At 70.4% G+C, this 110932-nt stretch carries 111 protein-coding genes, 1 tRNA gene and 3 pseudogenes (2 of these 115 cut by a window edge); 65 read left to right on the top strand and 50 right to left on the bottom strand.

Annotation, left to right across the window (positions count from 1 at the left end; genetic code table 11):
* Positions 1–1618 carry the 5' portion of an ATP-dependent chaperone ClpB gene (clpB, locus tag OG904_RS15585; RefSeq protein ID WP_405491307.1) on the bottom strand. Its footprint begins 968 nt before the window's first position, so 1618 of the gene's 2586 nt are visible here — the first part of the coding sequence; its start codon is at positions 1616–1618; the stop codon falls past the left edge of the window.
* Positions 1619–1736: 118 nt separating this feature from the next.
* On the opposite strand from clpB, the gene OG904_RS15580 reads away from it, so the two are divergent.
* Positions 1737–2210: a pyridoxamine 5'-phosphate oxidase family protein gene (locus tag OG904_RS15580; RefSeq protein ID WP_405491305.1), complete on the top strand. Its 474-nt coding sequence runs from the start codon at positions 1737–1739 to the stop codon at positions 2208–2210.
* 138 nt (positions 2211–2348) lie between these two features.
* On the opposite strand, the gene OG904_RS15575 is transcribed toward OG904_RS15580, so the two are convergent.
* Positions 2349–2660, bottom strand: a complete 312-nt coding sequence (locus OG904_RS15575) for a (2Fe-2S)-binding protein (protein WP_266906367.1) — start codon at positions 2658–2660, stop codon at positions 2349–2351.
* Positions 2661–2947: 287 nt separating this feature from the next.
* On the opposite strand from OG904_RS15575, the gene OG904_RS15570 reads away from it, so the two are divergent.
* Positions 2948–3961 carry a helix-turn-helix transcriptional regulator gene (locus OG904_RS15570; RefSeq protein WP_405491303.1) on the top strand — a complete coding sequence of 338 codons (1014 nt, stop codon included), beginning with the start codon at positions 2948–2950 and terminating at the stop codon, positions 3959–3961.
* 203 nt (positions 3962–4164) lie between these two features.
* Here OG904_RS15570 and OG904_RS15565 read toward each other — a convergent pair whose 3' ends face one another.
* The 4 genes from OG904_RS15565 to dnaK all read right to left on the bottom strand — a co-directional run bounded on the left by OG904_RS15565 (position 4165) and on the right by dnaK (position 8442).
* Complete coding sequence (locus OG904_RS15565; protein WP_405491301.1) at positions 4165–4617, bottom strand: heat shock protein transcriptional repressor HspR; 453 nt, start codon at positions 4615–4617, stop codon at positions 4165–4167.
* Position 4618: 1 nt separating this feature from the next.
* The gene (dnaJ, locus tag OG904_RS15560) at positions 4619–5812 is read right to left on the bottom strand and encodes a molecular chaperone DnaJ (protein ID WP_405491299.1); all 1194 of its coding nucleotides are present in this window, start codon (positions 5810–5812) and stop codon (positions 4619–4621) included.
* A gap of 78 nt (positions 5813–5890) precedes the next feature.
* Positions 5891–6598 carry a nucleotide exchange factor GrpE gene (gene grpE / locus OG904_RS15555; protein WP_405491297.1) on the bottom strand — a complete coding sequence of 236 codons (708 nt, stop codon included), beginning with the start codon at positions 6596–6598 and terminating at the stop codon, positions 5891–5893.
* The gene (dnaK, locus tag OG904_RS15550) at positions 6598–8442 is read right to left on the bottom strand and encodes a molecular chaperone DnaK (RefSeq protein WP_405491295.1); all 1845 of its coding nucleotides are present in this window, start codon (positions 8440–8442) and stop codon (positions 6598–6600) included. The genes grpE and dnaK overlap by 1 nt, the downstream gene beginning before the upstream one ends.
* Before the next feature lie 255 nt (positions 8443–8697).
* On the opposite strand from dnaK, the gene OG904_RS15545 reads away from it, so the two are divergent.
* The gene (locus tag OG904_RS15545) at positions 8698–9231 is read left to right on the top strand and encodes a sugar transferase (RefSeq protein ID WP_405491293.1); all 534 of its coding nucleotides are present in this window, start codon (positions 8698–8700) and stop codon (positions 9229–9231) included.
* Between the two features lie 165 nt (positions 9232–9396).
* Entirely contained in the window at positions 9397–11952 is a 2556-nt protein-coding gene (locus OG904_RS15540; protein ID WP_405491291.1) for a (Fe-S)-binding protein, read from the top strand.
* 85 nt (positions 11953–12037) lie between these two features.
* Here the strand turns inward: OG904_RS15540 and OG904_RS15535 are convergent, their stop codons facing one another.
* Positions 12038–13063 (bottom strand): hypothetical protein, encoded by a 1026-nt coding sequence (locus OG904_RS15535; protein ID WP_405491289.1) that lies wholly within the window; start codon positions 13061–13063, stop codon positions 12038–12040.
* A gap of 263 nt (positions 13064–13326) precedes the next feature.
* Here OG904_RS15535 and OG904_RS15530 point away from each other — a divergent pair, with 263 nt between their 5' ends.
* Entirely contained in the window at positions 13327–14253 is a 927-nt protein-coding gene (locus tag OG904_RS15530; protein ID WP_405491287.1) for a Yip1 family protein, read from the top strand.
* 90 nt (positions 14254–14343) lie between these two features.
* Here the strand turns inward: OG904_RS15530 and OG904_RS15525 are convergent, their stop codons facing one another.
* Positions 14344–14844, bottom strand: a complete 501-nt coding sequence (locus OG904_RS15525; RefSeq protein WP_405491285.1) for a phosphoribosyltransferase — start codon at positions 14842–14844, stop codon at positions 14344–14346.
* The gene (dcd, locus tag OG904_RS15520) at positions 14841–15428 is read right to left on the bottom strand and encodes a dCTP deaminase (protein WP_053675430.1); all 588 of its coding nucleotides are present in this window, start codon (positions 15426–15428) and stop codon (positions 14841–14843) included. The genes OG904_RS15525 and dcd (OG904_RS15520) overlap by 4 nt, the downstream gene beginning before the upstream one ends.
* A gap of 534 nt (positions 15429–15962) precedes the next feature.
* Here dcd (OG904_RS15520) and OG904_RS15515 point away from each other — a divergent pair.
* The 3 genes from OG904_RS15515 to OG904_RS15505 all read left to right on the top strand — a co-directional run bounded on the left by OG904_RS15515 (position 15963) and on the right by OG904_RS15505 (position 18445).
* Positions 15963–16033: transfer RNA gene (locus OG904_RS15515), tRNA-Gly, on the top strand.
* A gap of 752 nt (positions 16034–16785) precedes the next feature.
* On the top strand, positions 16786–17538 hold the full coding sequence (locus OG904_RS15510; protein ID WP_399483723.1) for a restriction endonuclease: 753 nt from the start codon (positions 16786–16788) through the stop codon (positions 17536–17538).
* On the top strand, positions 17531–18445 hold the full coding sequence (locus OG904_RS15505) for a hypothetical protein (RefSeq protein ID WP_405491282.1): 915 nt from the start codon (positions 17531–17533) through the stop codon (positions 18443–18445). Before OG904_RS15510 ends, OG904_RS15505 begins: the two co-directional genes overlap by 8 nt.
* Positions 18446–18477: 32 nt before the next feature.
* On the opposite strand, the gene OG904_RS15500 is transcribed toward OG904_RS15505, so the two are convergent.
* From OG904_RS15500 to OG904_RS15480, 5 genes are all read right to left on the bottom strand, one after another.
* Positions 18478–19125, bottom strand: a complete 648-nt coding sequence (locus OG904_RS15500; RefSeq protein ID WP_405491280.1) for a hypothetical protein — start codon at positions 19123–19125, stop codon at positions 18478–18480.
* Positions 19088–19555 (bottom strand): hypothetical protein, encoded by a 468-nt coding sequence (locus OG904_RS15495; RefSeq protein WP_390406280.1) that lies wholly within the window; start codon positions 19553–19555, stop codon positions 19088–19090. Before OG904_RS15495 ends, OG904_RS15500 begins: the two co-directional genes overlap by 38 nt.
* A gap of 389 nt (positions 19556–19944) precedes the next feature.
* Entirely contained in the window at positions 19945–21102 is a 1158-nt protein-coding gene (locus OG904_RS15490; protein WP_399483731.1) for a tyrosine-type recombinase/integrase, read from the bottom strand.
* Complete coding sequence (locus OG904_RS15485; protein ID WP_399483733.1) at positions 21102–21377, bottom strand: excisionase family DNA-binding protein; 276 nt, start codon at positions 21375–21377, stop codon at positions 21102–21104. Before OG904_RS15485 ends, OG904_RS15490 begins: the two co-directional genes overlap by 1 nt.
* Positions 21378–21522: 145 nt before the next feature.
* Entirely contained in the window at positions 21523–22014 is a 492-nt protein-coding gene (locus tag OG904_RS15480; protein WP_399483735.1) for a helix-turn-helix domain-containing protein, read from the bottom strand.
* 308 nt (positions 22015–22322) lie between these two features.
* Between OG904_RS15480 and OG904_RS15475 the strand changes: the two genes are divergently transcribed.
* The 5 genes from OG904_RS15475 (at position 22323) to OG904_RS15455 (ending at position 28057) form a co-directional block, all read left to right on the top strand.
* A complete protein-coding gene (locus OG904_RS15475) occupies positions 22323–23831 on the top strand; it encodes a DnaB-like helicase N-terminal domain-containing protein (protein WP_376508233.1) in 1509 nt (502 codons plus the stop codon).
* A gap of 323 nt (positions 23832–24154) precedes the next feature.
* A complete protein-coding gene (locus tag OG904_RS15470) occupies positions 24155–24970 on the top strand; it encodes a DUF2637 domain-containing protein (protein ID WP_405491276.1) in 816 nt (271 codons plus the stop codon).
* A gap of 365 nt (positions 24971–25335) precedes the next feature.
* Complete coding sequence (locus OG904_RS15465) at positions 25336–25623, top strand: mobilization protein (protein WP_399483737.1); 288 nt, start codon at positions 25336–25338, stop codon at positions 25621–25623.
* Entirely contained in the window at positions 25620–27320 is a 1701-nt protein-coding gene (locus tag OG904_RS15460) for a relaxase/mobilization nuclease domain-containing protein (protein WP_405491274.1), read from the top strand. Before OG904_RS15465 ends, OG904_RS15460 begins: the two co-directional genes overlap by 4 nt.
* A 356-nt stretch (positions 27321–27676) precedes the next feature.
* Positions 27677–28057 (top strand): hypothetical protein, encoded by a 381-nt coding sequence (locus OG904_RS15455; RefSeq protein WP_399483741.1) that lies wholly within the window; start codon positions 27677–27679, stop codon positions 28055–28057.
* 63 nt (positions 28058–28120) lie between these two features.
* On the opposite strand, the gene OG904_RS15450 is transcribed toward OG904_RS15455, so the two are convergent.
* Positions 28121–28558: an NUDIX domain-containing protein gene (locus OG904_RS15450; protein ID WP_405491272.1), complete on the bottom strand. Its 438-nt coding sequence runs from the start codon at positions 28556–28558 to the stop codon at positions 28121–28123.
* A gap of 259 nt (positions 28559–28817) precedes the next feature.
* On the opposite strand from OG904_RS15450, the gene OG904_RS15445 reads away from it, so the two are divergent.
* Positions 28818–29612 carry a hypothetical protein gene (locus OG904_RS15445; protein WP_399483744.1) on the top strand — a complete coding sequence of 265 codons (795 nt, stop codon included), beginning with the start codon at positions 28818–28820 and terminating at the stop codon, positions 29610–29612.
* Positions 29599–30768, top strand: a complete 1170-nt coding sequence (locus tag OG904_RS15440; RefSeq protein ID WP_399483746.1) for a helix-turn-helix domain-containing protein — start codon at positions 29599–29601, stop codon at positions 30766–30768. The genes OG904_RS15445 and OG904_RS15440 overlap by 14 nt, the downstream gene beginning before the upstream one ends.
* A gap of 48 nt (positions 30769–30816) precedes the next feature.
* On the opposite strand, the gene OG904_RS15435 is transcribed toward OG904_RS15440, so the two are convergent.
* Together OG904_RS15435 and OG904_RS15430 are read right to left on the bottom strand one after the other, a co-directional pair.
* Positions 30817–31371: a flavoprotein gene (locus OG904_RS15435; protein WP_399483748.1), complete on the bottom strand. Its 555-nt coding sequence runs from the start codon at positions 31369–31371 to the stop codon at positions 30817–30819.
* Positions 31368–32645: a helix-turn-helix domain-containing protein gene (locus OG904_RS15430; protein WP_405491268.1), complete on the bottom strand. Its 1278-nt coding sequence runs from the start codon at positions 32643–32645 to the stop codon at positions 31368–31370. Before OG904_RS15430 ends, OG904_RS15435 begins: the two co-directional genes overlap by 4 nt.
* Positions 32646–32859: 214 nt before the next feature.
* On the opposite strand from OG904_RS15430, the gene OG904_RS15425 reads away from it, so the two are divergent.
* The 7 genes from OG904_RS15425 to OG904_RS15395 all read left to right on the top strand — a co-directional run bounded on the left by OG904_RS15425 (position 32860) and on the right by OG904_RS15395 (position 39432).
* Positions 32860–34140 (top strand): UDP-N-acetylglucosamine 1-carboxyvinyltransferase, encoded by a 1281-nt coding sequence (locus OG904_RS15425; RefSeq protein ID WP_405498033.1) that lies wholly within the window; start codon positions 32860–32862, stop codon positions 34138–34140.
* Positions 34137–35366, top strand: a complete 1230-nt coding sequence (locus OG904_RS15420) for a metallophosphoesterase (RefSeq protein WP_405491266.1) — start codon at positions 34137–34139, stop codon at positions 35364–35366. Before OG904_RS15425 ends, OG904_RS15420 begins: the two co-directional genes overlap by 4 nt.
* A complete protein-coding gene (dcd, locus tag OG904_RS15415; protein ID WP_405491264.1) occupies positions 35363–35899 on the top strand; it encodes a dCTP deaminase in 537 nt (178 codons plus the stop codon). The genes OG904_RS15420 and dcd (OG904_RS15415) overlap by 4 nt, the downstream gene beginning before the upstream one ends.
* On the top strand, positions 35896–36432 hold the full coding sequence (locus tag OG904_RS15410) for a dCTP deaminase domain-containing protein (RefSeq protein ID WP_405491262.1): 537 nt from the start codon (positions 35896–35898) through the stop codon (positions 36430–36432). The genes dcd (OG904_RS15415) and OG904_RS15410 overlap by 4 nt, the downstream gene beginning before the upstream one ends.
* Positions 36429–37526 (top strand): glycosyltransferase family 4 protein, encoded by a 1098-nt coding sequence (locus OG904_RS15405; protein WP_405491260.1) that lies wholly within the window; start codon positions 36429–36431, stop codon positions 37524–37526. Before OG904_RS15410 ends, OG904_RS15405 begins: the two co-directional genes overlap by 4 nt.
* 87 nt (positions 37527–37613) lie before the next feature.
* Complete coding sequence (locus OG904_RS15400; protein WP_405491258.1) at positions 37614–38660, top strand: serine hydrolase domain-containing protein; 1047 nt, start codon at positions 37614–37616, stop codon at positions 38658–38660.
* A 169-nt stretch (positions 38661–38829) separates the two neighbouring features.
* Positions 38830–39432, top strand: a complete 603-nt coding sequence (locus OG904_RS15395) for a hypothetical protein (RefSeq protein WP_405491256.1) — start codon at positions 38830–38832, stop codon at positions 39430–39432.
* A 55-nt stretch (positions 39433–39487) separates the two neighbouring features.
* On the opposite strand, the gene OG904_RS15390 is transcribed toward OG904_RS15395, so the two are convergent.
* The 5 genes from OG904_RS15390 to OG904_RS15370 form a co-directional block, all read right to left on the bottom strand.
* On the bottom strand, positions 39488–40408 hold the full coding sequence (locus OG904_RS15390) for a hypothetical protein (RefSeq protein ID WP_405491254.1): 921 nt from the start codon (positions 40406–40408) through the stop codon (positions 39488–39490).
* Between the two features lie 934 nt (positions 40409–41342).
* Positions 41343–41783 (bottom strand): NUDIX domain-containing protein, encoded by a 441-nt coding sequence (locus tag OG904_RS15385; protein ID WP_405491252.1) that lies wholly within the window; start codon positions 41781–41783, stop codon positions 41343–41345.
* A 1487-nt stretch (positions 41784–43270) separates the two neighbouring features.
* Positions 43271–43624 (bottom strand): hypothetical protein, encoded by a 354-nt coding sequence (locus OG904_RS15380; RefSeq protein ID WP_405491250.1) that lies wholly within the window; start codon positions 43622–43624, stop codon positions 43271–43273.
* Positions 43625–43663: 39 nt separating this feature from the next.
* On the bottom strand, positions 43664–43819 hold the full coding sequence (locus OG904_RS15375; protein WP_405491248.1) for a hypothetical protein: 156 nt from the start codon (positions 43817–43819) through the stop codon (positions 43664–43666).
* A 110-nt stretch (positions 43820–43929) separates the two neighbouring features.
* On the bottom strand, positions 43930–44814 hold the full coding sequence (locus tag OG904_RS15370; RefSeq protein ID WP_405491246.1) for a lantibiotic dehydratase C-terminal domain-containing protein: 885 nt from the start codon (positions 44812–44814) through the stop codon (positions 43930–43932).
* Between the two features lie 480 nt (positions 44815–45294).
* Here OG904_RS15370 and OG904_RS15365 point away from each other — a divergent pair, with 480 nt between their 5' ends.
* Positions 45295–45474 carry a hypothetical protein gene (locus OG904_RS15365; protein WP_405491244.1) on the top strand — a complete coding sequence of 60 codons (180 nt, stop codon included), beginning with the start codon at positions 45295–45297 and terminating at the stop codon, positions 45472–45474.
* A 387-nt stretch (positions 45475–45861) separates the two neighbouring features.
* Positions 45862–47098, top strand: a pseudogene (locus tag OG904_RS15360) (IS3 family transposase).
* A 95-nt stretch (positions 47099–47193) separates the two neighbouring features.
* Here the strand turns inward: OG904_RS15360 and OG904_RS15355 are convergent.
* Together OG904_RS15355 and OG904_RS15350 are read right to left on the bottom strand one after the other, a co-directional pair.
* Positions 47194–47658 carry a hypothetical protein gene (locus tag OG904_RS15355; RefSeq protein WP_405491242.1) on the bottom strand — a complete coding sequence of 155 codons (465 nt, stop codon included), beginning with the start codon at positions 47656–47658 and terminating at the stop codon, positions 47194–47196.
* Between the two features lie 367 nt (positions 47659–48025).
* Positions 48026–49327, bottom strand: coding sequence for an MFS transporter (locus OG904_RS15350; RefSeq protein WP_405491240.1), 1302 nt, complete (start codon positions 49325–49327; stop codon positions 48026–48028).
* Between the two features lie 210 nt (positions 49328–49537).
* On the opposite strand from OG904_RS15350, the pseudogene OG904_RS15345 reads away from it, so the two are divergent.
* The 13 genes and pseudogenes from OG904_RS15345 to OG904_RS15285 form a co-directional block, all read left to right on the top strand.
* Positions 49538–49789: pseudogene (locus tag OG904_RS15345) on the top strand (TetR/AcrR family transcriptional regulator); the annotation flags it as partial.
* A gap of 56 nt (positions 49790–49845) precedes the next feature.
* Entirely contained in the window at positions 49846–50229 is a 384-nt protein-coding gene (locus tag OG904_RS15340) for a hypothetical protein (RefSeq protein WP_405498411.1), read from the top strand.
* A 67-nt stretch (positions 50230–50296) separates the two neighbouring features.
* Positions 50297–50587: pseudogene (locus tag OG904_RS15335) on the top strand (aldo/keto reductase); the annotation flags it as partial.
* Positions 50588–50687: 100 nt separating this feature from the next.
* Positions 50688–50945, top strand: a complete 258-nt coding sequence (locus tag OG904_RS15330; RefSeq protein WP_405498031.1) for an aldo/keto reductase — start codon at positions 50688–50690, stop codon at positions 50943–50945.
* A gap of 165 nt (positions 50946–51110) precedes the next feature.
* The gene (sigJ, locus tag OG904_RS15325) at positions 51111–52055 is read left to right on the top strand and encodes an RNA polymerase sigma factor SigJ (RefSeq protein WP_405491238.1); all 945 of its coding nucleotides are present in this window, start codon (positions 51111–51113) and stop codon (positions 52053–52055) included.
* A gap of 113 nt (positions 52056–52168) precedes the next feature.
* Positions 52169–53371, top strand: a complete 1203-nt coding sequence (locus tag OG904_RS15320; protein ID WP_405491236.1) for an NAD(P)/FAD-dependent oxidoreductase — start codon at positions 52169–52171, stop codon at positions 53369–53371.
* Between the two features lie 149 nt (positions 53372–53520).
* Positions 53521–53913 carry an alpha/beta fold hydrolase gene (locus OG904_RS15315; RefSeq protein WP_405491234.1) on the top strand — a complete coding sequence of 131 codons (393 nt, stop codon included), beginning with the start codon at positions 53521–53523 and terminating at the stop codon, positions 53911–53913.
* Positions 53897–54472: a DUF5994 family protein gene (locus tag OG904_RS15310; protein ID WP_405491232.1), complete on the top strand. Its 576-nt coding sequence runs from the start codon at positions 53897–53899 to the stop codon at positions 54470–54472. The genes OG904_RS15315 and OG904_RS15310 overlap by 17 nt, the downstream gene beginning before the upstream one ends.
* A 55-nt stretch (positions 54473–54527) precedes the next feature.
* Entirely contained in the window at positions 54528–54794 is a 267-nt protein-coding gene (locus tag OG904_RS15305; protein WP_405491230.1) for a hypothetical protein, read from the top strand.
* A 350-nt stretch (positions 54795–55144) separates the two neighbouring features.
* A complete protein-coding gene (locus OG904_RS15300) occupies positions 55145–55348 on the top strand; it encodes a cold-shock protein (RefSeq protein ID WP_283454069.1) in 204 nt (67 codons plus the stop codon).
* A gap of 178 nt (positions 55349–55526) precedes the next feature.
* Complete coding sequence (locus OG904_RS15295) at positions 55527–57062, top strand: DEAD/DEAH box helicase (RefSeq protein WP_405491228.1); 1536 nt, start codon at positions 55527–55529, stop codon at positions 57060–57062.
* A 110-nt stretch (positions 57063–57172) separates the two neighbouring features.
* A complete protein-coding gene (locus OG904_RS15290) occupies positions 57173–57484 on the top strand; it encodes an SCO5918 family protein (RefSeq protein ID WP_405491226.1) in 312 nt (103 codons plus the stop codon).
* Between the two features lie 597 nt (positions 57485–58081).
* The gene (locus tag OG904_RS15285) at positions 58082–58408 is read left to right on the top strand and encodes a MerR family transcriptional regulator (protein ID WP_405491224.1); all 327 of its coding nucleotides are present in this window, start codon (positions 58082–58084) and stop codon (positions 58406–58408) included.
* Positions 58409–58459: 51 nt separating this feature from the next.
* Here OG904_RS15285 and OG904_RS15280 read toward each other — a convergent pair whose 3' ends face one another.
* The 4 genes from OG904_RS15280 to OG904_RS15265 form a co-directional block, all read right to left on the bottom strand.
* Positions 58460–59710, bottom strand: a complete 1251-nt coding sequence (locus OG904_RS15280; RefSeq protein ID WP_405491222.1) for an MAB_1171c family putative transporter — start codon at positions 59708–59710, stop codon at positions 58460–58462.
* Positions 59711–59803: 93 nt separating this feature from the next.
* A complete protein-coding gene (locus OG904_RS15275) occupies positions 59804–60358 on the bottom strand; it encodes a toxin (RefSeq protein ID WP_405491220.1) in 555 nt (184 codons plus the stop codon).
* A gap of 86 nt (positions 60359–60444) precedes the next feature.
* Positions 60445–60900 (bottom strand): hypothetical protein, encoded by a 456-nt coding sequence (locus OG904_RS15270; protein ID WP_405498029.1) that lies wholly within the window; start codon positions 60898–60900, stop codon positions 60445–60447.
* 271 nt (positions 60901–61171) lie between these two features.
* Positions 61172–61603, bottom strand: a complete 432-nt coding sequence (locus OG904_RS15265; RefSeq protein WP_405498027.1) for a MarR family winged helix-turn-helix transcriptional regulator — start codon at positions 61601–61603, stop codon at positions 61172–61174.
* A gap of 190 nt (positions 61604–61793) precedes the next feature.
* Between OG904_RS15265 and OG904_RS15260 the strand changes: the two genes are divergently transcribed.
* Positions 61794–63284, top strand: a complete 1491-nt coding sequence (locus OG904_RS15260) for an MFS transporter (RefSeq protein ID WP_405491218.1) — start codon at positions 61794–61796, stop codon at positions 63282–63284.
* A gap of 78 nt (positions 63285–63362) precedes the next feature.
* On the opposite strand, the gene OG904_RS15255 is transcribed toward OG904_RS15260, so the two are convergent.
* Positions 63363–64052 (bottom strand): TetR/AcrR family transcriptional regulator, encoded by a 690-nt coding sequence (locus tag OG904_RS15255; protein ID WP_405491216.1) that lies wholly within the window; start codon positions 64050–64052, stop codon positions 63363–63365.
* 151 nt (positions 64053–64203) lie between these two features.
* Here OG904_RS15255 and OG904_RS15250 point away from each other — a divergent pair, with 151 nt between their 5' ends.
* Complete coding sequence (locus tag OG904_RS15250; protein WP_405491214.1) at positions 64204–65136, top strand: MBL fold metallo-hydrolase; 933 nt, start codon at positions 64204–64206, stop codon at positions 65134–65136.
* Here the strand turns inward: OG904_RS15250 and OG904_RS15245 are convergent.
* Positions 65096–66469, bottom strand: coding sequence for a CynX/NimT family MFS transporter (locus OG904_RS15245; protein ID WP_405491212.1), 1374 nt, complete (start codon positions 66467–66469; stop codon positions 65096–65098). The two genes, OG904_RS15250 and OG904_RS15245, sit on opposite strands and share 41 nt — an antisense overlap.
* A gap of 94 nt (positions 66470–66563) precedes the next feature.
* Positions 66564–67712, bottom strand: coding sequence for a hypothetical protein (locus OG904_RS15240; RefSeq protein WP_405491210.1), 1149 nt, complete (start codon positions 67710–67712; stop codon positions 66564–66566).
* A gap of 281 nt (positions 67713–67993) precedes the next feature.
* On the opposite strand from OG904_RS15240, the gene OG904_RS15235 reads away from it, so the two are divergent.
* The gene (locus OG904_RS15235; protein WP_405498025.1) at positions 67994–68989 is read left to right on the top strand and encodes a GlxA family transcriptional regulator; all 996 of its coding nucleotides are present in this window, start codon (positions 67994–67996) and stop codon (positions 68987–68989) included.
* A 29-nt stretch (positions 68990–69018) separates the two neighbouring features.
* Here OG904_RS15235 and OG904_RS15230 read toward each other — a convergent pair whose 3' ends face one another.
* A complete protein-coding gene (locus tag OG904_RS15230; protein WP_405491208.1) occupies positions 69019–69975 on the bottom strand; it encodes an alpha/beta fold hydrolase in 957 nt (318 codons plus the stop codon).
* Between the two features lie 124 nt (positions 69976–70099).
* Between OG904_RS15230 and OG904_RS15225 the strand changes: the two genes are divergently transcribed.
* Positions 70100–70711, top strand: coding sequence for a TetR/AcrR family transcriptional regulator (locus OG904_RS15225; protein ID WP_405491206.1), 612 nt, complete (start codon positions 70100–70102; stop codon positions 70709–70711).
* A gap of 73 nt (positions 70712–70784) precedes the next feature.
* On the opposite strand, the gene OG904_RS15220 is transcribed toward OG904_RS15225, so the two are convergent.
* The 3 genes from OG904_RS15220 to OG904_RS15210 are packed head-to-tail and all read right to left on the bottom strand — an operon-like array spanning position 70785 to position 72125.
* A complete protein-coding gene (locus OG904_RS15220; RefSeq protein ID WP_405491204.1) occupies positions 70785–71084 on the bottom strand; it encodes a hypothetical protein in 300 nt (99 codons plus the stop codon).
* A gap of 40 nt (positions 71085–71124) precedes the next feature.
* Positions 71125–71874: a CbtA family protein gene (locus tag OG904_RS15215; RefSeq protein ID WP_405491202.1), complete on the bottom strand. Its 750-nt coding sequence runs from the start codon at positions 71872–71874 to the stop codon at positions 71125–71127.
* Positions 71875–71906: 32 nt separating this feature from the next.
* Positions 71907–72125 (bottom strand): CbtB-domain containing protein, encoded by a 219-nt coding sequence (locus OG904_RS15210; protein ID WP_405491200.1) that lies wholly within the window; start codon positions 72123–72125, stop codon positions 71907–71909.
* Between the two features lie 212 nt (positions 72126–72337).
* Between OG904_RS15210 and OG904_RS15205 the strand changes: the two genes are divergently transcribed.
* Positions 72338–72760, top strand: coding sequence for a histidine phosphatase family protein (locus OG904_RS15205; protein WP_405491198.1), 423 nt, complete (start codon positions 72338–72340; stop codon positions 72758–72760).
* Between the two features lie 74 nt (positions 72761–72834).
* Here OG904_RS15205 and pucL read toward each other — a convergent pair whose 3' ends face one another.
* The 3 genes from pucL to OG904_RS15190 all read right to left on the bottom strand — a co-directional run bounded on the left by pucL (position 72835) and on the right by OG904_RS15190 (position 76257).
* Positions 72835–73752 (bottom strand): factor-independent urate hydroxylase, encoded by a 918-nt coding sequence (gene pucL, locus OG904_RS15200; protein ID WP_405491196.1) that lies wholly within the window; start codon positions 73750–73752, stop codon positions 72835–72837.
* 259 nt (positions 73753–74011) lie between these two features.
* On the bottom strand, positions 74012–75418 hold the full coding sequence (locus OG904_RS15195; RefSeq protein ID WP_405491194.1) for an aspartate aminotransferase family protein: 1407 nt from the start codon (positions 75416–75418) through the stop codon (positions 74012–74014).
* Positions 75419–75486: 68 nt separating this feature from the next.
* On the bottom strand, positions 75487–76257 hold the full coding sequence (locus OG904_RS15190) for an SDR family NAD(P)-dependent oxidoreductase (RefSeq protein WP_405491192.1): 771 nt from the start codon (positions 76255–76257) through the stop codon (positions 75487–75489).
* A gap of 293 nt (positions 76258–76550) precedes the next feature.
* Between OG904_RS15190 and OG904_RS15185 the strand changes: the two genes are divergently transcribed.
* From OG904_RS15185 to OG904_RS15155, 7 genes are all read left to right on the top strand, one after another.
* Entirely contained in the window at positions 76551–76673 is a 123-nt protein-coding gene (locus OG904_RS15185) for a hypothetical protein (protein WP_405491190.1), read from the top strand.
* A complete protein-coding gene (gene kdpF / locus OG904_RS15180; protein ID WP_405491188.1) occupies positions 76670–76759 on the top strand; it encodes a K(+)-transporting ATPase subunit F in 90 nt (29 codons plus the stop codon). The genes OG904_RS15185 and kdpF overlap by 4 nt, the downstream gene beginning before the upstream one ends.
* Positions 76760–76764: 5 nt before the next feature.
* Entirely contained in the window at positions 76765–78429 is a 1665-nt protein-coding gene (gene kdpA, locus OG904_RS15175) for a potassium-transporting ATPase subunit KdpA (protein ID WP_405491186.1), read from the top strand.
* Positions 78426–80525: a potassium-transporting ATPase subunit KdpB gene (kdpB, locus tag OG904_RS15170; RefSeq protein ID WP_405491184.1), complete on the top strand. Its 2100-nt coding sequence runs from the start codon at positions 78426–78428 to the stop codon at positions 80523–80525. The genes kdpA and kdpB overlap by 4 nt, the downstream gene beginning before the upstream one ends.
* 22 nt (positions 80526–80547) lie before the next feature.
* Positions 80548–81183 (top strand): potassium-transporting ATPase subunit KdpC, encoded by a 636-nt coding sequence (kdpC, locus tag OG904_RS15165; protein WP_405491182.1) that lies wholly within the window; start codon positions 80548–80550, stop codon positions 81181–81183.
* 145 nt (positions 81184–81328) lie between these two features.
* A complete protein-coding gene (locus tag OG904_RS15160) occupies positions 81329–82273 on the top strand; it encodes an SMP-30/gluconolactonase/LRE family protein (protein WP_405491180.1) in 945 nt (314 codons plus the stop codon).
* A 77-nt stretch (positions 82274–82350) separates the two neighbouring features.
* Positions 82351–82917: a GNAT family N-acetyltransferase gene (locus OG904_RS15155; protein WP_405491178.1), complete on the top strand. Its 567-nt coding sequence runs from the start codon at positions 82351–82353 to the stop codon at positions 82915–82917.
* A 215-nt stretch (positions 82918–83132) separates the two neighbouring features.
* Here OG904_RS15155 and OG904_RS15150 read toward each other — a convergent pair whose 3' ends face one another.
* Positions 83133–84662 carry a hypothetical protein gene (locus OG904_RS15150; RefSeq protein ID WP_405491176.1) on the bottom strand — a complete coding sequence of 510 codons (1530 nt, stop codon included), beginning with the start codon at positions 84660–84662 and terminating at the stop codon, positions 83133–83135.
* A 239-nt stretch (positions 84663–84901) separates the two neighbouring features.
* On the opposite strand from OG904_RS15150, the gene OG904_RS15145 reads away from it, so the two are divergent.
* The 6 genes from OG904_RS15145 (at position 84902) to OG904_RS15120 (ending at position 89095) form a co-directional block, all read left to right on the top strand.
* Positions 84902–86131 (top strand): 3-oxoacyl-[acyl-carrier-protein] synthase III C-terminal domain-containing protein, encoded by a 1230-nt coding sequence (locus tag OG904_RS15145; protein ID WP_405491174.1) that lies wholly within the window; start codon positions 84902–84904, stop codon positions 86129–86131.
* 37 nt (positions 86132–86168) lie between these two features.
* Entirely contained in the window at positions 86169–87074 is a 906-nt protein-coding gene (locus OG904_RS15140) for a hypothetical protein (protein WP_405491172.1), read from the top strand.
* The gene (locus OG904_RS15135) at positions 87071–87232 is read left to right on the top strand and encodes a hypothetical protein (RefSeq protein WP_405491170.1); all 162 of its coding nucleotides are present in this window, start codon (positions 87071–87073) and stop codon (positions 87230–87232) included. The genes OG904_RS15140 and OG904_RS15135 overlap by 4 nt, the downstream gene beginning before the upstream one ends.
* A gap of 374 nt (positions 87233–87606) precedes the next feature.
* Complete coding sequence (locus OG904_RS15130) at positions 87607–88248, top strand: hypothetical protein (RefSeq protein ID WP_405491168.1); 642 nt, start codon at positions 87607–87609, stop codon at positions 88246–88248.
* Positions 88249–88384: 136 nt separating this feature from the next.
* Positions 88385–88768, top strand: coding sequence for a hypothetical protein (locus OG904_RS15125; RefSeq protein WP_405491166.1), 384 nt, complete (start codon positions 88385–88387; stop codon positions 88766–88768).
* 117 nt (positions 88769–88885) lie between these two features.
* Positions 88886–89095 carry a hypothetical protein gene (locus OG904_RS15120; RefSeq protein WP_405491164.1) on the top strand — a complete coding sequence of 70 codons (210 nt, stop codon included), beginning with the start codon at positions 88886–88888 and terminating at the stop codon, positions 89093–89095.
* Positions 89096–89277: 182 nt separating this feature from the next.
* Here the strand turns inward: OG904_RS15120 and OG904_RS15115 are convergent, their stop codons facing one another.
* The 3 genes from OG904_RS15115 to OG904_RS15105 are packed head-to-tail and all read right to left on the bottom strand — an operon-like array spanning position 89278 to position 90454.
* The gene (locus OG904_RS15115) at positions 89278–89685 is read right to left on the bottom strand and encodes a hypothetical protein (RefSeq protein WP_405491162.1); all 408 of its coding nucleotides are present in this window, start codon (positions 89683–89685) and stop codon (positions 89278–89280) included.
* A gap of 59 nt (positions 89686–89744) precedes the next feature.
* Entirely contained in the window at positions 89745–89924 is a 180-nt protein-coding gene (locus OG904_RS15110) for a hypothetical protein (RefSeq protein ID WP_405491160.1), read from the bottom strand.
* A 59-nt stretch (positions 89925–89983) separates the two neighbouring features.
* A complete protein-coding gene (locus OG904_RS15105) occupies positions 89984–90454 on the bottom strand; it encodes an RrF2 family transcriptional regulator (RefSeq protein ID WP_405498023.1) in 471 nt (156 codons plus the stop codon).
* 112 nt (positions 90455–90566) lie between these two features.
* Here OG904_RS15105 and OG904_RS15100 point away from each other — a divergent pair, with 112 nt between their 5' ends.
* The 4 genes from OG904_RS15100 to OG904_RS15085 all read left to right on the top strand — a co-directional run bounded on the left by OG904_RS15100 (position 90567) and on the right by OG904_RS15085 (position 95590).
* On the top strand, positions 90567–91394 hold the full coding sequence (locus tag OG904_RS15100) for a hypothetical protein (protein WP_405491158.1): 828 nt from the start codon (positions 90567–90569) through the stop codon (positions 91392–91394).
* Between the two features lie 81 nt (positions 91395–91475).
* Positions 91476–93494, top strand: a complete 2019-nt coding sequence (locus OG904_RS15095; RefSeq protein WP_405491157.1) for an FUSC family protein — start codon at positions 91476–91478, stop codon at positions 93492–93494.
* Between the two features lie 84 nt (positions 93495–93578).
* The gene (locus OG904_RS15090) at positions 93579–94292 is read left to right on the top strand and encodes a hypothetical protein (protein WP_405491155.1); all 714 of its coding nucleotides are present in this window, start codon (positions 93579–93581) and stop codon (positions 94290–94292) included.
* 29 nt (positions 94293–94321) lie between these two features.
* The gene (locus OG904_RS15085) at positions 94322–95590 is read left to right on the top strand and encodes a sensor histidine kinase (RefSeq protein ID WP_405491153.1); all 1269 of its coding nucleotides are present in this window, start codon (positions 94322–94324) and stop codon (positions 95588–95590) included.
* Between the two features lie 91 nt (positions 95591–95681).
* On the opposite strand, the gene OG904_RS15080 is transcribed toward OG904_RS15085, so the two are convergent.
* Positions 95682–97784 (bottom strand): PhoX family protein, encoded by a 2103-nt coding sequence (locus OG904_RS15080; protein WP_405491151.1) that lies wholly within the window; start codon positions 97782–97784, stop codon positions 95682–95684.
* Between the two features lie 292 nt (positions 97785–98076).
* Between OG904_RS15080 and OG904_RS15075 the strand changes: the two genes are divergently transcribed.
* The gene (locus tag OG904_RS15075; RefSeq protein ID WP_405491149.1) at positions 98077–99507 is read left to right on the top strand and encodes a VWA domain-containing protein; all 1431 of its coding nucleotides are present in this window, start codon (positions 98077–98079) and stop codon (positions 99505–99507) included.
* Positions 99508–99564: 57 nt separating this feature from the next.
* Here OG904_RS15075 and aspS read toward each other — a convergent pair whose 3' ends face one another.
* Positions 99565–101370 (bottom strand): aspartate--tRNA ligase, encoded by a 1806-nt coding sequence (aspS, locus tag OG904_RS15070; RefSeq protein WP_405491147.1) that lies wholly within the window; start codon positions 101368–101370, stop codon positions 99565–99567.
* A 149-nt stretch (positions 101371–101519) separates the two neighbouring features.
* Between aspS and OG904_RS15065 the strand changes: the two genes are divergently transcribed.
* Complete coding sequence (locus OG904_RS15065; protein ID WP_405491145.1) at positions 101520–103709, top strand: SpoIIE family protein phosphatase; 2190 nt, start codon at positions 101520–101522, stop codon at positions 103707–103709.
* 39 nt (positions 103710–103748) lie between these two features.
* Positions 103749–104810 (top strand): AI-2E family transporter, encoded by a 1062-nt coding sequence (locus tag OG904_RS15060; RefSeq protein WP_405491143.1) that lies wholly within the window; start codon positions 103749–103751, stop codon positions 104808–104810.
* A gap of 139 nt (positions 104811–104949) precedes the next feature.
* Here the strand turns inward: OG904_RS15060 and OG904_RS15055 are convergent, their stop codons facing one another.
* The 6 genes from OG904_RS15055 to OG904_RS15030 form a co-directional block, all read right to left on the bottom strand.
* Positions 104950–105951, bottom strand: a complete 1002-nt coding sequence (locus tag OG904_RS15055; RefSeq protein WP_405491141.1) for a pirin family protein — start codon at positions 105949–105951, stop codon at positions 104950–104952.
* 147 nt (positions 105952–106098) lie between these two features.
* Positions 106099–106479: a hypothetical protein gene (locus tag OG904_RS15050; RefSeq protein ID WP_405491139.1), complete on the bottom strand. Its 381-nt coding sequence runs from the start codon at positions 106477–106479 to the stop codon at positions 106099–106101.
* A gap of 113 nt (positions 106480–106592) precedes the next feature.
* Entirely contained in the window at positions 106593–107552 is a 960-nt protein-coding gene (locus tag OG904_RS15045) for a DUF5937 family protein (protein WP_405491137.1), read from the bottom strand.
* 28 nt (positions 107553–107580) lie between these two features.
* Positions 107581–108033 carry an SseB family protein gene (locus OG904_RS15040; protein ID WP_112448871.1) on the bottom strand — a complete coding sequence of 151 codons (453 nt, stop codon included), beginning with the start codon at positions 108031–108033 and terminating at the stop codon, positions 107581–107583.
* A 48-nt stretch (positions 108034–108081) separates the two neighbouring features.
* Positions 108082–108285, bottom strand: coding sequence for a DUF397 domain-containing protein (locus OG904_RS15035; protein WP_405491134.1), 204 nt, complete (start codon positions 108283–108285; stop codon positions 108082–108084).
* Positions 108266–109117, bottom strand: a complete 852-nt coding sequence (locus tag OG904_RS15030) for a helix-turn-helix domain-containing protein (protein ID WP_405491132.1) — start codon at positions 109115–109117, stop codon at positions 108266–108268. Before OG904_RS15030 ends, OG904_RS15035 begins: the two co-directional genes overlap by 20 nt.
* 118 nt (positions 109118–109235) lie before the next feature.
* On the opposite strand from OG904_RS15030, the gene OG904_RS15025 reads away from it, so the two are divergent.
* From OG904_RS15025 to OG904_RS15015, 3 genes are all read left to right on the top strand, one after another.
* Complete coding sequence (locus tag OG904_RS15025; RefSeq protein ID WP_328299832.1) at positions 109236–109442, top strand: hypothetical protein; 207 nt, start codon at positions 109236–109238, stop codon at positions 109440–109442.
* Positions 109439–109816 carry an ATP-binding protein gene (locus OG904_RS15020; protein WP_405491130.1) on the top strand — a complete coding sequence of 126 codons (378 nt, stop codon included), beginning with the start codon at positions 109439–109441 and terminating at the stop codon, positions 109814–109816. The genes OG904_RS15025 and OG904_RS15020 overlap by 4 nt, the downstream gene beginning before the upstream one ends.
* A gap of 99 nt (positions 109817–109915) precedes the next feature.
* A protein-coding gene (locus OG904_RS15015; protein ID WP_405491128.1) for an acyl-CoA dehydrogenase crosses the window boundary here: on the top strand, positions 109916–110932 show its 5' portion. The gene runs 810 nt beyond the window's last position; 1017 of the gene's 1827 nt are visible here — the first part of the coding sequence; it begins with the start codon at positions 109916–109918; the stop codon falls past the right edge of the window.

Below are 110932 nucleotides of genomic sequence, written 5' to 3'. Positions count from 1 at the left end.
TGTCGTCGGGGCCGACCTCGTCCTTGACCATCGTGTCCCTGGAGACCTCGGCCTCGGCCTCGGTGGCCTCCGCCAGCTCGCGCTCCAGGGCCGGGATCTCCCCGTAGAGCAGCTGGGAGGCGGTGTCGAAGTCCCCGTCGCGCTGGGCGCGCTCGGCCTGGCCGCGCAGGTCGTCCAGCCGCTCCTTGAGCTCGCCGACCCGGTTGAGGGACTGCTTCTCCTTCTCCCAGCGGGCGGTCAGGCCCCGCAGGTCCTCCTCCTTGTCCGCGAGGTCCTTGCGGATCTTGTCCAGGCGTTCGCGCGAGGCCGCGTCGGACTCGTTGTTCAGGGCCAGCTCCTCCATCCGCAGCCGGTCGACCGAGCGCTGGAGCTCGTCGATCTCCAGCGGGGAGGAGTCGATCTCCATCCGGAGCCGGGACATGGACTCGTCGACGAGGTCGATGGCCTTGTCCGGGAGGAAGCGGGAGGTGATGTAGCGGTCGGAGAGGGTCGCCGCGGCCACCAGCGCGCTGTCGTTGATGACCACCTTGTGGTGCGCCTCGTAGCGGCCCTTGAGCCCGCGCAGGATGGCGATGGTGTCCTCGACGGACGGCTCCGCCACCAGCACCTGCTGGAAGCGCCGCTCCAGCGCCGGGTCCTTCTCGATCCGCTCGCGGTACTCGTCGAGGGTGGTCGCGCCGACCATCCGCAGCTCACCGCGGGCCAGCATGGGCTTGAGCATGTTGCCCGCGTCCATGGAGGAGTCCCCGCCGGCGCCCGCGCCGACGACCGTGTGCAGCTCGTCGATGAAGGTGATGATCTGGCCGTCGCTGGACTTGATCTCCGCGAGGACGGTCTTGAGCCGCTCCTCGAACTCGCCGCGGTACTTGGCCCCGGCCACCATCGCGCCGAGGTCGAGGGAGACGAGCCGCTTGTTCTTCAGGGACTCGGGGACGTCACCCTTGACGATGCGCTGGGCCAGGCCCTCGACGACGGCGGTCTTGCCGACGCCGGGCTCGCCGATGAGCACCGGGTTGTTCTTCGTGCGGCGCGAGAGGACCTGGACGACGCGCCGGATCTCCTGGTCGCGGCCGATGACCGGGTCGAGCTTGCCCTCGCGGGCCGCCGCCGTGAAGTCGGTGCCGAACTTCTCCAGGGCCTTGTACTGGCCCTCGGGGTCGGGGGAGGTCACCCGCCGCCCTCCTCTTGCGTTCTCGAAGGCGGCGAGCAGCTTGGCCGCCGTCGCGCCCTGTGCGGAAAGGACCTCGCCGGCCGCGCCGCCCTTGGCGGCGAGCGCGATGAGCAGGTGTTCGGTGGAGAGGTACTCGTCGCCGAGCTTCCCGGCCCGCGCGTCGGCCTCCGCCAGTACGGCGAGCAGCTCGCGCGTGGCCTGCGGCGGCGCGACCGTGGAGCCCGTGACGCTGGGCAGGGCGGCGAGCAGCCGCTCCGCGCCCGCCCGTACGACGGCCTGGTCGGCGCCGGTGGCGGCCAGCAGATCGGTGACGTTCTCGTTGTCCTCGCCGGCGAGCAGTGCCAGCAGCAGGTGCGCGGGCGTCAGGTCCGCGTGACCGTCCTTGACGGCCCTGCTGGTGGCCGCGTTCAACGCGTCCCGGCTCCTGTTGGTCAGCTCGGCATCCACGGGCGGTTTCTCCCTTCCGTACGACTGGCACGACTGGCACGACTCATGTGCTTTACACGAACAACCTGCACAAAGTTGAGTCTATTCCACTCAAGGTGGAGGGACGTACCCTTCGCGCATGTCTCATGACGTACTCAACCCGACGCCCGAGTACCTCGCCTTCTGGCGGGAGCGGCACGTCTGCACGCTGACCACACCGCGCCCGGACGGCACCCCGCACCTGGTGCCGGTGGGCGTGACGTACGACCCGGAGGCCGGGCTGGCGCGGGTGATCAGCAACAAGCACAGCAAGAAGATCCGCAACGTCCTGGCGGCACAGGCGCAGGCACAGGCGCAGGCACAGGCGCAGGCACAGGCGGAGGCGGAGGCACAGACACAGGCCGGCCCGCAGCGAGGGGCCCGGGTGGCGGTGTGCCAGATGGAGGGGCGGCGCTGGGCGACCCTCGAGGGCCGCGCGGTGATCCGTACGGACGAGGCCTCGGTCGCGGAGGCGGTACGGCGCTACGCGGAGCGGTACGGGCGGACGCCCTCGCCGAACCCGGACCGGGTGGTCATGGAGATCACCCTGGACCGCGCCATGGGCCGGGCATAGGCGGCGGTATCCGCTTCAACCTTGTCCGGTTCAACCACTGGACACGGACATCACAGCGACGCCATCGTGGTCAGGTCCACGATGGCGTCGCTGTGTGGGGGTAGCGCCTGAGCGATCTTCGACGACAGGGGAATCGCTTCAGGCACTGCGGGGGGTGGCGGCGGATTCGGGCTCGAAAAGTTGGTGGTCACGCTGGTCCAGGTTGACGAAGACCATGCCGTACCGGATTTCGCAGCGGACGGGCTGCGGCGCGCCCCGGGGTCGGCGCAGACAGCGGTACGCGCGGACGTCCTCGTCCTCTTCCCGCACCACGATGATCGGCTGGCCGAACAGGGTGACCTTCAGTGAGTCACCGGCGTAAGGAATGGCGCTGGTGAGATCGATGAACTGCCAGCCCGAGCGGTATGCCGATGCCATTTCACGGCGGAAGCCGTGGTCGTCGGGGGTCATCAGGAGACCTGCGCGGGGATGGTGTCCCACCCGATGTCAATCTTGCCCGACGGTGCCGAAGTCGGACTCGCCCCCGGCGCGGCTTGAGCGCTCCCCGTATCCCCAGTGGCGGCGCTGATTGCCCCAAAGACCGCAACGACGGAGAAAACAACGGCAAGCGCCGAGCGAAGCATTCTCTTATACATGGTCGGCTTCGTCCTCACTTGATGGAATCCTCTCCCCCGCGTGTCAGACGATGGCTCATTCAGGCACGTCAGTGCCACAGGGACGATGCATCATGTTCTTACATGTTCAGGACCCTGGGGGGTGGAGATTTGCCCAACAACGACATAAACCCGACACATCCCCACCCGGTCACCAGCATGTGCGCCGAGGGGACACGGCTGTACGCGGCGGCGCTGAGCACCGGCCGCGTGGCCCGCAGCGAGGTCGGTAACGTCCCCTGCCTGCTCGAATTCGGCCTCTTGCGGTCTGATCCGGATGACGCGAACCAACTCCGCGCGGTTCCCCCCTCCGTCGCACTGGCACAACGGCTCCACCCGCTCGAGCAGGAGATCCAGGACCGCCGCCGCAGCGCCGTGGACCTCACCGATGCATTCGAGCCGTTCCTGGCCATCAGCGCCCGGAGTCCATCGAACACCCACGCCATCACCGCGCTCGAAGGCCTGGAGCAGATCAACGCCGCGCTCGACCTGGCCACCGCCGAGTGCCACACCGAGGTGCTGACGATCCAGCCCGGCGGGGGCCGCTCCCCCTTCGTCCTGTCCCAGTCCCTGGAGCGCGGCACCAATGTGATCGACCGCGGGGTCAGCATCCGCACGTTGTACCAGCACACCGCGCGGCACAGCCAGAGCATGCTCGCCTATGCAGACCGTATCTCCACGGGAAAGGTCGAGATCCGCACGCTCGAAGAACTGATCGAGCGCCTCATCATCTTCGACCGTACCGTGGCCTTCATCCCGGCCCGCGACGACCGGCGTGTCGCGCTGGAGCTGCGCCACCCCGGAGTCGTGGCCTACCTCATCAAGGTGTTCGAACAACTGTGGCGGCGCGCGGTGCCCTTGGGCGACGAGGTGACCTACGAGCACACGCCGGCGGGCATCTCCGGCGTGCAGCGCTCCATCGCCCAGCTCCTCATCGAGGGCCACGTGGACGAGGCCATCGCGCGCCGGCTCGGCATGAACGTACGGACCTGCCGCGCGCACATCGCCAAGCTCGCCTCCGCCCTGGGCAGCGGCAGCCGGGCGCAACTGGGCTTCCTCATCGCCCAGTCGGGAATCCTGGAGGATTCGGATACCTGAACACGGGCGCCGGGCAGGCCCCTGGCGGCCCCCTGGGGCCCGCCGGACCCCGCCCGGTCCCGTCGGGCCGCCCCCGGTGCGGGCGCGCCCCTCAGGGCGTACCGCGCGGGCCTGCGGCCGGTCCGCGGCCGAACGCGAAGGGCCCCACCCGGCGGTGAACCGGGTGGGGCCCTTCGTGTCACGTCCCGTCCTGCGGGTCGCGCTCAGTCCAACGGCCGCTTGGGCGCCGGGCGCCAGACGACCAGGGCACTGCCCGGCTGCGGCTGCTGGTACGGGACCAGGTCGCGCCGGTACGAGGCGTGCACCTGGGCCTCGCGCTGCTGGAGGACGGCGGCAGCGCCGTCGACCGCCGTGGAGAGCTCGGCCACGCGCTGCTGGAGCGCGGCGACCTGGTTCTCCAGTTCGATGATCCGCTTGATGCCGGCCAGGTTGATGCCCTCGTCCTGGGACAGCGCCTGCACCGTGCGGAGCAGTTCGATGTCGCGGGCCGAGTAGCGCCGGCCACGGCCGGCCGTACGGCCCGGGGAGACCAGGCCGAGGCGGTCGTACTGCCGGAGGGTCTGCGGATGCAGGCCCGAGAGCTGGGCGGCCACCGAGATCACGTAGACCGGGGTCTCGTCCGTGAGCTGGTAGTGGCTCCTACGGCGGCCGTCCATGTCATGCTCCCTTCGCGGACTCGAACAGCGCGGAGCGCGGATCCTCGGACTCCATCGCCTCGCGGTACAGCTCCAGGGCCTCACGGGCCTTGTCGTTCAGCTCGGTCGGGACCGCGACCTCCACCGTCACCAGCAGGTCGCCGCGGGTGCCGTCCTTGCGGACCGCCCCCTTGCCACGGGCCCGCATCGTGCGGCCGCCCGGAGTGCCCGGCGGCAGCTTCAGCGTCACCGAGGGGCCGTTCAGGGTCGGGACCTTGATGTCGGCTCCCAGCGCCGCCTCCGCGAACGTCACCGGAACGGTCACCGTGAGGTTGTCGTCCTTGCGGCCGAAGACCGGGTGCGCGTCCACGTGCACGACCACGTACAGGTCACCGGCCGGGCCGCCGCGTTCGCCCGGAGCACCCTTGCCGCGCAGCCGGATCCGCTGGGAGTCGGAGACCCCCGCCGGGATCCGGACCTGCATGGTCCGGGAGCTGCGGGCCCGCCCGCTGCCCTTGCAGATGTCACAGGGGGTCTCGGCGATCAGGCCGCGGCCCTTGCAGTCCGCGCAGGGATCGGTCAGCGAGAAGCCGCCGCCGCTGCCGCGCGAGACCTGGCCGGTGCCGACGCAGGTCGGGCACACGCGGGGCGTGCCGTTCTTGTCGCCGGTGCCCGAGCAGGCCTTGCAGGGCGCCTGCGAGGACATCCGGAGCGGGACCGTGGCCCCGTCCACCGCCTCCGTGAAAGAGAGGGTGACCTCCGATTCGATGTCCTGGCCGCGGCGCGGCTGGGTACGGGTCCCCGCACCCGGGCCGGCGCCGCCGCGGTTGAACAGACCGCCGAACACGTCGCCCAGACCGCCGCCGAAGCCGCCGCCCGCACCGCCCGTGCCACCGGTCTGCTGACCGCCGAAGAGGTCACCGAGGTCGAAGTTGAACGAGCCGCCGCCCCCGCCCGGACCGGGGCGGAAGCCTCCGTTGCCGAACAGGGCGCGGGCCTCGTCGTACTCCTTGCGCTTCTTGGAGTCGCCGAGGATGTCGTTCGCCTCGGAGATCTCCTTGAAGCGCTCCTCGGCCGAGGCGTCGCCCTTGTTGGCGTCCGGGTGGAACTCGCGGGCGAGCTTCCGGTACGCCTTCTTGATCTCGGCCTCGGTGGCGTCCTTCGGGACACCGAGGACCTTGTAGTAGTCCTTCTCGACGAAGTCCTTCGTGCTCATCCCCGGTGTCCCTCCTCTCGTACTTCCGGTACTTCTCGTCCTGCTGGTGCTACCCGTCGTGCAAAGTGCGCTGCAGCGTCAGCCCTTGTCGGGGGCATCCGCGTCCTTGGCCGACGGGTCCGACGGGTCCGACGGGGACGCTGTCTCCGCCGCCTCGGACTTCGGCGCCGTGCCCGGCTGGGGCTCGGCCACCGCGACCCGCGCGGGACGGATCGTACGCTCGCCGATCCGGTACCCCGGCTGCAGGATCGCCACGCAGGTGTCCTCGGTGACGTCCGGCGCGTACGAGTGCATCAGGGCCTCGTGGATCGTCGGGTCGAAGGGCTCGCCCTCCTTGCCGAACTGCTGCAGGCCCATCTTGGCCGCGGCGGTCTCCAGCGATTCGGCCACCGACTTGAAGCCGCCGACCAGCTCGCCGTGTTCCCGCGCCCGGCCGATGTCGTCCAGGGTCGGGAGGAGCTCCGTCAGGAGGGACGCGACCGCGATCTCCTTGACGGCGATCCGGTCCCGCTCCACCCGGCGGCGGTAGTTCTGGTACTCGGCCTGGAGCCGCTGGAGGTCCCCGGTGCGCTCGCCGAGCGCGGTACGGGCCTGGTCCAGCTGGGCCAGGAGAGCTGCACCGCTGTCCGGGGCGGACTGAGCGGACCGTGCTGCTGCGGAGTCCCCGGCCGGGGCCGCGGCCTCCTCCTTGGAGGAAGCTGCGGCCTTCGGCTCGGCGGCGTCGTCAGGCGTGCCGTCGGCGGGGACTTCGGGCTTCTCCTCGAAGCCCGGGGTCTCCTCCGACATCAGGCAGCGCCGCCCTTCGGCTTCTCGTCGTCGACGATCTCGGCGTCGACGACGTCGTCATCGGCCTTGGCCTGCTCGGCGCCCTCGGCGCCCGCGGCGCCCTGAGCGGCCTGGGCGTCGGCGTAGATCGCCTGGCCGAGCTTCTGGCTGACCGCGGCGAGCTTCTCGGTCGCGGTGCGGATCTCGGCGGTGTCCTCGCCCTTGAGCTTTTCCTTCAGCTCGGTGACGGAGGCCTCGACCTCGGCCTTGACGTCGGCCGGGACCTTGTCCTCGTTGTCCTTGACGAACTTCTCCGTCTGGTAGACGAGCTGCTCGCCCTGGTTGCGGGACTCGGCGGCCTCGCGGCGCTGCTGGTCCTCCTCCGCGTACTGCTCGGCCTCCTCGCGCATGCGGTTGACCTCGTCCTTGCCGAGCGAAGAGCCGCCGGTGACGGTCATCTTCTGCTCCTTGCCCGTGCCGAGGTCCTTGGCCGTGACGTGCATGATGCCGTTCGCGTCGATGTCGAAGGAGACCTCGATCTGCGGGACGCCACGCGGGGCCGGCGGCAGGCCGGTCAGCTCGAACATGCCGAGCTTCTTGTTGTACGCCGCGATCTCGCGCTCGCCCTGGTAGACCTGGATCTGCACCGACGGCTGGTTGTCCTCGGCCGTCGTGAAGATCTCGGACCGCTTGGTCGGGATCGTGGTGTTGCGCTCGATGAGCTTGGTCATGATGCCGCCCTTGGTTTCGATACCCAGGGACAGCGGGGTCACGTCGAGGAGCAGGACGTCCTTGACCTCACCCTTGAGAACGCCCGCCTGGAGGGTCGCGCCGATGGCGACGACCTCGTCCGGGTTGACGCCCTTGTTGGCGTCCTGACCGCCGGTGAGCTCCTTGACGAGCTCGGCGACGGCCGGCATGCGGGTGGAGCCGCCGACCAGGACCACGTGGTCGATCTCGGACAGGTTGATGCCCGCGTCCTTGATGACGTTGTGGAACGGGGTCTTGCAGCGGTCGAGCAGGTCCGCGGTCAGCTGCTGGAACTGCGAGCGCGTGAGCTTCTCGTCCAGGTGCAGCGGGCCCTCGGCGGAGGCCGTGATGTAGGGCAGGTTGATCGAGGTCTCCGTGGAGGAGGACAGCTCGATCTTCGCCTTCTCGGCGGCCTCGCGCAGACGCTGGAGCGCCATCTTGTCCTTGGACAGGTCGACGCCGTGGCCGTTCTGGAACTGCTTCACCAGGTAGTCGACGACGCGCTGGTCCCAGTCGTCGCCACCGAGGTGGTTGTCACCGTTGGTGGCCTTGACCTCGACGACGCCGTCGCCGATCTCGAGGAGCGACACGTCGAAGGTGCCGCCACCGAGGTCGAAGACGAGAATGGTCTGGTCGTCCTTGTCGAGGCCGTAGGCCAGGGCGGCGGCGGTCGGCTCGTTGACGATACGCAGGACGTTCAGGCCCGCGATCTCGCCGGCCTCCTTCGTCGCCTGGCGCTCGGAGTCGTTGAAGTAGGCCGGGACGGTGATGACCGCGTCCGTGACCTTCTCGCCCAGGTACGCCTCGGCGTCGCGCTTCAGCTTCTGCAGGATGAAGGCGCTCATCTGCTGCGGGTTGAAGTCCTTGCCATCCAGGTTGATCTTCCAGTCAGTGCCCATGTGGCGCTTGACGGAGCGGATGGTCCGGTCCACGTTCGTGACCGCCTGGCGCTTGGCCACCTCGCCGACGAGGACCTCGCCGTTCTTGGCGAAGGCGACGACGGACGGCGTGGTCCTGGCGCCCTCGGCGTTGGTGATGACGGTGGGCTCGCCGCCTTCCAGAACGCTGACGACGGAGTTAGTGGTGCCCAGGTCGATGCCGACCGCACGTGCCATTTTGATTCCTCCAGCTGACTTGAGTGGAACAGACTCAAGAATGCAGGATCGTTGCCCTCGCGTCAACAGAGGTGAGTCGAGGGGACTCAACCTTTAGGCTCCCCTTACGCGCAACCAGGGGGAGAAGGCCCGGCCCCGCCGGCGCCCGGGGCGCCGGGTCCGGGGCGGAGCCCCGGCAACGGCGCCGCAGCCGAACGGGGCACCACGGCCGCGCGGCAACCCGGGACCACCGGAGGCGTACGGCACCGTGCTGACATGCCTCTGCTGCTACGCCTCCCCGCCCGGCCAGGGCTACGGCCGGCCAGGCCATCGGCCAAGCGGGTGCTCGACCTCCTCGGGGCGGTGGCCCTGCTGACCCTGCTCGGCACGCCCCTCCTGCTGGCGTCCGGACTGCTGTACGCGACCCAGGGCCCCCGGGTCCTCGTCAGCGAACCGGCGGCGGGCCTGGGCGGACGGCCCTACCGGGCATGGCGCTTCCGCGTCGGCAAGGGCCGGGCCGGGGCCGCGCTGGAACGGTCCGCGCTGGCCGGGCTGCCCCAGCTGCTCAACGTGGTGCGCGGCGAGATGTCGCTGGTCGGGCCGCGCCCGGAGCCCCGTACGGACCGGCCCGAGCGGCTCCTCGTACGGCCCGGGATGACCGGGCTGTGGCAGGTGAGCGCACGTTCGGACCTGCCGTGGGAGGAGATGGACCTGCTGGACCGGCACTATGTGGAGAACCACTGGCTGGGGATGGACCTGGCGATCCTCGCGCAGACCCCGCGGGCGGCCTGGCGGCACGGCCGGCCCTGAGGCGGCTCCGCTGCAGGCCCGGGGCGGGCGCCGGGCGGGCGCGGGGCAGGGGCGAGCGACGCAGATCACCGCCCGCTCGGCTACATTGCGGCGTCGGGACTGGGTAACCTCAAGCCTTGACTGGATAAGTTACCGCTTAGTAAGTGCCGCCCGAGGAGCCCTCCCATGCAACTCGCCGCGATCATCGTGTCGCTGGTCCTGACCGTGGTCGGCGTCGCGCTGCTCGCCCGAGCCGTGGCGCAGATCTACCGCTTCGTGAAGCTCGGACAGCCCGTACCGGCCGGCAGCCGTACGGACGATCCGAAGTCCCGAACGCTCACCCTGGTCCGGGAGTTCCTCGGCCACAGCCGGATGAACCGCTGGGGCCTCGTCGGCTTCGCGCACTGGTTCGTCGCGATCGGCTTCCTGACGCTGCCGCCGACGCTGGTGCAGGCGTACGGGCAGCTCTTCCAGGCCGACTGGACGCTCCCGATCGTCGGCGAGTTCCTGCCGTTCGAGATGTACACCGAGTTCATCGGCCTGATGACCGTGCTCGGCATCCTCGTACTGATCACGATCCGTCTGCTGTCGCTGCCCTCGCGGGCCGGCCGCAAGTCGCGGTTCACCGGCTCGAAGGCCTGGCAGGCGTACTTCGTCGAGTACATCATCCTGACGATCGGCCTCGCGATCCTCGCGCTGCGCGGCCTCGAGGGCGCGATCCACCACGTCGACTCCTACGAGCCGGCGTACTTCGTCTCGTATCCGCTGGTGCTCGCGTTCAAGGGGCTCTCGCTCGGCGCGCTGCAGAACGCCATCTACTTCACCGGCATGATCAAGATCGGCACCTCGCTGATCTGGATGATCGTGGTCTCGCTGAACACCAACATGGGTGTGGCCTGGCACCGCTTCCTCGGCTTCCCGAACATCTGGTTCAAGCGGAACGCCGACGGCGCGACGGCGCTCGGCGCCCTCCAGCCCATGACCTCGGGCGGCAAGGTCATCGACTTCGAGGACCCGGGCGAGGACGACGTCTTCGGCGTCTCGCAGGTCGAGCAGTTCTCGTGGAAGGGCATCCTCGACTTCTCCACGTGCACGGAGTGCGGCCGCTGCCAGTCGCAGTGCCCGGCCTGGAACACGGGCAAGCCCCTCTCCCCCAAGCTCCTGATCATGTCGCTGCGCGACCACGCGCACGCCAAGGCCCCGTACCTGCTCGCGGGCGGCGGCAAGGACATGGAGGGCAACGAGAAGGCGACCGCCGAGCAGCTGGCGAACGTCCCGGCGGCGGCCCTGGCCGAGGCCGAGCGCCCCCTCATCGGCACCGCCGAGGAGAACGGCGTCATCGACCCGGACGTGCTGTGGTCCTGCACCACCTGCGGCGCGTGCGTCGAGCAGTGCCCGGTGGACATCGAGCACATCGACCACATCGTCGACATGCGGCGCTACCAGGTGATGATCGAGAGCGCGTTCCCGTCGGAGGCGGGCACGATGCTCAAGAACCTGGAGAAGAAGGGCAACCCCTGGGGCCTCGCGAAGAAGCAGCGCGTCGAGTGGACCAAGGAGGTGGACTTCGAGGTCCCGATCATCGGCAAGGACGCGGAGGACCTCTCCGAGTTCGACTACCTGTACTGGGTCGGCTGCGCGGGCGCCCTCGAGGACCGGGCGAAGAAGACCACGAAGGCCTTCGCGGAGCTGCTGAACATCGCGGGCGTCAAGTTCGCGATCATGGGCGGCGACGAGAAGTGCACGGGTGACTCGCCGCGCCGCCTGGGCAACGAGCCGCTGTTCCAGCAGCTGGCCCAGGAGAACGTGGCCATGCTGAACATGGCCTTCGGCGAGGACGACGACGAGTCGACGAAGAAGCCGAAGTCGGCGAAGCGGATCGTCTCCACCTGCCCGCACTGCTTCAACACGATCGCGAACGAGTACCCGCAGCTGGGCGGCGAGTACGAGGTCATCCACCACACGCAGCTGCTCCAGCACCTGATCGACGAGGGCCGGCTGCTGCCGGTGACGCCGGTCGACGGGCTGATCACGTACCACGACCCGTGCTACCTGGGCCGGCACAACAAGGTCTACACGCCGCCGCGCGAGATCATGTCGGCCGTGCCGGGCCTGCGCCAGCAGGAGATGCACCGCCACAAGGAGCGGGGCTTCTGCTGCGGCGCCGGTGGCGCGCGGATGTGGATGGAGGAGCGGATCGGCAAGCGCATCAACAACGAGCGCGTCGACGAGGCCCTGTCCCTGAACCCGGACATCGTCTCCACCGCGTGCCCCTTCTGCCTCGTCATGCTCACCGACTCGGTGAACGGCAAGAAGAACGAGGGCCAGGCGCAGGAACACGTCACGGTGGTCGACGTGGCGCAGCTGCTGCTGGAGTCGGTGAAGACGCCGGAGCCGGAGCCCGAGCCGGAGCCCGAGCCGGAGCCTGTGGTTGTGGCGGAGCCGGAGCCGGTGGTTGAGGCGGAGCCCGCGCCGGTGGTTGAGGCGGAGCCGGAGCCGGTGGCCGAGGCGGAGCCCGCGCTCAAGGCTGCTGCGGAGCCGGTGGCCGAGGCTGCCGCCGCGGAGCCGGTGGTTGTGACGGAGCCGGTGGCGGTCGCGGCCGCCTCGGAGCCGGAGCCGGAGGCTGCCGCCGAGGACCCGGCGGCGGCGGACGAGCCGGAGTCCCCGGCCGAAGCCCCGCCGGCGGCCGAGGCCGCTGAGGCGCCCGCGCCGAAGGCGGACACGGACGCCGAGGCGAAGTAGCCCGCGCGACAGGAACGCCGGAACGGCCCGTCCCCTCCAGGGGGCGGGCCGTTCCGCTGTACGGGGTGCGGGGCGGAGCCCCGGATCAGGACCGGTCGCTCCGGCTGCGACGAAGCATCGCGAACCCGAGCCCGGCGGCGCCCGCCGCGGCCATGCCACCACCGGCGGCCAACAACAACGGGGCCTGCCCGTCCGCACCGGCCTGCGCCGACACCGTCGCCATGCCCTCCGCGCCGGCCTTCACGCCGCCCTTCGGCACGACCCGCTCGCCCGTCTTCACCACGGGCTTCGCGTCGTCCTTCTTGGCGTCCTTCTGCACGTCCTTCTTCGCGTCCTTCTTCACGTCCTCGGACACCTCGTACTTCTCGATCAGCTTGCCGCTGCCGAAGTCGTACACCCAGCTGTTCCCGCCGCTCCGGCCGTCGATGACGACGAACTTCACGCGCTTCCCGTCCTGGACCAGCTTGTAGGTCCAGCCGTCGTTCACCGCGCTCGGGTGCTTCAGGTCGATCGTCCCGAGGAGGTTCCCGTTCGGCATGGAGATCTCGGCGCGCTTGCCGTTCGGGCCGTCGATCAGCCGCGCGTTGCGCCCGTCGGGCATGGCGACCTGCACGGAGTTCTCCCGCTTCTCCACCGGCTTCGGCTTCTCGACCGGCTTGGTCGCGCCCTCGACCCACGAGGTGACGGTGCCGTTCGGCTGGAGGACGACGTGCAGGCCGTTGTGCTGGCCCTGCGCCGCTTCGCCGCCCTTGCTGACCAGGGTGCCCAGCTTGACGTCGCCCGAGAAGATGTCGGCCTCGAAGTGGGAGTCGCCGAACTGGTAGACCTTGGCGACCGACCCGTCCGCCAGCTTCACAGACGTGACGTAGGCCCGGACCGGCGGCGTCACGGGCGGGGTGGTCGGCGGAGTCGTCGGCGGGACACTCGGGTCCACCTGCGGGTCCACGGACGGCTGCTCAACGGACGGCTGCTCCGCACCGGGCACCACACCGGGCGCGGGCACCGCCGGGGAGTCCGCGAAGGCGGACCCGACCGGGAGGGCCAGGACGGCGGCCGCCCCGGCGACGGCGGCGGCGGTACGGAGGGTGGTGCGGCGGCGGGGGCTGCGCATGACAGGGGCTCTTCTCGTGCTCGTTCGTGCTCGTTCGTGCTGGTTCGCACTGCGTGGCGGCTACGTCTACGAAGCTACGGGCCCGCTATGTCCGTATTCCGTAGGGGATGTAACAAGGATCAGCAGACTGCCCCGCAGCCACGTAACCCACCCCGAGAAGGCCCTCCAGGTACCCCCTAGGGGATGTCACAGCTCAGCCGCAAAGGGGGCTTCTTCCCGCCGCCCGGCCATGGGGCCGCTCCGGAGCGGGTACTTTCGATCACGTGGCTGGATTCAGGATCGGACGCGGCCGGGACAACAACCGCACCCCGCAACAACCCCCGCGGCAGCAGCCGTACGGTCAGCAGCAGGCGCCCCAGGCGCCCGCACCGTACGGCCAGCAGCCCTACGCCCCCCAGCAGTGGCCGCAGCAGGCCGCCCCGGGGGGCCACGGCGAGCCCGAATACTTCGACCCGCACGGCGGCAACGCCGGGCAGGGTCAGGGGTACGGATACGGCCCCGGCGGCCCCGGCGGCCCCGGACAGGGGAACGGCCACCCGGGCGACTCCCCGGGCTACACCCAGGCCTTCTCCATCGGCGAGGACCCGTACGCCTACACCCAGGGCGGGACCTACCAGGCGGGCGCGGCCCAGGCCGCCGGCCCCACGGGTCCGCGGCTGCCGTGGAAGGAACTGCTCCGCGGCATCGTGACGCGCCCGGGGCCGACGTTCCTGCAGATGCGCGACTACCCCGTCTGGGGTCCCGCGCTGATCGTGACCTTCCTCTACGGCCTGCTCGCGGTCTTCGGCCTCGACGACACCCGCCAGGACGTCATCAGCGCGACCCTCAGCAAGGCCGTCCCGATAGTGCTCTCGGCGGGCGTGGCCTTCGTGCTCTGCGGGCTCATCCTCGGCGCCGTCACCCACACCCTGGCCCGCCAGCTGGGCGGCGACGGCGCGTGGCAGCCGACGGTGGGTCTGTCGATGCTGGTCATGAGCCTCACGGACGTACCGCGGCTGCTGTTCGCGATGTTCCTGGGCGGCGACAACATGCTGGTCCAGATCCTGGGCTGGGCCACCTGGGTGGTGGCAGGGGCGCTCTTCACCTCGCTGGTGGCCAAATCGCACGACCTGCCGTGGCCGAAGGCCCTGGGCGCGTCGGCGATCCAGCTGGTGGCCCTGCTGTCGATCATCAAGCTGGGCACGATCTGACGCCCGCGCCGCACACCCCGCACGCACGAAGAGGGCCCGCCGCACGCATTCGCGTACGGCGGGCCCTCTGTGCGTCCACGCTCCACCAGGTCAGGCGTCGAGGACCTGGCCCTCACGCTTCACCACGGGCGGTTCGACCGACCAGGGGAAGTTGATCCACTCGTCGGTCTTCTTCCACACGTACTCGCACTTCACGAGCGAGTGGGACTTCTCGTAGATGACGGCCGACCGCACCTCGGCGACGTGCCCGAGGCAGAAGTCGTGCACCAGCTTGAGCGTCTTGCCCGTATCGGCGACGTCGTCGGCGATCAGCACCTTCTTGGCGGTGAAGTCGATCGCCTCGGGCACGGGCGCCAGCATGACCGGCATCTCCAGGGTGGTCCCCACCCCGGTGTAGAACTCCACGTTCACCAGGTGGATGTTCTTGCAGTCCAGGGCGTACGCCAGCCCGCCGGCGACGAACACCCCGCCGCGGGCGATGCTCAGGATGATGTCGGGCTCGTAGCCGTCGTCGGCGATGGTCTGCGCCAGCTCGCGCACGGCCCGGCCGAATCCCGCGTAGTCGAGGTTCTCGCGCACTGCGTCACTCATGCCTCGTGCCTCACCTGGGTGCGGTGGAAGTTCTGGAAGGACCGCGAGGCCGTCGGGCCGCGCTGGCCCTGGTACCGCGATCCGTACCGCTCGCTCCCGTAGGGGAACTCCGCGGGCGAGCTGAGCCGGAACAGACACAGCTGTCCGATCTTCATACCCGGCCAGAGCTTGATCGGCAGCGTGGCGAGGTTCGACAGCTCGAGGGTCACGTGCCCGGAGAACCCGGGGTCGATGAAACCGGCGGTCGAATGCGTCACCAGACCGAGGCGGCCCAGGCTGGACTTCCCCTCCAGTCTGGAGGCGATGTCGTCGGGCAGCGAGATGACCTCGTACGTGGAGGCGAGCACGAACTCACCCGGGTGGAGGATGAACGCCTCGTCCCCGTCCGGCTCGACCATCCGGGTCAGATCGGACTGCTCGGTGGCGGGGTCGATGTGCGCGTAGCGGTGATTCTCGAAGACCCGGAAGAACCGGTCGAGACGCACATCGATGCTGGAGGGCTGCACCATCGACTCGTCGAAGGGGTCGATGCGAACCCGTCCGCTGTCGATCTCGGCCCGGATGTCTTTGTCAGAGAGAAGCACGTCCCGAGGATACGCAGAGCGCGCGGACCGCCCCAATCGAGGCAGACGCCCGCGCGCCGACAACACCTGCGACGAAGGTGACGACCGCTCCGCGGTCCCCACCGGCCTCGCCGCGCACTGCTCGCCCTGCCTACCGCTTCGCCGCGGCCCCCACGGGCACGGCATGCCGCAGCCGCGCGCACCGCGGACACCGCAGCAGCCGGCCCGGCCCGATCCGACCGGCACCGAGGTGCTGCAGCGGGAACGAAGCGGTGCTGAACACGTGCCCTTCGGCACAACGGACGACGGTGTGCTCCATCGAGTCCCTTTCCCCAACCAGCCGTACTGCGATGAATCGCCACATTAGGGGATGAACAAGACCCACTCCAGCCGCCACTCCAGCCGCCACCACGCAGGCACACGCTACGCCCCAACTCCCGCCCCCACGACCGCCCATGTACCCCACACGCAACACGACCCCCGGGGCGAATTCACCGGGGGTCGATCATGGGGTAGGGTGAGAAACGATAGGGCTCCAGGCGACTGGACCACTACGCGGATGTAGTTTAATGGTAGAACATGAGCTTCCCAAGCTTATAGCGCGGGTTCGATTCCCGTCATCCGCTCTTCTACGAAGCCCCAGGTCAGCGACCTGGGGCTTCGTCGTTGTCTAGACCTCTGCGACCCCTCCGTGCCCTCCGCGTGCCCCAACTCGCAGAAATGCCCTGCTCGGAGGGCCTTCCGCGCACCACCCGCACCACTCGGACGCGGAATCGCCTCGGATCGCGGGACGCATTTCATGTGACCCGCGCCACATGAGCGCTCGGATTCACCTGTTCGCAACCCTGAAGGCAGCCCTCAACCACACCGCCCGCACGGCGAAGTTGGCGACGGCGCAGCGCTCCCTCCGCCCCTCCAAATGCCCCCGAAGGCACTCCCCGTCGAAGCGCCGGCGGGCCCGCCCCGATTCGGCAGATGATCACGAGTGGTGACAAGTAGGTGACGCGTTGTCAGTGGCGAGTGCTTTCATGGATCCGGTGCGCAGGGAGGCGCATCGCGACTGGTGGGGGGATACAGCTGTGCCCTGGATCAATGACTACTTCCGAGGAGACGGCACTCGGGTCAAAGGCCACGTCCGGCTCCCTGCCGGGGCCCGGCGGGAGACCGCGACACTCGGCCTGATCGTCGCCGGAGTGATCGTCTTCGGGAACGGAACAACATCTGCGGGGGCCGGAGCGGGCTCGGGTCAGGAGTTACCCAGGCCGCAGTCGACGGTGGTCTACCCGATCAAGTGGCCGGCGTGGGAAAACCGCCCAGCACCCCAACCCATACCGACGGTCTCCTATCCGATCGTCTTCCCCAGCACAGGGAACGGCCGGTGACCCGCCGCCCCGCTCGACGCCGGCCGAACCGAGGCAGTCGGCCGCGTAAGCAGAAGGGCTCCGACTTCCAGTTCCTCTTGGTGATCGGCCTGATCGGCATTTGGGCATCCGGCTTCCTCATGTCGGTGCAGTCCTGGTTGGCCGACCACCTTTGGGTCCTCGCTCTCCCGGTCGCAGCTCTAGCGGGCACGATCGCCATGTGGATGCACCTGCAGAAGGAGCGAGCCCGCCAGGAGGCCACTCGAGCCCAGGGGCTCCGGTACGTGGTGGAGCACCTGGACGGCCTGCACTACACCCAGTTCGAATACGCCGTGCGAGACCTACTCCGTCGAGACGGCTGCCAGGACGCAGAGCAAGTCGGTAGAGGTGGCGACCAGGGAGCCGATGTGAAGGCCACGGACCCCTTCGGTCGACGTTGGGTGATCCAATGCAAGCATCGCAAGGACGGCTGGTCCGGGTCCGCGGTCGGCACCCCCGACCTCCAACGCCTCAACGGCACAGGACGCCAGATCCACAACGGCGACGTCATCGTCATGCTCACCAACGGCCGCTTCTCTAAGCAGGCCCCCGGCTTCGCCAAGTCGCAGCGCCTCCACCTCGTCGACCGCCACCTCCTCGCCCAATGGGCCAACGGCTCACGCCCACTGTGGGAACTGCTCCGCGCCGTCCCACCGCCCCGAAACAAGAGCTCGAAATATCCGGCTGCGCAACATCGATCAGACAGAGGAACATCGTCTCCCTATGAATGAGATCCGAGTCGAGGCCGTCTACCAAGCATCAAGCGAGCCGACGGTCGGCCGTATGTGCGACATCGATATCGCCCTGGCGTCTCGGCCGCTAACGACCACAGTGGGCGCATTCGATGTTGTACTCGCGTTCCCAAAGTTCGAAGGACGACTCCCTGCCGAGGGATACCACGGATGGTTGGGGGACGAAGACGCGCCCGTGGCGCTGTGTCCGACGCACTTCACGGCACACACCGTGTTCACGCTTCCTCCCGCCCTTGATGAGCCCATCGTCCAGGCAGAGCTGAAGGCTGCCGTCGCAGCCATCAGATTCGCCGCTGCGCGCCTGTCTGACGCTCTGCGGGTCGAACAACCGAGCGTGGGCATGGTTGGTCATATACCGAAGGTTCTCTCCCTCACGGCAACAAACATCACCCAGGGCCTCCCGCTGACAGTGCCTGAACCCCTCAACCCGGGCTACCCCATTGTCCGAGGGCTGCCTGTCCTGACCGCCGACATCGCAATGAGCGCACTGCGCGACGGGCTGCCGCCTGCACGAGCGCTACTCTCGCAGGCGAGATACCTCACGCAGTCGACCAACAGCCCACAGCCAGGGACTGCGATTCTGCTGGCTGCCGTGGCGGCCGAGACCTACGCCAAAGAGTCACTCAAGTCCCGTCGGCCTCCCGGCTCCACACCCAGCGTCCGGTCGCTCCAACAGATACACGGCACCGCCGTTGATCTGTACGGTCCGATCGCAAAAGTGGTGATCGGGCGGTCGCTCGAGCAGGACGATCCAGCTCTCTGGTCAAGCCTCGGAGAGCTCTTCCGGGCTCGGAACAAGATGGCGCACCAGTTGACGACGCCCACACATCCTGATGCAAGGCAGTTGGTCATCGCTGCGATGAGGGCCATGGACTGGATCGGCTAGGGCGCGTACTCGCCGATCGGCAGGCCCGCGCACTAGCCGTGATTGGCACCCGCGAAGCCATGGTTAAGCCCGGTGCAGCCGGACAGGCATCGGTCACAGTTGAGCTGTACTCCGGGGCGGAACTCTGGGCCCAAGGCGGCGCTTAGTTCCGCCGTCGTCCCCGCCGGGACACTGGTGAACCTGGTGACCAGCTGCCGCGGGTTGGCCACGATGGCCACGGCCGTTATTTCGGCCTTGGTGATGACGCTCAAGCACTCTCGGCCGTCGTACATCTCGCCGGGCAGGTGATCGCAGTCCTCCGGGTCGAGGTTGCAGATCGAACACTCGGACTCCAGCACTCGGATCTCAGGGCTCAGGCCCACTCGCAGATGGGCGAGATCCACCGGACACTCGCGGTAGTAGGCGCCGTCGCGGTAGGGCAACGTGCAGGATTCGGAGTAGTAACGCCGGAGAAGGGTTCCGACCTCATCAACAAGTTCATGGGCTGACTCGAAGAGGGCTGGATCGCGAAATTCTGCGCGATCCATTGCCTCCCGGAGCTGGCCACGCAACCCGAGCAGGGTCGCTTTCGCTGCTGCATCGGGATGTTGAACTGTCCGCACGCTGCGCAGGGCGGCGACGCAGCGCTCGTACAGTTCCCACTCAGTCCTCGGAGAGCCGGCCATGCTCGTTCTCTCCACGCCAGTCGATCTCCTCGATCGCCTTCAGGACGGCCTCGGGCGGTCCGTCGAGCCGCAGGTGGGTCCGGTCGCCTTCCCTGATGACCTCAAGGTGCAGAATTGCCGACGTAGGAGTGACCTCGTCGGCGGCTGGCGTGTTGGCTCCGTCCTGTCGCCTCACGATGTAGCGGGTGACCATCGCAGTCACTGCTGCGACGACCAGGTCCTTGCCTACATCCGTGGCGAACTCGATGACGGGCAGCCAGATGTCGGCCGAGTCGTGTGTGTGGTAATCCCGCTCCGGCTTAGCGTCCTCGAACTCGACGGTCACCCCGGCAGCCCGAAGGACCTTGGCCACGGTGATTGCCTCGTACGGGTAGTTCCCCCGGTCGCCCTGGCGGGGCACGCCCGGAAGCCCCGAGATCCCGCGCCTGATCAGTACATTGGCCATGATGAGCCCTCCCATGATCATTGCTGACAGTCATTCTGTCATAGCGCTGGGTGGCCATGGCTTGCGGCTGATTGGCGGCAGGTCGCGCCCAGGGCGTATGTCGAGCCGTGATCAATGTGCGGTACGTAGCTCCGGGGACGGTCTGGTTCGATGGCCGTCTTACGTGACGTCGGCCTCACCCGGACCGCCTGGTGATACGACTCGATAGGCAGCCTGGACCCCCCTGCCTACTCATCGGCACGAGTGGGCAGAGGGCTCGTACACCTGGCCCACTCGATGCCGCAAGGCTGCTGCAGTCTTGCGGCACCGAATGAAGACAGAGGCGACGCTCCATATGCGGTGAGGACACCCGCCTGGTAGAGCGACAAGTGCCGCCCTACCCAACCGTGTCAGACGGCCTTCGTTGCATTGGCCTTGCCAACCCCAGTACCTCTCTGGCGAGCATCTCGAACCTTCGCATCGATGCCCCCGGCGACCTCCTGCTGACGCTCGTCGTCGGAGTGCTGGTAGATCATCGCGGCCTTCTCCGAGGACTGGCCGGCGCGGACCATCGTGTCCTTGAGAGTCGCGCCGGACTGCGTGGAGAGGGTGTGGCCCGTGTGGCGCAGGTCGTAGAAGCGGAAATCCCTCGGCAGGCCGACCTTCGCGCGGGCCCTGGCCCACTTGCGGCCGAAGGACGTGCGCCGGAACGGTGCTCCCTTCTCCCCCACGAACAGCAGGCCGTCGGGCGCCTTCTCCGCGAACCAGTCCAGGTGCCGCTTGACCTCCATGTAGAGGAAGGCCGGCAGGTGGATCGTCCGGACACCCGCCGCGGACTTGGTGTCGCCCTCGACGCGGCGGCCGGTGTTCAGCTCCGGGGCTGCCTCCGTGATCCGTACGGCGAGGGGATCCAGGGTGACCGAGGTCCGGCGCAGGGCCGCCTGCTCCTCCGGGCGCATCGGGCCGTAGGCGCAGAAGTAGACCATCAGCCGCCAGCGCGGGCCCATCGCCTCTGCGAGGGCGTCGACCTGGGCAACGGTCGCGGTCGCGCGCTCCTTGGCCTGCTCGCTTCCCGCACCCCTGATGCGGCACGGGTTGCGGCGGATCAGCTCGTCGTCGGTCGCCGTCTCCATGATGGCCTTCAGCAGCCGGTAGGACTTGGCGACCGTCGTGGCGCCAGTGGCGGTCAGGCGCTCGGCCCGCCAGGTGCGCACGGTCGGCGGGGTGATCTCGTCCAGGTCGAGATCGCCGAAGCCCGGGAGAACGTGCAGACGTAGGAGCCGGCGGTACAGCTCGTCCGTGGTCGCAGCCAGGCCCCGCTCGTCCACCCACTTCAGCGCGTACGCCTCGAAGTTGACCTTGCCCACGTCGGGGTCGGTCCAGTGGTTGCGCTGGATGTCGGCCTTGGTGAGGGTGAGCCAGTCCTGCGCGTCGGTCTTCGTCGCGAAGGTCTCCGGGGCCGTGCGGCGGCTGCCGTCGGGGGCCCAGTAGCGCGCCTGCCAACGGCCGGACGGGAGCTGGCGGGTGGTGCCGAATTCGCGCCGCCGCTGCGGCTTGCGGGCCGCCATCAGGCCGCCTTCCCGAAGCGGGAACGGGCGTCGCGGAGGGTGGGGACGGTGCTCGCGTCGATGTACGCGGCGAGAACGCTGTCGGCGATACGGACGTGCTTACCGAACTTGGCGTAGCCGATGCGGCGTTCCTGGATGAGGCGCCGGATGAAGCGCACGCCGGTGCCGAGGCGCTCGGCGGCCTGCTCCACGGTGAGGAAGGTGTCGGGGGTGGTCACCTCCTTCGCGGTGCGCGGGCGCTGGACGGAGGTGTGGGGTATCGCCTGGTGGCGCAAGCAGTGCTCCGGTCTCTGGCCGAGCTGTGCGGGGGCGGCAACCCCCTGAGCCGGCCGGTGTGTCGTTCAGGGATGGGATGGGCGGTACTGCGGCTGCCAGCTGGGGGTTTGCGGGCCCAGGGCAGCGAGGTGAGGCGGGGTGCGGCTACGCGCCGGGAGGCTGTCCGTACCGCTCCGTGTTGATCTTCATCGCCTCGGCGGCGATGGCGTTGGAGACCATCGCGTCGGCCTCGGTGGCGATCTCGGGGTGGTCGGCCAGGTAGGCCGCGAGGTCGTCCCGCGCCTGGGCGGCTTCGGCGCCGGCGCGGAAGGAGGCCCGATAGGTGGCCACCACGTTGTCGATCAGCTCCATGGCTCGGCCCATGGCCGCCAGGCTCGGCGGCCCGACGAAGTTGCTGAGCGGGACGCCGAAAATCTCAGCGAAGCCGATGGCTTCGTCGAGGTTGATCCGGCGCTTGCGGTTCTCGATGCGCCAGACCGCGGACGGGTTCATGTCGAAGCCCGCCTCGTTGAGCAGGTCGGACAGCGCGGTGGTGCTCCAACCGCGCCTCTCCCGTTCCAGCTTGATGCGCACGGCGGCGTTCTCCTCGCCACTGAGCAGCACCCCCTCGGGGGCGTCGCTCTCGTCCTGCGGCATCACCCCTCCCTTCTGTCGCTGCATCGGCCACGGTTTTGCGGCATGCCAAAACCATACATCATCCTCTGCGGTTCGCATAGACCTCTGCCAACCGCATAATATGTGGTACAGTTCGATCACCCCCAGAAGACCGCAGCGATCCCCTGGAGTCCGCGACCCCCTACCCAGACATGCAAAAAGCCCCCCGGTGGTCCAACACCGAGGGGCCCAAAGCGCAAACCTCACGCCGCCCATCCCTGAACGACTGACCTGCGAGGCCGGGATTGCCGTCCCATGTGGCCCGCACGTAGAGGAGCTTCTTGTCCAGTATGGACGACCCCCTGCCGAACCCGCCACACCTCGCCGCGATGGACATGACCGCCGTGCCGCCGTACGACGCGGACGCGGAGGCTGCTGTCCTGGGCGCCTGCATGCAGGGCGCCGACGTCATCGACGCCGTCCGCAACCTGCTCGACGGGCCCGACTTCTATCGCCCGGCCCACGAGACGGTCTGGCGCACCATCCTCTCCCTGCGCAGCGAAGACCTGCCGACGGACCCCATCGTCCTCGGCAACCGGCTCCAGGAACAGGGTGACCTGAACCGGGTCGGCGGCAAGGTCTACATGCACCAGCTGTACGGCGCCACGCCAGCGGTGGACGCTGCGCTCCACTACGCGGGCATCGTCCGCCAGAAGGCCGACCTGCGTCGCCTGCTCGCCTCCGGCATCCGTACGGTGCAGCGCGCGATGGAGCCGGGCGCCGACCCTGATGCCATCCGCAGCGAGGTCGAGTCCGAGGTCCGGGCCGAGCGCGAGCGGGCCTTGGCCTCCGGTCAGGGGCGGCTGTCGCGCTACATCACCGACGGCTGGCGGTTCCTCACCGAGACCGGCGCCGACAAGGAACCCTTGTGGGGAACCCGCGAACAGACGGCCTGGGCTTCCGGCGAGAGCCTGATGATCGTCGGAGCTCCGGGCGTCGGGAAGACGACGCTCGCGCATCAGCTGATCTTCGCCCGCCTCGGCCTGACCGACAGCGTCCTCGACATGCCGGTCGCCCAGGGCAAGCGCGTGCTCTACCTCGCGATGGACCGGCCCAAGCAGATCGCGCAGGCCATGGCCCGCCGGATCAGGCCCGAGCACGAGTCCCGCATGCGGGACGGGCTCGCCGTCTGGCAGGGGCCACTGCCCGCGACCCTGGACAAGGAACCGGACCTCCTCGCCGACCTCGCCGCCGCCCACCAGGCCGACACCATCGTGATCGACAGCCTGAAGGACGCGATGAGCACCCTGGTCGACGACGCCCTCGCGGTCGCGTACAACAACGCCCGCCAGCGAGCCATACGCAACGGCGTTGAGGTTATGGAGCTCCATCACCAACGCAAGGGCAGCGAGGGCACGCCGCGCGCCCAGCGGCCGTCGCTGGACCGCGTCTACGGCTCCACCTGGCTGACGTCAGGTGCGGGCACTGTCCTGTTCGTGTCCGGAGAGGCCGGCGACCTCGCCGTCACCATCCACCAGGTCAAGTGCTCCACGGGCGAGATCGGCCCCCTCCAGGTGATCCACGACCACGAGCGCGGCACCTCCCAGGTCGACCCCGCGCTGGATCCCGCCGAGATGCTCCGCAAGCGTCCCGACGGGCTGACCGTCCGCGAACTCGCCGTCATCCAGAGCGGCGAGAACAACCCGGACCGCGCCGCCACCGAGAAGGCCAGGCGGATCCTCGACCGCCTCGTGAAGAACGGCCTGGCGACCAAGGCCGAGGGCGCGGCAGGCGGCAACGGGGGCGGCCAGCAGGCCCGCTACCGGACCTCCGTCCGCCGCATCGGCGCCGTCTCCTAAGACCGCCATCGGGCGCGCGTCCGTACACGGGGGCGTACACGCGCCCTCGGGGCACAGCCCCACCCACGCCACCCCTCAGGCGTTCACGCATCGCAGAAAACCGCAGGTCATCCGGTCACGCACCCGTACACGCCGTACACGTGCCAGAGCGTTCACGCGCGAGCCCCCCTTTAGAAGGGGGCTCGCGTGTACGCCCCCTCCGTGCACGCCGTGATCGCCCCCCTCCAACCCCCATCAGGAGCACCCCTCTGCACACCAACCCGATACCCCGACCCACCTCTGCGGAGGCAGCCGGGCGCTACGTCCTCGCCGCCGCCGGCGCCGTGATCATCGTCCTGACCGCCGCCGGGTTCTGGCTCTCGTACGCGCACCTGGCCGAGGTCGCCGGAGCCCACGGCCTGGCCGCCTCCCCCATCCGCCAGTGGGCGTGGCCGGCCACCTTGGACGCCTTCGTCGTCATCGGCGAACTCCTGATGCTGCATGCCGGTCTTCGCCGGGAGCCGGACGGGTGGGCCATCGCGCTGACCGCCACCGGCTCGGTTGGATCCATCGTGCTCAACGTGGCCGGGGTCAGCGGCACCGGGGAGACTCCCGTCCCCGTCCTCGACTACGTGGTCGCCGCGGTCCCGCCGACTGCGGCGCTCTTGGCCTTCGGCGTGCTGATGCGGCAGATCCACCGCCTCGTCGCCACGCCTCGCTCGGAGGCGAACGCCACGGTGGCGAAGACCGAAGCGCCTCGTTCGGCAGATCCGAAGACCGTGGTCGGCCACAGCCGAACCCAGGCGGATCGAAGCGCCACCCCCGAGCCGGGAACGCTCGTCGCCGAACCCTTTCCGGACCGCCCTGCCCAGCAGCCTGCCCCGAGCGCGGCGCCCACCGAAGAGGCGGCGGGCGGTACCGAGAAGGCGGCGGCCACGAACCGGGCCAAGCAGGCCGACAGTCGGCTGCCCCGGGCTTCGATGGAGGAGGTCCTCGACATCGGCCGCACCGCCAAGCGGGGACCGAAGGGCCGCGTCTCCCGCCGCCACATCGAGGCGGCCGTCCGAGCCAAGGGCTTCTCCATCAGCCGGGTCCGTGCGGAAGAAGCCCAGCGCCTTCTGCAGGCCGAAGTCGACGAGCCGAGCAGGACCACGTCCTGACCAGCCGCATCACTGCACCTCACCCCGCACCACCTCACCCCTCTTAGGAGCACCACGTGCACGACCAGCAGACCCCTCCACCCCTCGCACCGGAGACGACCACCTCGGCCTCAGACGCAGCAAGTTGGAGGTTCGGACACTCCCCCGTCGGGGGCGCGTCCGAACCGCAGCCCGCCCCGGGGGTGGTGGGCCCCGTCCCGCGCCAGGGGGCACGGGACGGGAAGGCTGCGGCCGAGGGCGGACCGCAGCCTGCGAAGCGCCGAGGCAAGCCCCGTGCCCGCGCCAAGAAGCGACGCCCCGCACTCAGCGTCCGTCTCAGCGAAGCCGAGCGCGCACTCGTCTCCGCCGGCGCCGATGCCGTCGACATGAGCGAGGCCGGCTTCGTCGCGCACAGCGCACTCGCCGCGGCCCGCGACCTGAACCGCACCGCTGCCGTCATCGCCACCGAGCAGGACGTCCTCATCACCCTGTTCACCCTGCGCCGCCAACTCGGCTTCACCAACAACAACCTCAACCAGGCGGCCAAGGCCCTGCACCTGGGCATCGCCCCCGAAGGACTCGACGACACCATCGCCGCCGTCCGCCGCGCCGCCGAGAACATCCACCGCGTCACCGCCCGCATGACCGACCCCGAAGGAACCCAGACCGCTTGATCCCCTCCATCCACAAACAGGGCGCCAGCACCGCCGGTCTGATCGCCTACCTCTTCGGCGCCGGCCGGAGCGAAGAGCACGTCGACCCCCGCCTGGTCGCCTCCTTCGACGGCCTCGCCCCCGACCCCGGCCGTGACCTCGGCGCCACCGAAGACGATCTCCAGCAGCTCCTCGACGAACCCCTCCACCTCCTCTCCGAGGACACCCGACCGGACAAGCACGTCTGGCACGCCTCGGTCCGTGCCGCCCCCGGCGACCGCACGCTCACCGACGCCGAGTGGGCGGACATCGCCCGCCGTGTCATCGCCGCCACCGGCATCGACCCCGGCGACGGTGCGGGCTGCCGCTGGGCGGCCGTCCGCCACGCCGACGACCACATCCACCTCATCGCCACCCTCGTACGCGAAGATGGCCGCAAGCCCGACCACCACCGCTCCGGCAAGCGCGCCCAGGCGGAATGCCGCCGCATCGAGGCGGACTACGACCTTCACCGCGTGGCGCCCGGAGACGGGACCGCGGCCAAGCGCCCCACCAGCGCCGAACGCCACAAAGCCCAGCGACAGGGCCGGGACCGTACCGCCCGCGAGGAACTGCGCGAGACCGTCCGCCGCGCCGCCGCGGGTACCGGCTCGGAGGCGGAGTTCTTCGACCGCCTCGCCTCCGCCGGCCTCCTCGTCAAGCGCCGGACCGCCCCCTCCGGTGACACCCTCGGCTACACCGTCGCCCTGCCCGAGGACCGCAACAAGGACGGTGCGCCCGTCCACTACTCGGGGTCCAAGCTCACGCCCGACCTCTCCCTGCCCCGCCTCCGCGAACGCTGGACCGGTGCACCGACCCGGCCGACGCCCGCCCAGGCGAGCCGACCCGCATCCGCTCGCCGCCACGCCACGGGAGCCGTCTGGCATGCCGTTCTCCTCATCGATCACGGTGACGACGGGACCGTAGCCGCCCAGCTCGCCGCCGCCGGCGAAGTCCTCGACGCCCTCGCCAAGACCTCCGCCGCCCACACCCGCACCCAGCTGCGCCAAGCAGCGACAGCCTTCGAGCAGGCGGCCCGCTCCCACATCCGGGCCGAACGCGGCCAGGACCAGGCCCTGCGCCAGGCTGCCCGCGATCTCGTGCACAGCGGTCCGGCCCTGGGACGGGGCGAGGACGGTGCCGCGGGCGCGATGCTGATCGACATGGCCTTCTTCCTCGCCGTGGCGGCGTCCGCCTGGCACGCCAGGAAGAGCCACGCCCAACAGGCCGTCGCCGCCCTCCAGGCAGCCGACCACCTCCGGGCCGCCTACGAAGCCGCCGCGGCCCAGCCCATGGCCCTCTTCCAGCAGCGGGGCCGACACATGTCCCGACCCCTGCAGCACCAGCAAGCGGCGGCCCTGCGCCACGCAGTCCCCGAACTGGCGGATCGGATCCTGGCCGAGCCCGGCTGGCCCGCCCTAGCGGCCACCCTCGCCGACGCCCAGGCGGCAGGCCACAGCCCCGCCGACCTGCTCGCCGAAGCAACCCAGCGGCGGGAGTTGGACAGCGCCACCTCCATCAGCGACGTCCTCGTCTGGCGGCTCCGGCGCCTTGCGCAGCTTCCCGCCGACCCCAGTAGCGCGCCTGTCGGCACGGTGCGCACCGGCAGCATCCAGGCCCCGGCGTACATCGCGCAGACGACCGTCAAGCCCGCAAGTGACAACGCCCGCCGCCGCTGAGACGACCGACAGCAGGACCTCTTATATCCGACGATCCGGGATTATCGAATTCCCGGATCCTGCGGAGCATTGAAGGCACGACCAGCAATCACCCCGCAAGGAATCCCCCCATGCCCAGACCGAATTCCGCACCAGAGTCATCGCGCCCCATGGGCGGCACGAGCCTCCAGGCCTGACCCGCCGTGCCCGACTGGCCCCTCTGCCCAGGGCGCCCGACCGCCCAACTGCACCTTGCCTGCCCCCAGCGATCGGAGCGAGCGGCGGAATATAGCCGACGATCCCCGGTCAGCCAAACCGGGGAATCTCCAGACACTTGAAACAACACCCCTTCCCGCACACTTTCGAGGAGCACTCGCATGCCTGAAACCGATATCCGACCGACCGTCGTCGCCCTCCTCTGCGACTCGAACTTCAAATACCGGCGCGACACCAAGACCTGGTCCCACATAGACGGCCGCCCCTTCACCAAGGAAGAGCAGGCCGCTGCCTGGAGCGCCACCCGCTACGAGTTCGAAGAGTTCGCCGGCCAGCACACTCGGTACATGGAGTACCTGCGGACCCTGGAGGAAGCCCCGGACGCACTCCAGCGGTTCCTCGCTCCGTTCATGGAGCAGCTGACGAGGAAGACCCTCGGCAACGCCGTCGAGCTCATGAGCGAAGACGAGAGGGCAGAGCTCGAACGGCTGCTTGGCCTCATGACCGAGGCCCCTCGGCCCTTCACCGCATATACCTTCTGAGCAAGGCCACCGGGGCCAACGCGACTCAGCGTTGGCCCCGGTGGCCTGTCCGCATGTCTATGGCTACGCCACGACCCCAGCCGCAAGCATGCCGGCGCCGATAGCGCCCCGCAGGACGTGGGCGATCTCCTGGGGCTTGAGGTCGATGCCGTCGAGCCCCTCCGCGGTCAGCGGGAGCTCCTCCAGCGCGTACTCGCCGCGTCCCTCGGCACTGAACTCGGGGCCGGTGCGGTCTTCGAAGGACCACGTCGCGATGCGGGCGAGGTAGAAGAGCTGACGCTCATCGTCGGACTCCATCGTGTGCAGGAGGCGGACGATGTCGGCCTTCCCCGCGATCTCCTCATGGATCTCCCGGTGGAGAGCGGCCTCCCGGGACGCGTCGCCCTCCTCGACCCCGCCACCGGGCAGCACCCAGTACACGGGGATTCCGGGCCTGGTGCGACGGATGACCAGCATCGTGTCGTTCGCAGTGACGAGGACGGCTCTGACTCGTTCGATCATTTCGCTCTGTCTCCTTGGTTGTTGACGTCTCAGTGCAGCAGCCAGCTGCCATCGACGTGGACGGACTGCCCAGCGATGAACGACGCTCAGCGATGCGTGGGGACGCTCCGCGCTGCTGCAGGGCAGCGCGCCCGGCGGTGATCCACTGAGGGCAAACACGCCGAACACACAAGCAGTTGTGCAAAAACTCGGACATCAACTAAAGTCAGGACCGCACTGGAATGCTTCGATGCGTAGTCCGACCCTAGGAGTCGTCCGCATGAGTGTGCCTCCGTCGCCATGGGCGACCGACGTGTTCGGCAATCAGGCCGCAGCCGTACGCCTCGGCGTCGGACAGGGCCTTCGGAACATGCAGGCCAACGCACAGGCCGCACAGGAACAAGGCGGATCCCGCACCACCCGCGCCTACGGCACTAGCCGGTACGAGAACCAGTACGAGCGACTGCAGGACGAACTCAAGGACCTGCCCGGAGCCCGCTCGGTCCAGCCCTTCGGCTTCCCCTACGAACTGATGCTCATCGGCAACGGACTGCTCTACCCGTTCCGGTACGCCAGGACCAAGTCCGACGTACGCAGCGCGCGCATCCCCAACGAGACGCGGCTGGTGAAGGAGCTCTTCACCTTCGCGCCGTCGCCGAAGCACACCCAGGACCCGCTCGACTTCGACTTCGGAACGGCTGTCCCGGTCATTGAACCGCGTGGCGCCCTGGCTACCGTCCCGCCAGACACCCAACTGATCCTGGTGCCCTTCGCCTGCAACGCCTCCGAACTGCTCGAGGCCTACTGGGGTATCGCGGCTCTCGGAATCGACCAACGGCTGGAGTGGACCACCGATCCCGAGCCGCTCCACCTGCCGCAGGAGGTCACCTCGTACACCTCGCGGCCGATCTTCCTCCCGGCCCAGGCGACGGCGCACACCAGCTTCGCCGACGGAACCGAACCCACCCTTACGCTGTCCTCTCGTACCGCCTCGGACCGGGCTCTGCACGTGCCCGGTCGGACCGAGGCAGAACCCGTCGAGGACCAGACCAGCGAAGACGATGCGACTCACTAAGCAAGACCTGATTCCCGGTACGGAAGAACGAGGCGCCACGCCGCGTGCCATCTCCGACGGCTTCGACCCCACCCGGCTGACGCAAGCCCGTCGGCTGGCGGAGATGACGAAGAAGGACGTGGCCGCACAGCTCGGAGTGACGCCCGCCGCGGTGGGTCAGTACGAGACGGGGGTCTCCAAGCCTCGGCCCGACCTGATTCCCCGTCTCGCGGAGATCCTCGGGGTTCCGGTGACGTTCTTCCTGCTGGGACGACCGGCCAACCGGCTCGACGCCTCCATGGCGCACTTCCGAAGCCTGCGCAGCACACCGAAGGCCCAGCGAGAGCGCGCTCTCGCCTTCGCCGAGCAGGTCTGGGAGCTCACGTACGCGCTCGAACAGCGGATCCAGTTGCCTCTCGTCGATCTGCCCGGCTTCGCCGGCGGGGAGGTCCACCCCGGCGAGGAGCTGTCCACCGATCCAGCGTCCGCCGCCCGCGAGCTGCGCAGGCGCTGGGGTCTCGGCGACGGCCCTGTCACACACCTGGTGCGCCGGATGGAGTCGCACGGCATCGTGGTGGTGATGCCACCAGCCAGTGATCCTTCCGCTGCGAGCGTGGACGCGTTCTCCACCCGGGCCGCGCGGCCACTCGTCGTTCTGACCGCCAACCGGGCGGACGACATCTACCGGCACCGGTTCACTGCCGCGCATGAACTGGGCCACCTGGTGCTTCACGGCGATGCCACCGGCGACAGCCGCCAGGAGAAAGAGGCCGACGCGTTCGCAGCCGAGTTCCTGACACCTCAGGCCAGCATCCTGCCCCTGTTGCCCAGGCGGATGGATATCGCACGACTGGCGGAGCTGAGGGGAGTCTGGGGGGTATCCCTCCAGTCGCTCGTCTACCGATGCCGCGAGCTGGGACTGATCTCCGACGCCACCGCCAGCAGGACGTACCAGCGCCTGCGCGCTCTCGACGGCCAGCCCGGCTTCACGCCAGAGTCGGTCTCGAACTTCTCCGGTGAGCAGCCTTCGCTGCTCGGTCAGGCCTTCGACCTGGCGTCCAAGGAAACGAATCTCTCGGTGTCCGAGCTGGCGCATGAACTGGCTTGGACCAACAGGCGGGTTCGAGATCTACTCGGCGTCCAGGAACAACGGCCCGTACTCCACCTCGTCCAGTAAGGCGAAGGCTCCGACTACCAACACAGTCCACGCCGACCGCGAGGCATCTCAAGGGCGTTCGACCTCGGTGCGGATTGCTGGGGCCAGGAGTTCGACCGCCTCCAGCCAGGGGAAGCGGTCGGCACCTCCGCCAGACTTGGGAGGGTGGGGCTGGTAGCTGCTGACCAGGACGCCCATCTCGCGGAGCTCGGCCAGGCTTCTCTGGTACGCCCGGTGAGCGGCGAGGGCGCTGTTCACGTACGGGAGGACCACGGTCGGGACTCCCATGCCGGTGGCCTCGCACAGGATGCCGAGGGCGAGGTTGTCCGCGAATCCGGCCGCCCACTTGTTGACCGTGTTGAAGGTGGCCGGCGCGACGGCGATGGCGTCGGCCGGCGGGAACGGCCGCGCCTCGCCGGGTGAGCGCCACGCCGAGCGGATCGGGTACCCGGTCTGGGCCTCGACAGCCGCGGCGTCCAGGAAGCCGAGCCCCTGGGGTGTTGCGACCACACCCACGTCCCAGCCCCGCTCCTGTGCGGCGCTGATCAGTCTGCCGACATCGTCAGCCACCCCGGCTGCGCACACGACGACGTACAGGAAGGGCTTGCGCTGCGGCTCGGTCACGCGGGTACTCCCAGTCGACGGCTGAAGTGGTGGAGCTCTGGCAGCGTACGACGGCGGTCCCGGGCGGCCATGTCGGCGACCAGTTCGCGGACAGCGGGACGGCGTACATCCTGGGCGGCGCAGGTCTCGGCGATCCGCAGGGCCTGATAGCCGTCGGCGAGACGACCCTGCTGGGCGTAGGCCCGGGCGGTCTCGATCCAGAGGGCGGCTCGGCGCTCGGGTACCGGGATGTGGCGGCGCATGAGCGGGCGGGCCGCGTCGAGGGCGATGCCGGCGTCACCGAAGGACACGGCGGCGCTGATCTGGTGCAGCGTGACGTTGGTCGGGCTGAAGTTGGCCCACACGTCCGGCTGGTCCAGAGCGATGTACTGGGCGACCTCTTTCGCTTCGGCGACGAACTCGCTGGTCGCGGCTCGGTCGCCGGCGCGGCTCGCGGCCGTGACTCCGCGAAGCAGGAGCAGGCCGAGGACGGCGAGATGGTGCGGGGAACGGCGGTCGTACGAGCCGGTGAGCTGGGAAGCGGTGTGCTGGATCAGCGTGACCGCCTGGCGAGCATGCTGCTCACGCACCAGGACGTGCGCCTGAAGCCGGACGCTGGCGGCGAGGACCAGCGGGTCGCCGAACCGCTCCGCCTCGGCCATGGCCCGGCCGACGGCGAGCCACGCCATACCCGCGTCTCCCCGCTTGAGGAAGAGGCTGGCCGAGGTCTGGTAGGCGGTAGCCAGGAAGCGGGACACCTCCTCGGGCTGGCTTGAGCTGAGGGCCGCTTGGCGCAGATCCGTGATCAGGCCGGGAAGCGTTCGCTCCAGCTCCGCGTAGTCGCACGTGGTCAGAAGCTGCCGCACGTTCATGGCTCGCTGCCGAAGCTGTTCCGCGCAGGGTGACTCCGTCGTCGAAGCCGCCAGCACGCCGGGAAGCAGAGCCTGGACCAGGGCCGGATGCGCCGCCGCCACGGGTACGGGGGTAGCGAGCATGGTGACACTGGCGGCAAGCAGGGTACGGCGGCGCAGCATGTCCTCTGTCTCCGGATCGTCGGGCTCGGCTTCCAAGGCGGTCTCCACCAGCCCGAGGTGGGCCGGCGGGATCCGCAGGACACGGGCGACTTCACGGAGGACTCGGATGTCCTCGGTTCCGCGCCCGCCCTCCAGGCGGCTGATCTTCGACTGGTGGTAGCCCAGATCGGCGGCCACGTCCGCTTGTGAGCGGCCCCGTAAGACCCGCGCTTGGCGGAGCAGCTCACCGATGCGGTGTGCCTCGCCCTGTGTGTCGGCCATCTGCGCCACAGCCCCTTCTGCCGAGACCGATCCTGCCTGCTCAACCGAGCCTAGCGGCAGGGAACTTGCCCGCCATGCACAACGTGCATAAGCGATGCAGCGCCCGCACAGGACATCGCGGAGCCCGCCCACGAACCGGTTGCCTGGTGGAACCGCACCCCTCCAGGAGGAGTTGATCGTGGCACTCACCCAAGCCTCTGCATCGAACCCCGAGGTGATCGCCGTACGCCCTGGGAGCCCTCTGTCCGGCTCCGTCAGCGTCGACGGCTCCAAGAACGCCGCCCTGCCGATGCTGGCCGCAGCGGCGGCCGTGCGACGGACGGTTCAGCTGGACAACGTCCCGGCCAGCGCCGACGTCCAGTCCATGCTGGCACTGCTCCAGGGAGCCGGCTGGCATGTCGCTCAGGCCGTCGGGCAGCAGGGCAGCCTGCTGGTCATGGCACCGGAGACCGCACCCACTACTCCCGATCTGGGCCGTGCCGCGGGTATCCGGGCCTCCTACTACCTGGTGCCCGCCCTCCTCGCCTTACAGGGCAGCGCCCGGCTGCCCTGGCCCGGTGGCTGCCGGATCGGGGAGCGCGGGATGGAGCTGCACTTCAAGGTGTACGAGGCGTTCGGTGACCACGTGACCGTCCAGGACGCCGGTTACATCGTCGAGGCCGGTGAACGGCGTACCGGCGTGGTCTCCCTCGCGCTGCCCTTCCGGTCGCGCGGCGCGACGATCGCCGCCGTGCTCCGTGCGGTCGTCGCCGGCCGGGCCTTGCGCCTGGGCCTGCCGAACCTGTCGCCGGAAGTCCTCGCTGTGCTGGACGCCTTGGGGGCGGCGGGTTGGGAGGCCCGGGTCAGTGAGCAGGTCCTCGACTTCAGGGCAGGAGCGATCCCCGCCGAGCTCCCCGCCTGGCGCGTACCGGGCGACAAGATCGAGGCGGGGACCCTGGCCTGTGCCGTGGCCGCCACCGGGGGCAACGCGCGGATCGAGGGCATCCGCGGGCGCGACCTCGTGCCGTTGCAGGCCGCGTTCCAGCGTCTGGGCATCCCCACCTCAGTCCGAGGGGAGGCTCTCCTCGTTGACGGCGGAAACGCCCGGCCGACAGGTCAGCCCTTGCGGGCCATCGCCACCCTGTCGCCGGGCGGCCTGGACGCGGACTTCGAGCCCCCGCTGATCGCCCTCGCCCTGAGCCAGCCCGGCACACACCTGTTCGCCGACTCGATCAACCCCGGCCGACACGGCAACCTGCTTCCGCAGCTGGCCAGGCTCGGCGCCAAGATCGAGGAGATCTCGCCCACCCAGTGCCAGCTGACCGGGCCGCAGCGCCTGACCGGCGCCGGTGTCGAGGCCACGGACATCCGCACCGGATCCGCCCTGATGGTCGCCGCTCTGACCGCTCGCGGGATCACCACCCCCGGCGGCGTCGACCAGCTCCGCCGAGGCCACGCCGACCTGCCCGGCAAGCTCCTCCACCTCGGCGCCGACATCTGCGAGGTCGCCCCATGACCGCGAGCCGTTCGGTGCGCCAGATCATGGCCACCACCGACGTCCACTCCGCCCTCGGCGCGGGCGACCTGCTGCTCGGCCACCTTCACCAGTCGCGAGCGGGCAATCTCCTGGTCGACTGCGGTGACTTCTTCGAGGGCACCGGCTACTACCGGCTTGGCCAGGGCGCCCTGGAACGGGAGATCCTGCTCGGCCTGTACGACGTCATCGCGCCGGGGAACCACGGCTGGCCGCACTACTTCGAGCCGGTGCTCCACCGGCGGACCGTGTGCGCGAACACGGTCGACACTGCGAGCGGCAACTCCCTCTTCCGGCGCCTGCGCATCGTGGAGGTCGCAGGTCGGCGTACGGCCGTCACCGGGGTGATCGGTCTCCAGGCGTTCGACTCGATCCCCGTCGGCCAACGGTCCGGACACCGGGCAACGGACCCGGTGCAAGCGCTGCGCGAACTGATGCTCGCGCACCACCACGAGGTCGACTCCTGGGTGCTCCTCAGCCACTCCGGTTTCGAGGAAGACCTCAAGCTCGCCGAAGCCTGCCCCTTCCTGGACGCGATCTTCGCGGGCCACTGCCACAGCCGGCACACGAGCCCTGCCCGCGTCGGCAACACCGTCGTCCTCAAGGGCCGCGAACTCGCCGTCGGCTACGCCATCGCGGCGCCCGGTTCCGTCGGCTGGGTCGGACGTACGGCCCTGTTCCCGGACTCCGCCGAGGCCGCAGCACCGGACCTGCCGCTCGAGCTGGCCTCCTTGCGGGACCGCATGGCCACGGTCGAGGCCCAGCTGGCAGAACCCCTCGGACGGATCGCGAAGCCCTACCGGAACCACCAGCTCGACCGCCGGGCCCTCCTCCAGGCCGTCGCCGACCGGCTCCACAGCGGACTGGGCAGGGAGGCGGTCGTCCTGAACGAGACCACCGTTCGCACGACCCTGCTGGGCGAGGTCCTGACCACGGGTGACCTGCTGGCCATCGAGCCGTTCGCGAACACCCTGGTCGAGGCCCGCGTCGCGCCGGCCCACCGCCACGATCCCGAGGCCCTCGTCGCGCACCTCGCCGAACGGGTCGGCCCACTCGTCACCTCGCCCAACCCCCTTCCGGCCGGGCTGACGAGCGTGCTGACCACCGACTACCTGGCCGACAGCTGCCTCGGCGGCCGTACCCACCCCGCCGGCCTCGGCCTCGGCTCGGCGATCCGGAGCATGCTGACGAACGGAGACGACCAGTGATCCTGACCGGCCCCGAGATCACGTCCGCGTCACAGGACGGGCGGTTGCGCATCAATCCGTTCCTGCCCACCCAGGTCAACCCGAACAGCTACAACGTCCGCCTCGGACCGGTCCTTCTCACCTACACGGAGGAGGTCCTGGACTCCCATCGCCCCAATCCCACGCGCCGCATCCAGATCGGTGACGACGGGTACACGCTGCAGCCCGGCGAGCTGTACCTGGGGCACACCAAGGAGGAGGTGGGCTCCGACTGCTTCGTCCCACTGCTGTTCGGCCGTTCCTCTGTGGGCCGCCTCGGCCTCTTCGTCGAGATCACCGCACCGATCGGGGACATCGGGTTCCACGGCCAGTGGACACTGATGCTCACCCCGACCCGTCCCGTCCGTGTCTACGCCGGGATGAGGATCGGGCAGATCATGTTCTTCGTCTCCGAAGGCGCGGTGGACCTGTACGCGGGCAAGTACCAGGCGGCCTCCGGTCCCCAGTCCTCCGCCTACTGGCGCGACCTCGACGCATCGGAGGCGTCGTCGTGATCCTGACCGGACCTGCCATCGCCGCCGCCCACGCCGCGGGCCACCTCGCCATCGACCCGTACGACCCGAGTCGCCTCTCCCCCAACGCGTACGACTGGCGACTGGGAAGCACCCTCCGCGTCTGCGAGGGGGACCTCGACGCCGCCGCTCCCACCGCCTTCCGCGAGCTCGCCCTCCCCGACGACGGATACGTCCTGGAGCCCGGCCACCTCTACCTCGGCCACACCCTGGAGCGCACAGGCTCCGAGACCTACGCCCAGCTCCTCAACGGCGACCGGACCACCGGATCCCTCGGCATCTGGGTCCACGTATCGGCGCCGCTCGGGCACCAGGGCCACGCGATCCGCTGGACCCTGGAGATCCGAGCCACCCGCCCCGTACGCGTCCGGCCCGGCATGACCTTCGGCAAGCTCGTCTTCCTCCGCACCCACGGCTCCCCCGCCAGCTACCAGCAACACGGCCTCAAGTACCGCACCAGCGAGGGCATCGAGACGTCACGCCTCTACGAGGAGAACCCCGGAGGCCGTCGATGAACGCCCTCGTCGCCACCGCCCTCGACCTGCCGTACCCCAGCCCCGGCGGCAGCGTCGAACTCTTCCTCGACCTCTACACCGGCGCACAACCCGCCATCCCCGCCCGTGCCTTCATGCTCGCTCCCGACGGTCCCCGACCCCGCACGCCTGCCGGCCTCGACCTCCTCCACGCTTCGGGCAAGTCCATCAGCGGACCCGCCTTCAGCCGGTACATCACGAACCTGCGCCACGCCATGACGACCGCCATCGACCCGCGTCAGATCGGCATCCTGCACCTGCACCACCTCGCCTTCGGCGCCACCCCCGCTCTCCTGCGGGCGCTGCCCGCCCACCCGCGGATCGCGTTCGTCCACGGAACCGACCTGCTGTATGCCGAGAACCACAGCACCCAGCTCCGCGTCCTGCGCGAGGCCGCCTCCGAAGCCGACGCGATCGTCGTCCCCACCGGTGCCATGGCAGACCGCCTCCTCAAGCTCACTCCCAAGACGGACAGGCGCAAGATCGAGAAGATCCCCTGGGGCGTCCCCGACCATCTCCTCACCAGCCCACCACCCCGGCCCGCCCGGCGCCCCGCCAGCCATCTGCGAGTGCTCTTCGCCGGGCGCCTCAGCTCCGAGAAGGGGCTCGAACCCCTCCTGCAAGCCATCTCGGCCACCCCCTCGGTCGAGCTGAGCATCGCCGCCCCACGCGCCCAGTTCCACGACCTCACGCCGGTCATCCGCCACCATGGTGTCCACGTCCGCTACCTCGGCTGGTTCCGCCGGCAACAACTCTGGAAGGTCTTCGCCGACCACGACGTCCTTGCCGTGCCCTCCACCACCCTGGAGGCCATGGGGCTCGTCGCGCTCGAAGCCCAGGCCTGCGGACTCCCCGTCCTCTACCAACCCGTCCCCGGACTCAGCGAAGCCCTCTCCGGCAGCGGCCTGGCAACCGACTTCACCAACGCCACCACCGCAGCCCACGATCTCCACCGCCTGCGCACAACACCCGGCCTGCTGGAGATGCTCCGGGCATCCGGCCGCACCAACGCCGCCCGCTTCCCCCTCAGCACCACCGTCGCAGCCATCTCCGACCTCGGCCGACGGCTCGCCTGACCCCGCCTGTGGCGCAGCGGGCACTGCCCTGGCCGCGTCACTAACCTGGCCAGTGGACCACCCGCGACCCACGACGATCGGGAGACCATGACCCACACCAGCGACCGGATCGAAGAGCTCTTGCAGACCGGAGTACGCGACGAGGTCTACCCCGGCGCGGTGTGGGCGGTCGGGGACGCCAACGGCATCCAGGCCAGCGGAACCGTCGGCCTCCTCGACCCCACCCAGCCGGACGAGCCGATGCGGCTGGACACCGTCTTCGACGTGGCCAGCCTCACCAAGATCCTCGCCGTCTGGTCCACGATCGGCACTCTCGTGGACGAGGGGAAACTCCAGCTCCACGCTCCCCTGGGCACCTTCTGGGACGAAGTCGCGGGTCACCCCCTGGCCGAGGCCACGACCCATCACCTGCTCACCCACACCGCCGGGCTGCCCCTGCGTGCCAACCTCAAGAACCTCTACGGCACCGACCACCAGGACATCCGCGACGGGGTCCTCCACGAGGCCCTCCACCGCCCGCCCGGCGAAGCCGTCGAGTACACCGACCGAGCCGCCCTCATCCTCGGCTACCTCGCCGAGCACCTCGCGGGCCAGCCCCTGGACCAGCTCGCCACCGACCGGATCTGGCGCCCACTAGGCATGACTGGGACCCGCTTCGGCCCCCTCCCCGATGCTGAGGCGGCCCGCTGCGCCCCCACCGAGTACGACGACACCACCGGCACCCACCTCAAGGGCACCGCCCACGACTTCTCCGCACGCCTCCTCGGCGGCGTCTGCGGCATCGCCGGCACCTTCTCCGTCCTCGACGACCTCGCGCTCTTCCTCCGCCACCTGCTCGCCCCCGCCCAGGCCGCCTTCGGCCCCACCTGGATCAAGGACTCCCTCCGCCTCCACACCGGCGACCTCACCCCTGCCCGCGGCCTCTTCTGGCACCCCGCCCCCGGCACCGACCCCGCCGAGGACATCTGGGTCCACTACGGCTTCACCGGCACCGGCATGTGGATCAGCCCGCCCCAGAACCGCTGGGCCGTCCTTCTGACCAACAAGCTCCGCCTCAACCGCGACCGCGAGCCCCTCACGGCCGTCCGCAACGCTTTCCGGGCAACCGCCTTCAACACAAGCAATCCGCAGTAGAGGTGGGCGGGTCGAAGGCGGCCAGCTCGATCCCTCGCCTGGCGGAGCGACCGCAGAAATCACTTCCTCGTTGATGGGTCAACACCACCCGTACGAGAGGTATGCGTCGATGGGACGAGCGAAGTCCAACAAGCCGCGCCGCCCCCGACTCCCGAGGCAGGAGCGAATCATGGCTGTTCCAACCGCCGGATTGTCCTACGGCAAGCCCACCGGGTACGTCATGCCGATGATCCGTGCCGGAATGATCGAGACGCCCCGCGAAGGCCGGCCCCGCAACGAGGCTCCCGAGATTGCCGTCCTGAGTGACTGCTTCAAGCAGTTCGAGCACGAAGGTCTCCAGCGCCTGGTCATGGATCTGGCTTGCACGGCGGCCGAGGCCACGATCATGTTCTCCGAGCACAGCCCGCTCAGCCCGCTCGAACTGCTCCAGCAGTTCTCCGCCCAGCACGCCGTCGACATAGCCACTGACCGGACCCTGAAGGATGGAGACGTCGTCTGGGGATACATCCCCTCCTTGGTGCGCCCGATCTTCGAGCCGGAGGCCCGACCCGGAATGGCCGAGGTTCTGTTCGAGATCGACAGGAAGTACGGCTTCCACACGTCGATGGACTTCCTCGTCGCCCTCGCCTACTACTCGGGTGCGGCTGCCCGCCTACTGTCCGAAGCAACGAGCCGCAGCACTGACGAGGTCCTGCAGGAGCTGGAGAAACGCGCCGAACCGATCTGGGCCGGACTCGACGCGTTCGACACCCGCGACTACATGACCCGGTAGGGCGTCCGATCTGCTCTACTCGCCGACGGCGCCACCGCTCGGAGGACACACCTCCTCATCGGCGCCGTCGATACTCAGCAATCACTTGAGGTCCGTAGACCATGACCATGACGACCACTCCAGAGCCGGCAACTGCATAGCCTTCGATCGCCTGCGGAAGGTCCAAGGATGCAACAGCAAACACCGCCACGACCGTGAGAACCACCGAGATCGCTGCCCGGGCGGCATCCAGTGCACGGGCACGGGCCGGTTCGACTCCCTCTAGATCTTCCCTGTCGACCAAGAGGCCGATACGGCCCTCGGCGTAGCGGCCTGCAATGGTCAAGAGAAGCTCGGCCAGCTGGCGCAAGGCCACGCTGGGGTTCCTATCAAGCTCCTGCTCCACAGCATGCAGCTTGCCGACAACCAGCTGGGCATGAGCCTTGAGTGCGGGGCGACGCCTCGACCTCCATGGAACCGACCCACGTGACGTACTCATCCTCAGGATCACGCGAGACACCGTCCTGACCTGGTTCGACACCTCGGCAATCTCCGCAGCCTTACGTTCACCGCCCGCGCTGTAAGCAGTGGCGCAGCTCTCCACCGCTGCCACTAGGGTCCGGACTGTGAGGAACGCCTTGGGCCTCCAGAGCGTCGGGAACATCTGTCGGGTTACGAGGGCCCCCCTCAACCAGGCGGCCAACATGTAGCCCGCCCCGAAGATCACCACCATCATGAACACGACGAAGACCAGGTAGGCGACGGCCATCATCGCGCCGACACCCACCAGTAGGCCGTTCTGCCGCCCGACCCACTCGACCAGCCGGTCCGGCGGCATCGCCGTCAGGCCTGGCCACGGAGACTTCAGTGATGGGATTCGGTACAGACGCGGGGTCACGAGGACGAACAACACACCTGACCACGCCCAGACACACAGCTCGGCAAGCACCAGCCGGTTCTGGAAGCGCGAGTGGCGAACCCCGTAGATCCTTAACATCGCGCGCAGGCGCCTCGGAACGGGCTGCGTGCTCCCCAAGCGATCCAACGCCTTCTGCAAGTTGGCAACTTCTCGATCACCAAGTCGGCGCCGCCGCCGAGAGCGCCAGCCGCCAACCCGAGCCAATGCCGTCGGCCTTGCAGGCTCAGCAACCGAAGCCGGAAGTGTGCCCGAGACCTCTGCGCTCACATCTCCTGCATCAGTGACATCGTCCGTAGTTGGCCCAACAGTTCCAGTTGTCACGTTCCCCCCTCACCACCCGATGCCGCACCAGCACATCGAGCCCCGGGCTATACGGATAGCAGAGCCGTGGGGGAAATAGGGGCGGTTTCCTCACGCACGACTGTTCCACGTGTAGCCAGGGCTGGAGCTCGTCCGCCGTACGAGCAAGAGACAACATTGGCTGATGACTCCGCTGACGTGCGCGTGTACGGACTGATCGCGGAGATCACCAGCCCGACCGCTTGCGGCCGCAATCCTCGGTACCAGCGGCCCGCCTGAAACAGCAACTCATAGGTGATCCGGGTACCTCGCACGTCCATAGCGCACCTTCGCGAGGGGCGTGCCCCAACCGTGCCCTTAGGAGCGGTCAACAGCGGTCAGGGACGGGTCTCGGAGGGCCATCCAGAGGGGCCACCAGGACCTGTTTGCGCAGGTCAGCCATGGTGAGGACTACCTCGGCGCAGTAGATTCCCAAGCTTATAGCGCGGGTTCGATTCCCGTCATCCGCTCTTCCAAGAAGGCCCAGGTCAGCGACCTGGGCCTTCTTCGTTGTCTAGACCTCTCAGAGCCCGCGTGCCATTCGCGTGCCATAAGTCCCCTCACGGGGCGTCAGATTGATCACTGATCCGCCACGGCACACGACCGGGCGCCTACGCCACACGCCGGGGCGTCGCCGGTTCGGCTGCGTACGCCTTGGTGGAGTGCTGATAGATCAGCTGGGCCGCGCCCCGGCCCCGAGCATCCCGGAGCCGATGGCTCGCCGCAAGGCATGGGCGATCTCCTCGGGCTTGAGGTTGATGCTGTCGACCCCCTCCGCGGTCAGCGGGATCTCTTCCAGCGCGTACTCGCCGCGCCCCTCGGCGCTGAACTCGGGGCCGGTGCGGTCCTCGAAGGACCACGTCGCGATGCGGGCGAGGTAGAAGAGCTGGCGCTCGTCGTCGGACTCCATCGTGTGCAGGAGGCGGATGATGTCGGCCTTCCCCGCGATCTCCTCGTGGATCTCCCGATGAAGAGCGGCCTCCCGGGACGCGTCGCCCTCCTCGACCCCACCACCGGGCAGCACCCAGTACACGGGGATTCCGGGCTTGGTGCGGCGGATGACCAGCATCTTGTCGTCCGCGGTGACCAGGACGGCTCGGACTCGTTCGATCATGTTGGTCTGTCTCCTTAGTTGTTGACGCTCAGCGAGGAAGGATGCCCGTCAGTTCCTCCGCACATTGGCGCAACAGTGGAGCCAGTTCCCTGTACCAGCCACGGCCGACGGCCTGGAGCATTTCGGCGAGGGCGACCTGTTCGCCGATCCGGCCGGCGGGGGTGTCCAGGACGTCGGCGAATTCGGTGCGGATGCGTGCGGCGGTAGAAACGGGTCCGCACCGAGGTGCCATCTGGGAGGATCTGAGACCACCAGACCGAGGGATCGAGCCGACCGGACACGATTCCTCGAACTGGTACCTGAGCTGGCTCGACCGCACCGAGCAACAGCTCGAGACATGACTGGGTGAGGACGATGCAGTACTGCGAGCGCCATGAAATGCACAACTGCGCGGACTGCACTCCCCGCGCACCACGCAGCAGCGTGCCCACGAGTGAATGGGACGGCTGGCCGGCGGCTGCGAGAGCTGCGACGCGACGCAATAGGGCCGTTTGATCCCGAGCCCGCCGTGGCCCCATGCACCCATGCTCCCACCTACCTCTTGGGGTCACGGGTATGTCCGGTTTGCCTGACTCGGGAGGGATCTCGCGTAGCAGCGACATGCTCACCCCACGTCGGGCAGGATCGGATGGGTTCGTCAGACATCTCACCAGAGGGGTCACCACCTTGAACGCGTCCACGGTCCAGAACGCCCGCCGCTTGGTCGCTCTCTTGGCCACAGAGGACCCCGAGATGTCAGCGCGTGAGCTGCTCGAGCGCAGGGCAGCGTCCTTTGACTACGAGGCCGAGTCCGCATGGGACGAGTCTCTGGACCGCTCCTGGAAGGCCCAGCCCTCGGCCTGAGGTACGGCCGGCGCGTAGGCCACCCCCGGCACCCTCCAGCCAACGGCTTGCGGGTGCAATCCGGCGCAAGGACGGCCTACCAACCAGGCCCCACCTGCGGGTGGTCCAGGCGGCTCGCGACTCTTCCGCGGCAGCACTGCGAAGGCGTGCCCCAACCGTGCCCTTGAGAGCGGTCAACGGCGGTCAGAGCCGAATCCTGGAAGGCTTCAGGGAAACGCACACCGGAACCTGTCTACGCAGCTCAGAGGTGGTGCGGGCACGTTCCGCGCAGTAGATTCCCAAGCTTATAGCGCGGATTCGATTTCCGTCATCCGCTCTTGAACGAAGGCCCAGGTCACAGACCAGGGCCTTCTCTTTTGTCCGGACCAATTCACATGACGCGCACCGCTTTCGCACCCCGCGGCGGCCGCATCGCGACACTTGAGACCGGAGTGCCGACAGATCAGCGTCGTCTTCTCGGACAGCTGGCCAGTGTGGATGATCGCGCCCTTCACGTGCCCTACTTCAAGGGATCGCCCTACAGGAGAAGCCTTGCCTGCTCTCCGAGAGGCGGCACGATGGCGACATGCCCTGGGGCCGGAGCAGGCTCTCTGCCATCCCTGCCAGGACGCAGGCTTCCGCTGGCACAGCGGGTCCGGCCTTCGTCAGCGCGTCGGGAGCGCGCTGGCGGGAAACTCGCGCGCCGAGAACCGCGGACCGCAGTTCTGGGTGCCCTCACCCCTGCAGAGGAAGAGTGTTCCGTTAGGGCTCATGCTCGGCACCGAGCGCAGATTGAAAGTAGCCGTGCCCGGACCGCACTGGGTGGCAGCCCTTGCGGCCGACGCGCTGCCGATGTCGAGCTTGGCCCAGAGGGGATAGCAGTCGTTGCCGGCGTTCTTCAGCTCGCCCTTGATCACGAGCGTGGAAAGTGCAGAGAACGGAAGTTCACGTTCCGTGTAGCGCTTCCCCGTGACCGCTGCGCTTTCGTAGGCTTTGGACCAGCCGACTGAAACTGACATTGCTTCTCATGCGGGACGTAAGGTGAGCGGCGGCGAGCATCAGCCCTCATCCCGCGAGCGGGCGTTGTGGGCACGGCGTACCGCGGGGCCGATGCCGGCGGCGCTGCCGATCCCGATACCGAGGCTCAAGCCCATGCCGACGTTGTCGAAGACGAAGAGTCCGAGCAGGAGCCCGACGGCGACGCCGAGCGACATGCCCACGACCAACCCGATGCCTATTGAACGATTTCCCGATACACCATCATGCGTCATACACGCATTGTGACACGCGCAGCCCAGCTTTCCTGATGGAGCGCCATACAGTTTCAACGAAAGCCGGGTTGCTCGGCAGCCAGGATTCCGAGGAGGGCCTCTTCTCGCGGGAGCACTCCCAGCCGGTTGCACATCATGTGGGCCTGATGGAATACCAGGTGCCCCGCGCTATAGCGAACATGGCCGGCCTCGGCCCTCCGAAGGTATGCAGACAAAACCTCCGTCCAGCCCCGTAGCCGGACCCGTACCTCCGGATCGAGTGCCATCTCGGCGGTTCGACCACGGATTCCCGGCTCGTCGGCCTCGACGGAGTTCCGCAGCCGGGTGCGGAGCTCTTCGGCCTTCCGTCCGCCGTCATGCGTCCACCAGGCGAGGTGGCGCTCCCAGAACCACGAGGTGTCGGTGCCTGTGCCGTGGTCCCGCAGGGCAGCTGCCGAGGCGCGCAGCAACAGTGTCGCGAGGGCAGCGCGGTCGGGGTGCCGAGGCAGGTTTCCGGCCCACAGGGCGAGGTTGCTGGAGTGCTGGAAGACCGCTTCCGCGAGTTCGGTCCCCAGGAACCCTCCGTACTTCCCCTCCTCGGGTTCGTAGAGAGCCGTTTCGACTCCGGCATGACTTCCGCTGGACGGCTGCAACTCGAACGGGACCAGGGCTCCACGGCTTGGGACGGGCTCGCGGGCGAGTGATTCGAGTTCGAGGGCGATCTGCGGGAGCCCGCGATGGAGCCGGTCCACCGTGTCGCGCTCGCCGTGGATCCGGAGCCTGAGGTGCGGGCCTTTCCAGTCGGTGTACTGGATGAAGAACCATTGGTCGGCGCCGAGTTCCCGCGCGGGATCGACAAGTGGCGGCAGGCACCGGACAACAGCCTGGTCCAGGTGGTCGAGTCCGCCGGGGTAGAGGCGTGCATACCACCAGTCCGCCTGCAGGAGAGGGTCCTTCACGAGCTCGCCTCCGCGCTGTGGGATATCGGCTCGTTGTCGGGCCTGGCATGGGGTGAGGGGCGCTGCCAGCGCAGCAGGGAGACGTGTTCGGCCGCCCGGTGGGTCCCGCTGTCGTCCCGCAGCCAGTACGCGGAGCGGTCCGGGCACGTTTCGGCGAGCCGGACGGCCGTCGCGTCCTTCGCCTTTCCGATGTGGTTCGCCGCCGCCCAGATGGCGTGGAAGCCACTCCCGCCGCTGTGAAGGGGGACTCGACGGAAGCGAACACCTCGTCCGGCAGACCCAGGCCGACACGCCACCGGTGCACACGTCGGAAGTAGGCCGACGGCTGCTCGCCCTTGGCCGGCTGGGGCAGGGCCTCGGCGGCGATCCGCGGCCTGATCGGTGAACCGCCCGTCCCGACGATGTCTCCGGCGGGGGCGCTCCACCTGGGTGCGACCCCAATCCTTCGAGGGTGATCCACCTGGGCGGCAAGATGGCTCCATGACCTCTGATTCCAGCAGCGCCCCCGTTGAGAGCACCCTGCTTACGGCCGTGACCGATGGTGTCGCGCAAGTCTTTGCAGAGGGTGTTCGCGATGGGAGTCACCTGCACCTCGAAGACGGCAACGGGCTGGAGGACGGTTCACTCAGCCTGGTCCTGGAGCGGTGCGACGAGGAGTGAGGGTTGACCGGCGGTCGTAGTGCGGCTGGGTGTGGAGCTGACATCCACGGCTGACAACTCAGGGCAGGACGAGTGTCCGGCGCTCGGAGCCTCAGGGGCAAAGTGCCAGGATGATGACGCAGGCCTTCTCGCGGGACAGGGAGACCAAGTAGTGACTCGACAGGTCGGTTTGGCCCATCTGCCAGTGAACTTCGCGCGACCTGTCCAGTTGTTCACCTACATCGTCGGACACAGTCAGCTACTGCTCGGAGGGCGAGTTGGCTGGTCAAGGGCGATGCGGGTATGCGGGTATGCGGGTATGCGGGTATGCGATCGGGGCCTCCCCCTGAGTGGTGGACACGCTGATACTGGATCTTGATTGATCCGGAGGAAGCGAGAAGACCACCGATGGCTCTGAAGGACTATTCGGACGAGTTCAAGGCAGATGCAGTGGCCCTGTACGAGTCCACGCCCGGTGCGACGTACAAGGGCATTGCCGCTGACCTGGGCGTCAACCGGGCGACCCTGCGGGAGTGGGTACTGCGGGACCGCGAACGCCGTGGCGGCACCGCCGCTGCTGTGATGCAGGCCGCCGGCCACGGGGCGGCGGTGTCGCCCAGTGATCCGGACGAGCGGGTCCGGCGGCTGGAGGCCAGGGTGGCCGAGCTCGAGGCCAGTGAGCGCAAGCTCGCCACCGAGCGGGACATACTCCGCAAGGCGGCCAAGTATTTCGCCGGAGAGACGAACTGGTGACCAGCCGCTTCCAGTTCGTTGACGACCACCGGGCCACCTATGAGGTGAAGCGGCTCTGCCAGGTCCTGGACGTCAACCGGTCCAGCTACTACAAATGGCTCGCCGGCGCCCAGGCCCGGGCCGCCCGGCAGCGCGATGACCAGGTCCTGGCCGGGGAGATCCGCAAGGTCCACAGCGAGTCCGGTGGCGCTTACGGCTCACCACGCGTGACCGCCGAGCTCCGCGAGAAGGGGCATGTGGTCAACGAGAAGCGGGTCGCCCGGGTCATGAGGACGCACTCCGTCACCGGCATCCGGCTGCGCAGACGCGTCCGCACCACCGTCCCCGACCCGTCGACCACACCGGTCGCAGACCTGTTCCAGCGAGACTTCACCGCCCCTGAGCCCGGGCGGAAATACATGGGCGACATCACCTATCTCCCGCTCGCGGGAGGAAGTTCCTCTACCTCGCGACCGTGCTGGACTGCTTCAGCCGCAAGGTCGTGGGCTGGTCCATCGCCGACCACATGCGCACCGGCCTGGTCGCCGACGCACTGCGGATGGCCGGCTCGACCCGCGGCAGCCTGGACGGCGCCGTGTTCCACTCGGACCACGGCGCCCAGTACGGTTCCCGGGCCTACGCCAGCCTCTGCGACCAGCTCGGGGTGACCCGTTCCATGGGCGCGGTCGGCACCAGCGCCGACAACGCGGCCTGCGAAAGCTTCCACGCCTCCCTGAAACGCGAGACCCTCCAAGGAGACCCCGACTACGGCGATGCCGACACCTGCCGCCGAACCGTCTTCGCCTGGCTGACCCGCTACAACACCCGCCGCCGGCACTCCGCCAACGGCCACCTCAGTCCCGACGAATACGAACGCCGACACCACGCCGCTAGACTCACCCTCGCCGCGTGATCAATAACCGCGTGCCCACCTTCTTGGGGGAAGGCCCATCTTCACCCCTTGTGCTTCCGAGCACGCGCATGGTGAACCGTGCTCCTGAGCCGTTCTCAGTCCCGGGCCAGTGAGGACCGAATGGCAGCCATGAGCTTCTGGCGGGCCTCCCGGAAGGCGCGTCGTACCTGCGCACACTCAGGATCGTCGCGAGTATGGCCGGCAACCACCGCGTCCCGGTAGAGGAGCAGCTGGTAGGCGGCATCGCCGGCCAACCGGGCGACCTCCGGTGTGGCCAGTAGCTCCAGTTGGTACTGCTTCGAGTGCACACCGTGGGCCAGGGTGCTCGCGCGGGCGAGCCGGCTCCGTTCATCCACTGGTAGGTGCTCGGAGCGACTGGCATCACTTATGGCGTCGCGCGCCTCGGTGAGGGCCTCCAGGAACTGGGCAGACACCGTGCGCAGGGTCTCCCTGTCGAGCTCGCCCGTGTCGCGTCGCCAGCGCAGTCGGTCTGTGGCGAGCGTGCTGCCCACTCCGATGACCGCACCCAGCGCCGTAGCGACCAACGATGTCCATTCCATGGGTTGGGAGACTACGACTCTGCCGAGTCCGGCGGCAGAGCTCTCGTGAGTCTTCCTGCTGACGCGCAGCGTGCAGTGTCTGCGGGATGCCGGCCATGGCCCGGCGGCGCAAGCCGCTGTCCAGTTGGCCCGATGACGACTACGTCGCCTGCATCGCCTGGCTTGCCGACCTTGTGCACGGCATCGCCATGGGTGGCAGTACAGTGCCGCAACCAGCGCAGCCACCAGTGGCTTCGAGGTGGGCGAGGAAGGCCGCGATGAGCCGGGGGCGGGTGACCTCGCCGTGGGTGGCCGTCGTCGCGCGGCAGTGGGCCACGGAGGCGTCGCGGCCGTGTGGGCGGCGCGTTCCCGCAGGGTGCGCAGCAGGTTATTCGGAGTGGATTTCTTTGTGTTCGTCCGCCTTCATTGGATGGGAGTCGGAGGTCTCTTCCTGGTCTGCTGCCTCCTTCTTCACCTGGGCGAGGCGCTTGTTGTTCAGCACCGGCAGGACCGCGAGGGCAGTGAGCGCCATGGCGGTGCCACCGGCGTAGAAGGCGGCGGGGATTCCGAAGAACTTCGCCACCAGGCCGCCCGCCATCCCTCCGATGGTGAAAGCGCCCACGGCGACGGACCGGTAGGCCGCCGTGACGCGGCCCATCAGGTCGTTCGGCACGATCCGCTGTCGGAGGGTGACGACCTGGATGGTCTGGATCAGGACGACGAAGCCGTCCAGCGCCATGAAGGCGACGGTGGCCGCCGGGCTGATCGCCAGTCCCATCCCGATGGTGGATCCGGCCGACAGCAGGTTCGTCACCAGGATCAGCGTGCCCAGCGGCATCCACTCCCCGGCCTTGCCGGCCACGAGGCCGCCGATGACCGCGCCGACGGCACCGGCCGCGAGCAGTACGCCGTACCAGCTCGAGCTGACTCCCAGCACGTCCGTGGCCAGGAGTACGAGGATGCCGTAGGTGGCAGCGCTGACGGCGTTGCCCATCGCTGCGATGACGCTCAGCGACCGCAGCGTCGGCGACGACCAGTACCACCGCGCGCCGACGGCGATGTCCGCGGCAATGCCCTTCACTGTCAGGGGCTCCGCGGACGGCTCCTGCCGGTGCCGGGTGGCTGAGGGGATCAGCGCCAGCAGGCCTACGGCGGCCAGATAGCCGCCGGCTCCGAGTACGAACGGGGCCGCGGCCGCGGAGGCGAAGAGGAATCCGCCCAGCGGCGGTCCGACGAACTCGTTGCAGATGACGAACGTGGTCTGCAGCCGTCCGTTGGCCCGGCCCAGGTCATCCGGATCCACCAGGGTCGGCAGCCACGCGGACGACGAACTGTCATAGAGCGTCTCGGCCGTTCCGATGGCGAAGAAGACCGCGTAGAGCAGCGGCATGGAGACGGCGTCGCCAAGGACCGCCAGCGCGAGAGTCGTGAACGCGGCGACGCGGATCCAGTTCGCCGCCTGGGCGACGCGCTTGCGGTCCAACCGGTCCGCGAGGGCTCCGGATATGAAGGCCAGGACCAACCAAGGGGCCCTCTGCGCCACGGTGATGCCGGCGATCAGCGCCGGGTCGTGGGTCACGGTGGCCGCGAGCAGGGGCGCTGCGGCGAGGCTTATTCCGTCCGAAAGGTTCGACGTGGCGGTGGCTGCCCACAGCTTCTGGAAGGGCCCTCTGCTGGGTGCGGGGTCCATGGTCAGTTCTCCTTGGATGGGGCTGCACGAGCCACGGCTCCGGCTTCGGCCACGGCTTCGGACAGCGCGGCCATGGCACGGGACTCGGCGAGCGGCATCGTCCGGACGCACTCGCCGCCCTCGCCACCCACCACGCGATTAAACCCGTCCGCCATCGGGCGGTAAGACCCCCCTGGGGGTTTCCCCGGCGCCCGGCGCGCGGCGCGCGGTATGGTGGAAGGGGATGGAAGTCGGTACTTACATCCCGCTCCAGTCGAGGAGATCACCGTGCCTCAGCGAGCGCAGGACCCCGGGGACAAGCGTCCGTACCACCACGGGGACCTGCGGGCGGCGCTGGTCGAGGCCAGTTTCGAGGTCCTCGCCGAGTCCGGACAGGCCGGCTTCTCGGTGGCCAAGGTCGCCAAGCGGCTCGGGGTGAGCTCCGGCGCCCCCTACCGGCACTTCCGCGACCGCCAGGAGCTGCTGACCGCGGTCGCGGAGCAGACCGCCGTCGAGGCCGCCGCGCAGGTCGCCGACGCGTGCGCGCCGCGGGACCGGACCCCGGCGAGCGGATGGCCGCGGCCGCCGAGGCCCACACCCGGCACGCCATCACCCGGGGAAGGGCGATGGACGCCGTCCTCCCCACCGCCCTGCGGCTCGAACGCGACGGCCTGCTCGCCGCGGCCTCCCGGAACATGCGGGAGGACCTCCAGCAGCTGCTCCAGCAGGCGAGCGGCTCCGATCCGGCCGAACGCGACACGCAGTTCGAGCAGTACCTGGCGACGGTCCGCGGCTACGCGGACCTGTTCGAGGCCGGGTACTTCCCACCGGCCCACCACACGGTCGACGACGTCGCCGCCCGCGCCGCCCAGGCGGTCAACGCCCTGATGGCCGGGTGGAAGACCGCCCGGCAGCAGCTGTGAGCCTCCGGCTGCCCGCTCCTCACACCCGACACCCCCACCCCCCACACCCCACCCGACGGAGAGCAGCATGGCTACGTACCTCCCCGGCGGCACGCTCACTCTGGGCGCCGGCGGCGGGAACTGGGCACCGGCGCTGGATCCCGCAGACATCAAGCAGCAGGTGTACGAGAACCTGGAGCAGCTGGGGCTGGAGACGCTGGACCTCGTCAACCTGCGCGGCCCGTCGGACTCCCTGGAGACGGTCAGCGACGGGCCGCTGTCCGAGCAGTTCGGGGCCCTCGCGGAGCTGCGGCAGCAGGGGCTGATCCGGCACCTCGGCCTCAGCAACGTATCGGAACGCAGCCTCACCGAAGCGCAGGCGATCGCGCCCGTGGTGTGCGTACAGAACCACTACAAACCACTACAACCTCGCCCACCGCACGCACGACGCCCTCGTCGACCGGTGCGAGGCCGAAGGCATCGCCTTCGTCCCGTTCTTCCCGCTCGGGGGCTTCTCCCCGCTCCAGTCGCAGGCCCTCACCGATGCCGCGGCGGCGGTGGACGCGTCCCGCCAGCAAGTGGCCCTGGCCTGGCTCCTGCAGCGGTCCACCACGATGGCGCTCATCCCCGGCACCTCCTCCATCGGCCACCTCCGCGACAACCTCGCCGCCGCATCGCTGGAGCTGCCGGCGGACGCCGTCGTCGAGCTCGACAAGATCGGGACCGCGACGGGCTGACGCCAGCGGGCTGACGCCAGCTGACTGACGCCAGCGGACTGACCTCAGCGGGCCTGCGCCAACGGGCTGACATCAACAGGCCGGCGCCAACGGCCCGGCGCCGATCCCTCCTTCGAGCACCACACCCCTGCCGATCCGCCCCGGCGGGCGCCTAGGATCACGACCATGGCCTTGATCGCGAGTGACGTGGACCGGTTCGAGACCGCCAGGCCCCGGCTGGAAGCCATTGCCTACCGGCTGCTCGGCTCGGCGAGCGAGGCGGAGGACGCGGTGCAGGAGACGTTCCTGCGCTGGCAGGCGGCCGACGTCGGGCGGATCGAGGTACCCGAGGCCTGGCTGACGAAGGTGCTCACCAACTGGTGTCTCAACATGCTCACTTCGGCGCGCGCCCGGCGTGAGACGTACGTGGGGAGGTGGCTGCCCGAGCCGCTGCTCACCGGGGACCCGATGCTCGGCCCGGCCGACACCGCCGAGCAGCGCGAGTCCGTGTCGTACGCCGTCCTCGTCCTGCTGGAGCGCCTCTCGCCGGGCGAGCGGGCGGTGTACGTGCTGCGCGAGGCCTTCGACTACCCGCACCGGGAGGTCGCCGAGATCCTGGAGATCACCGAGGCGGCCAGCCAGCAGCTCTTCCACCGGGCCAAGAAGCACATCGCGGACGGCAAGGCACGCACCGAGATCGACGAGGCCACCGCCCTGCGGATCGTCGAGGAGTTCCTGGCCGCGGCGACCACCGGCCGTACCGAACCACTCGTACGCCTGCTCACCCAGGACGCCGTCTCGGTCGGCGACGGCGGCGGGAAGGTCCCGGCCCGCGCGAAGGCGTTCGAGGGCGCGCTCGCGGTCGCCACGTTCATGCGCGGCCTGTTCAAGCCCAGCGCCGCCAAGCGGGCCCACGTCGGTGGCGCGCCCGACATCTACGCCACGACGGCGAACGGCGGGCCCGCCATCGTGGCGGTCGTGGACGGCCGGGTCGTCGCGATCACCTGCCTGGAGGTCACCGCGGAGGGCATCTCCGCGATCCGCAACCAGGTCAACCCCGACAAGCTCGTCCGCGCGACCGGGCAGTGGGCCGCCGCGCACCACGGGGAGGCCCCGCTCCACACCCTCTGAGGGAGGTGTGGCGCAGGTCACATCCGGATCCTGTCAGGGAACGGGGGGCTGTCCGGTTCAAGGGGCGAAACCACGCCGGACAACGGCAGACCCGCCCAGACAGGAGCACGGACATGGAGCACCGCATCGTCGTCCTCGGAGCCGGCTACACCGGTGCCGTCGCCGCCGGCCGCCTCGCCAAGCGGCTGCACCACGAGGACGTCACCATCACCCTCGTCAACGCCGAGCCCGACTTCGTCGAGCGCGTCCGGCTGCACCAGCTCGCGACCGGCCAGGACCTCAAGCCCCGGCCGTTCGCCGGGATGTTCGCGGGGACGGGCGTGGAACTCAAGCTCGGCAAGGTCACCGCCGTGGACGTGGACCGCAGGGTGGTCACGGTCACCGCCGCCGACGGGCCCGGGCGCGAGGAACTGGCGTACGACACCCTCGTCTACGCCCTCGGCAGCGGCTGGAACGACGGGGGCGTCCCCGGCGCCGCCGAACACGCCCACGAGATCTCCGGCCGCCCCGGCGCCCTGCGCCTGCGCGACCGCCTGGCCACGCTGGAAGCCGGCCGGCCCGTCGTCGTGGTCGGCGGCGGCCTGACGGGCCTGGAGGCCGCGACCGAGATCGCCGAGGCCCGCCCGGACCTCGACGTCGCCCTCGCCGCCCGCGGGGCCCTCGGCGACTGGCTCTCGGAGAAGGGCCGCGCCCACCTGCGGAAGGTGGTGGACGGGCTCGGCATCACCGTCCACGAACACACCGCGGTCGACGCCGTGGAGGCGGACGGCGTGCAGACCGCCGACGGCCGGACCATCCCCGCCGCGGTCACGGTCTGGACCACCGGCTTCGCCGTCCACCCGCTCGCCCTGGCCACCGCCCTGGAGACCACCGACCGCGGCCAGATCGTGGTCGACACCACGATGCGCTCGGTCTCCCACCCGGACGTGTACGCCGTGGGCGACGCGGCGATGGCGGCGGGCCCGGGAGGCAAGCCGCTGCGCATGTCCTGCGCCTCGGGCATCCCCATGGCATGGCAGGCCGCCGACGCCGTCGCCGCCCGTCTCGCTGGCACCAAGGTCCCCCACGTCGACATCCACTACTCGCAGCAGTGCATCTCCCTGGGCCGCAAGGAGGGCCTGATCCAGTTCGTCAGCCCCGAGGACCAGGCGGTCGACAGGGCTCTGACGGGCCGCACGGCCGCCTTCTACAAGGAGCTGATCTGCAAGGGCGCGGCCTGGGGCGTCGCCAACCCGACCATGGGCATGCCGACCCGGCACCAGCGTGTCGTACGGCAGGAGACCGGGAGCCGCGCACAGGCGGAGGCCACGGCCTGACCGGGTCACAGGACGAGGGCGTCTCCGGCGCGGCGTGCACGGTGCGCCGGTGACTGGGGGAGAGTCCCGCCTGGCGTTGGAAGAACGTGGTGGTGCCGGGCGAACCCTTCCTCCACCGCGGTCCGGTAGCGGTGGAAGACCTTGTGGTCATGGGCACTTCCCGCCGGGGGCCCGGCCGGCGGGTCTGGGAGCACCCCGTCCTGGTCCTGGCCGGCGAGCACGACCGGGTCGAACCGGTGGACGTCCTGCGCCGCCACCTCCTGCGCCATCTCGCTCGTGCCCGGTTCGAGGTCATCCCGGCCAGCGGGCACCTGCTGCCCCTGGAGGCTCCCCGCTCCGTCGCCGCGGCGCCGGAGGACTTCGCCGCCGGTCTGGCACTGCCCGGTCGGGAGCGGCTTGCCGGGTCGTGGACCGGAGTACGGTGGGAGGACCGGGAGTATTTCGTACACCCGCTCCACGCGGACGTCGTTTCCGGCGATCACTGCACCGGGCCGTTCGCGAACGGCCCGGGGACGGGTCCGCGACATGACCACGACCTTTGACCGCGCCGAGTCCCCGGTGCGTGCTCCCGTTGTCACGGCACGGCTGTCCCTGACCCCGAAGACCGCTCTCGCGGGCCAGCTGGACGGTGCCTGGTGGCCGTACTCCCGTGATCTCGCGGCCGAGCTCCCGGCCCTCGCGGCCGCGCTGGTCGAGCCCTGGGGGCGCATCACCCGCGTCACCGTGAACCCCGCCCGCTGGCCCGTCGTCCCGCACACGGTCTCCGTGCCCGGGCAGACCCTGCACGTGGGCTGGTTCACCGAACAGGACCCCGACAAGCTGATCCTGCTGTCCTACACCGTCGGCCGCTGGGACCTGCTGGTGATCCCGCCCGAGACCGGGCCCGTGGCCGCGGCCCGGCTGATGGCCGCCGCCGCGGTCCCGGGCAGCTTCCTCACCGCCGGCGTCCTGATGGCCAACGAGGCCGCCATCGGGCGCGGCGTCCGGGACACCCGGCGCCAGGAAGCCGGCTGGGAGAGCGAGGGCGGGGCCTGCATGTCCCCCTTCGGGAACCGGATGGACCGACGCGCCCTCCCGCTGCCGGGGAACGGCCGGCGGTGAGCTCCGTGGGACCGTCCTGCGAACTCTCCACCCCCTCCGAAGGGAACACGCCAGCATGAAGTCCATCGAGACCCGGACACCGCCGTCGCTCGCACAGGCCGAGGTGCGGATCGTCGCTCACACCCCCGAAGCCGCCCGGGCCGTCGCGGAGGCCCTGCGCCACTGCTTCGCCGGCGCGGAACAGCGCAGTTACCCCGGTCTCGACGGCGGCACCCGGCTCCACCTCACCGTGGACACGGCGAAACCTGCCGGCCCCGCCCGCTCCTGGCTGGCCGCCAGCAGAACCCCCGTGGGCACCGGCACCCACGCCGACGAGACCTGAGGCCCGGGCTCGGGCCCGGGCCTGGAAAAACCACCGGCGGAGAGCGCGCGGGGTGAATACCTGTGCCCGCGGTTCGAGAATTTAACGGATCCCGCGGGGAGAGTTTTTATCGCGGCGCACAAGGCGGCCCGCAAGGTGGAAATATTCACCGTACGAAGGCCATTGCAGCGTGCTACTGTCGATCTCGGTTGCAGTTTTGGTACCCAAAAACTTCAAGCGCCCCCGGTCGGCTTTTTTCGCCCCGGGGAAGCGCTTCATATTTCCGGTCTTTTTCCGGGCGGGGCATCATCGCGGCGACACGGTGCCCGTACCGTGCGGGCATTGGTGTACTGCCCCAGAGGAGATATGACATGGCTGCCGGCACCGTGAAGTGGTTCAACGCGGCAAAGGGTTTCGGCTTCATCGAGCAGGACGGTGGCGGCGACGACGTCTTCGCCCACTTCTCGAACATCGCCGCCCAGGGTTTCCGTGAGCTGCTCGAGGGCCAGAAGGTCACCTTCGACATCGCGCAGGGCCAGAAGGGCCCGACGGCCGAGAACATCGTTCCCGCCTGACGCTGACGCGCGTCTTGCAGCTGGGGCCCGCATCCCTCGGGGTGCGGGCCCCAGCTGCACGCATTTCCCACAGCTCCCGTTCGATTTCGCATTTCACCCGGCCCGTTCTTGCAATTCCCCGCGCCGCCATTCCGCTGCGGGAATTCCTTGATGCGTGCCGTATCAAGGAAGGTTCTGAATGAACCCCGTACGCAAGAACGACCGCTCCTCCCGTACCCGCGGCGGCCGCACCGGCAGCCCCGCTTTCGGCTCCGGGTCGGGTTCGGGTTCGGGTTCGGGATCCGGCCGGGGCGGCCGGTTCGGTTCGTCCGCCCCGAGCCGCTCGGGCGGCCAGGGCCGCTCGGGCGGCTACGGCCGGCGACCGGCCGCGGTACAGGGTGAGTTCGCCCTGCCGAAGACGATCACTCCCGCGCTGCCCGCGGTCGAGGCGTTCGCCGAACTCGACATGCCCGCGGAGCTGCTGGCCGCGCTCGGCGCCCAGGGGCTGTCGGTGCCGTTCCCGATCCAGGGCGCGACGCTGCCGAACTCCCTCGCAGGCCGGGACGTCCTGGGCCGCGGCCGCACCGGCTCCGGCAAGACCCTGGCCTTCGGCCTGGCGCTCCTGGCCCGCACCGCCGGACAGCGCGCCGAGGCCCGCCAGCCCCTGGCGCTGATCCTGGTCCCCACCCGGGAACTCGCCCAGCAGGTCACCGACGCCCTGACCCCCTACGCCCGCGCCGTGAAGCTGCGCCTGGTCAGCGTCGTCGGCGGGATGCCGATCGGCCGCCAGGCCAACGCGCTGCGCAACGGCACGGAGATCGTCGTGGCCACTCCCGGACGCCTCAAGGACCTCATCGACCGCGGGGACTGCCGGCTGAACCAGGTCGCGATCACCGTCCTGGACGAGGCCGACCAGATGGCCGACATGGGCTTCATGCCCCAGGTCACCGCGCTCCTGGACCAGGTGCGCCCCGAGGGCCAGCGGATGCTGTTCTCCGCCACGCTGGACCGCAACGTCGACCTGCTGGTCCGCCGCTACCTGACCGACCCCGTCGTGCACTCCGTCGACCCCTCGCAGGGCGCGGTCACCACGATGGAACACCACGTCCTGCACGTCCACGGCGCCGACAAGCAGCGGACGACCACGGAGATCGCGGCCCGCGAAGGCCGCGTGATCATGTTCCTGGACACCAAGCACGCCGTGGACCGCCTCACCCAGGACCTCCTCGACAGCGGGGTCCGCGCCGCCGCCCTGCACGGCGGCAAGTCGCAGCCCCAGCGGACCCGGACCCTGGCCCAGTTCAAGACCGGACACGTCACCGTCCTGGTCGCCACGAACGTCGCCGCCCGGGGGATCCACGTCGACAACCTCGACCTCGTCGTCAACGTGGACCCGCCGACCGACCACAAGGACTACCTGCACCGCGGCGGCCGCACCGCCCGCGCCGGCGAATCCGGCAGCGTCGTCACCCTGGTCACCCCCAACCAGCGCCGCGACATGACCCGCCTCATGGCCGCCGCCGGGATCGCCCCCCGGACCACCCAGGTCCGCTCCGGCGACGAGGAGCTCCACCGCATCACCGGCGCCCAGGCCCCCTCCGGCATCCCGGTCACCATCACCGCACCGGTGTCCGAGCGGCCCAAGCGCAGCACGACCTCCCGCGGCCGGCGCGGGACCATGTCGGCCGCCCGGCGCGCGGGCCTGCGGCAGGCCGCCTTCGACGCCGCGGCCTGAGAACGACCCGGCCAGGCGCTGACCCCGGCGGTCGCGGGCCGTTCACCCCGTACGCCGAACCACGTCACCGCGGCCGGACCATTCACCTCCCCTTCTCCCTGTGAGGCACCATGCGCTGCGTCATCGCCCGCTTCCCGTTCGACCTGACCAAGAGCGGCGTCCTGGAAACGATGAAGGACGTCAAGCCGGAGGAGGTCCTCGCCGAGTCCGTGATCATCGGCCGTCGCACCTACCCCGTCAAGCAGGTCGGCCAGGTCATCACCCGCCAGGACCGCCGCGACTTCAGCGTCGGCGAAGTCCTCCGCGCCATGACCCAGCTCGGCTTCACCTGCCGCGGCCTTCCCCGGGCCGCCGTGCCCGCTCGCGTCCTCAGCCCGCTCCAGCAGGCCGCCGCGATGCTCGGCAACCCCGCGACCGCCTGACCGCCTGACCGTCTGGCCGCTTGACCGTCCGAACAGTGAGAAGGGCCCGACCGGCACAAGCCGGTCGGGCCCTTCTCGCGTACCGACGGCCTATCTCCCCCCGGAACACACAAAAATCTATCCTGGCCGGAGTAGACATTGGGTTGTGACGTGGCTATGGTTTCTCTCGTAGCCAGAGAGACCGAAGGGCCCGGCAGAGACGAACTGCCGGGCAGCAGTACGCGCAAGTGCAGTGCGCAGCAGTGAAGTCAGTGAGCGGTACCCCGGTGAAGGCGTCGGCTGCGGACGCGTGCACCGGGTGCAGTGAGCAGTCCCCCGCTGGATAAGCAGTTGATCACCGAGGGAAGAACGGAGGAGCCGAGCGCCATCAGGATCGCCCGGGCAGGAGTCGTGGGCCCGGGTACCGCAGGACATCGATAGTGAGGTGGTCTCCGGTCAAGCAACCGCGATCCCCGCACTCCCGGCAGCGATAGGGCCGGGTCGGCGGAAACAGAAGGCCGGTGCAGTATCGGGGCCGGCAGATGGTGTAGTAGTTCCTTCGGGGCCCTGGTGCCATAGGCGCCAGGGCCCCTCCGCGCGTTCCACGAGAGAGGTGCAATGACAGCAGACGCTTCGTTCGACCGTCTTGACGACGACGACTACCCCGCCTACACGATGGGCCGGGCGGCAGCCATGCTCGGCACCACCCAGGCCTTCCTCCGCGCCATCGGGGAAGCCCGCCTCATCACCCCGCTCCGCTCCGACGGCGGCCACCGCCGCTACTCCCGGTACCAGCTGCGCATCGCCGCGCGCGCCCGGGAACTCGTCGACCAGGGCACCCCCATCGAGGCCGCCTGCCGCATCATCATCCTCGAGGACCAGCTCGAAGAGGCTCAGCGCATCAACGCCGAATACCGCCGCGCCGCCGATCCCTCGGCGCCGTAGGCCCCGTAGGCCCCGGTCCGGGTCCGGAGAGCCCGGAGCCGCCGGCGCGGTTCACGCGCTGGGCTCCAGGCAGGTCCGCAGGACGGCCCGGGTCCGCTGCTCCGGTACGGTCTTGTAGGCGGCGGCCACCCGTACCAGCCAGGCGACTTCGCCGTCCTGGTCGGTGGCCTGCCTGCCCTCGAAGGCGGCGGCCTTGCCCGCGGGCGTGCCCTCGGCCTTGGAGATCAGGGCCGCCTTGATCCAGTAGGCGTCGGCGAGCGAGCCCGCCTTCACGGGGTCCGCGTCCTCGCCCTCGGCGGCCTCCTTGGCGGCGGTCAGCAGGCTGTCGGGCACGTAGTGCCGCAGCTTCTCCACCGCGTCCGCGATATCGGCCGCCCAGCGGTCCACGCGCAGATCCGCAGGGGTGTCGAAACGGGTCAGCTCCCGGGTGAGCGAGGCCGGCGGGGCGAAGGGCTGGTCGGGGAAGGCCGTCATCAGCTCGCGCCACAGCGGATGCAGGTTCACCTGCGCCCGCCACAGCCGGGCCCGCCGCCATCCCTTGCTGCAGGCCGGGATGGAGGCGCCGAGCGCGAAGAAGGCGAAGAGCACCAGCTGGGCGGCTTCGGTGGCCTTGTCGAAGGTCAGCGCGAAGCTCTGGCTCGGCTGGTCGACCACGCTGATCCACAGGAACAGGGTCCGGCTGAGGGTGTAGCCGACGCCGATGAACATCGCGAAGGTCATCATGCCGAGGCCCACCCGGAGGTGGAGCAGCTTGGTGTCGGCCGTGGCCAGGGCCCACTGGTAGGCGCAGACGGCGGATGCGGCGCCCAAGTAGAGGTAGAAGACGCTCATGTAGAGCGTGGCGCCCCACTGGCCGGCGTGTTCGGCCACGAACCGGTCCGCGGGGACCGAGCGGTCCACCACCGTGAAGAAGAGCACGGTCAGGAGGACGAGGGTGACCACGGAGGCCTTGGCAGCCACCTGCTGGATCAGCCGGGCGAACCGGACGTGGCGGGGAATCACCCCGCCCTCCGGGAAGTGGCCGTAGATGGCGACGATGTAGCTGAGGATCGCCAGGATGGCGATGGTGGACGTGTAGTGCTTGATCAGGACGGCGAGGTCCACGACCGGGCTGTTGTTGAGGCCTATTCGGACCACCTGGGTCTTGGTCCACAGGGCGATGGCGAAGCCCGCGTAGCAGCCCCACAGGGCGCGGCGGCGCCTGTCCTCCTCATCGCCCCAGAGTGCGGCGGGCATGCGCCACAGGGCTACGGCAGTCATCAGACCGGCGATGAGGTAGCCGGCGAGATCGAGCGCGGTCACGTGAATTCCTCGGGGTGTCGGGCGGGGGCGGGGACAGGAGCGGAGACAGGGGAAGCGGCAGCGGCATCGGCAGCGCCAAGGGCAAGGGCGGCGCTACGAGCGGTGGAAGAGGCCGCGGAAGAGGCCGCGGCGCCGGTGGGCGACCGGCCGGGAGAGCGAGTTGGCCAGCCGTCCGACCATGTCGTCGCTGGTCACGTCCCTGGCCATGCGGGGGATGAGGGAGGCGCCGAACTCGGCGATCCGCTCGTCGTGCGTGTCGTACTGGGCACGGGCCTGGACCGTATCGGAGGAGAGCACCCGCTTGATCAGGGAGGTGTCGAACACCGGCAGCAGTGACCGCAGCTGGTCCGCGTCCAGGCTGGTGCCGTGGTCGAACCACTCGTGGCACAGCTCGTGCAGGATCACGTGCTGGGTCTGGTACTCGGTGGGGCGGCGGCGGTAGAGCACGTAACTGGTGGTGCCCGACTTCAGGCGCAGACCGCAGGCCGCGTTGACGCGTGCCAGCCGTTCGGGCAGTTCCTGGAGGACGATGGTCCGGCCGCGGGCCGCCTCCATGTTCGCCACCAGGCCTTCGATGGTGAAGGGGGCGGGTATCGGGAGGTCCGCCAGTCCGGCTTCGCACTCTTTGCGCAGTTCACGCAGGGACATTGAGGCCTCTTGGTCGTCGTCACGCGTGTGTGACACACGGTCGGCGAGTGTAGCCAACGCGCACCGCCCGCAGAGAGACGCGTGCGCTAGCTCCCCGGTTCCCCATTCTCCACGGCGTCGGGCCGCTGCTTCGCCTTGGTGTCCGCCAGCAGGGAGAGCGCGAACTCCAGCAGTTCCGCCGACAGTCCGTCGTCATCGACGCCCCGGCCCGCCACGCCGCTGATCTCGCCGGTGCGCCGCTTGGCGAGGAACTGGAGTCCGGCGACCACGTCGCCGACGACCTCCGACTCCTCCTTGAAGAACCGCCAGTCCACGCCGAAGCCCAGCCCGAGTGCCTTGAGGATCTCCTCGGAGGGCTCCGTGACCTTCCCGGCCAGGATGTTCGAGAAGTAGCTGTGGGAGAGGGAGCCGCCGCGCTCCTTGACCAACTCGGCGAAGGTCCGCCCGGAAACCTTCTGGCCCGGGAAGGTCTTCTCCAGCATGTACTCGACCTTCTGCCGCAACGACTGCAGCTCGGGCACGTGTTCCTCGCCGATGTCCATCCGGTTACCCACGTTCGCATCATGCACCGGCGCAAGTGCCGGGCTTGCATAAACACTCTACGTCACTGTTAACTACAAAAAACACGGTCAGGGGACCACAGGGGAGTCCCCTGGCCGTGTGAAACACCCCTGCCCCCATCACCCCGCGCCGACCTACGGCTGTAGCCCTTCGCGACGGGGGATGCACGAAGGGCTACCGCAGCAGTATGCCAGCCCGTCAGGGACCGCTCCACAGCGCGTCCCTGACGCCTCGTCTCCGCCATGACCGGTTTCAGCCGCTGGTTCCGAGGTGGGTGTCCATGGTGGCGTTCAGGTCGGCCACGAAGGACTCGAAGCGTTCGAGGAGTTCCGGCGGGTAGTGGGCCATGGTGGCGTCCAGGCGGTGGGCCAGCGGGCCGAAGAACTCGTCGGCCCGTTCCCGGACGTGGGCCCCGCCGCGCAGGGTGATGACGCGCCGGTCGGAGTGTTCGCGGGTACGGGTGACGTGCCCGGCCGCTTCGAGGCGGTTCAGGAGCGCGGTCGTGGCACCCGTGGACAGGGAGATGCGCTCGCTGAGGCGGGCCGGGGACAGGGGGGTGCCCCGCTCCTCGGCGGCGGCGATCTCCAGCACCGCGGTCGCGTCGGTGGAGTGCAGGCCCAGCCAGGCGGCGAAGCGCCGGCCGAGCTCGGCGTAGTGGCCGCCGTAGGTCCTCAACCCTTCCATCAGGCGTTCCCGCTGCGCCGCCACTTCGTCGCGCACCTCGTCGCGCACTTCGTCGCGCACCTCGGCGCGCACCTCGTCGTGCACCGGTTCCTCCGTCAAGGCCGCCACCTTCCCCTTCTGCCTGTCCTTGACAACCTATCGACCCCAATTTACCTTCACCGTGGAATTACTTCACCATGGAGGTATCTGGATGCATGCCCCGCCGTCCCCCACCGGGCCCTACCGGTGGCGCTGGCTGATCCTGGTGGTGATGATCGTCGCGGAGATCATGGATCTGCTGGACGCCTCGATCGTCAACGTCGCCGGCCCGGCCCTGGAGGAGTCCCTCGGGGCCGGCCCCGTGGGCCTGCAATGGGTGATCGGCGGCTACGCCCTCACCCTGGGGGCCGGGCTCGTCCTCGGGGGCCGGCTCGGTGACCGCTACGGACGCCGCCGCGTGTTCCTGCTCGGCCTGGCCGCCTTCACCGCCTGCTCGCTGCTCTGCGCACTGGCACCGGACACCGGCTCGCTGATCGCCTTCAGGCTGCTCCAGGGCACCGCCGGGGCGCTGCTCCTCCCCCAGGGCCTGGGTCTGCTCCGGGAGAACTTCTCCGGGCCCGAACTCACCAAGGTCTTCGGGATCTTCGGCCCCGTGCTCGGCCTGGGCGGCATCATCGGCCCGGTCCTGGGCGGCGGACTGATCGAGGGCGACCTCTTCGGCCTGGGCTGGCGGGCGGTGTTCCTCGTCAACCTGCCCATCGGCCTCGCCGCCCTCGCCGTCGCCGCGAAGTTCGTGCCGAGGAAGCCCGGTGACCGCTCGGTGCGCGTGGACCTGGCCGGTGCGGGCCTGGTCGCGGCCTCCTGCGCGCTGCTGGTGCTGCCGCTGAACCAGGGCCAGGAGGACGGCTGGCCGCTGTGGACCTGGCTGTCCATGGTCGCCTCGGTCATCGGCTTCGGCCTGTTCGCGCTCCAGCAGCGCCGTACGGCCGCGGCGGGCCGCGAACCGCTGGTGGCTCCGGCCCTGCTGCGCAAGCCCGCCTTCAGCGTCGGGCTGGCGGGCATCGCCCTGTTCTTCACCGGGCTCGTCGGCACGCAGCTCGTCCTCACCCTCTACTTGCAGATCGGCCGCCAGTTCACCGCCGGCGAGGCCGGCCTCGGCAATCTGCCGCTCGCCCTGGGCACCGCGATCGGAGGCGCGGTCGGCGGCGCCTTCCTCGCGGAGCGGATCGGCCGCAAGGTGCTCCAGATCGGCCCGCTGGTCCAGCTCGCGGGTGCGGCCCTGCTCTGGTTCGAGCTCGACGCCCTGGGCGGCGCCCCGTTCTCGATCCTGGACGTGGCCCCGGGCGTGACGGTGGCGGGCATCGGGTCGGGCCTGGTCATTGCCGCCCTGTTCAGCTTCGTCCTCGCCGCCGTCGACGACGACGAGATCGGCTCCGCCTCCGGGGTGCTGTCCGCGGTGCAGTCCATCGGCGGGTCCGTCGGGGTCGCGGTCTTCGGCTCGGTGTTCTTCGCCCGGGCCGGGGCCGGGGACTTCACCGGTGGGTACCAGCGCGCACTCGTCGTGCAGGCCTGCCTGCTGGTGGCGTTCCTCGCCAGCGGCTTCCTGCTGCCCGCGAAGGCCCGGCCGGAGGACGAACAGCACGCGATCAGCGCCGCCTCCACCGAGGCCCCCGCGGAGGCCCCCGCGGGCGCATCCGGCTGACCGGCCCCCGTACCGCCCCCGCGCCCGCGCCCCCGCTGCTGACAGCGGGGCGCGGGCGTACGCAGCCGTAGGCGACGCCTAGGCCGGGGGCGCCTCCGCCGAGGGGAGCAGGGCCCGGGTCAGGCGGTCGACGGTGTCCTCGTCCGCCGGCGCCGATCCCGTGAGGGTGCCGACCAGGGCCTGGGCGAGGACGACCGCGGCCGCGACCCTCGTGTCCTCCCCCTCCTCGCCGGTGACCTTCCCGATCACGGCGTCGCGCACCGACTGCGAGATGTCCAGACCCCCGAACAGCTCGGGGAAGGACAGCGCCATCAGGCACACGCCCACGTTCGCGGAGAGGATCGACTGGGCGGCCAGAGCCGGGTTCGTGCGCAGCCGTCCGGCGTCGCGGCACCGCTCCACGGCTGCCAGGAGCAGGGCCTGCGCTTCCTTGATCGACTGCGGTTTGGCCTCTCCCGCGGGCGTGAACATCAGCCGGTAGAGGTGGGGGTTGCGCAGCGCGAACGCCACGTGGCTGTCCCAGGCCGCGCGCAGGTCCGCCACCGGGTCGCCGGTGTGGGGGTTGCGCCGCTTGTTGGCGAGGAAGCGCTCGAAGCCGATGTCGGCCACCGCGGTCAGCAGTCCCTCTTTGTCACCGAACTGGCGGTAGATCTCGGGCATGCCGACCTTGGCCCGGTCGCAGATGGCCCGGGTCGAGATCGCGGGCGCGTCCTTGGTGGCGAGCAGCTCCGCGGTGGCTTCCAGGATGCGCTCTCGTGCCGTTGACATACCGCAAACGATATCAGCGCTAACAGAGGGGACCTGGGCGTTTCCCGGAAACAGGCCTGCTTTCACAGAGGTTCGTTATCAACGATTACGACTTGTGTTAGCGTTGAAAACAGTTGCCGCCCGTTCACCGCAAGAGAGCTGGTACGCCCTCATGAGCCGTTCTTCGTCGTTCCTCCGCGCCACCACGGCCACCGTCGCCGCCACCGCGAGCGCGGCCCTCCTCACCGCCTGCGGCGGCGAGAGCGCCGCCGGGTCCACCCCCGGGACCGGGTCCACTGGCGGGACCGAATCCACCGCCGCCCAGGCGTTCACCGTGACGCACGTGGGCGGGCCGACCGTGATCCTGGAGGTCGCCGGCTCGCGGATCCTGGTCGACCCGACCTTCGACGCGCCCAAGAAGTACCCGAGCGGCCTGGAGAAGATCCAGGGGCCCGCCTTCGGCACCGACGGGATCGGCAGGATCGACGCCGTACTCCTCTCGCACCACCAGCACGACGACAACCTCGACGACTCGGGCCGCGAACTGCTCAAGACCATGCCGCTCGTGCTCTCCACCCCCGGGGCCCAAAAAGCACTCGGCACCCACGTCCAGGGCATGGAGAGCTGGACCTCCACGGAACTGAAGACCTCCGGCGGCGCCACCATCAAGGTCACCGCCGTCCCCGGACTGCACGGGCCCGACGGTGTGGACCGCGGCGCGGACGGCGAGGTCACCGGCTTCGTGCTCAGCGGCAAGGACGTCCCCACCACCTACATCTCCGGCGACAACGCCTCGGTCAAGGTGGCCAAGGAGGTCGGGGACCGCGTCAAGAAGGAGATCGGCCCCATCGACACGGCCGTGATCTTCGCAGGGGCCGCCCGCACTCCCGCGATCCTCGACAACGCCCCGCTGACCCTCACCTCCCGGAACGCCGCCCTGGTGGCGAAGGACCTGAACCCCCGCAGGGTGGTCCCGGTGCACACCGACAGCTGGAACATCTACTCCGAGAACACGGAGTCCCTCGTGAGGGCGTTCCGGGAGCAGGGCCTCGACGCCAAGCTGGTCAGCCTGAAGCCGGCCGGGGAGAAGAAGGACCTGTCGTAGCCAGCGGCCGCTCCGTACGGGGAGCGGGAATCCGCGGACCCGCCGCGCCGCCCCCGTCCCGGCCCCCGCCGCCGTCGCCGTCCCCGGCGCCCTCGGCGGGCAGGGGCCGTACGAAGCCGGGCCGGGCGGTGCGCAGTCCGAAGTACGTCTCGGGCACCACCAGACCGAGCACCACGAGCAGCGGGACGTGCCAACCCCCGGTGGCGCCGCGCAGCGCCCCCACCGCCAGCGGTCCGAGCCCGGCGAGCAGGTAGCCGACGGTCTGCGCCATGCCGGACAGTCCCGCGGCGACCACCGGGGACGGCGAGCGCAGGCTCAGCAGGGTGACGGCCAGCGGGAAGGCGCTCCCGGTCGCGAGACCCAGTACGCACACCCACACCCAGCCGGCCCCCGGCGCCAGGAGCAGGCCCGCCAGGCCCGCCGCCGTCAGCCCGGCCGCGACCAGGACCAGGGGCCGCTGGTCACCGAGCCGGGTGGCGAGCAGCGGGACGGCGAAGCCCAGCGGGATCCCGATGAGCAGCATGACGGAGACCATCACCCCGGCCTCGGTGGCCGGGTACCCGCCGTCCCGCATGATCGCGGGCAGCCAGGACACCAGCACGTAGAACACCAGGGACACCAGTCCCAGGAACGCCGCCACCGACCAGGCCAGCGGCGAGCGCAGGAGCGAGCCCGCGGCGGCACCCGGCGCCTGGGGCGTGGTCGCGGGTACGCAGCGACAGTCGACCCGGCCGCGCACCGCCCACACCGTCGCCGCGATCGCGGACGGAACCGCCCACACCGCGAAGGCCACGCGCCAGCCGGCGGCGTGATCGAGGGGAACGGCCAGACCGGCGGCGAACGCGCCGCTGCCGGCCATGAGCATCATCGCGAGCCCGGTGACGGACCCCACCCGCCCGGGAAACTGGCACTTGATGATCGCGGGCAGCAGCACGTTGCCCGCGGCGATGCCGGCGCCCGCCAGCACCGTTCCGCTGAACAGGGCCACCGGGGAGTCGAGCAGACGGATCAGGATCCCCGTCGTGATCAGTACGAGCGCACCCGCCACCGCCACTTCGGCGCCCACCCGGCGGGCGAGCGGCGGGGCGAGGGAGGCGAAGACGCCCAGGCACAGCACGGGGAGTGTGGTCAGCACGCTCGTCCCGAACCCGCTCAGCCCGAACTGGGCCTTCAGTTCCGCGAGTACGGGAGCGACCCCCGTGATGGCCGCGCGCAGGTTGACGGCCAGTACGACGACTCCGAACAGGGCCCAGACACGGACCGCCCGGACCTTGCGCAGGGAAAGCGAACGCGAAAGCGAACGCGAGAGTGAGAGTGAAAGTGAAGAAGCCATGGTGTTCCTGTCCCCCTGTCGTGCGCGGATCCGGCTTCCCCGTCCGGGAGTTGGACGTCCGCACGCTCCCGGACAAGGAATCGGTCCGTCACGACTAGACCGCTGCGGTCGTCCGCTGGACGGGGCAGGTCGCCACCGTCGAGACGGCGGAGGCGGTGCGCACCCCGGTGGTCACGCCGAGCTGCTTCAGGATCTCGTCGGAGAGCAGGTCTTCCTTGCCCTTGAGGGCGTCCGCGACCTTCTGGTCCGTGGGGAACACCATCTCGGCCGCGATGTTGTCCTGCACGATCCGGGCGAGGTTGTCCAGGGCCACGAAGATCGGGTCCGTGGGCAACTGGACGGTCGGCAGGTCGATCAAGTGGGTGGCGACCTTGGCCGGGTTCATGCACCGCTTGATGATGATCGAAGCCTGGTTCAGCTCGGAGGTCGTCCAGATCGAGAGCACGACGGTGTACAGGTCCGCCCACGCGGCCTCGCCGATCCGGGTCCGCCAGCGCTGCATGAGGCCCTCGATCGCGGTGATCTGGGCGTTGGCCGCGTAGGTCATGTTCGTGCGGATGCTCGGGTAGACCCGTGCCGAGAAGTTCTCGAAGGAGGCCATGTCGAAGGAGCGGGCGCGCACCGAGTCGGCGATGAAGGTGAGGGCCTCGTCGATGACCTTGCCGAAGGAAATGCGCAGGTCCTGCGGCAGGTTCGCCTTGTTCAGCTGCTGGCGAGCGGTGGTGAGCGTGGTGGCGAAGCCCTGGAGCGGGGTGATCCAGCCGTCCGACTGGGGGCCCTTGAAGGCCACCATGTGCAGGTCGTGCGCGTCGACGCGGGCGGCGTTGGGGAGGTTCGGGATCCGCTCGCTCAGGTACGGGGCGATGACGGAGAAGATGCCCAGCGCGACGTGGCTGACCGACTTCGCCAGCTCGAAGATCTCGGCGACGGGGTTGACGGCTTCCTGCACGGCCCCGTTGTTGATGAGGGTGAACTTGCCGCCCTTGGCGTCGTTCTGCACGACGATGACCGGGCTCAGGTGGGTGATCAGTTCGGCCTTGAGCGCCGCGTAGTTGGACCGCATTCCGGCGTTGACGGCGCGGATCGCGTCGCGGGCCGCCAGCTCCGCCTCCGGCGAGGCCGCCACGGTCCCGTCCGTGGCCGGGTCCGTGACCTCGACGGCCGAGGCCGCCGTGGAAGTACCGAGGAGCGTTACGGCGCTAATCGTGGAGACGCCGCCGATGAAACCTCTGCGTGTAGCCATGGTCCGTCTATCCGTCTTCTCTTTGCGAAAGGGATGCGTTCAGTCATTGCGTGGAGACTCTTCTGTGGGGGGTTCTGCGTGTGGGGGTGGCGAGTTGGCCCCGGTGGGTCCGCGCGAGGCCTCGTCGCGGACATGGGTGTGCCAACTCACGGGTATGGGTATCGGGTTCGGGCCTTCGTCGCCCAACACCTGACCGGTGTGGGGCGAGTTGAACGCTAGTGCGACGCATCCATGTCAACAATGGCGTCTAGCATGCAGATATGGACATCGGTTTCACGCCCATGAGCCCCGTCGAACGACTGATCGTGATCGTCCTCTTCGAGGGCGTCGACCTGCTGGACGTCACCGGTCCGCCAGAGGTGTTCTCCCTGGTACAGCGCGAGACCGACGACGCCACCGGCTATCAAGTGGTCCTGGCCGCAGAGACGTTGGACCCCGTCACCACCTCGGCCGGGGTGCGCATCCTTCCGGACATGACCTTCCAGGAGGCCTCCGCGCGGAGCATCGACACGCTATTGGTGCCCGGCGCGGTCGAGCTGGACGCCGAGCGCCGCGTGCACGCCCTCACCGACCCCATGGTGGTGGGCTGGGTGAAGGTGCTCGCGGAGCGGACGCGCCGGGTCACGTCCGTCTGCGTCGGGGCGCACATCCTGGCCGCGGCCGGACTGCTCGACGGCAAGCGCGCCACCACCCACTGGTCCACCGCTCAGCAGCTCGCCGGCGACCACCCGGCGATCGAGGTCGACGCCGACCCGATCTTCATCCGCGAGGGCAACGTGTGGACCGGCGCCGGGATCAGCGCCTGCCTGGACCTCTCGCTCGCCCTGGTGGCCGACGACTTCGGCGAGACCATCGCCCTGCGCGTCGCCCGGCAGCTCGTGATGTACCTGAAGCGGCCGAGCGGGCAGAGCCAGTTCAGCGTTCCCCTGGAGCCGGTCTCGGCGACGCGGCGCAGCGAGGACCTGCGTCATTTCATCCGGCGCAACATCGGCGACCAGCTCAGCCTCGGCGACATCGCCGCGTACGCCCACATCAGCGAGCGGCAGCTGGCCCGGATCTTCAAGTCCGAGCTCGGCATGACCCCGGCCGCGTACATCGAGTCCGCCCGGGTGGAGATGGCCCGCAACCAGCTCGAGGCCACCGATGCCACGCTCGAACGCATCGCCTCCGCTTGCGGGTTCGGCACCGCCGACACCCTCATCCGGGCCTTCCGCCGCAAGCTCGACACGACGCCGACGGAGTACCGGCTCCGCTTCCGGGCCGGCTCCGCCGTCTGACGCCCGCCGTCCGGCGTGCGGAGCCCGGTCTACGGGGCCCCGTGCGCGGCCGGATCCAGGGAGTCGACGTCCTCCATGAAGCTCAGCATCCGGGTGTTGACCAGGTCGGGGTGGTCCAGCTGGGGTCCGTGTCCGGTCGCGGCGACGATCTCGGCGCGGGCTCCGGGGATCAGCCGCGGCACCCGCTCCAGCTGGCGCTTCGGGTGCACGAGCAGGCTCCGCTTGCCCATGATCAGGTAGAACGGCGTCCGGATCGAGCCCAGCTCCCCGTCCGACAGCGGCAGCGGGGCGGGGCGGCGGATCCGGAACGCGCGGACGCCCGCGTGGACCCACGCCCGGAGCTCGGGAACGACGATCACCGGCTGTTCCAGCCAGGCGGCGAGGCGCGGGCGCAGCGCCTTGGGGGCGAACGTGGCGAAGAGGCTGGCGAAGATCCAGCCGAAGAAGCGCAGGCCCACCTTCTCCAGGCCGCCCGGGTCGAGGGCGGTGACGGAGGCGAGCCTGCCGGGCCGCAGGTGCACCTGGTTGATGACCAGCCAGCCGCCGTAGGAGGAGCCGACGAGGTGGACCCGGTCGAGACCGAGCGCGTCGAGGGCCTCGTCCATCCACTGGGCCGCGCGCTCGGGCTGCCACATGGGCTCGCGCTGAACGCTGCGGCCGGGGTCACCGGGGGTGTCGAGGGCGTACACGGGTCGTTCGGCGCTGAGGGCACGGGTGTTGGGGTACCACTGCGCGGAGCAGCCGCCCGATCCGTGTATCAGGACGATCGGCGTGCGCGACTCGGCCGCCGGGTCGGTGGGGCCGTAGCGGTAGACGTGGGTGGTGCCGAAGCTGGTTTCGACGTCCGTCTCGGAGCGGGCGGGCGCGCCCATCGCGTAGACCGCGTCGCAGGCGGCGAAGTAGCGGTCGCGCAGGGTGTCGTTGACGTAGCGGCCGATGTCGCGGCGGGCTCCGGTCACGCTCTCGGTCACAGGGGTCTCGGGCACGGTGGCACCTCCGGGAGGATCCGTTCTTCGTGATACGACCGTACCATGATGATGGTACGGCGGTACCATGAAGAGGATCCGAGGGGCTCGTCACCCACGGCCGACCGGGCGGAGACACCAGAACATGCCGAAGCGCGTGGACCACGAGGAACGGCGCACCCAGATCGCCGAGGCACTCGTCCGGGTCGCCGGACGGCGCGGGCTGCACGCCGTCGGCATGCGCGACGTGGCGGCCGAGGCGGGCGTATCGCTGCGGCTCGTGCAGTACTACTTCGAGACCAAGGAGAAGCTGCTCCTCTACGGCCTCCAGCACCTCACCGACCGCTTCACCGCCCGAGTCGGCGCCCGCCTGCGCGCCGCCGGACCGGACCCCGGGCCGCGCGCGACCGCCGAGGCGCTGCTGCTGGCCGCGCTGCCGACCGACGAGGAGAGCCGCACCTTCCACCTGCTCTACAGCTCGTACGCGATCCTGTCGGTCACCGACGAGGCCCTGGCCGCCCAGCCCTTCATCGACAACCCGGACGCGGCGGAGGACGCGCTGACCGGCCTGATCCGCCACGCGCAGGACTCCGCGCTGGCCGACCCGGGCGTGGACGCGCGCACGGAGGCGATCAGCCTGCTGGCCATGTCGGCGACCCTGGGCACCAGCATCCTCGTGGGCCAGCGGGACCCCGACGCGGCCACCGGGGTACTGCGCCACCACCTGGACCGCATCTTCACGCCCCCGGCCGGCTGACGGCGCCGGGGCGCTCGACCGAATCGAGCACGGCCATGTCCGTGCACGGCCATGTCCGTGCACGCCCCCGCGGTCAGAGCACCACGAACGCCACCGCCGCCGCGCCCATCAGCACGGCGGCGGTATGGATGGCCGGGTGGCCGTAGTCACCCGACCAGAGGTGGCGGGCCAGGCCCCCCGTGGCGGCCAGGGCCGCGATGATGCCGATCTGCGCGAAGAGGGTGACGTCGGCGAAGGGGGTCAGGAGCAGCAGGGCGGAGTTCAGCCAGAACGGGGCGGCGCCCGTCCAGCCCCGCCACTCCCGCCATTGCGGCCGTTCTCGGCGGCTCTTGGGTCTTCGGTGGTCCGCCGACTCTCGGATCGCCGTCGTCATCGCGCCGCCACCAGCCCTTCAGTCACCAGCAAGCGAGACGTCAACTCGCAGGCTGTACAGCCTCCTTGGGTGCGACGGCCGGGACAAGGGCCCGTTCGGCAAGAAATCCGAAAGCCAGGCCGAAAGTGGTCCACAGTGCGATCTGGATCCCCAGCGAGGCGAGCCGGAACTGCCAGATGAGCGCTGCCGGGAAGTCCGCGGGGACCTCGTTGATGGTGGGCAGGGTCGCGTAGGCGATGCCGACGGCCACCGCGAAGGCGAGCGAGGCGACGATCGAGGCGTTCCAGTTGCCCAGGCGCGGCGCGAGGCGCCGGCCCACGATCAGCGCGACCGAGGCGAGCAGCACGCTGAGCGCGATCATCAGGACGAACAGGGTGGTCCGCCGGACCACGGTGTCGGGGTCTCCGACGGCCGGCGGGTTGGCGGGGTACTTCAGGAACGGCACCAGGTTGACGGTGACGAACAGACCGCCGGCCACCAGCGCCGCCGTGACCCGGGGGCCGAAGCGGCCGATGCGGCCCAGCGCGTAGCAGAAGACGAGCGCGGCGATGCCGCCGAGCGCGATCCCGTAGAGCAGGGTCCCGGTGCCCAGGCCGGCCGTGGCCTGGAGGGCCCGGCTGACCGGGGCTGCCTCGTCGCCGTGGTCGTGGGCGCCGGCCTCCTCGATGGCGATCGCCGCATCCACCTGGGATTCACCCAGGAGGTACGCGACGAGGAAGGCCGCGACTCCGGCCAGCAGGCCGGCGAGCATGCCCCGGACGAGGAGCACGCGGGGGGAGATGGAATTCATGTTTTCGGTACTTCCCTTGCTGATGGGGTGGCTCAGTGGCAGGGGAAGCCGAGGAGGTGGCGGCCGTCGTGCATCCACTCGTGGACGGTGTCGCCCTCGAAGATCGCGGTGGCGCCCTGTTCGGCGCCGACGAGGTAGAGCAGGACGAGCATGAGGACGCCGACGAACAGGGCCCAGGGGGCCAGCGCGGAGAGGGAGATGGGGGCGAGGCCGGCGGGTGCGGCAGTCGTGGGCACGGCGGAGTGGGCCATGGCAGGAGCCTCCAGAGGGAACACGCGTCCCGGTCAGTGGTGCTTTTGACGACGGTGGCGGGTCTGACTTTCCTCCCCCTCCGGGAGGATTCACAGTGGCGCGACCGTGCCGGATTCTCACCGGTGCTTCCGTCATACCGTCGTCTTGTCGTCCGTGACCGTACCGCGCTTACGCTCACCTTATGAAGCCCCCCTCCGTGCGAGTCCAGCTCGTGAGACCTCCGATCGGCGAGGCCGAGCGGCTGCACCGGTTCCCGCTCGCGGAGCCCTGCCCCGGGCACGACGGGCTTCGGGGGCAGGCGTACGGGGCCTGGGCCGGGCGGGGCATGGACGAGGTCGCGGCCGGGGATCCGGGCGGGCTGCGCAGCTGGATGACCGATACCTCCTTCGCGCCCCCGGGCGGCGGGGAGTCGGTGGAGGCCCTGATCGCGCGGGTCGGCGCACACCTGGGCGGCCTGGCTCCGGGGACGCACCGGGTGGTGGTCGGGCAGGGCGTCGTACGGGCGGCCGTGGTGTGGGCGCTGGAGCTGCCCGCAGCGGCCTTCTGGCGGCTCGACGTGCGGCCCGGCTCGGTGACGGCCCTGACGGGGCGCTCCGGGCGCTGGAACCTGCTCGTGGGGCAGCCCGAGGGGTGAAGCGCGGTGGACGCACAGCCGGCCCGGCCGCGCGGGCGGGCCGGGCCGGCTGTTTCAGCGCGTCGGACGGGGCGTTACGCCGTGATCCAGTCGCTGGTGGCGATCACCGGCTGGACGCCGTCGCGGTGGATGGTGCCCTCGATGAGGCCGTACATGCGGTCCGCCGCGAAGTAGACCTCGTTGTCGTTCTTGAGGCCGAAGGGCTCCAGGTCGACGAGGAAGTGGTGCTTGTTGGGGAGGTTGAGGCGCACCTCGTTGACCTTGGGGCAGTTGTCGAGCACGCGCTCGGCCATCTGGTTCAGGGTCTGCTGCAGCGAGTACGAGTAGGTCTCCGCGAAGGCTTCCAGCATGTTCTTGCGGACCTTCTTGTACGACTGGTCCCAGTCGTACCCGGCGTCCTCGGCGGCGAGCGCCGAGTGCGCCCAGCGCGCGGTGACCTTGGTCGCCAGGATGCGGTCGTACGCCTCCTGCAGCGTCGTGTACTTGTCCTTGATGAAGCCGTGGAACTCGGAGTTGGTCGAGTTCATCACGGTCAGGTCCTTCAGACCCGAGATCACCTGGAGGCCGGTGGTCTCGCTGTACGTGACCTGCGCGGTGCGCACCTCGGTGCCCTTGAGGGAGAAGGAGTGCTGCTCCTTGCGCGTCGGGACCGGGATCCGCTCCCAGGCGTACTCCTCGACACGGATCTGCGCCTCGCGGATCGGCTCCTGCGAGGAGACGAAGTGCTTGGCGAGCAGGATTCCGAAGGCCTCCGGGGAGGCGATGCCGTGCTCCTTGGAGAAGGCGTACACGGTGTTCTTCGTGGTGTCGGTGGGAAGGCAGTTGGCGTTGTCACCGGTGAGGTGGACGTCGCGGAACTCGCCGCGCAGCGCGACGGAGACGTTGAGGTCGCGGATCTCGTGCCAGGAACCGTCGCTGCCCTTGCGGGTGACCTTGACGATGCGGTTCTCGGCCTTGCCGTACTGGTTCTGGGCGAGGACGTGCTTGCTCATGCGCTGTCTTCCTTCGGGTACTCGGGAACACGGAGTCCGGTTTTCTGGATCCCGTACGCCCGGCGTCCGGCGGACGCGCAGCCCGCCCCCCGCCGTTCGGTCACGTGGAGTGGAGAAACACGTGGACCGCCCCGGGACTGACGTGCATCCCGGTCCGTAGGTGCCTGTTGATTCCAGCACGTTCACATGGTGTTCGTAAGGGAGCGAATCCTCCGAGAACAGGCACCCACGGCTTGGGCAACCGCACGATCTGCGCAGGTCAGACCGTGTGCGCGTCGGCGACCGACAGGGCCTCGTCGATGATCCGCAGCCCCTTTGCCACGTCCTGCGCCGAGACGTTGCAGGGCGGCGCGACGTGGATGCGGTTCCCGGCGAGCAGCGGCCACAGGCCGCCCTTCTTCAGGGCCGCCCCGAACTCCGCCATCGGCGCGTTCTCGGCGCCCGAGGCGTTGTACGGGACCAGGGGCTCGCGCGTCCGCTCGTCCCGTACGAGTTCCAGGGCCCAGAAGGTGCCGAGCCCTCGGACCTCCCCGACCGACGGGTGGCGTTCGGCGAGGGCGGCGAGGCCCGGGCCCAGGAGTTCGGTGCCGGTGCGGGCGGACTGCTCGACGACGCCCTCCTCCTCCATGACGTTGATCGTCGCGACGGCGGCGGCGCAGGCCAGCACGTGCCCGGAGTACGTCAGCCCGCCCGGGTAGGGGCGGCGGGCGAAGGTCCCGGCGATTTCGGCCGAGATGGCGACTCCGCCGAGGGGGACGTAGCCGCTGGTGACGCCCTTGGCGAAGCAGATCAGGTCGGGGGTGACGTCCCAGTGCTCGGAGGCGAACCACTTACCGGTGCGGCCGAAGCCGACCATGATCTCGTCGAGGATGAAGACGATGCCGAAGCGGTCGCAGAGCTCGCGGACGCCGGCCAGGTAGCCGTCGGGGTGCACCAGCACGCCCGGGGCGCCGCCGACGGTCTCCAGGATGATCGCGGCGATGGACTGCGGGCCCTCGAAGACGATGGTGTCCTCGAGGTGGCGCAGGGCGCGCTCGCACTCCTCGGCGGGGGTGGCCGCATAGAAGGGCGAGCGGTAGGCGAACGGCCCCCAGAAGTGCACGACGCCCGCGGTCGCGCTGTCGTTGCCGAAGCGGCGCGCGTCGCCGGTGAGGTTGATCGCGGTGGAGGTGGCGCCGTGGTACGAGCGGTACGCGGAGAGGACCTTGGCGCGGCCGGTGTGCACCCGGGCCATGCGGACGGCGTTCTCCACGGCCTCGGCGCCCGCGTTGGTGAAGAAGATCTTGTCGAGGTCGCCCGGGGTGCGCTCGGCGATCAGCCGGGCGGCCTCGGAGCGCACGTCGACGGCGAAGCCGGGGGCGACGGTGCAGAGCTTGCCGGCCTGTTCGGCGATGGCTGCGGCGACCTTGGGGTGCTGGTAGCCGATGTTGGTGTAGACGAGGGCGCTGGAGAAGTCGAGGAAGCGGTTGCCGTCGTAGTCCCAGAAGTAGGAACCCTCGGCGCCCGCGACGGCGAGCGGGTCGATGAGTTCCTGGGCGGACCAGGAGTGGAAGACGTGCCCCCGGTCGTCGTCCTTCACGGTGGCCTTTGCTGAGACGTCCTTTGCGGAGGTGTCCTGTGCGGAGGTGTCCTGTGCGGCGGCGCGGGCGTCGGCTTCTGCGTTCATATTCCGAGGGTAGTTGTCCACGATGTGGAATCCGTTGGGGTCGGGGCGGAGGGGCCCGGCTGGTGGTTTCAGACGATGTGCCGTCCGCCGTCGACGGTGAGGACGTCGCCGGTCGTGTAGGCGGCGTCCACCAGGTAGAGCGCGGCCCCGGCCACGTCGTCCGGCGTGCCCACCCGGTGCAGCGGGGTGTTCTCGGTGATCCATTCGCGCGAGCTCTCCCAGACCTGGTCCTCGCCCTCGTACCAGGGGGTGTCGATCAGGCCGGGCGCGATCGCGTTCACCCGGACGGCGGGGCCGAGCTGGGAGGCCAGCAGCCGGGTCATGTGGTTGACCGCGGCCTTGCTGACGGCGTAGGGGACGGAGCTGCCGAGGGCGCGGGTGGCGGAGACCGAGGAGATGTTGATGATCGAGGCCGCGCCGGAGCCGTTCGCCGCGGCGGATTCCCGCAGGTGCGGGGTGGCGGCGGTGATCATCTGCCAGGTGCCGACGACGTTGACCTCGAAGATCTCGCGCCAGGCGTCGGCGTCGGCCGCGTCCAGGTCGCCCAGGGGGATGAAACGGGTGACGCCCGCGTTGTTGACCAGGATGTCGAGCCGCCCGTACGCGTCGATCGCCGTCCGTACGATCCGCCGCGCGTCGGCGGCGTCGGCCACGTCGCCCCGTACGTAGACCGCCTCCGGGAGCTCGGCGGCGAGCGCCTTCCCCGCGCTCTCGCTGCGCGCCGAGTTCAGGACCACGCGGATCCCGGCCGCGGCCAGTCCGCGGGCGATGCCGGCGCCGATTCCGGAGGAGGAGCCGGTGATCAGGGCGACTCGGCTCTCGGCTCGGGGCTCGGTCATGGCGCTCCTCCTGGCAGGGGTCCGCTCCCGGGCCGCGGATGCGTGCGGGATGGCCGGAGCATAACGCGAATGTCGCATGGCGGAAGTGAATTTCCGGTATTCGAAATTCGAGACCCTTTCCCGCCCCCGCCAAGCCGGAGGCACCGGGCATACCAGGACATACCCACTTACCCTGAGCCAACGGCACGCACCCACGCATCCACCGCGTTAGGGACCCGTAAAAGCCGCGCCACCGGGCGTATGGGCCCCGTCAAGGAAGCCTGTGAGGCCTCGGAGAGGCGTTCCACTCAGAGGTGTCCGAAAAACGCCCTCGAACCTTCCGGGAGCTCACGATGGCCGACCTGGCCTTCGTCGTCACCACGATCGCGGTCTTCACGCTGGTGGTCCTCGTCGCCAAGGGGGTGGCCAAGCTGTGAACGCCGAAAACGTCATCGGCCTGGTCGTCGCCCTCGCGCTGCTGGGTTACCTCGTCGTCGCCCTTGTCTTCCCGGAGAGGTTCTAGCGCCGATGAGTCCCGTCCTCGCCGGGGTGCTCCAGCTGCTCGCGCTCATCGCGGCCCTGGCCCTCGCCCATCGCCCCCTGGGCGACCACATGGCCCGCGTCTACTCCTCGAAGAAGCACCTGGCTCCCGAGAAGTGGATCTACAAGGCGGTCGGCGCCAACCCGAACGCGGAGATGCGCTGGCCCGCGTACCTGCGCTCCGTCCTCGCCTTCTCCGCGGTCAGCGTCCTCTTCCTCTACCTGCTCCAGCGCCTGCAGGGCCACCTGCCCGGCTCGCTCGGCTTCGCCTCCATCAAGCCGGACCAGGCCTTCAACACGGCCGCCTCCTTCGTGTCGAACACGAACTGGCAGTCGTACGCCGGCGAGCAGTCCATGGGCCCGCTCGTGCAGACCGGTGGCCTGGCGGTGCAGAACTTCGTCTCCGCCGCCGTGGGCATGGCCGTGGCGGTGGCCCTCGTACGGGGCTTCGCGCGCTCCCGCACCGGTGAACTGGGCAACTTCTGGGCCGACCTGGTGCGCGGCACCGTCCGGATCCTGCTGCCGCTCTCGGTCATCGCCGCGATCGTCCTGGTCGCGTGCGGGGTCATCCAGAACTTCGCGGGCATCCACGAGGTCGGCCAGTTCATGGGCGGCACCCAGCAGTGGAACGGCGGGGCGGTCGCCTCGCAGGAGGCCATCAAGGAGCTGGGCACCAACGGCGGCGGCTACTTCAACGCCAACTCCGCCCACCCCTTCGAGAACCCGACCCCCTTCTCGAACCTCTTCGAGATCTTCCTGATCCTCCTCGTCCCCTTCGCGCTGACCCGCACCTTCGGCCGCATGGTCGGCTCGGTCCGCCAGGGCTACGCGATCCTCGCCACGATGGTCACCATCTGGCTCGGGTTCACCGCCCTGATGATGTGGACGGAATTCAGCCACCACGGCCCGGCGCTCCAGGCCGCGGGCGGCGCGATGGAGGGCAAGGAGACCCGCTTCGGCATCGGCGCCTCCGCGATCTTCTCGGTGGCCACCACCCTGACCTCGACCGGCGCGGTCAACTCCTCCCACTCCTCCTACACCGGGCTGGGCGGCGGCATCCAGCTGCTGGGCATGCAGCTCGGCGAGATCGCGCCCGGCGGCGTCGGCTCCGGCCTCTACGGCATGCTCATCATGGCGATCATCGCGGTGTTCATCGCCGGCCTGATGGTCGGCCGCACCCCCGAGTACCTGGGCAAGAAGATCGGCACCCGCGAGATCAAGTTCGCCGCCTGCTACATCCTCATCACCCCGGCCGTGGTGCTCGGCTTCACGGCGCTGGCGATGGCCCTCCCCACCCCGGTCCACTCCCTGTCCAACGGCGGGGCGCACGGGTTCTCCGAGATCCTCTACGCCTACACCTCGGCCGGCAACAACAACGGCTCGGCCTTCGCCGGCCTCAACGCCAACACCCAGTGGTTCAACACCACCACCGGCATCGCCATGCTGCTCGGCCGCTTCCTGCCGATGGCGTTCGTCCTGGCCCTGGCCGGCTCCCTCGCCGGACAGCAGCCGGTCCCGGCGACCGCCGGCACGCTGCGCACCGAGAAGCCGCTGTTCACCTTCCTCCTCGTCGGCACGATCGTCATCGTCACCGGCCTCACCTACTTCCCGGCGCTGGCGCTGGGCCCGCTCGCCGAAGGGCTCGCCTCATGAGCACCGTCACCCCCACCCGAGCCCCGCACGGGGACCTGCCCACCGGTCACAAGCCCGAGAAGGCCCGGATCGGCGGCGGCATCTTCGACCCGAAGCAGCTGCTGAAGTCCTTCCCGGACGCGGTGCGCAAGCTCGACCCCCGGGTGATGGTCAAGTCCCCGGTCATGTTCGTGGTGCTGATCGGTTCCGTACTGACCACCGCGCTGGCCGTCTCCGATCCGGGCAGCCTCTTCGGCTGGGCGATCACCGCCTGGCTCTGGCTGACCACGATCTTCGCGAACCTCGCGGAGGCGGTGGCCGAGGGCCGCGGCAAGGCCCAGGCCGACACCCTGCGCAAGGCCAAGACCGACACCGTCGCCCGCCGCCTGAACGGCGCAGTGGAAGAGCAGGTCCCGGGCACGGAGCTCCGTATCGGAGACCTCGTCGTCTGCGAGGCCGGGGACATCATCCCCGGCGACGGAGACGTCGTCGAAGGCGTCGCCTCCGTCGACGAATCCGCCATCACCGGCGAATCCGCCCCCGTCATCCGCGAGTCCGGCGGCGACCGCTCCGCCGTCACCGGCGGCACGAAGGTCCTCTCCGACCGCATCGTCATCAAGATCACGACGAAGCCCGGCGAAACCTTCATCGACCGCATGATCAACCTGGTCGAGGGCGCGGCCCGGCAGAAGACCCCCAACGAGATCGCCCTCAACATCCTCCTGGCGTCCCTCACGATCGTCTTCCTGCTGGCCGTCGTCACCCTCCAGCCCTTCGCGATGTACGCGCACGCCAAGCAGTCGATGATCGTGCTGACCGCCCTGCTGGTCTGCCTGATCCCGACCACCATCGGCGCGCTGCTCTCCGCGATCGGCATCGCGGGCATGGACCGCCTGGTCCAGCGCAACGTCCTGGCCATGTCGGGCCGCGCCGTGGAGGCGGCGGGCGACGTGTCCACCCTCCTCCTCGACAAGACCGGCACCATCACCCTCGGCAACCGCCAGGCCTCCGAGTTCGTCCCGGTGACCGGCGCCAAGGCTGCCGAACTGGCCGATGCCGCGCAGCTGTCCTCGCTGGCCGACGAGACCCCCGAGGGCCGCTCGATCGTGGTCCTGGCGAAGGAGAAGTACGGGCTGCGCGAACGCCACCAGGGCGAGCTGACGGGCGCCGAATGGATCCCCTTCACCGCGCAGACCCGTATGTCCGGCGTGGACGTGGACGGCCGCAAGGTCCGCAAGGGCGCCGCCGGTTCGATCGTCGCGTGGGTCGGCGAACAGGGCGGTACGGTCGCCCCGGACGCGGGCGCCAAGGTGGACGAGATCTCCGGCGCGGGCGGCACGCCGCTGCTGGTGGCCGTGGAGGACGAGAAGGGCGCCCGGGTCCTGGGCGTCATCCACCTCAAGGACGTGGTCAAGGAGGGCATGCGCGAACGCTTCGACGAGCTGCGGCGCATGGGCATCAAGACCATCATGATCACGGGCGACAACCCGCTCACCGCCAAGGCCATCGCCGAAGAGGCGGGCGTGGACGACTTCCTCGCGGAAGCGACGCCCGAGGACAAGATGGCCCTCATCAAGCGCGAGCAGGCGGGCGGAAAACTCGTCGCCATGACCGGCGACGGCACCAACGACGCCCCCGCCCTCGCCCAGGCCGACGTCGGCGTGGCCATGAACACCGGAACCTCCGCCGCCAAAGAGGCCGGGAACATGGTGGACCTGGACTCCAACCCCACCAAGCTCATCGAAATCGTCGAGATCGGCAAGCAGTTGCTGATCACCCGCGGCGCACTGACCACCTTCTCCATCGCCAACGACGTCGCCAAGTACTTCGCGATCATCCCGGCCATGTTCGCCGTGGTCTACCCGGGCCTCGACAAGCTCAACGTCATGGGCCTGGCCTCGCCGGACTCCGCGATCCTCTCCGCGGTCATCTTCAACGCGCTGGTCATCATCGCCCTGGTGCCCCTCGCCCTGAAGGGCGTCCAGTACCGGCCCACCAGCGCCGACAAGATGCTGCGGCGCAACCTCACCCTCTACGGACTCGGCGGCCTGGTCGCCCCGTTCATCGGCATCAAGCTCATCGACATGCTCGTCTCCCTCATCCCCGGCCTCTCCTGACTAGGAACGTGCTGAACCCGCCATGAACAACTCCGTAGGCAACACCGCCCGCCTGCTCGGCGCCGGCCTCCGCGCGCTCCTCGTCCTGACCGTGCTGTGCGGGGTCCTCTACCCGCTCGCCATCACCGGCATCGCCCAGGCCGCCTTCGGGCACGAGGCCAACGGCTCCGAGGTCAAGGACGCGGCCGGCAAGGTCGTCGGCTCCTCCCTGATCGGCCAGTCGTACGGGGACGACCCGCACTGGTTCCAGGGCCGCCCGGCGGCGGGGCTCGGCAAGAACACCGTCAACACCCAGTACGAGCTGCTGGTCTCCGGAGCCACCAACAAGGCGGCGGACAGCCCGGAGCTGCTGAAGGCGGTACGGGAGGCCAAGGCCAAGGTGCTGCTCGACAACACCGTCCCGGGCTACGCCCCGCGCCCCTCGCAGATCCCGGCCGACGCGGTCACCTCCTCCGGCTCCGGCCTGGACCCGAACATCTCCCCGGCGTACGCGGAGCTCCAGACCGCCCGCGTCGCGGAACGCAACGGCCTTCCGGTGGCGGCGGTCGCGAAGCTGGTGAAGGCCCACACGCAGGGCCGCACCCTCGGCTTCATGGGCGAGCCGCGCGTGAACGTCCTGGAACTGAACACGGCCCTGAGGGCCCTCACGGGGAAGTAGGGGCGCCCCCGGCAGGCACTGCGATCCGCAACCAGTGTGATCCACAACTCTCCGTTCGGATTCTGATTGCGAAGACCATATGTGGTCTTGCAGTGTGTCTATTGAGCCGAAGGAGCTTCGGCTCCAGTCGGGATGGGGGATCGTCATGGCCAGTGCGCAGCCGATGTACGAGATGTTCGACGACCGTTTTCGCACCGGGAAGTGCATGAACGGGGACGACGGGCTGGAGGTGCTGTACACGGGTTGCCGGTGGGCCGAAGGGCCGGTGTACGTGCCCGCGTGGCGGCAGCTGGTCTGGAGCGACATCCCCAACGACCGGATGCTGCGGTGGGACGAGGAGACCGGGGACGTGGCCGTCTTCCGGCGCGGCGCCGGGCACACCAACGGCAACACCCTCGACCGGCAGGGGCGGCTGGTCACCTGCGAGCAGGGCAACCGGCGGGTGACCCGGACCGGGCACGACGGCACCGTCACGGTGCTGGCCGACCGCTGGCAGGGCAAGCGGTTGAACAGCCCGAACGACGCCGCGGTCAGGTCCGACGGCTCGATCTGGTTCTCCGACCCGGACTTCGGCATCACCAGCGACTACGAGGGCTACGTCGCGCCGAGCGAGATCGGCTCCAACAACGTCTACCGCATCGATCCCGGCACCGGCGAAGTGCGGCTGGTCGCCGACTGCTTCGAGGCACCGAACGGTCTCGTCTTCTCGGCCGACGAGCGGCAGCTCTTCGTCTCCGACACCCGCGCCGGCGTCATCCGGGTCTTCGACGTGCGCGACGACGGCACCCTCTCGGACGGGAAGGTCTTCGCGGAAGCCGGAACCCGCGGCGCCCGCTTCGACAACCTCCGCTTCGACGACGGCGGGCGGCTCTGGGCGGCCGCGATGGGCGACGGGGTGCACTGCTACGACCCGGACGGCACCCTGCTCGGACGGCTCCGCGTCCCCGAATCGGTGTCCAACATCGCCTGGGGCGGGGCCAAGCGCAACCGGCTCTTCATCACCGCCGAGACCAGCCTCTACTCGGTGGTCATGGGCGTCACCGGCACGCACCCGACCGGCCCCGGACGCAGGCCCTGGCTGGACGCGTAGGCCGGCTCCTCCGGATCTCACCGGGCCCGGATCATTTCCCGGTGCGCGGCGGCGGACGGTCCTGGCAGACTCCGCGCATGAACGCCAGTACGGGTGAACCCCGGTGCTCCGTCCGCGAGATGACCGGGACCGACATCGACGCCGTCTCCGCCCTGCGGGTGGCCGGATGGCGGCAGGCCTACGCGGGCCTGATGCCGCAGTCGTACCTCGACCGGCTCAGCCCCGCCGAGGACGCCGGGCGACGGCGTGCGGCCTTCCACGGCGCGGCCTCCGCCGGCCCGGCCGGTACGGCGACCAACCTCGTGGCCGAGGCCCCCGACGGCTCGGTGGTCGGGTGGGCCGCCTTCGGACCGGTGCAGGGCGGGGAGGGCGGGGAGGTCCTGCCGGGTGAGGGCGAGGGCGAGCTGTACGCCCTCTACGCGCGGCCCGATCTCATCGGCACCGGCATCGGCCGGGCCCTCATGGACGAGGTGCTGCGGCGCGGCGCCTTCACCGAACTGCTCCTGTGGGTGGTCGAGGGCAACACCCCGGCCCGGCGCTTCTACGAGCGCGCCGGTTTCCGCGCCGACGGCGCCCTCACCTCCTACGAGGTCGACGGGGTCTCCGTGCCCGAGGTCCGCTACCGCCGCGGCGCCACGGCCTGAACGGCGGCCCGCGGACCCCTAGCCCAGCGGGGTTCCTAGCTCCGCGGGCGCCTAGCCCCGCGGGCGCCTAGCCCCGCGGGCGCCTAGCCCCGCGGGCGCCTAGCCCCGCGGGCGCCTAGCCCCGCGGGCGCCTAGCCCCGCGGGCGCCTAGCCCCGCGGGCGCCTAGCCCCGCGGGCGCCTAGCCCCGCGGGGTTCCTTCGTCCGGTCCGTGCGGCTACGGCCGCTCCGCGAGCGCCCGTGCCATCGCCGCGGTCGCCACCGCCTCCCGCACCCGGCGGTACGGGGCCAGGTCCCGCAGCAGCCGCCCGAGGGCCTCGCGCACCGCGCGCGAGCGGACCGCCGGGACGGCCGTCAGGAAGGCCCGCCAGTGCTCGCACGCCCGGGTCAGGTGCCCGAGGCGCAGCAGCGTCTCGGCGAGCGCGGCGTGCGTGAGTGCGGTGGCCCGGTGCTGGCCGGCCGCGCGGCCGCGCAGGGACCGTTCGAGGGCCTCGGCGGCGGCCGGGAACTCGCCGAGGGCGAGGTGGGTCCGGGCCCGGGCGAAGTCGAGGTCGGCGCGGGCGTACGAGTCGAAGGGCCCGGCCGGCGGCGCCACCGCGTGCCGCGCGTGGAACCGGTCGGCGGCGGCCAGATCCGCGGCGGCCTCCACCCGTTCCCCCGCGTGCGCGTGCGCGGCCGCCCGCTGGACCAGGAGGAACGCCAGCGTGCCGGGCTCCCCGTCCGGGGGCGCCGTCTCCACGGCCGTACGGGCCAGCCGCACCGCGTGCAGGGGCTGCCCGAGCCGTCCCGCGTGCGCGCTCATCGCGCGGAGCGTGATCGCGTACATCCGCCGGTCCCCGGCCTGCCGGGCCAGCCCGAGGGCGATGCCGTGGTACTCCTGCGCGAGCCCGTGGTAACCGGAGTCGGCGGTCATCTCCCCCAGCAGGTGCGCGAGTTGGGCGTAGCCCCGCCACACGTCGCCTTCCACCGCCGAGTCCCCCGACCGCCCGCGCAAGGCCGTACCCGCGCTCCCCGCCGGCGCACCGGCGGCCCCGCTCCCGGCCCGCCGGGAACCGCGCGCCGCGCGGTGGCGGGCGGCGAACTCCCCCGCGTCCTGGGCCAGCCAGGCCGCCAGGGCCGCGCGGGTGTGGACGCCGCCATGGGTGAGGTAGAGCCCCGAGAAGCTCTGCGCGAGGGCCCGCAGCTGTTCGGCGTGCACCCTGAGACGGCGCCGCGCGGCCAGCTCGGCGATCCCGGGCACGGCACCGGCACGACCCTCCGGTGGCCCGTCCCACACCGGCACCGGAACCTCGGCGGGCTGGTACGGACTGCGCAGCAACGGCGGCCTGGTGTGCGGGTCCGCGTCCGCGCGGGCCCGCAGGGCGAGCCGGAGCAGCCCCTCCGCCGCGGACCCCGCTGCGACCGGCCCCGCCGCCCCGGGCCCCGCCGCCCCCGGCCCCGCCGCCGGTCCTTCCACGGCGGACCCCCCTGCCGCCGGGCCCGCTCCCGACGGCCCCCCGCCGAAGCCCGCCTCCTCCACCGTCACCAGCCGCCCGCACCGGTCCGTCAGCGCCGCCGCTATCAACTGGGGTACGGGCCCGCGCGGCCGGGTTCCCGACAGCCAGTGCGCGACGGCGGTGCGGTCGTACCGCAGGGTCAGCCCGTGCAACGTCCCGAGCGCGTTGACGCCCCGCGCCAGCTCCGCGCCGTTCCAGCCGGCCTCCGCCAGCAGCCCGGCCAGCAGCGGGTTGTTCCGTCTCGGCGTCACCGACTCCGCCCCCAGCCCGCGCGGGGGCCCGTCCCCGCGACGGCACCGGCACCCGGCCGGGCCCCCGCCCCTGCCCCCGCCGCGCCCACACCCACACCCGCGTACGGGGCCGCACCCGCACCGGGCCACGCACCCGCATTCAACGCTTTCACCACCGCACCCCCCGAATTCCCTTCTCCCCGCCCACCCTCTGGTGTTCGCTGGAGCCGTCCCCATCGGATTCCACGGACCGGAGAAGCATGTCTGCCTCGGAAACGGCCCAGCCCACCTCCGCGACGCACGCGTACGCGTTCCCCTACCGGATTTCCGGAGTCGGCGCCCAGATCGGCGAGGTCATATCCGTCGACGACTGGGCCCGCCTCGCGCACGTTCCGCACCGGAAGAAGGCCGGAAGGGAAATCACCGGCGCCGATGTCGAGCGCATACTCGGGGTCACCTCGAAGAGCTGGGACCGCGAGCGGTTCGGGTCCCTCGACACGGTCGTCGACGTCGCCCGCCAGGCCCTGCGCTCCGCCCGCGCCGAGCCCGCGGACATCGACGCGGTCTTCGTCGCCACGTGCACCCCGTACGAGATCATGCTCGACCAGGACGCCTTCAACCTGCTGCGCCGCCTGCGCATCCCCGACAGCGTGCCGCCCTTCCAGCTCGGCGCCGGCTGCGGCGGGCTCTCCCGCGTCGCCGCACACCTGGCCGGCTCGGGGGCCCGGCGCGCGCTCGTGATCTCGTACAACGCCGCCAGTCCCATCGGCATCGACGAGAACGGCATCATTTCCCAGTACAGCGGCGCGGACGGCGAGCATCCTTTCGCGCACACCCTGTGGTGTTCCGGCGCACTGTTCTCCGATGCCGCCACGGCCCTCGTGTTCGAGCGGGACGAAAGCTTCGGCGACGGCCTCGGTTTCTATTCGCGCGATTCCCTCGAATTCGGGGGCAAGCCCGGATTCAACGATCCGCTCATCCATTACCCCGGCGGTGGCGCCGCCCACCCGCCCGGCTTTCCCGGATCCGCCGAACTCTCCGCATTCGGGCTCAACGGACCGGAACTGGCCCGCTATTACTCGCGCGGCATGATGCTGAACCAGGGGACGATGGACGCCCACCGCCCCGGCTTCGTGGACGAGGTCCGGCGGATCTACACGCATCAGGCCGGGCCCGCCCTGGTGGCGGACTTCCACGAGCTGGCCGGGCTGGACGCGCGCAAGGCCCCCGCGCACGCCCGCGAGCTCGGCAACCTCGTCACCTCCGCGACCCCGGTGCTCTTCTACACCGACGTCGTGAACGGCCTGGTCGGCGCGGGCGACACCGTCTGCTTCTCCGTCATCGGCGCCGGTCCCGAACGCGGGGCCTTCCTCGCACGCGTCGCGATCCCCGGCGAGGTCACCGTCACCACGCCCCTGCCGCCCGTCCCGGCCGCCGCCGAAGCCGTCCCCACGGCCCCCGGTACCCGGGCCGCGGCCGCCACCGCGTAGGAGCACGTGCCCCCACCTCCTTCGAAACGAGTACGCCGTGCACATCGCCCTCGCCGGTGCCGCCAGCCCCACCGGTATCCGGCTCGCCGCCGAACTGCTCGGCCGCGGCCACCACCTGACCCTGCTCACCGCCACCGACGTGCGCCGCAGCAGGCTCCTGCTGGCCCGTCAGCTGACGCTGATCGGGCTCTATCCCGAGTACGTAGACCTCCTCGCGGACCGCCTCGACGCGCTGCGGGCCTCCGACGCGCTGCGGGCCTCCGACGCACTGCGGGCCTCCGACGCCGCGGCGGACGGGCCGCCCGCCGCGGCCCGCCGCTTCGACGCCGTCTGGTGCGTGGAACAGCCCGCCGCCACCGCGGCCGCCCTGCTGCCGCTGGCGGCCGGGGGCGACCGGCGTACGGCCTTCCACCTGGTCACCGTCGGGGACCCGGGCCCGGCCGGGCGGACGGTCGCCGCCGCGGCCCTGCGGGACGGGTTCCCGGCCGGGGTGCACTGCCTGGCCCCGACCGTCAGCGACCTGGCCGACCACGCGGAACTGCCGCGGCCGGCCTTCACCCGCCTCGCGGTCGCCGAAGCCCTCCGGCCGACTCCCGCGGGGCCACCGGGCTGCGCGGAGCCGGCGGCCGTCCACCTGCTGCCGCTGGCCCCCGCGGCCCGCGCCCTGGCCGAAGCGGCCGCGGAGCCGGGCTGGTCCGGGCTGCGCCACATCGGGTGGGTCCACGAGCACTCCACCGGCGCCCGGGCGCTGATCCGGGCGGTCGGCCCCGAGCTGGCCCCGCGACTGCTGCGGCGCCTGTCGGGGCTCCAGCCCCCGGCGGCCACCACCGCGCTGGCCGTCCCGCCGCTCGCCGCCGGCTACCTCACCCGGGCTGCGGCGCCCGCCCTGCCTCCCGTCCGGCGGCCCTCCCGGCGGACCGCCCGGATGCCGGAGCGGGTGTGAGCGGCGCGGCCGGGCGCCCGTGGCGGGAGCGGCGCGTGGTGGACGGCCTGGCGCAGGCCCTGCGGGAGGCCGCGGCGGAACGGTTCCTCGGCAGCGGGCGGACGGACACGAAGCCGGTGGCGCCGTCAGGCCCGCCCCCGGACCCGGTCGGAAAGTAGCGGGGTCCCATGGCCAGGGCATATGCATAAGGATCATTCATGGTTCAAGGACAAGGGGCCCCGGCCACCCCCGCAACTCGCGCGGACGGTCCGTCACCTCGTCCCGCTTGACAGGTTTTCGCATGTGGCAGAACGTGCCGTCGAGACGACACGCCCGGGGCCCGGCCTTGACGTTCTCACCCGTTCGGGCGCACGTCTCCCACAACCGATCCACCCCCGGCCCACCCGCCGCCAACTGCGAAGACGTCCCCGGAGCAGGACGCCGCGACGGTGACGCGCCGTCAACTTCTCGTGTTACGCACGGTGCCGGGGGCCGGAGAGAGGTCCACTGCTCTCAGGACCCGGCCGCCCGAGCCGGACCAGGAGGGATTCCCATGCCCCGCGCCAAGTGGGTGGTCGGCGTACTGACGGTGGCTCTGCTGTTCACCGGTCTGGGGGTGTTGCGCACCACCGAAGGCGGCCGGCCGGCCGCTCCGACCGCCGGCGACGCCCTGCCCTCACGGGTGCTCGGGCTGTCCGGCCCGCGCCGGCTGGCCCGGCAGCTGGAGCACTCCGGCGGCCACACCACCGGCAAGGGTGCCCGGGGGCCCGTGCGCTCGGGGGGCACCCCGCTGCCCGCGGCGCGGCCGCTGCGGCTGGTCATCCCGAGCCTGGAGGTGGACGTACGGCTGGCGGGCAGCACCTCACCCGGCGCCCCGGACGGCAGGACGGGGAGTACGGACGCCAGGCCCGGGGAGGCGGCCGGCGCCGTCTGGGATCCCGCCGGCCCGGCCCCGGGCTCGGCCGGTACCGCCATGCTCTCCGGGGACCTGCCCCGGCTCACCGAGGTCCGGCGCGGACAGACGATCGAGGTGCCGCGCGCGGACCGGCGTACGGCCGTGTTCACCGTGTACCGGGTCTCCCCCGCCGGGGTTTCCGGACGCGGCGAGCCGTCCAGCCGGGCCCGGATCCGGCTGGTCAGCGGTGAAACGGCCGTCCTGGCCCGCCTCACCGGCCACCGCCGCGCCCCCCGCTGACCCGGTCCCGGCGCTCCCCTGAACGGACACCCCCCTCGGCCACCTGTCAGCCGTGGGGGGTGTCTTCGTCCCCCGGTCGGGGGAATGCTGCGGTCCTGGTGGGGAGTTGGCCCGCGCGCCGGGGCACACCCTCCGCATGAGCGGGACACGGCAGGTGCGGACGGCACCGGGCAGGGCCCTGAGGGCGTCCCTGACGGTGCTCTGCGTCGTGCTGCTGTGCGTGTTCGGCGCCGGCCCGTCCGGACCCTCCCTCGCGACGGCCGACGCCTCCCGCTCCGCCCCGGCCGCCCCCACCTCCCCGGCGGAACCCACCGAGGGACCGGCCGATCCGGCCGGTGACCCCGAAGTACGTCTGGCGGTACGGACGCCCGTGCGCGGGATCCCCGGCGCACGGGACCTGCGGCGGCCGGTGTTTCACGTGAAACACCCGGGGTCCGGGGAGTCGGCCCCGCGCGCGATGGGGGCGGGCGTCCCGGCGGCGACCCCGCGGGCGGTACGGAGTGTGGTCCTGCGCTGCTGAGCGGGCCGAGAGGCCGAACAGCAGCAACGCGCCGGACCCGGTGGGCCCCGATGACCTCGGTGATCCCGGCGAACCGGCGCGCCTCCCCCACACCCCCGAACACCGTGAGGTTCCGCCATGCCCTTCGACCCGTACCTGGCCCTGAACGCCATGCTCCGCGCCGAGGCCTCCCGTTTCTCCCCGTCGACCCCCGTGCCCCCCGCGACCCCGCCCGTCCGCCGGACGCCGGAAACCGACTCCGAGCCGACCAGGACCGCCGAGTCCCGGACCGCCGAGCCCAAGACCGCCGAGCCCCGGACCGCGGACGGTCCGGCCGAACAGGCCTGAGGACATGGGGAGGCACCGGTTCCCGCGCCCTCGGCAACGGAGAGTGGTCACGTGAGGTTCGACCACGGAGCACGGGAACCGGCGCCTCCCCCCACTCTCCTTCACCCGCCCACTCACTCACCCCGGTCTTTTGTCCGCATTCGCCCGGCCGAAAGTACCTGGCCGGCCCGATCCGAACGCCCTCAGGTGCGACGCGCGTGGTACCGGTAGAACGCCGCCATGCCGACGCCCGCGCCGACCAGCAGGCCCAGGCCCGAGCTCTTCAGGATGGATTCGCCGGCCAGGCTGTACAGGTAGCCGAAGGCAACGCCGCCGAAGATCCCGTACGCCGCCGCGTGCGGCTCCTGCGCGAGCCTGGGTCCGATCCGGGCCAGGGCCATCAGGCAGGCGGCGAAGACGGCGCCGCAGAGGATCCCGTAGAAGACGTTGCCCGCGTCGACGGGCCCCATCTGACGCTTCATGAAGGCGGCGTAGACGCCGTAGACGAGTCCCATGAGCAGGGGGCGCGCGAGGGCGGCCCTGCTCGTGTGCGTCGTACCGGCCGCCGCCTGCTGGTGCCGCCGGGGGGCGGTGGGTGCCACATGTGTCATGACGGGCTCCTCTCTCCCATCATCCAGGGCACACCCGCCGCCCCCGGCCGGCAACTGGATCATCCGCCGGGCGCCCGGCGGATCACTGCGCGGAGGCCGCCCGCACCGCCGTGACCGGTCCCGTCGGAGCCGTACTGGCCGGCTATGAAGACCTGCTCTCCGGGTGCGGAGACGACGTGGCCGTAGCCGTAGCCGGTGGGGTCGTGGAGTTCTGCCGGGTTGGTGATGCTGCGCGTCATTCCAAGCTCCAGAGTCTTCGTCCAAAGGCTGTGGATGTCCGGGACCCGGCCGGGGGTTCCTACGCCGCGGCGAGCCATGCGCGGAGCCGCTCGGGGGCCTGGGGGGCCTGCCGTTCGGCCTGCTGCCGGATCTCGTCGAGGTGCTGCCCGGCCAGTGCGCGGCGCCAGGCCAGTTCGGCCCGGCCCATCGCGTGCGCGATGGCGCAGTCGGCCGCGGGCGGCTCCGTGCCGCCGCCAGGGCCCTGCTGCCTGATCTCCGCGCACCGGAAGGCCCCGTCCGGCCCCTCGACGGCGGCGACCACGTCCATGAGCGAGATGGCGTCGAGCGGCCGCGCCAGGCGGAAGCCGCCGCGCGGACCGGGGGTGGAGGTGACGATCCCCGCCCGGACCAGCGCCTGGAGCTGCTTGTTCAGGTAGGCGGCCGGCAGCTCGTGCCAGGCCGCCAGCCGGGCCGCCGAGACCGCCCGGTCCGGACCGGCCCAGGCCAGGTTGAGGCAGCTGTGCAGGGCCCATTCGACGCCCTCACTCATCTTCATAATCTGGATATTAGATATCCAGATTGATTCCCGCAAGGATGACACTCGCCACCCACCCGCAGCAACCGCGCTCGCATCGCCCGCCCGCCCGCCGTTCCCTGGTGACGTGCGGACCTTCCTCTCGGCGGTACTCATCGTGCTCGTGGCCCTCCTGGTGCCCGCGAGCGCCGTCGCGTACTGGGCCGATCAAGAGCTGGGCAACGCCGACCGCTACACCGAGGCCATGTCCCCGCTCGCTTCGGACCCCGCCGTACAGAACGTGGTCGTCACCCAGGCCGGCCACGCCCTTTCCGGGCAGATCGACGCCGGCCCCTTCCAGGGCGGGGTCGACGCCCTGCTCGGCGAGGCCCTGCATTCCTTCGTCGGCACCCCGGCCTACCGCACCGCCTGGGACGCCGCGAACCGCGCCGCCCACGGCGCCTTCCTCGACGCGCTCACCACCGGCCACGGCAACGCCGTGACCATCGACCTCGCGCCCGTGATCGCGCAGGTCAAGAACGACCTGGTCGACGACGGGGTACCGCTCGCCAACCGCATCCCGGTGACCCACCTCTCGGTGAAGGTCATGGAGTACGACAACCTCGGCGCGCTCCGGAAGGGCTTCCGCATGCTGCAGATCGCCGGGGTCTGGCTCCCCGCGCTCACCGTGGTGCTGGCCGCGGCGGCCGTCGCGGTCGCCGTCCGCCGCCGCCGCGCCCTCCTGGCCACCGGGCTGGGGCTGGCCGCCGGAGCCCTGCTGCTGTGGCTGGCCGTGGTCCTGTGCCGCCGCCTCACCCTGGACGATCTGCCGGCCGACATCGACCGGGCGGCCGCCGAAGCGGTGTACGACGCGCTCACCGCGTTCCTGCGGACCACCGTCTGGGTGGTGCTGGCCGTCGGGCTCGCCGCCGCGCTGGCCGCCTGGCTGACGGGCCGATTGCGACGCACCCCATAAGCTCAGAAGGTACGGATTCGCGCTCAAATCCGTAGAACAGCACAGAAGAACCGATTCGCGAGCGGCGGCACGGAAGCGGGAATGAGTACCGAACGCACCGAAGGCATACCGTCCGGGCCGTCCCGGCACACCCAGGGACGAATCCGTCCGCCGGCCCCGCCCGGCTGGCTGCTGAAGGGGCTGCGGCCGAGCACCGCGCCGATCCCCTGGGCCGCCGTCCTGCGCGCGGGCATCGCCATGGCCCTCCCGCTGGCCGTCGGCTTCGCCCTCGACGAGCCCGAGTACGGTGCGCTCGTCTCCATGGGCGCCCTCTCCGGAGTCATCGGCGACACCGCCGACGCCTACCGGATGCGCGTCCTGAACATCGCCGTGCCCCAGTTCTTCGGCGCCGTCGGCGTCGCACTGGGCACCCTGGTCTTCGGGCACGGCTGGCTCACGGTCGGCGTCCTCACCCTGATCGCCCTGGTCTCCGGCATGATCTCCTCGATCGGCACCGTCGCCTCCGTCTCCGGGCTGATGCTGCTGCTGTACTCCGTGGTCGGCGCCGGCCTGCCGATGCCCCAGCCCTGGTGGACCGCACCGCTGCTGCTGAGCGCGGGCGGGCTGTTCGTCCTGGCCCTGTCCCTGATCGGCTGGCCGCTGCGCGGACGGCAGCCGGAGCGCTCCGCCGTCGCCGCCGCCTACCGGGCGGTGGCCGACAGCCTGGAAGCCGCCGGCGGGCCTGGGCAGGCCTACGAGGAGCGCCGCCACCAGGTCACCCAGGCCCTGAACCAGGCCTACGACCTCGTGCTGGGCCGCCGGGCCCGGGTGCACGGACGCAGTCCCTCGCTCGTGCGGATGCTGGCCCAGCTGAACGTGCTGATCCCGCTCGTCGAGGCCGCGCCCGCCGCGAACCTGCTCGGCAGACCCCTCTCCCCCGTGATCCCGGCGGCCGTACGGGAGCTGGCCGCGGCCGTCGAGGAGGGCCGCACGGGAACCCCCGTACTGGACCTGCCCGTACCGGCCAGCCAGTCCGAGCGGGCCCTGGACGCGGCCCTGCGGCACGCGGCGGCCAGCGTGCTGCTGGCAGAACCGGACCCGAACAACGTCGACGACCGGCTCGGCCGGCCCGCCGCGCTGGGGGTCCGGGCCCGCCGGGCGGTGCGCGACATGATGTTCTCCGAAGCATCCTGGCGGTACGGACTGCGGCTGGCGCTCTGCATCGGGCTGGCGCAGGCCCTCGTATCGGTCGTGGAGATCGAGCGGTCCTACTGGGTCGCGCTGACCGTCACCTTCGTCCTCAAGCCCGACTTCGGCTCGGTGTTCTCCCGGGCCGTGCTGCGCGCGGTGGGTACCGCCGCCGGGCTGTTCATCGCCGCCGCCGTGCTCTCCGAGGTGCCGCGCGGCTGGTGGGACGTACCCGTGATGGTCGTACTCGCCGCGCTGATCCCGGCCTTCTCCGTCCGCGGGTACGCCTTCCAGACCGCGGCGATCACCCCGGTGATCCTCCTCCTCTCCGACCTGCTCAACCACCAGGGCTTCGACCTGATCAGGCCCCGGCTGCTGGACAGCCTGATCGGCTGCGCCATCACCCTGATCGCGGGCTACCTCCTGTGGCCCGAGAGCTGGCGGACCCGGATCGGCGACCGGCTCGCCGACACGGTGGAGGACGCCGCCCGGTACGTGGAGCGGGCCTTCGGCCCCTTCCCCGACACCGAGGCGGGCCTGCGGGCGGCACGCACCGCACGGCTCCAGGCCCGCCGCCGGATCTACCGGGACCTGTCGGGCGTGCGCAGCGAGTTCCAGCGGGCGCTGACCGAGCCGCCGCCGACCGGGGAACGGGCCGCCGCGTGGTGGCCGCTGGTCGTCGCCGTGGAGCGGATCGTCGACGCGACGACGGCGGCCAGGGTCCGGGTCAACCACGGCGCCGAACCGCCGGGCCAGCCGGAGGTCACCGCGATCGCCGCGGACCTCCGCGCCCTGGCCCACGGTGTCCGCCACGCCGACACCCCGACCCAGCTCCACCCCCCGGCACCCCCCACGGCGCCAACCCCCTCCGTCCTCTCCCCGGTCCGCCAGGAACTCACAGCGGCCCGGGCCATCGCAGAACCCAACCGCTGACCCCGGCGCCGCCGCTGCCGCACCCCGTCCCCCCAATGGCCCCGCCCCCGGGCCCACCCGGCGGAGCCGGGGGAGCATCGGGGTATGGCCCTCCTCCACCGCAGCCGGCCCCTCCTCCTCGCGGCCGCACTGGCGGCGACCACGGGCTGCGCCGACGTGGAGGGGCTGCGGAACGACGGCGACCTGGGGACGGCGCACGCTCCCCGGAGCCTGTGGGAGAACATCCGCCCGGAACCCCCCGGCCCCGGCCAGCAGCCAGGCACCGCCACCACCGTCCCCGGCCTCGCCAAGGTCCCCGACCTGTCCATGCGCAGCGCCAGCCCGCTCGAGGTGGTCCGCGCCGACATCACCGCCGCCACCGCCGCGGACCACGGCACCGGCCGGCTCGTCGACCCGCGGGCGATCCAGCGGCTCGCACTCTGTACACAGGCTGTGGACGGCGGTCCGCAGTGCCCCGTCCGGCCCGCCGTCTTCGCCGATGTGACCGGCAACGGCCGGGACGAGCTGATCACCGCCCTGGACATCGACGGCCGGCTCAGCGAACTGCGCGTCTACACCGTCCAGGACGACGGGACGATCGCCCGCATCCTGTCCCGGCGCGGGGTGCTGGAAGGCGTGGAGGTGGCCGCCGAGCACCTCGCGGTGCGCGAGCCGACGTCGAACCCGAAGAAGGTCTCCATCTCCGACTACGTGTGGGACCCGGAGGCCGGGATCCTCAACCTCTCCCAGCTCACCCTCGACGAATGCCCCGACACCGAGGACGGCACCACCCCCTGCCCGGGTACCGGCAGCGGCTGAGGGGCCGGAACACCATGCGGATGACGGGGATGACGCGGATGACGGGAATGGCGAGCAGTCTGCGCTGGAAGATCGCCATGACCACCACGGCGGTGTGCTGCGCGGTCGCGGCGGCGCTCGGCATCCTGGTGCACAACGTGGTCGCCCACCAGCTCGTCGGGGAGGTCCGCAAGGACGTGGACCGGGAGCTGGACTACGCCCTGAGCCAGTACGAGTACGGCACCTCGCACGGGGGCGGGAGCAGCGCCCTGAACCCGCCCCGTCTCCCCGAGCCCCTCCGGCAGCTGGTCTCGCGCGGACTGACCGGGAGCATGGTCGGCACCCAGGACGGCAAACCCGTCATGTGGGCCGCCGGGCCCGCCGACGGCAAGGCCCTGGCCGTGTGGATCCCCTACGGGAGCACCCGCGACCGGCTCCGGAAGATCGACACCGCGATCCTCGTGTCCGCGGTGCTCGCAGCCGGAGTGGTGGCGCTCGCCGGTCTCTTCCTCGCCGACCGCATCAGCCGCCGGCTCTCCACCACGGCCGCCGTGGCCCGCCGGATCAGCGCAGGGGACCTCGACGCGCGCGTCGGCTTCCCCTCGGACGGCCCGGGCCCGGGCCCCCGCTCCCGCGACGAGGTCCGGGACGTGGCCCACGCGCTCGACTCGATGGCGGCCTCGCTCCAGGGCCGGCTGGAGGCGGAGAAGCGGTTCACGGCGGACGTCGCACACGAGCTGCGCACCCCGCTCACGGGCTCACTGGCCGCGGCGGCCCTGCTGCCCGAGGGCCGGCCCAAGGAAATGATCAACGACCGGCTGAAGGCCCTGCACCTGCTCACCGAGGACCTGCTGGAGATCTCCCGGCTGGACTCGGGCGTCGAACGGGCCGACCTGGCCCGGGTGGAGCTCGGCCGGGCCGTGGAGCGGGCCGTGGCGAGCACTCGGCTGAGCGTCTCGGTACGGGTCGACCGGGACGCGGTGGTGCTCACCGACCGGCGCCGCCTGGACCGGATCCTGGCCAACCTGCTGGTCAACGCCGACAAGCACGGGCAGCCGCCGATCGAGGTGAACGTCACGGGCCCGCTGGTGACCGTGCGCGACCACGGACCGGGCTACCCGGCCGAGCTGATCGAGCAGGGCCCGCAGCGCTTCCGCACCGGAGATCCGGGACGCGGCCGCGGCCACGGGCTGGGCCTGACCATCGCGGCGGGGCAGGCGGCGGTGCTGGAGATCGCGCTGGGCTTCTCCAACGCCCCGGACGGGGGCGCCGTGACCACGCTCCAGCTGCCCGTCGGGCGCCTACTGGAAGGAAGTTGAGCGGCGCGGCCGATGTTTCACGTGAAACATCGGCCGCGCCGCCCGGTCAACTCACGTCGGTTCAACTCACGTCGGTTCAACTCACGTCGGTTCAGACGCCGATGTTCTTGCCGTCCTTGCGCCAGACGGAGACGACCGCCGGACGGACGATCTTGCCCGGACCGTCGGGCCACACCGACTGCGGGTTCTCGACGGACGCGCCGTCGATCTCGCCCGGGTGCTGGACGGCGACCAGGACGCGCTTGTCCTGGACCAGCGGGCCACAGGTCTCGGCGCCGCGCGGGACGGTCAGGAACTGCTTCAGCTCGCCGCGGCGCTCACCGGCGGTCGCGACGCCGAACAGGCCGTCGTGGGAGCCGAGCTGGTTGCCGTCCGTGGAGATCCACAGGTTGCCGTGCGGGTCGAAGGTCACGTTGTCCGGGCAGGAGATCGGGCTGACCTTGTCCTTCGGGAAGCCCGCGAAGAAGGTCGCCGGGTCGTTCGGGTCGCCCGCGACCAGGAAGAGGCGCCAGGCGAACCCGTCGCCGGCCGGGTCGTCGAAGTTCTCGGCGAGCTCCAGGATCTGGCCGTGCTTGTTCAGGTTGCGCGGGTTGGCCTCGGTGGCGCCTTCCTTGCCGGGCTTGCCGCGGTCGGTGTTGTTGGTCAGGACGACGTAGACGCGGCCGGTGCGCGGGGAGGGCTCGATGTCCTCGGGGCGGTCCATCTTGGTCGCGCCGACCTTGTCGCCCGCCAGCCGCGTGAAGACGGCCACCTCTTCGGCGCTCATGCCCTCGACGTGCGAGACGTTGCCGGAGGGGGAAGAGGTGAGGAGCTTGATCCACACGCCGGAGCCGTCGTACTGGCCGTCGGAGGGGAGCTTGCCGGTGCCGTCGATCTCGGCGGCCGGGGAGTCACCGGTGAGCTTGGCGACGTAGAGGGTGCCCTCGTCGAGCAGCGTGAGGTTGTGCTCCTTCGCCGCGCGGGAGTCGCCCTTCTTCATCTGCTTCGACGAGACGAACTTGTAGAAGTAGTCGAAGCGCTCGTCGTCGCCCATGTAGACGACCGGGCGGCCGTCCTCGGTGAGGCGGGGCTGGGCGCCCTCGTGCTTGAAGCGGCCGAGCGCGGTGCGCTTGCGCGGGGTGGAGTTCGGGTCGTACGGGTCCAGCTCGACGACCCAGCCGAAGCGGTGCGGCTCGTTGGGCTCCTGCAGGGTGTCGAAGCGCTTGTCGAACCGCTCCCACTTGCGCTCGGTGGCGCCGGCGGTCACGCCGTAGCGCTTCAGGCGGGCGGCCTGCGTGGCGTCGGTGACCTGGCCGGCGTTGGCGAAGTACTGGTTGAAGTTCTCCTCGCCGTGCAGCGTGGTGCCCCACGGGGTGGTGCCGCCGGAGCAGTTGTTCAGCGTGCCGAGCACCTTGGTGCCGGTGGCGTCGACCGAGGTCTTCACCAGGGCGGAGCCGGCGGCCGGACCGGTCAGCTTGAACTCGCTGGTGGCGGTGAGGCGGCGGTTGAGCTGGTGGCGGTTGACCGAGGTCAGCTTGCCGCTGCGGTGGTCCTCCTGGACCACGACGACGCCGAGGCCGTGCGCGGCCCAGGCGATCTCGACCTGCTCGCGGGTGGGGTTGGCCGGGTCGTAGCCCTTGAACATGAGGTTCTCGTCGGTGTACTCGTGGTTGGCGACGAGCAGCTGCTGGCGCTCGTAGTCGCCGCCGAGCGGGAGAAGGCTCAGGAAGTCGTTGTTGTACCCGAACTGACCGGCCTGGGCGGCGGCGGTCTGCTTGTCGGAGTTGAAGGCGGGCGCGCCCTTGACGATCGGGTCGCCCCAGCGGATGACCACGTTCTGCTCGTGGCCCTCGGGGATCGAGACCTGGTCGACGGTGTTCGGCGCCACGGCCTTGAAGCGCAGGCCCCGGGCGCCGTCGGTGTTGCCACCCGCGCCGCCGGTGGTCCGGGCGTCGGCGGCGGGGTCCGCGCTGGCGGAGGAGCCGTTGCCGCTGAGGGTGAGGGCGGTACCGGCGGCCGAGGCCACCGTGACGACGGCGGCCGAGCGGAGCATCGAGCGGCGGGAGTAGGCACGGGCGATGACGTCGCCGACGTACTCGTTGTCGCTGGTGTTCGGCACCTCGTGGAAGCAGGCGTCACCGCAGCGGTAGCGGCAGGTGAGGGCGGAACGGCCGCCCCCGTGAGAGGTGCCGATGAGCGGCAGGAGCTTGCGCACGAGTGTCCTCCGTTGATGCACGGTCCCCGACAACGTGTCGGAACAATCTGCCGGTGACGCTAAGCGCGGGTTGCGCCGAAGCGGCGGCGGACGGATGAACGGCCGGTGAATCCGGCACGTCGGAGCGGCAGTTCGGGTGCGCAACGGGTGTGTTTGGGCAGTGGGCGCCACGAAAGGTGCCCCTGCCGAAGTTCCAGCCAAGGGGCCGATAACCTTACGTGTCCACTCTGGGCAGGGATCTACCGCGCAGCACGGACAAATGACGCACGCACTCATGCGAAAGGCCTGGCCCATGGGTATTCGGAGCTTGTTGCGCAAGGTGTTCGGACGGACCTCTGAACCGGTTCCGGAGACGACCGGCGCCCCTTCGGCGTCCCTTCCGAGCCAGACCGAACGCACTCCACTGGACGCGGCGGCCGAACTGGTCGCGGCCTCCTTCGACAACCCCACCGTCCCTCCTCAGTCCGCTCCCCGGGACCGCGAACCGGGCACCGTCCTCACGGCCCCGGCCCCGGCCCCCACCCCGGACCCCACGGTCCCGGAGGCCCGCCGGTCTCCTGCCGGGGGGGCTTCCACGCTTCCCGCGGCCCCGGCCGCGCCGAAGGCCGACGCCGTCGCACCGCAGCCACACAAGCCGGAGCCCGCCGCTGCCGCCGCCGAGCCCGAGGCGGAGCCGGCCGAGGCGCTCGCGCCCGAGGCGGAGCCGGCCGAGCCCGAGGCCGAAGCAGCCGCCCCCGAGGCGGAACCGGCCGCCGCCGCAACGCCGGAGGCGCAGCCCCTGGCCGCCGAGCCCGAGGCGCTCGCGTCCGAGGCGGAGCCGCTGGCCGTCGCCGCTGACGCCGAAGTTGCCGAGCCGCAGGCCGAACCGGCCGCCGCAGCCGAGCCGGAGGCGAAGGCGGCCGACGAGCCGCTCCCGATCGCCCCCGAGCCGGAGCCGGCCGAACCCGAGGCCGAAGCAGCCACCCCCGAGGCGGAACCGGAAGCCGAGCCGCTCGCGGCTGCCGCCGTCGCGCCGGAGGCGGAGTCCCTGGCCGCCGACGCCGACGCCGACGCGGAGGTCGGCGCGCCCGCGCTCTCCCTCGCCGCCCTCAAGCGGCAAGCGCCCGCGCTCGCAGCCCCGTACAAGGCCGCCGGGCAGGTGCTGCGCGCCAAGGGGAAGGCCGGGGCGCGCGCCACGGTGTACCTCGTCCTCGACCGTTCGGGGTCGATGCGGCCGTTCTACAAGGACGGCAGCGCCCAGTACCTCGCCGATCACGCCCTGGCACTGGCCGCGCACCTCGACGAGAACGCCACCGTGCACACGGTGTTCTTCTCCACCGAGGTGGACGGCACCGCCGACCTGACCCTCGACGCGTACGACGGGGCCTGGGTCGAGGCCCGCCACGCGGAGCTCGGCCGGATGGGCCGCACCAGCTACCACGTCGCCGTGGAGGCCGTCGTGGAGCGCTACCAGAAGGACGGCGGCGAGGGCCCGGCCCTGGTCGTCTTCCAGACCGACGGCGCCCCCGACAACCGCCAGCCCGCCAGGGCCGCCCTGGCCGAGGCGGCCGCCACCGCCCCCGGCATCCACTGGCAGTTCGTGGCCTTCGGCGAGACCGACGCCAAGGCCTTCGACTTCCTGCGCAAGCTGGACGCCGACAACGCCGGCTTCTTCCACGCCGGCCCCGCCCCGACCGAACTGACCCCGGCCGCCCTCCTCAAGGGCCTGCTGGAAAAGTTCTAGACGACGCGAAGGGGCCCGGGATCCGTACGGATCCCGGGCCCCTTCGCGTAAGACGGCTTACTGGTGGGGCTTGACCGACTTCTCGACCGGCTCGGTGGTCTTGGTCTCCACCGGCTTGCGCAGCGCGATGTTCAGCTCGCGCAGGCGGGACTCCTCCAGGACGGTGGGCGCGCCCATCATCAGGTCCTGCGCGTTGCCGTTGAGCGGGAAGGCGATGGTCTCGCGGATGTTCGGCTCGTCGGCCAGCAGCATGACGATGCGGTCGACGCCCGGGGCGATGCCACCGTGCGGCGGGGCGCCGAGGCGGAACGCGCGCAGCATGCCCGCGAATTCGCGCTCGACGGTCTCGGCCTCGTAACCGGCGATCTCGAAGGCCTTCAGCATGACCTCGGGCTCGTGGTTGCGGATAGCACCCGAGGACAGCTCGATGCCGTTGCAGACGATGTCGTACTGCCACGCCAGGATGTCGAGCGGGTCCTTCTCCTCCAGGTCCTTCATGCCGCCCTGCGGCATGGAGAACGGGTTGTGGGAGAAGTCGATCTTGCCGGTCTCCTCGTCCGCCTCGTACATCGGGAAGTCGACGATCCAGCAGAACCGGAAGACGTCCTCCTCGAACTGCCCGGCGCGCTTGGCGGCCTCGACGCGGACGCCCGCCATGATCTTGGAGACCTCGGCGAACTCACCCGCCCCGAAGAACACCGCGTGACCGGCGGCCAGGCCCAGGCGGTCGGTGAGGACCTTGACGTTCTCCTCGGTGAGGAACTTGGCGATCGGGCCGGTCAGCGCGCCGTCCTCGCCCACGCGGACCCAGGCCAGGCCCTTGGCGCCCAGCGAGATCGCGTACTCGCCGAGGCCGTCGAAGAACTTGCGCGGCTGCGCGGCGGTGTCCGGGACGGCCAGGGCGCGCACGTGCTTGCCGGCGAACGCCTTGAACTCCGAGCCCTCGAACACGTCGGTGATGTCGACGAGCTCCAGCTTGGAACGCAGGTCGGGCTTGTCGTTGCCGTACTTCAGCATCGACTCGCGGAACGGGATCCGCGGGAACGGCGAGGTGACGGCACGGCCCTTGCCGAACTCGGTGAAGATCTCCGTCATCAGCCGCTCGATCGGCTGGAAGACGTCCTCCTGCTCGACGAAGGACATCTCGACGTCGAGCTGGTAGAACTCGCCCGGCGAACGGTCGGCGCGGGCGTCCTCGTCGCGGAAGCAGGGCGCGATCTGGAAGTACCGGTCGAAGCCGGAGATCATCAGCAGCTGCTTGAACTGCTGGGGCGCCTGCGGGAGCGCGTAGAACTTGCCCGGGTTCAGACGGGACGGGACCACGAAGTCACGGGCGCCCTCGGGGGAGGTCGCGGTGAGGATCGGGGTCGCCATCTCGTTGAAGCCGAGGGCCACCATCTTGGAGCGGATGGAGGCGATGACCGCCGAGCGCAGCATGATGTTGCGGTGCATGCGCTCGCGGCGCAGGTCGAGGAAGCGGTACTCCAGGCGCCGCTCCTCGTTCACACCGTCGTCGGTGTTGATGGTGAAGGGCAGCGGGGCGGCGGCGCCGAGCACCTCGACCGCGGTGACCTCGACCTCGATGTCGCCGGTGGCGAGCTCCGGGTTCACGTTGTCCGCGCCGCGGGAGACGACCTTGCCGTCGATGCGGACGACGGTCTCCTTGGTGACGCTGCTGAGCGCCTCGTTCGCGGCGGTGCCGGGACGGGCGACGAGCTGCGTGATGCCGTAGTGGTCACGCAGATCGATGAAGAGGATGCCGCCCAGGTCTCGACGATTGTGCAGCCAGCCGCTCAGCCGGACGTCGGAGGCGACGTCGGAGGCACGGAGCTCGCCGCACGTGTGGGACCTGTACCGATGCATCAGTCATCCAGTTCTACGTGATACCAGGGTGGATTCAACCGTCCCAAGGTTACCGTCCGGGGCGGGGGCCCGTGCGGGCGCGGCGACAGGGTGCCCGCACGGGGGTGGTGAACAGGCACGTCAGGCGTATGACCTGTAAAGATGACCGAGTGCGCACAGAGGACGTCCTGGCCGCCATCGCGACCGGTTTGTGGCGATGGGACAACGCCTCCGGGACGGTCACCCTCGACGGTGAGGCCGCCCGGCTGCTCGGGCTGCCCGCCGAACCCGTCGCGCTGCCCGAGGTCGCCGTGCGCTCGCGCTTCCACCCGGTGGACTGGAACGAGATCAACGGCATCGTGAACCTGGCGGTCGCCGAGGGCACCCTCGCCGAGGCCCGGCTGAGGATCATGGACGAGGACGGGCGCGTGCTGCGCACCGTACGGAGCCGCTCGAAGCCGCTGGAGAACCGGACCCCGGACGGCCGCGTCGACTACGAGCTGATCGGCACCATCCAGGAGATAGCCGAGGCCCAGCCCGGCACCACCGCCGTGCACACCCCGATCACCGGCGACTGGCGCCGCTCGCGCGAGGCGTTCCTGCTCGACGCCGGGCGGGCGCTGGCCGAGGCCCGCTCTACGGCCGAGGTCCTGCGGGTGGCGGCCTCGCTGTCCATGCCCGGGTTCATCCCCGACGGGCTGGCCGTCTTCGGCGTGTCCGGCGACCGGCTGTCGATCATCGGGCACCACGGGCACGATCCCGGCGACGAGGGCCCCTTCGCGGACATGCCGCTGCAGACCGACTATCCGGCCGCGGAGGTCGTCCGTACCGGGCGGGCGATCTACCTCCCGAGCCCCGAGGACTACAAACGGCGCTTTCCGGCCACCTGGCCGCTCGCCCAGCGCTTCGGCCGGATCTCCTGGGCGTTCCTGCCGCTGATCGTCGCCGGACGGACCATGGGCGCCTGGATGGCCGCCTTCAAGCACCCGGTGTCCTTCTCCCCCGACGAGCGCTCCGTCCTGACGACGGTGGCCCGGATGCTCGCACAGGCGCTCCAGCGCGCCGGAGTGGCCGAATCCGAGCGGGAACTCACCACCGGACTCCAGCGGTCGATGATGCCCCAGCTGGGCCCCGAGATCCCCGGTATGACGATCGCCGCGCGCTACGTGCCGACCGGCGGCGGGCTCCAGGTCGGCGGCGACTGGTACGACATGATCCCGCTGCCGTCGGGACGGTTCGCGCTGGTCATCGGCGACGTCCAGGGCCACGACGTACGGGCGGCCGGGCTCATGGGCCAGCTGCGGATCGCGGTGCGCGCGTACGCCTCCGAGGGCCACCGGCCCGACGCCGTGCTCTCCCGCGCCTCGCGCTTCCTGGCGGGGCTCTGCTCCGAGCAGGACACGGCCACGGACTCCGAGGACTCCGACTTCCGCAGCCCGCGCTTCGCGACCTGCCTGTACGTGGAGTGCGATCCGCAGACCGGGCTGCTGGAGGTGGCCCGCGCCGGGCACCCCGATCCGGCGATCCGGATGTCGGACGGCACGGTCCTGATGCGCCCCACCGCGGGCGGGCTGCCGCTCGGCATCGTCCCGGACACCGACTACCCCACGACCCGGTTCACCCTGGAACCGGGCGAGACGATGATGCTGTGCACCGACGGGCTCATCGAGACGGGCGGCCACGACCTCGACACGGGCTGGGCGCGGCTGCGGGCGATCCTGGAGTCCCAGACGCCCGGCACCGAGCACGGGGAGCCCGCGCACCTGGAGCCCCGGCACCTCGAAAGACTGGCCGACATGCTGGTCCAGGCGGTGCACGGCCCCTCCTCGCACCACACCACGGGCCCGCTGGCCGACCGGCGCGAGGACGACATCGCCGTGGTGCTGCTCTGCCGCGAGGGCGCGGGCTGCGGCTGCGAGTCCCCGCTGCTGCACCCGTCCCGCCCGGCCCGGCGCACCATGACCACGGTGGCCCAGGCCGAGCCGGAGCGGGTCGCGGGGGTGCGCCAGCAGATCCGGGAGCTGCTGCACGACTGGGCGGACCCCGAGCAGGTGGACGCGGCGGTGCTGATGGTCTCCGAGATGGTGACGAACGTACTGGTCCACACGGACGGGGACGCGCTGCTGATGGCCGAGGCGGTGGGCGAGCTCGGCTCGCGCCGGCTGCGCGTGGAGGTGGCGGACGCCTCGGACGAGCTGCCGCACAAGCGGCATCCGGGAGAGATGGCGTCGAGCGGGCGGGGCGTCCTGCTCCTGGAGATGCTGGCGGACGACTGGGGCGTGGACCCGCGCGGCCAGGGCAAGTCCACCTGGTTCGCCCTGGACGAGCGTTCCAAACCCGAGCCCGACCCGCTGGACTGACCCCCGGGCGGCGGGCCCCCGCCGTGCTTGGATACAGCCGTGCCGACTCCCCTGCTGCCCGAGCCCGTACGGCGACTCGCCGCCTGGTGCGTCGTCGTCCTCCTCGTCACCGCCGTGCTCGCCCTCGTCGTATGGCTCTGCGCCGTCTTCCGGACGGTCGTCACGCCCGTCCTGCTCGCCGTGCTCGGCACGGCCCTGCTCGGGCCGATGCACCGGCGGCTGGTCGGCATGAAGGTCAACCGCTCGCTCGCCGCCGCCCTCACCTGCCTCACCGTGGTGGCGGTGGTCGGCGGGGCCTCGTACGTCGTCGTCCTCGCGCTCATCGAGACGGGCGACCAGATCGTCGACGCCCTGCGGCGGGCCGGTGAGAGCCTCGCGGAGCACTTCGGGGCGCTCGGCACCTCCCTGGAGGACGTCGCCAAGAGCTCCAAGGACCTGCTCGCCAAGTTCGGCGGGACGGCCGCTTCGGGCGTGGTGACGGGGCTCAGCGTGGTCGGGACGATGATCGCCACGGCCCTGCTGGCCATGGTGCTGATCTTCTTCTTCCTCCGCGACTCCGACCGGGCCGTGGGCACGCTGCGCTCGTCCGTGCCGAGCGGCTCGGGCGACCTGATGGAGGCGATGGGGCGGCGCGCCTACGGGGCCGTCGAGGGTTTCATGCGCGGGACCACCTTCGTGGCCCTGGTCGACGCCGTGCTGATCGGCGCGGGTCTGCTGGTCCTGGACGTCCCGGGCGCCGTGGGCCTGGCCGCCCTGGTGTTCGTGACCGCCTACATCCCCTACCTCGGCGCCTTCCTCTCGGGCGCGGTGGCGGTCCTCGTCGCCCTCGCCGACCGGGGCTGGGTGATCGGCCTGTGGGCGCTGGGCCTGGTGCTGGTGGTCCAGATGATCGAGGGGTACGTGCTCCAGCCCATGGTGCAGAGCCGCACGGTGCAGATGCACCCGGCGGTGGTGATGCTGGCCATCACGGCCGGTGCCAGCGTCGCCGGGATCCTCGGCATGCTGCTGGCCGTGCCGCTGACGGCGGCCGTCTTCGGAGTGGTGTCCGAGCTCCGGACCCGGTACGCGACGGGGCCCGGGCCCGGCCCCGTCGAGGGCTGACGACGACGGCGAGGGCTCAGGCCGTGCCGTCCACACGGGCACGGCCCTCCGTCGGTCGGGCGGGCCCGTCAGTCGGGCGGGGCACTCCGTCAGTCGTGCGGGCCCGTCAGCCGTCCGGGCCCGACAGTCGTCCGGCCCGTCAGTCCTCCGACGCCTCGCCCGTGCCGCGGTGGCCGAGGCCGGTGCGGGCGGTGGTGGGGATGCGGCCCAGCCGGCCGGCCTGGAAGTCGTCGAACGCCTGCTGCAGCTCGTGCTTGCTGTTCATCACGAACGGCCCGTAGTGCGCCATCGGCTCCCGGATCGGCTGCCCGCCGAGCAGCACGATCTCCAGGTCCGGGGCGTGGGAGTCCTGGGACTCGTCCGCCCGCAGGGTCAGCGAGCCGCCCTCGCCGAAGACCACGGTCTGCCCGGTGTGGACCGGCCGCCGGTCCTCGCCGACCGAGCCGCGCCCGGCCAGTACGTAGGCCAGGGCGTTGAAGTCCTCGCGCCAGGGGAGGGTGACCTGCGCGCCGGGGGTCACCGTCGCGTGGATCATCGTGATCGGGGTGTGGGTGATGCCGGGCCCCTGGTGGCCGTCCAGCTCACCGGCGATCACGCGGAGCAGGGCGCCGCCGTCGGGGGTGGAGAGCAGCTGGACCTGGCCGCCGCCGATGTCCTGGTAGCGCGGGGGCATCATCTTGTCGGAGGCGGGGAGGTTCACCCACAGCTGGAGTCCGTGGAAGAGCCCGCCGGACAGGACGAGGGACTCCGGCGGGGCCTCGATGTGCAGCAGGCCCGAACCGGCGGTCATCCACTGGGTGTCGCCGCCGTTGATGACTCCGCCGCCGCCGTTGCTGTCCTGGTGGACGAAGGTGCCGTCGATCAGGTAGGTGACGGTCTCGAAGCCGCGGTGGGGGTGCCAGGGGGTGCCCTTGGGCTCGCCCGGCGCGTACTCCACCTCGCCCATCTGGTCCATCATGATGAACGGATCGAGGTACTGGTAGTTGATCCCGGCGAACGCGCGACGTACCGGGAATCCCTCGCCCTCGAAACCACCCGGGGCGGTCGTGACGGCCAGCACCTTGCGGGCGGTCGTCGTCTCCTGGGCGGGCTCCGCGACGCGCGGGAGCGTCAACGGGTTCTCCACAGTCACTGCAGGCATGGTCGGAACCTCCTTCTGGCGTCGAGTTTAGTTGAAACCCGAACTTTCTGCCACCCGCCAGAACAGAGGGAGCCCCGGGGGAATTCCCCCGGGGCTCCCGGCACCGACCACCGGCACCGACCACCGGCCCCCAGGACCGGCTCAGGACTAGTTCTGGCTCAGCTTGATCGAGTTCATCGGGGACAGGTTCAGCTGCCACGTCGTGCCGGGCGGCTGCACGTACGCGTCACAGTTCCAGCCCTGCGAGTCGAAACAGAGCCGGACCTTCCAGCCCTTGGTCTGGTTGTTGACGACGAAGTGCGTCCCCTCCTGGTTGTAGAGGCGGTAGACCCCTTCCCAGTAGATGTTCGACGGCTGGTCGTTGTTCCAGCCCTTGTCCTGCGGGTAGATGCAGGCGGCGCCGCTCGGGCAACCGTGCGGCCACGAGGTGGCATGGGCCGGCGATGCCGCCAGGACCCCCGTACCCAGCGCCATCACCCCCGTGGCCGCCACAGCCGCGAGCTTCGTGCGCATCGACGTACGTGACATCGCAGTCCCCCTGGTCTGGTCAGTAGGAGCGGGGCTTCCCCCCGCAGCACTGATATTCGGGAGTCGCGGACGGCTCCGCGATCCTTTCGGCCAGCGCCGAAAGGTCGCCCCGCTCAGGCGCCGCTGTGCAGGAGGTCCACGCCCAGTGCGGTCGCGGAGTGCAGGACCGCCTTGCCGTCGCGGGCCGTGGTGATCAGGCCGGCCGCCCGCAGGGTGCGGGTGTGCTCCGAGACCGAGGGGAGGCTGATGTCGAGGTCCCGGGCCAGCTCGGAGGTGGTGCGCTGCTCGATCAGCAGCTGGAGCACGGCCGCACGGGTCCGCCCCAGCAGCGCGTCCAGCGCGCCCTCCGCCCGCTCCGGGGACACCAGGGGCAGGGGGGTCAGCGCCGGGTAGAGGAGTACGTAGGCCCCGTCCGGGTGGTCGTCGAGCAGCGGGCGGCCCGTCCAGAACGGCGAAGGCATCAGCACCAGCCCGCGCCCGCCGAGCCGGACCTCGTAGTCCGGGGGCCGGTCCACCTCCAGGACGGTGCCCGACCAGTCGGCCGCCGGGTGCGTGCTGGCCAGGCAGGCCTTGATCCCGTGGGCGGCCAGCAGCCGGGTCCGCCAGGCCACGTCCGCCTGGAAGGACTGCCGGATCCGCGGCCAGTTCGGGGCGATGAGCACCTCGTACGCGGAGCGGATCGCGGAGTCCAGCTGCTCCCAGGCCTCCCGGTCCTGGTCCCACAGCGAGCGCAGCCAGGACGCGGAGCCGGGCGCGCGGAGCGCGGCGCGGGCCAGTGACTCCGGGGTGAGGAGGCGCCCGCGGTCCCGTACGACGGTGAGGGCCTCCTCCAGGCCGCGGGCGTACGGCTCCACGAAGGGGGGGTTGTCGCCGTCCGGGCGGAGCAGGTCGAACAACGGACGCACCCGCCCGGGCAGCTCACGGGCGGCCAGGCTGCGCCAGCGGCCGAAAACCGCCTGCTCGTCCGTGCGCTGCGTGGCCACGAGCGCCAGGGCCAGCTCCACGAGGGGGAGCGGCTCGCTCGCGAAGGTGACGTTGAGGAGGTCCTCGGCCTCGAAGTGCAGTCTCAGCATGTCCGCCCCCGGCTCCGCGGCTCGGTGGCTAGCCGTACATGCGGCGCATGGCGTAGTCCACCATCTGTTCCACGGCCTTCGCGTCGAAGACCATGCGGTGGTCGCCCTCCATGTCGAGGACGAAGCCGTAGCCGGTGGGCAGCAGGTCGATGACCTCGGCGCCGGTGATCACGAAGTACTTGGACTCCTTGCCGGCGTACCGGCGGAGCTCCTTGAGCGTGGTGAACATGGGGATGACCGGCTGCTGCGTGTTGTGCAGCGCGAGGAACCCGGGGGTCTCGCCGCGCGGGCAGTAGACCTTCGAGGAGGCGAAGATCTGCTGGAAGTCCTCGGCGGACAGCGACCCGGTCGTGAAGGCGCGCACCGCGTCCGCGAGGGACGGCGGCGAGGGCTCGGGGTACAGCGGCGGCGCGTAGCCCTGCTGGGGCTGCGCGTATTGCTGCTGCTGCCCTGCGCTCACGTTCTGGTCATAGCCGTACATGCCCCGAAGCCTACCGAGCGGGCGACCCCCCGGTGCGTCGAGTTCCGGTCAGTGGGACTTCAGCCCGTCGACGAAGCCCGCCCATGCGGTGGCCCCCACGACCATGACGGGCCCGGAGCGCCACTTGGTGTCCCGCACGGGAACCAGCCCGACGACCCCGTCCGCGACCTCGACGCAGTCACCCTGATCACCGTTGGTATAGGTACTCGTCCTCCAGACGGCGTTGCTCAAGTCAGTCCCGCTGTGTGCCATTTCGGAGTTCCTCGGCTGTCGATTCGATCAGGTCGAGGGACGCCTCGGACGGCAGTGCGGCGGCCCTGAGCCGATCGTATGCCTTGCGATATCGCTTCACGATTGCTGGATCGTCAATGACTTGCCCGGAGTACGGACCCTCGGTGTACATGATCGGCGGCTCGTCATCGAACTCCATGAGCTTGATCGACTGCGCCATGAACGGGCTCACGGGGGCGTTCCACGGAAGGATCTGTGGAACGACCCGGCGGCGCCGGGCCAGCCCCGCCACGTGGTCCAGCTGTTCCGCCATCTCCCCGGGCGGAAGCAACGGACTGCGCAGCAGCGGCTCGTGCAGGATCACCCAGTACTCCGGCCGCTGAGGATCGTCGAAGAGCCGACCTCGGCGCAGCCGGTTCCGGACCTTGCTGTCCACCATTTCCGGCAGGTCCAGCGGGTGCGTGGTGTTCGCGATTGCGCGGGTGTAGGGCCCTGTGTGCAGCAGTCCGGGGATAAGCGCATTGGCCCACTCCTCGATGGACCGTGCCCGCTTCTCGGCTTCGGCTACCGGCGCGAAGTACTCGGCATGCCCGTCCAGGCGTGCCTTGCGGACGTCCTCACAGCCCCGGGAGAAGAACCCGTCGGTCTTCAGGAACTGGTCCACGTGTCGCGCCAGGTCCTCCGGCATGCGCCGCTGCCCCCGCTCGATCTCACTGAGGTAGCTGATTCCGTAGAAGGACCCCCCAACCACCTGCTGGAGCGTGTACCCCGCCGTCTCCCGCCTCCAGCGCAGCTCCTTGCCGTAAAAGGCCGGCACGCTCGCCGACCCGTCGATGTCCTTACGTGCGGCCACGAACCCCCACTTTCCACACTTCGCGCTGTGGACTCGAAACCCTTCCCACGCTACGCGGACCCACGCCAGCCTGTGAGGAGTTCGTCACAGACAGTCCGCACAGCGAAAGGGCTCCGCCATGAGCGACCACCCCCACGACCGCGAGGCCACCGAGGCCCTGGAGCAGCTCCGCGCCGCCCTCGCCGGACACGGGATCACCCTCCCCTCCCTCGACCTCCACCTCCTCTCTTACGCCGGGCGGTACGACTCCCCACCCCTCATCGCCCTCGGCAACTGCAACCCCGCCACCGCGCAGCGCCTGGCCGCGGCCCTGGCCACCCCATGAGCGACCTCACGATCCGGCTGCTCGCCACCCCCGGCGCGGTCCCGCTGGCCCGCCACGCAGTGCGGGAGCACCTCGGGCGCGACCCCGACGCCGAGCTCTGTGTGAGCGAGCTGCTCACCAACGCCCTCCTCCACCTGGGCGAGGGCACGCCCGTCACCCTGCGGATCACCGGAAGGGCAGCCCGGACCCGGGTCGAGCTCACCGATCTCGATCCGCGGGAACCCGTACAGCGGCAGGCCGGGAACGATGAGGATTCCGGCCGGGGGCTCGCCCTGCTGGCCGCCGTGGCGCTGCGGTGGGGGGTCCACCGGGACGGCGACGGGAAGACCGTGTGGTGCGAGCTGCCGAGAGAGTCGTCACAGTCCCGCCCCTAGGGGTTGCGTCTTATTACCGACGGGTAGCATCATTACGTTACCGATTGGTATGCACGAAGAACCACTCTCACCGAACCGAGCCTTAACGGAGCCGTCGCCATGGGGCACTACAAGTCGAATCTCCGCGACATCGAGTTCAACCTCTTCGAGGTGCTCGGGCGCGACAACGTGTACGGCACCGGCCCGTTCGGTGAGATGGACGGCGAGACCGCCCGGACGATCCTCAGCGAGATCGCCAAGCTCTCCGAGAACGAGCTGGCCGCCTCCTTCGAGGACGCCGACCGCAACCCGCCGGTCTTCGACCCGGCCACCAACACCGCGCCCGTCCCGGCGTCCTTCAAGAAGAGCTACAAGGCCTTCATGGACTCCGAGTACTGGCGCCTGGGCCTGCCCGAGGAGATCGGCGGCACCACCTCGCCCCGCTCCCTGATCTGGGCCTTCGCCGAGACGATCCTGGGCGCGAACCCGGCCGTGTGGATGTACTCCTCCGGCCCGGCGTTCGCCGGCGTCCTCTTCGAAGAGGGCAACGAGGTACAGAAGAAGATCGCCGCGCTCGCGGTCGAGAAGCGCTGGGGCTCCACCATGGTCCTCACCGAGCCGGACGCCGGCTCGGACGTCGGCGCCGGCCGCACCAAGGCCGTCCAGCAGGACGACGGCTCCTGGCACATCGAGGGCGTCAAGCGCTTCATCACCTCGGGCGAGCACGACATGGAGGAGAACATCCTCCACTACGTCCTCGCGCGCCCCGAGGGCCACGGCCCCGGCACGAAGGGGCTCTCCCTCTTCCTGGTCCCGAAGTTCCACTTCGACTGGGAGACCGGCGAGCTGGGCGAGCGCAACGGCGTCTACGCCACGAACGTCGAGCACAAGATGGGCCTCAAGGCCTCCAACACGTGCGAGATGACCTTCGGCGACCAGCACCCCGCCAAGGGCTGGCTGATCGGTGACAAGCACGACGGCATCCGCCAGATGTTCATGATCATCGAGTTCGCCCGCATGATGGTCGGCACGAAGGCCATCGCGACGCTCTCCACCGGCTACCTCAACGCGCTGGAGTACGCCAAGGAGCGCGTGCAGGGCCCGGACCTCGCGAACTTCATGGACAAGACGGCCCCC

The sequence above is a fragment of the Streptomyces sp. NBC_00096 genome, from assembly GCF_045041305.1.
Taxonomy (GTDB): Bacteria; Actinomycetota; Actinomycetes; order Streptomycetales; family Streptomycetaceae; genus Streptomyces.
The sequence above is the reverse complement of the archived record's forward strand: the minus strand, read 5'-3'. Positions and strand labels throughout refer to the sequence as shown.

Excerpts from the sequence above, each read along its gene's own strand:
- OG904_RS15095 (WP_405491157.1), top strand. The coding sequence starts at position 91,476 with ATGAGTACCGAACGCACCGAAGGCATACCGTCCGGGCCGTCCCGGCAC.
- OG904_RS15290 (WP_405491226.1), top strand. The coding sequence starts at position 57,173 with ATGCGCTGCGTCATCGCCCGCTTCCCGTTCGACCTGACCAAGAGCGGC.
- OG904_RS15270 (WP_405498029.1), bottom strand. The coding sequence starts at position 60,900 with ATGGACATCGGCGAGGAACACGTGCCCGAGCTGCAGTCGTTGCGGCAG.
- OG904_RS15265 (WP_405498027.1), bottom strand. The coding sequence starts at position 61,603 with ATGGAAGGGTTGAGGACCTACGGCGGCCACTACGCCGAGCTCGGCCGG.
- OG904_RS15580 (WP_405491305.1), top strand. The coding sequence starts at position 1,737 with ATGTCTCATGACGTACTCAACCCGACGCCCGAGTACCTCGCCTTCTGG.
- dnaJ (WP_405491299.1), bottom strand. The coding sequence starts at position 5,812 with ATGAGCACGAAGGACTTCGTCGAGAAGGACTACTACAAGGTCCTCGGT.
- OG904_RS15310 (WP_405491232.1), top strand. The coding sequence starts at position 53,897 with ATGACCACGACCTTTGACCGCGCCGAGTCCCCGGTGCGTGCTCCCGTT.
- OG904_RS15390 (WP_405491254.1), bottom strand. The coding sequence starts at position 40,408 with ATGTTAAGGATCTACGGGGTTCGCCACTCGCGCTTCCAGAACCGGCTG.
- OG904_RS15465 (WP_399483737.1), top strand. The coding sequence starts at position 25,336 with ATGAGCGAGGCCGGCTTCGTCGCGCACAGCGCACTCGCCGCGGCCCGC.
- OG904_RS15190 (WP_405491192.1), bottom strand. The coding sequence starts at position 76,257 with ATGACCGAGCCCCGAGCCGAGAGCCGAGTCGCCCTGATCACCGGCTCC.
- OG904_RS15020 (WP_405491130.1), top strand. The coding sequence starts at position 109,439 with ATGAGCGACCTCACGATCCGGCTGCTCGCCACCCCCGGCGCGGTCCCG.
- OG904_RS15450 (WP_405491272.1), bottom strand. The coding sequence starts at position 28,558 with ATGATCGAACGAGTCAGAGCCGTCCTCGTCACTGCGAACGACACGATG.
- OG904_RS15365 (WP_405491244.1), top strand. The coding sequence starts at position 45,295 with ATGACCTCTGATTCCAGCAGCGCCCCCGTTGAGAGCACCCTGCTTACG.
- OG904_RS15535 (WP_405491289.1), bottom strand. The coding sequence starts at position 13,063 with ATGCGCAGCCCCCGCCGCCGCACCACCCTCCGTACCGCCGCCGCCGTC.
- aspS (WP_405491147.1), bottom strand. The coding sequence starts at position 101,370 with ATGCATCGGTACAGGTCCCACACGTGCGGCGAGCTCCGTGCCTCCGAC.
- OG904_RS15475 (WP_376508233.1), top strand. The coding sequence starts at position 22,323 with ATGGACGACCCCCTGCCGAACCCGCCACACCTCGCCGCGATGGACATG.
- OG904_RS15355 (WP_405491242.1), bottom strand. The coding sequence starts at position 47,658 with ATGGAATGGACATCGTTGGTCGCTACGGCGCTGGGTGCGGTCATCGGA.
- OG904_RS15045 (WP_405491137.1), bottom strand. The coding sequence starts at position 107,552 with ATGCTGAGACTGCACTTCGAGGCCGAGGACCTCCTCAACGTCACCTTC.
- OG904_RS15525 (WP_405491285.1), bottom strand. The coding sequence starts at position 14,844 with ATGAGTGACGCAGTGCGCGAGAACCTCGACTACGCGGGATTCGGCCGG.
- OG904_RS15455 (WP_399483741.1), top strand. The coding sequence starts at position 27,677 with ATGCCTGAAACCGATATCCGACCGACCGTCGTCGCCCTCCTCTGCGAC.
- sigJ (WP_405491238.1), top strand. The coding sequence starts at position 51,111 with ATGGCCTTGATCGCGAGTGACGTGGACCGGTTCGAGACCGCCAGGCCC.
- kdpA (WP_405491186.1), top strand. The coding sequence starts at position 76,765 with ATGAGTCCCGTCCTCGCCGGGGTGCTCCAGCTGCTCGCGCTCATCGCG.
- OG904_RS15225 (WP_405491206.1), top strand. The coding sequence starts at position 70,100 with ATGCCGAAGCGCGTGGACCACGAGGAACGGCGCACCCAGATCGCCGAG.
- OG904_RS15405 (WP_405491260.1), top strand. The coding sequence starts at position 36,429 with ATGAACGCCCTCGTCGCCACCGCCCTCGACCTGCCGTACCCCAGCCCC.
- OG904_RS15260 (WP_405491218.1), top strand. The coding sequence starts at position 61,794 with ATGCATGCCCCGCCGTCCCCCACCGGGCCCTACCGGTGGCGCTGGCTG.
- OG904_RS15570 (WP_405491303.1), top strand. The coding sequence starts at position 2,948 with ATGTTCAGGACCCTGGGGGGTGGAGATTTGCCCAACAACGACATAAAC.
- OG904_RS15350 (WP_405491240.1), bottom strand. The coding sequence starts at position 49,327 with ATGGACCCCGCACCCAGCAGAGGGCCCTTCCAGAAGCTGTGGGCAGCC.
- OG904_RS15250 (WP_405491214.1), top strand. The coding sequence starts at position 64,204 with ATGAGCCGTTCTTCGTCGTTCCTCCGCGCCACCACGGCCACCGTCGCC.
- OG904_RS15375 (WP_405491248.1), bottom strand. The coding sequence starts at position 43,819 with ATGTCGCTCGGCGTCGCCGTCGGGCTCCTGCTCGGACTCTTCGTCTTC.
- kdpB (WP_405491184.1), top strand. The coding sequence starts at position 78,426 with ATGAGCACCGTCACCCCCACCCGAGCCCCGCACGGGGACCTGCCCACC.
- OG904_RS15130 (WP_405491168.1), top strand. The coding sequence starts at position 87,607 with ATGCCCCGCGCCAAGTGGGTGGTCGGCGTACTGACGGTGGCTCTGCTG.
- OG904_RS15025 (WP_328299832.1), top strand. The coding sequence starts at position 109,236 with ATGAGCGACCACCCCCACGACCGCGAGGCCACCGAGGCCCTGGAGCAG.
- OG904_RS15090 (WP_405491155.1), top strand. The coding sequence starts at position 93,579 with ATGGCCCTCCTCCACCGCAGCCGGCCCCTCCTCCTCGCGGCCGCACTG.
- OG904_RS15440 (WP_399483746.1), top strand. The coding sequence starts at position 29,599 with ATGCGACTCACTAAGCAAGACCTGATTCCCGGTACGGAAGAACGAGGC.
- OG904_RS15480 (WP_399483735.1), bottom strand. The coding sequence starts at position 22,014 with ATGCCGCAGGACGAGAGCGACGCCCCCGAGGGGGTGCTGCTCAGTGGC.
- OG904_RS15385 (WP_405491252.1), bottom strand. The coding sequence starts at position 41,783 with ATGATCGAACGAGTCCGAGCCGTCCTGGTCACCGCGGACGACAAGATG.
- OG904_RS15540 (WP_405491291.1), top strand. The coding sequence starts at position 9,397 with ATGCAACTCGCCGCGATCATCGTGTCGCTGGTCCTGACCGTGGTCGGC.
- OG904_RS15160 (WP_405491180.1), top strand. The coding sequence starts at position 81,329 with ATGGCCAGTGCGCAGCCGATGTACGAGATGTTCGACGACCGTTTTCGC.
- OG904_RS15155 (WP_405491178.1), top strand. The coding sequence starts at position 82,351 with ATGAACGCCAGTACGGGTGAACCCCGGTGCTCCGTCCGCGAGATGACC.
- OG904_RS15055 (WP_405491141.1), bottom strand. The coding sequence starts at position 105,951 with ATGCCTGCAGTGACTGTGGAGAACCCGTTGACGCTCCCGCGCGTCGCG.
- pucL (WP_405491196.1), bottom strand. The coding sequence starts at position 73,752 with ATGAGCAAGCACGTCCTCGCCCAGAACCAGTACGGCAAGGCCGAGAAC.
- OG904_RS15315 (WP_405491234.1), top strand. The coding sequence starts at position 53,521 with ATGGGCACTTCCCGCCGGGGGCCCGGCCGGCGGGTCTGGGAGCACCCC.
- OG904_RS15320 (WP_405491236.1), top strand. The coding sequence starts at position 52,169 with ATGGAGCACCGCATCGTCGTCCTCGGAGCCGGCTACACCGGTGCCGTC.
- OG904_RS15300 (WP_283454069.1), top strand. The coding sequence starts at position 55,145 with ATGGCTGCCGGCACCGTGAAGTGGTTCAACGCGGCAAAGGGTTTCGGC.
- OG904_RS15085 (WP_405491153.1), top strand. The coding sequence starts at position 94,322 with ATGACGCGGATGACGGGAATGGCGAGCAGTCTGCGCTGGAAGATCGCC.
- OG904_RS15575 (WP_266906367.1), bottom strand. The coding sequence starts at position 2,660 with ATGACCCCCGACGACCACGGCTTCCGCCGTGAAATGGCATCGGCATAC.
- OG904_RS15395 (WP_405491256.1), top strand. The coding sequence starts at position 38,830 with ATGGCTGTTCCAACCGCCGGATTGTCCTACGGCAAGCCCACCGGGTAC.
- OG904_RS15545 (WP_405491293.1), top strand. The coding sequence starts at position 8,698 with ATGCCTCTGCTGCTACGCCTCCCCGCCCGGCCAGGGCTACGGCCGGCC.
- grpE (WP_405491297.1), bottom strand. The coding sequence starts at position 6,598 with ATGTCGGAGGAGACCCCGGGCTTCGAGGAGAAGCCCGAAGTCCCCGCC.
- OG904_RS15235 (WP_405498025.1), top strand. The coding sequence starts at position 67,994 with ATGAGCCCCGTCGAACGACTGATCGTGATCGTCCTCTTCGAGGGCGTC.
- OG904_RS15285 (WP_405491224.1), top strand. The coding sequence starts at position 58,082 with ATGACAGCAGACGCTTCGTTCGACCGTCTTGACGACGACGACTACCCC.
- OG904_RS15295 (WP_405491228.1), top strand. The coding sequence starts at position 55,527 with ATGAACCCCGTACGCAAGAACGACCGCTCCTCCCGTACCCGCGGCGGC.
- OG904_RS15445 (WP_399483744.1), top strand. The coding sequence starts at position 28,818 with ATGAGTGTGCCTCCGTCGCCATGGGCGACCGACGTGTTCGGCAATCAG.
- OG904_RS15495 (WP_390406280.1), bottom strand. The coding sequence starts at position 19,555 with ATGGCCAATGTACTGATCAGGCGCGGGATCTCGGGGCTTCCGGGCGTG.
- OG904_RS15210 (WP_405491200.1), bottom strand. The coding sequence starts at position 72,125 with ATGGCCCACTCCGCCGTGCCCACGACTGCCGCACCCGCCGGCCTCGCC.
- OG904_RS15565 (WP_405491301.1), bottom strand. The coding sequence starts at position 4,617 with ATGGACGGCCGCCGTAGGAGCCACTACCAGCTCACGGACGAGACCCCG.
- dnaK (WP_405491295.1), bottom strand. The coding sequence starts at position 8,442 with ATGGCACGTGCGGTCGGCATCGACCTGGGCACCACTAACTCCGTCGTC.
- OG904_RS15245 (WP_405491212.1), bottom strand. The coding sequence starts at position 66,469 with ATGGCTTCTTCACTTTCACTCTCACTCTCGCGTTCGCTTTCGCGTTCG.
- OG904_RS15145 (WP_405491174.1), top strand. The coding sequence starts at position 84,902 with ATGTCTGCCTCGGAAACGGCCCAGCCCACCTCCGCGACGCACGCGTAC.
- OG904_RS15105 (WP_405498023.1), bottom strand. The coding sequence starts at position 90,454 with ATGAGTGAGGGCGTCGAATGGGCCCTGCACAGCTGCCTCAACCTGGCC.
- OG904_RS15120 (WP_405491164.1), top strand. The coding sequence starts at position 88,886 with ATGCCCTTCGACCCGTACCTGGCCCTGAACGCCATGCTCCGCGCCGAG.
- OG904_RS15505 (WP_405491282.1), top strand. The coding sequence starts at position 17,531 with ATGAATGAGATCCGAGTCGAGGCCGTCTACCAAGCATCAAGCGAGCCG.
- OG904_RS15050 (WP_405491139.1), bottom strand. The coding sequence starts at position 106,479 with ATGTCACGTACGTCGATGCGCACGAAGCTCGCGGCTGTGGCGGCCACG.
- OG904_RS15400 (WP_405491258.1), top strand. The coding sequence starts at position 37,614 with ATGACCCACACCAGCGACCGGATCGAAGAGCTCTTGCAGACCGGAGTA.
- OG904_RS15430 (WP_405491268.1), bottom strand. The coding sequence starts at position 32,645 with ATGGCCGACACACAGGGCGAGGCACACCGCATCGGTGAGCTGCTCCGC.
- OG904_RS15255 (WP_405491216.1), bottom strand. The coding sequence starts at position 64,052 with ATGTCAACGGCACGAGAGCGCATCCTGGAAGCCACCGCGGAGCTGCTC.
- OG904_RS15115 (WP_405491162.1), bottom strand. The coding sequence starts at position 89,685 with ATGACACATGTGGCACCCACCGCCCCCCGGCGGCACCAGCAGGCGGCG.
- OG904_RS15215 (WP_405491202.1), bottom strand. The coding sequence starts at position 71,874 with ATGAATTCCATCTCCCCCCGCGTGCTCCTCGTCCGGGGCATGCTCGCC.
- OG904_RS15490 (WP_399483731.1), bottom strand. The coding sequence starts at position 21,102 with ATGGCGGCCCGCAAGCCGCAGCGGCGGCGCGAATTCGGCACCACCCGC.
- OG904_RS15075 (WP_405491149.1), top strand. The coding sequence starts at position 98,077 with ATGGGTATTCGGAGCTTGTTGCGCAAGGTGTTCGGACGGACCTCTGAA.
- kdpC (WP_405491182.1), top strand. The coding sequence starts at position 80,548 with ATGAACAACTCCGTAGGCAACACCGCCCGCCTGCTCGGCGCCGGCCTC.
- OG904_RS15305 (WP_405491230.1), top strand. The coding sequence starts at position 54,528 with ATGAAGTCCATCGAGACCCGGACACCGCCGTCGCTCGCACAGGCCGAG.
- OG904_RS15275 (WP_405491220.1), bottom strand. The coding sequence starts at position 60,358 with ATGTCCCTGCGTGAACTGCGCAAAGAGTGCGAAGCCGGACTGGCGGAC.
- OG904_RS15195 (WP_405491194.1), bottom strand. The coding sequence starts at position 75,418 with ATGAACGCAGAAGCCGACGCCCGCGCCGCCGCACAGGACACCTCCGCA.
- OG904_RS15110 (WP_405491160.1), bottom strand. The coding sequence starts at position 89,924 with ATGACGCGCAGCATCACCAACCCGGCAGAACTCCACGACCCCACCGGC.
- OG904_RS15125 (WP_405491166.1), top strand. The coding sequence starts at position 88,385 with ATGAGCGGGACACGGCAGGTGCGGACGGCACCGGGCAGGGCCCTGAGG.
- OG904_RS15035 (WP_405491134.1), bottom strand. The coding sequence starts at position 108,285 with ATGGCACACAGCGGGACTGACTTGAGCAACGCCGTCTGGAGGACGAGT.
- OG904_RS15040 (WP_112448871.1), bottom strand. The coding sequence starts at position 108,033 with ATGTACGGCTATGACCAGAACGTGAGCGCAGGGCAGCAGCAGCAATAC.
- OG904_RS15220 (WP_405491204.1), bottom strand. The coding sequence starts at position 71,084 with ATGACGACGGCGATCCGAGAGTCGGCGGACCACCGAAGACCCAAGAGC.
- OG904_RS15420 (WP_405491266.1), top strand. The coding sequence starts at position 34,137 with ATGACCGCGAGCCGTTCGGTGCGCCAGATCATGGCCACCACCGACGTC.
- OG904_RS15240 (WP_405491210.1), bottom strand. The coding sequence starts at position 67,712 with ATGGCTACACGCAGAGGTTTCATCGGCGGCGTCTCCACGATTAGCGCC.
- OG904_RS15380 (WP_405491250.1), bottom strand. The coding sequence starts at position 43,624 with ATGTCAGTTTCAGTCGGCTGGTCCAAAGCCTACGAAAGCGCAGCGGTC.